The following is a 114,053-nucleotide window of genomic DNA, read 5'->3' on the forward strand; positions in this document are numbered from 1 at the left end:
CCGTAGGCTGTGCCGGTGAGCTGGGAGACACTGAGCAGTCGCCGCGTCTACACGAACCCGTGGATCAGCGTCCGCGAGGACCAGGTACTGCGTCCCGACGGCTCACCCGGCATCTACGGCGTCGTCGATCTTCAACATCCGGCGGTGTTCATCGTCCCGGTGACCGATGAGGGCGAGGTTCTGCTCGTACGGCAGCGCCGCTACGCGATCGGTCGAGACTCCCTCGAGATCCCGGCCGGCGGGACGGACGGCGAGGCGGTCCTGGTCGCCGCTCGTCGGGAGCTGCTGGAGGAGACCGGGTACGACGCCGCCGAGCTGCGCATCCTCAGCGAGGTCTACTCGCTCAACGGCGTGTCCAACGCTCCGGGTCACATCGTCCTCGCCACCGGGCTGACCCGGGTCGCCGATGGCGGTGGCCTCGACGAGGAGGGCATCACCGGCGTCGAGAGCGTCGCCTGGGCCGACCTGTTCGAGCTGTTGCGCACCGGCGAGATCCACGACGGCGAGACGGCCGCGGCACTGATGTACGCCGCCGTCGCGCTCGGCCGGGTGCAGTGACCACCCAACGCGCGAGAGCTGACCCCTCGACCTGCGAGAACTGACCCCTCGGCTCAGAAGAGCGCCTCGGTCTCCAGGTCGAGCAGCAGCTGCTTGCGTTCCACACCGCCCGCGTAGCCGGTGAGCGAGCCGTTCGCCCCGATCACGCGGTGACACGGGATCACCACCGGGATGGGGTTGCGGCCGTTGGCCAGGCCGACCGCACGCGCGCCGTGACCGGTCAGGCCGAGTCGCCCCGCGATCTCGCCGTACGTCGCGGTCCGGCCGTACCCGATCGTCACCAGCTCCTGCCACACCTTCTGTTGGAAGACCGTGCCGAGCGGCGCGAGCGGCAGGTCGAAGGTGGTGCGTTCCCCGGCGAAGTACTCGGCGAGCTGGCCCGCACACGCCGCCAGCACAGGATTCTGGTCGTCGCGGTCGCCGCGCAGCCGGCCGTCGGCGTAGGCGAAGGGGTGGAAGTCGATGGCGACGATCGCGCCGTCGTCCTCCACGAGTCGCAGCTCCCCGATCGGGGAGTCGATCACGGTCCACATCAGGCTGCCTCCACGGCTTGGTCGAGTGAGTTCCACAGGTAGAGCGAGGCGTAGGAGCGCCACGGGCGCCACGCCGCCTCGGCGGTGTCGAGATCGGAGTCGGCCCCGAGGCGGTTCAGCGCCCGGCGCAGCCCGACGTCGGAGGGCAGGAACACGTCCGGGTGGCCGAGCGCCCGCAGGGCGATGTAGCCGGCGGTCCACGGCCCGATCCCGGGCAGCGCCAGCAGCGCATCGCGTACGGCGTCGCGATCCGCGCCGCGATCCAGCGCCACCTCGCCGCTGACGATCGCGGCGGCCATGGTGTTGAGCGCTCGCCCGCGCGAGCGCGGCATCGGCAGCGCCTCGGGATCGATGCCGGCGATGGTCTCGGCGGCCGGGAAGACATGGGTCAGCCCGTCGATCTCGGACGCGAAAGGCACACCGTGGGCGGCGACGAGCCGGCCCAGCACCGTCCGGGCACCGGCGACACTGACCTGCTGCCCCACGATGGTGCGCACCGCGAGCTCGGCGCCGTCGGGCGCACCCGGCACTCTCAGCCCCGGCGTCGCGGCCACCAGGCCACCGAGCACCGGGTCCGCGCCGAGGTGCTGACCGACAGCGACCGGGTCGCAGTCGGCGTCGAGGATCCGGCGCACCCGCTCCACGGCCGCGCCGGTGTCGCGCAGGTCGGTCAGCCGGAAGGCCGCCGGCACGAAAGCCGTCCCCGGGCCGGCCAGGTCACTCAGCTCCAGCTCGACGACGGCGGGCCCGTGCGGGAGGTCGAGGGTACGCGCGTAGGTGGTTCCCTCCGCGACCTCGACGCCCGGCACGGCATGGTCGGCCAGGAAGCGCAGCAGCGCCGCGCCGGCGTACGGCGTCCGCACGGCCAGGCGCAGGTGCATCACCCCGCTGCCGGCTGCGCGGGAGCGATGGCCGCGCAGCTGCGACGGCGTGGCGGCGTACACCTCCCGGACGGTGTCGTTGAACTGCCGCACGCTCGCGAACCCGGCCGCGAACGCGACGTCGGCGAGCCCGAGCTCACTGGTCTCGATCAGCACCCGTGCGGTCTGCGCACGGCGCGCTCGGGCGAGCGCCAGCGGGCCGGCGCCGACCTCGGCAAGGAGCAGTCTGTTGAGGTGGCGGGGTGTGTAGCCCATCCGCCGAGCCAGCCCGTCGACGCCTTCGCGATCAACGACGCCGTCGGCGATGAGTCGCATCGCCCGTCCGGCAGCGGTCGCGGCGACGTCCCACTCGGGGCTCCCCGGGGTGGCGTCGGGCAGGCAGCGCTTGCAGGCGCGGTAGCCGGCCGCCTGGGCCGCCGCGGCGCTGCGATGGAAGGAGACGTTGGCCAGCGCGGGCGTCCGTGCCGGGCACGAGGGACGGCAGTAGATGCCGGTGGTGCGAACGGCGGTGTAGAAGACGCCGTCGAAGCGCCGATCGCGCGAGGAGACCGCGCGGTAGCAGGCTTCGGTGTCGAGTTCCATGGCTCCATCCTCTCCCACCGACGGGCGTCTTTCTCGCGGGAATCGGACACGGTCGCCGAGGAGGCCAGGAGCGACACGAACCGGCGAGTACGAAGACATTCATGTCTGTCTCAGCCAGACCTGGCAGGATCCGGACATGTCACAGACCGGCCCGATGGCGCCGCACCACCGCCGGGCGGTCTTCACCGTCATCGCCAGCACGCTGCTCGTGCTCGCCATCGCGACCGGCACGCTGGTGGCGGTCTTCTACAAGCACCTCGACGGCAACCTCCACGCCGGCCAGGCGATCAAGCACGAGACCACGAAGAAGCAGAGCGGCCCGAAGGCACCGCTCAACATCTTGGTGATGGGCCTGGACACCCGTGACTGCGCCGGGTGCAAGATCGACAACGAGCCCGGGGGCGACGGTTCGGACACGACGATCCTGGTGCACATCTCCGCGGACCGGAAGTCGGCCTACGGCATCTCGATCCCGCGCGACGCGCTGGTCAAGCCGGTCGCCTGCACCGAGCACTCGCTGTACAAGGAGACCGGCCTGGTGCAGTGGAACGCCGCCTACAGCGCCGGCGGTGCCGACTGCACCGCCGAGCAGTTGGAGAAGAACTTCGGCGTCTTCGTCGACGGCTACATCACGGTCAACTTCGGCGGCTTCAAGGGGATGGTCGACGCGATCCACGGGGTCAACATGTGCATCCCGTTCGAGCTGAGCGACCCGACCTACGAGAAGTACACGTTCGAGCCCGGCAAGTCCGTGCACCTCAACGGCACCAACGCCTTGAAGTACGTCCGGCTCCGGCACGTCTACGGTCACGGCCTGGACGGCTCCGACATCGCGCGGATGAAGCGCCAACAGGCCTTCATCTCCGCCATGATCGACAAGCTCCACTCCGCCGACACGTTGGCGCAGCCCTACAAGCTGGTGCAGTTCGCGAACTCGCTGACCAAGTCGATGACCCCCAGCCCGGAGTTCGACTCGGTCAAGAAGCTCGTCAAGCTCGCCGAGCAGGTCAAGGACATCGACCTGACCAACATCCAGTTCATCACGGTCCCGAGCCAGCCCTACGACGTGCCCAGGACCGACCCGGTCTGGGGGCGCGTCGAGATCCTTCCGGCCGCGAAGAAGATGTGGAAGCGCGTACGGCAGGACAAGCCGCTCTCGCAGTCGCTGGCGTCCGGGGCAATCTCAGCCGGCGGCGCGGGCACGACGTCCGACTCGACTGCAGCCTCGGGCTCGTCGACGCCCTCGGGTACGGCGAGCGCCTCCGGCGTACCGTCCGGCTCGTCGTCTGACTCGTCGTCTGACTCGTCATCCTCCTCGACGTCGCCGTCCGGGAGCACGAGCGCCGAGACGTCGGAGCAGGCGACCAAGGACGCCGCGAAGTACGGCCTCTGCGCCTGAGGCCAGGCCGCCCGTGCAGCGGCCAGAGCGAAGCGAAGAGGCCCGGCGCTGACAGCGCCGGGCCTCTTCCTGCGTGGTACCCCCGACCGGATTTGAACCGGCGTTACCGCCGTGAGAGGGCGACGTCCTAGGCCGCTAGACGACGGGGGCTTGCAGGTGCTGTCCGAGCGGTCACCCGCCGGCCAACGAGAGAAGACATTAGCGGCTGCGGAGGCCACGCAGCCAATCCAGAGCGCTGCGGCGCGCGTCACACCGTGGGCCTGGGGCGGGCGGCGGGGCGGTTTTGACCCCTGAGGGTCAGAACCGCACGTTGTCGGGCAAAGCTTCGGGGTACAACGTGCGGTATTGACCCCTGGGGGTCACAACCTCGCCCCCGTCCGCCGCGCCTCCTGCCGGAAATGCGAAGCGGCCCGGCGCTCGCGCACCGGGCCACTTCCTGCGTGGTACCCCCGACCGGATTTGAACCGGCGTTACCGCCGTGAGAGGGCGACGTCCTAGGCCGCTAGACGACGGGGGCTTGCAGGTGGCTCCCCTCCGAAGGAGAGGGATCCGCTGGGATACTAGGACTCGAACCTAGAATAACTGGACCAGAACCAGTCGTGTTGCCAATTACACCATATCCCATTGACTTTCTAGTCAATCACGCCCTCCACCGGAGCGGCTGGCGCGAGACGAAAGATTACATGGCCCGCCCTGCCGGTGCGAAATCGGGTGCCTCGGTCCGGGTCTGGAGCCCTCTCCGCCGCCCGGCCCACAGCACCAGCGCCAGGAAGACCAGCGACTGGGTGAGGGTCACCGGGATGTTCCACCAGCTGCCCGAGGAAGCGTTGAGCGTCTCGCTCATGTTCCCGTAGGCCAGGGCAAGGCCGAAGGCGAGGAAGTTGTTGAGTACGTGCATCGCGATGCCAGCCTCCAGGCCACCGGTCGCGATCACCAGCACGCCGGCGACGAGCCCGAACGCGAACCGGTCGAAGAAGACCGGAACGTCCTGTCCCCCGTGGGCCAGGGCGAACAGGAAGGCGGGGATCACCACCGCCGCCCAGCGCGCCCGGAACAGCCCGCCGAAGGCCTGGGTGAGGTAGCCCCGGAAGGCGTACTCCTCCCCCGCCGCCTGCAGCGGCGTCAGGAAGAGGATCACCAGCAGGTAGTCGCGCATCGTCGAGGACCAGTGGTTCAGCGCCCCGCCGACCTTCGTGTCCGAAGGCCCCTGCGAGGGCAGCACCGCCGAGACGAGCAGCGTCGCGATCAACGCCAGTACGGCGAGGGCCAGGCACAACCCGAACCACCGCCAGCGGATGCGCGGACGCACCGATGCCAGCCAGGCCGGGCGCAGCCGGTGCACGGACCACGTCACCAGCATCGCGACCGGGATCGCGGCCGCCAGCGAGAGGTTGAGGAACGCCAACGCGGGCGGGGTGACGTGCTTGGTGTCGCTGAGCCGATCCATCGCGGCAGACACGTCGCGACCTGCCACGGCGTACCCGAGGGCGAAGGCCCCCTCGAGCACCAGCTGCGCCACCACCAAGGTGAGGACCAGCAGCGCGAAGACACCCAGGAGCGTGCGGAGGACGCCGTTGTGCCCGCCCCGGTGCAACTGGTGGTAGGCGAGGCCCCGTCCGGGCTCCTGAGTGTGCAGCACGTCCAGCCTCAGCCGAGTGCGCTCTGCAGCCGCGCCAGGGTCCGCTCGCGGCCGAGCAGCTCCAGCGACTCGTACAGCGGCGGGCTGACCCGCTTGCCGGTCGTGGCCACCCGGACAGGCCCGAAGGCGACCCGCGGCTTGAGCCCCATCTCCTCGACCAGCGCGTGCTGCAGCATGTCGCTGATCCGGGCCGCCGACCACGGCTCCGCCCGGAGCAGGGCGTCGTACGCCGCCTGGATCACCGCCTGACCCTCGTCGGTGTCGACCAGCTTGGCGCGGTCGGCCGCGTCCAGGGCGAAGTCGGCGTCGGCGATGAACAGGAACCGCAGCAGCTCGCCGACCTCGGTGAGCTTGTTGACCCGCTCGGCGACGAACGGCATCGCCAGCTCCAGCAGCTGCTGGTCGGCCGGGCTGACCGGGTCGGTGAGCACCCCGTCGCGCTTGAGGAACGGCAGCGCCCGGTCGGTGATCTCCTCGACCGAGAGCCGGTGCACGTGGGCGGCGTTGATGGCCTCGCACTTCTTCAGGTCGAAGCGCGCCGGGTTGGGGTTGACGTCCTTGATGTCGAACGCCTCCACCATCTCCTCCAGCGAGAAGATGTCGCGGTCCGCGGCGATCGCCCAGCCGAGCAGTGCGAGGTAGTTGAGCAGACCCTCGGGCACGAAGCCCTGCTCGCGGTAGGCCAGCGCATGCGCCTCCGGGTCGCGCTTGGAGAGCTTCTTGTTGCCCTCGCCCAGCACGTACGGCAGGTGCCCGAACTCCGGGGTCAGCTTCGCGATCCCGACATCGCGCAGCGCGGCGTACAGGGCGATCTGACGGGGCGTCGAGGAGAGCAGGTCCTCGCCGCGCAGCACGTGGGTGATCTCCATGTACGCGTCGTCGACGGGGTTGACCAGCGTGTAGAGCGGGTCGCCGTTGGCGCGGGCCAGGGCGTAGTCGGGCACGAACCTGGTCTCGAAGGTGACCTCGCCACGAACCAGGTCGTTCCAGGTGATCGAGCCGTCCGGCATCCGCAGCCGCGGCACGCTCGCACGGCCCTCGGCGTTGTACGTCGCGATCGTCTCGGCGTCCAGGTTGCGGCAGAAGCCGTCGTAGCCCATCACCTTGGAGCCGGACTCCTTGCGGCGTGCCTCGACCTCCTCGTTGGTGCAGAAGCACGGGTAGGCGTGGCCTGCCTCGAGCAGCCGGGCGAGGGCGTCGGCGTACAGCTCGGAGCGCTGGCTCTGGAAGTAGGGACCGTGCGGGCCGCCGACCTCGGGGCCCTCGTCCCACTCCAGACCGAGCCAGTGCATCAGGTCGATGATCGCGTTGAGCGACTCATCGGTGCTGCGCTCCTTGTCGGTGTCCTCGATCCGGAAGACGAAGGTGCCGCCGTGGTGGCGCGCGAACGCCCAGTTGAACAGGGCCGTGCGGACCAGGCCGACGTGCGGGCTGCCGGTCGGGCTGGGGGCCATCCGCACGCGGACGCCAGGGATCTTGTCGCTCACTTCTTCACCACCATGTTCGTGAGCGCACCGAGGCGCTCGATCGAGACTTCCACTTCCTGGCCGGGCTGCATGGGCCCGACGCCCGCCGGCGTACCGGTGAGGATGACGTCGCCCGGCAGCAGCGTCATCGCGGCAGTGACGTGCGCGATGATCGCGGGTACGTCGAACAGCAGGTCGCGGGTGTTGCCGTCCTGCTTGAGGTCACCCTCGAGGAAGGTCTGCACGCGCAGGCCGTTCTTGACGTCCTCCAGGGTGAGGTCGGTGTCGATCCAGGGGCCGAGCGGGCAGAACGTGTCGAACCCCTTGGCCCGGCTCCACTGCTTGTCCGCGACCTGCAGGTCCCGCGCGGAGACGTCGTTGGCGATGGTCCAGCCGTAGATGACCTCGGCGGCGCGCTCCGCGGGGACGTCCTTGCAGATCCGGCCGATGACGATCGCGAGCTCGCCCTCGAAGTGGACGTTCTCGCTCTGCGGCGGGTAGACGATGGCGTCGCGGGGGCCGATGACCGACGTGTTCGGCTTGAGGAAGAACATCGGCTCCGTGGGAGCTTCCCCGCCCGTCACGTTCTTCATCTCCGCGACGTGGTCGGCGTAGTTCTTGCCGATCGCGACCACCTTGCTGCGCGGGATGACCGGCGCGAGCAGCTTGACGTCCTCGAAACGGTAGGTCTGGTCGATCGGGTTGACCCCGGCGTAGATCGGGTCGCCGGCCAGGGCCACCACCTGGGCGTCCGGATCGGGCTGGCCGTACTCGTCGAGGTCGCCGGTCACGATGCCGAAGAGCGGCTCGTCTCCTGTGGTGAATCGGGCGATGCGCACACCGTGAGCCTATCGACTCGGCGCCGTCGGGCCGACCTCGGCACAGGTGCGCCGGTCCGCGGACAGGCGCACACTGGACCCGAGCCGCTCACCGCGACGGAGGCGCGATGGAGGCGCGATGGAGCTGATCAGACCCACCGGGAGCTCGGACGACGTCGCCGACCGGCCCGTGTCCCACCGGCTGGCCCCCGCCGTGGTGGCGATCGCCGTCGTCCAGCTCGTCGTGCTGCTCGCGGCCAGCACGCGCTACGGCTACCACCGCGACGAGATGTACTTCATCGTCGCCGGCGGCCATCCGGCCTTCGGCTACCCCGACCAGCCGCCGCTCGTGCCGCTGATCTGCCGGGCGATGGACTGGCTGGCTCCCGGCTCGCTGCTCCTGCTGCGGCTGCCGTCGGCACTCGCGGCTGCCGCGACCACGCTGATGGCCGGTGACATCGCCCGCGAGGTGCGCGGCGGTCGGGTCGCCCAGACGATCGCCGCCGCCTGCACCGCCTGCTCCGGCTTCACCTTGGCGACCGGTCACTTCGTCACCACCACGACCTTCGACCTGCTCTCCACCACCGCCCTGTTCTGGCTGGTCGTGCGCGCGCTCGCCCGGCACCGCCCCTCCTACCTCCTCCTGTCCGGGATCGCCGTCGGGGTCGGCACCCAGGCCAAGCCCCAGGTGGCGTTCGTCGCGGTCGTGCTGGTCGGCGCGCTGGCGGTGGTCGGGCCACGATGGCCGCTGCGCTCGCCCTGGTTGTGGGGAGGTACGACGCTGGCGCTGGTGATCGCCGCGCCGTACGTGCTGTGGCAGGCGGCGCACGGCTGGCCACAGGTCACGGTGATGGGCAACATCGGCGGATCCGCCGAGGGCGGCCGGATCGGGTTCATTCCGTTCCAGCTGATCATGGTCAGCCCGGTGCTGGTGCCGGTCTGGGTCGCCGGGCTGGTCGCGCCCTGGCGGGCGACCCCGGGGTCGGTGCTGCGCCTGCTGCGCTTCGTGCCGGTGACCTACCTGGTCGCGGGCGCGCTCTACCTCCTCGGCGACGGCAAGGCGTACTACCTCGCCAGCCTCTATCCGGCACTGCTCGGCCTGGGAGCGGTGCCGGTCGCCGCCTGGGTACGCCGCGGCAGGGCGCGCTCGACCGTTCTCGTCACCGCCGTGGTCGTCTCCGCGATGATCAGCGCCCTGATCGCCCTCCCGCTGCTGCCCGCCTCCCGCCTGCAGGGCAGCGCGGTGATGGCGCTGAACCCCGACCAGGGCGAGACGGTGGGCTGGCCGCGGTTCGTCGACACGGTCGCCGGGGTGTGGCAGGGGCTGACGCCGGCCCAGCGCGACCGGGCGGTCATCTTCACCCGGAACTACGGCGAGGCGGCTGCGGTGCAGCTGCTGGGTCGGTCCGCCGGGCTGCCGCGTGCCTACAGCGGGCACAACGGCTTCAGCCTGTGGGGCAGGCCGGCCGACGGGGCGACCCCGGTCGTGCTGATCGGATTCGACGGGCCGAGCGATGCTGCGCCGTACTTCTCCGACTGTGTGCGGCGCGCGACGGTCGACGACGGGGTGGAGCTGGACAACCAGGAGCAAGGCCTGCCGATCATGGTCTGCCGCCCGAGCCAGCCGTGGTCGGTGCTGTGGCCGCGGCTGCAGCACTTCAACTAGTCCGCGCTCCCCTGCAACCGGCGCCGGTCACGCCACCGGCAGCAGCGCCTCGATGGCCGGCGCGATCTTGTCGGGCTTGGTGGCGGAGCCGAAGCGCCGCACCACCACGCCGTCGGGGTCGAGGAGGAACTTGGTGAAGTTCCACCGCACCTTGCTGCCCAGGACGCCGCGCGCCTGCGAGCGCAGCCAGCGGTAGAGCGGGTCGGCGTGGTCGCCGTTGACGTCGACCTTGGCGAACATCGGGAAGCTCACGCCATAGTTGCGCTGGCAGAAGTCCCCGATCTCGTCCGCCGTGCCGGGCTCCTGGTTGCCGAACTGGTTGCAGGGGAAGCCGAGCACGACCAGACCGCGCTCGCCGTACGTCTGCCACAGGCTCTCCAGCCCCTCGAGCTGCGGGGTGAACCCGCACTTCGAGGCGGTGTTGACCACCAGCACGACCTTGCCCGCGTAGTCCGACAGCGGCTCCTCCGAGCCGTCGAGCCGGGTGGCCCGGAAGTCCGACAGTGTCGCCATGACGCTCCTCTGCTCTGGGCGCCGAACGGCGCCGTCACACCTACCCTGCCGATGATTCGGAGTCGTGACCAGACCGGACTGGTCGTTACCCTCGTCCGGTGACGTCGGTGCTGGGCCAGCGGGAGCTGCGGGATCTGCCGGAGCTGCCGGAGGACGAGGAGGCACGCGCCCTCGCCCACCGCGAGCGGCTGCTCCCCTACGTCGCGCCACACCTGGCCCGCCGCAAGGCGGGCATCAAGCACCCGGTGCACGACTTCCTCTTCACCTACTACGCGTTCCGGCCCGCGCAGCTGCTGCGCTGGACGCCCGGCACGACCTCGCTGCCCGAGGACAAGCGCATGCTGGTCAGCACGCTCCGGCGGCTGCTGCGCGCCACTGCTTCGCGGCCAGCGAGCTTCGGCTGCTTCGGGCTGCACGAGTGGGCGATGGTCTATCGCGCCGACGAGACCCGACACCCGCAGCCGCTGCGGCTGGGCGCCTCCGCGACCGACGCCGTGGTGGACACCCACCGGATCCAATGCTCGCACTTCGACGCCTACCGCTTCTTCACTCCCGAGGCGGTCGGCCTCAACGCGCTGCGCCCAGGCCGCGACGACCGCGCCGACTTCGAGCAGCCGGGCTGTCTGCACGGCACGATGGACCTCTACAAGCACGCCTTCCGCCTCTTCCCGCTGATCGCCTCCGATCTCATCGCGGACTGCTTCGAGCTGGCGTGGGACGTGCGGATCATGGACATGCGCGCCGCGCCGTACGACATGTCTGGCGTCATCCTCGACCCGACCGGGGAGGCGTGGACGCCGGTGCGGATCGAGACGGCCGAGGGCAAACAGGAGTACGTCGCCGCGCAGCGCGGCTTCGCCGAGCGTGCGGCGCCGCTGCGGCAGCGGCTGATCGAGGACTGCGAGCGCCTCCTCGGCGCCTCCGCTCCGTGATTTCCCCGCCACGGCACGAAAATCGCACCCTGCCGGAGGGCGCCGCTGTCACTTACGCGCCAAGGTGCTGATTTCGCGCCGGCGCCATCCCCCGCCGGGCAGGTGGCGTCGGCGGCGGAGCGACTCAGGAACCCGCCGCAGCCCTGACCACCTGGATCCCGGCGATCACGATGCCCAGCCCGACACCGAAGTCGTCCCCGTCGCGTGGGTCGTCGTCGATCGCACCAGCAGCGGCGGCCTGCAGATGGGTCTGCTCGTCGACGGCATGGCCGTAGACGAAGTGCAGTAGCGTCCGCACCGCCGTCGGCGCGAGCTCGCCGATGCCGCCCTCGACCAGTGCCTTCTCCAGCAGCGCACCCGGCTCCCGTGCGCCCAGACCGAAGGAGTGCACGGTGGCGACCAGCTCGGCGCCGTCACGATAGGCCAGCAGCTGGTCGCGCAGCACGGTGCAGATCGCCCCGACCCGGTCGACCCACGCCCCCTCCGCCGGCCACGGCGCCCGGCGGAGCAGCTCGTCGGCCATCGCCGCGAGCAGGGTCTGCTTGTTGGCGAAGTGGTGGTAAAGCGCTGAGGGCTGTACGCCGAGCTCGGAGCCGAGGCGCCGCATGGTCAGGTCGGCCAAGCCGTAGCCGTCCAGCACCTCGAGCGCACGCACGACGATCTCTTCGCGGCGGTACCGCATCCGTCCCTCCGAGCTGATCACCTGATGGACCCCGGTTGCCTGACCGGACCGCGCCACCCTAACCTGAACACCGTTAACCTGAACAACGTTCAGTCCAGCTCAGGAGACCCGATGAATGCCGCCACCGCAGAGCCCAGCACGGATGTGACCGCTCACCGCCCGCGCCGCCTCAGCACCACCGACCTCGCCCTCGTGGCCAGCTTCACCGCGCTGATCGCGGTCTGCTCCTACGCGGCCGCGATCCCCGTCGGAGGTGCCGGCGTCCCGATCACGCTGCAGACCTTCGCGGTGCTGCTCACCGGCCTGGTGCTGGGCCCCTGGCGCGCACTGCTCGCGGTGGGGCTCTACTTCCTGATCGGCCTGGCCGGCCTCCCGGTCTTCGCCGAGCACAGCTCCGGCGCCTCGGCGTTCACCGGCGCGTCGGCCGGCTACCTCTACTCCTTCGCCCTGGCCGCCGTCGTCGCCGGCGCACTGGCGCAGTACGTCCTGCCCCGCCAGCGCACCCGGGCGGTCTTCCTGTTCATCGCCGCCCTGGTCGCCACGGTCGTCAACCACCTCGGTGGCATCGTCGGGCTGCGGATCGTGCTCGACCTCAGCTGGCACAAGGCCGCGAGCATCGACGCGGCGTACTGGGTCGGCGACATCGTCAAGGCCGCCGTCGCCGCGATCGTCGCGGCGGAGGTGCACCGCGCCTTCCCGGCGCTGCTCGCTCGTCGTGGCTGAGGTCGTCCTCGAAGCCGCGGAGGTTCGCGCCCCGGACGACCGGGTCATCCTGCACCCGATCTCGCTGCGCCTCACCGAGCACCGGATCGGCATCATCGGTCCCAACGGGTCGGGCAAGTCGACGCTGGCTCGCCTGGTCAACGGGCTGGTCACCCCGTCCTCGGGACGGGTGTTGGTCGACGGCGTCGACGTGGCTCGCAACGGCGCCGCCGTCCGCCGTCGCGTCGGCTTCTGCTTCACCGACCCGTCTGCACAGGTGGTGATGCCGACCTGCATCGAGGACGTCGAGCTCTCGCTGCGCAAGCGGATCAAGGACCGCGTACGCCGCCGCGAGGCCGCGTCCCAGATCCTCGCTCGCTACGGGCTCGCCGACCGGGCCGATGTCAGCGTGCACGCGCTCTCGGGCGGCCAGCGTCAGCTGCTGGCGCTGGCCGGCGTACTCGCCACCGATCCCGACCTGCTGGTCGCCGACGAGCCGACCACGCTGCTGGACCTGCGCAACACCCGCCTGGTCGCCGACACCCTGTTCGGCCTGGAGCAGCAGCTGATCCTGCTCACCCACGACCTGGACCTCGTACGCCGCTGCGACCGGGTCCTGCTGGTCGAGGACGGTCGGATCGCCTTCGACGGGCCCGCCGAGGTGGCGGTCGCCCGCTACGAGGCGACGGTATGACGCCGATCACCGATTCCTGGGCGACCCGGCTGCCGGTCGGCGCCAAGATGCTGACGCTGATCGCGCTGAGCATCACCACGGTGGCGCTGCACGGCGTACGGTCCGCGGCGGCGCTGCTCGGGTTCGTCCTCGTGCTCGCGGTGAGCACCAGGGTTCCGGCCCGCACGCTGCTTCGCACGCTGCGCGGCATCGTGCTCTTCGCCGTCGTGGTGGCCGCACTGCAGTGGTGGTGGATCGGTCCGGCCCGTGCGCTGGAGTCCCTGCTCGACCTCACCACCCTGGCCCTGCTCGGCGTGCTGCTGACCGCGACGACCCCGGTCGGCGACATGCTGGAGGCCTTCGTGCGCTGGGCGGGGCCGATGCGCCGGTTCGGCGTCGACCCGGAGCGGGTCGGGCTGGTCATCAGCATGGCGGTGGAGGCGATCCCCGGCACGATCACGCTCGCCCGGGAGACCCGTGACGCGGCTCGGACCCGCGGTCTCGAGCGCAGCCCGCGGGCACTGCTCACGCCATTCGTGATCCGGGTGGTCGCTCGTGCCCACGAGAAGGGTGCCGCACTCCAGGCACGGGGCATCGGAGACTAGGCTCCAGACGAGCCAGCCCGACGGAGGACCCGTGGACATCGACACGCTGCGGATCACGTTCAGCGTGATCGCCGGCGTACTTGTCGTCCTCTTCTACATCGGCGCCTACCTGCCGACGCGCGCTCCGTTCTCGGGCTGGTGGACGGTCTCCCTGCTGCTCTTCCTGGTGAGCTCCGCGGCCTACCTGGCCAACGGCACCTCGGGCCAGCCGGTGCTGAACCCGATCGGCAACGGTTTCGCCGTGGCCGGCGCTGAGGCGGCCTGGTGCGCGGCCCGATCGCTGCGCACCAAGCCGGTCCGGTGGCGGTGGTTGCTCCCGCTCCCCTTGCTGGCGGTCCTCGCCGGCGCGGTCGACGACCCGGGCCACGACGTCTGGGCCGGTGGCCTGGTGTTCCTCGTGCTGATGACGGCCGCGTTCGCCGCCACCACCCGCGAGCTGGTCCTCGCCGCCTTCGGCTCCGACCAGCCCGCCCGCACCCTGTCGGTCTCCGGTGTGCTCATCCGCGCCCTGGCGCTCGCCTCGGTGATCATCACCGTCTTCTACGCCGGCCGCGCCATCGCCTTCACGGTCGAGGGCGCCGACAGCGAGCTCTTCAAGCAGACGTTCGGCTCGGCGCCGACCACGGTGCTGCTACTGGCGCAGCTGGTCACCGTCTCCTTCAGCATGTCCTCGCTGAGCACCCAGCAGCAGATCGACGACCTGCGCCAGCGCGCCGTCTACGACCAACTCACCGGCCTACTGCGTGCGCAGGAGTTCCGCGACCGCGCCGGGGTGGCGCTCCCCCGCCTGAGCCGCCCGGGCGAGATGACCATCGTGGCGATGGCCGACCTCGACCACTTCAAGCTGGTCAACGACCAGCTCGGCCACGCGGCGGGCGACGACGTCCTGCGCGCCTTCGGCTGGTCGGCCCGGACCACTCTCGGTCAGCGGGCGCTGTGGGGCCGGCTCGGCGGCGAGGAGTTCGCGCTGGTCTTCGCCACGACCAGCTGGGAGTACGCCGAGGACCTGCTGCGGACCATGATCGCGGAGTTCCAGCACGCCGTGCACCTGGCTGACGGCCGAGTCCCCACCGTCAGCATCGGCATGGTCGAGGCGCGTCGCGGCGAGCCCCTCCCGACGGTCCTCGAGCGCGCCGACAAGGCTCTCTACCGGGCCAAGTCCGAGGGACGCTCGCGGGTCGTGCGGGCCTGAGCCCTCTGGGTCCCTGGGATAGTCCGGGGCGGAAATCAGGGCTTACCGGCCAGTAAGGCTGATTTGCGCCCCGGACTACCCCAGGACGGCCAAGAGCCGGGTCACCAGCCCGGAGGCCGCCTGTCGCCCCAGGGCGCGGCCGCCTCGACCTGGGCGGCCAACGAGAGCAGCAGCTCCTCCTCGCCGGGCCGCGCGGCCAGCATCACGCCGACCGGCAGACCGGAGGCGCTCCAGTGCAGCGGCAACGAGACGGCGGGCATGCCGGTGACGTTCCAGGCGCTGGTCCACGGCGTGAAGCGCTTCTGTGCCTCGAAGTCGCGGCTCGGATCGGCGTCGTCGCGCAGCTGCCCGACCAGCGGCGGCGGAGTCGCCAAGGTCGGGGTGAGGACCGCGTCGTACGGCGCCAGCGCCTGCAGCGCTCCCGCCGCGAACCGCCGCATCTGCCCGATCGCCAGCCCGAACTCCGGCCCCGACACCGCCTCGCCGCGCTCGGTCAGCCAACGGGTGAGCGGACGGATGAGGTCGCGTCGCTCCGGCGGCAACGGCGTGACGGACAGGGCGGTCAGCACGGCCCAGCAGGTCTCGAAGACGGGGACCGCCTCGCGGGGCAGCGGGACCGGCACGTCCTCGATGACGTGGCCGAGGTCCTCCAGCAGCCGGGATGCGCCCTCGTAGGCCTCCATGCACTCCGGGTGGACCGCGGCGTCGGCGATCACCGGCTCGACGAACCGAGCGATCCGCAACTGGCCCGGCACCCTGTCGCACGCCTCGAGGAACGTCTCCGTCGGCTCGGGCGCCCAGAACGGATCGCCCGTACGACGCCCGGCCAGCACGTCGAGGAACGCAGCCGCATCGCGCACCGTCCGCGCCAGCGACCCGGAGGTGGAGAGCCCGACCGGGTCGCCGTACATCGGACCGGAGGAGATCCGGCCGCGGGTGGGCTTGAGGCCCACCAGCCCGCAGCAGGAGGCCGGGATCCTGATGGAGCCACCGCCGTCGGAGCCGTGCGCCACCGGCACCAGCCCGGCCGCGACGGCGGCCGCCGCTCCCCCGCTCGAGCCGCCGGCGATGTGCCGGCGATCCCACGGCGTCACAGCCGGCGGAGCCACGTCGGGCTCGGTGTAGCAGGGGCTGCCGAACTCAGGGGTGTTCGTCTTGCCCAGGCTGATCATCCCGGCGGCCTCGATCGAGAGCGCGATGTTGTCGGACGTTTCCGGGACGAAGTCGGCGAAGGCCGCCGACCCGAACATGGTGCGCACGCCCTTGGTCGGGTTGAGGTCCTTGATCGCGGTCGGCACGCCCCACAGCGGGTCGGCGCCGACCGGCCTGATCGCCAGTTCGCGCGCGCAGGTCGAGATGTGCTCCTGCGCGAGCGTGACGAATGCTCCGAGCGGGTGGTCCGACCCGATGTCGAGCCGGTCGATCCGGTCCAGGTAGTGCTCGGCCAGCTCGGCCGGGGACACCTCGCACCGGCGGATCAGCTCACCCTGCTCGAGGGCCGTGAGATCGTGCAGCTCGGTCACCTCATCAGCCTAGGGTGGTCGCGTGCTTCGCACCACGCTCGTCGCCCTGTCGCTCGTGGCGGCGTCCGTCGGCGTCGCCGGGTGCGGCTCCTCGCCCGCCCCCGCGACACGTACGTCGCAACGCGTCGCGACCAGCGTTCCCTCGCCCAGCGTTCCCTCGGCTGGCACAGCCGCAGTCTCAGCCTCGGAGTCCGTCCCGACGATCCCAGCGACGAGTCCAGCGGCGAGCGCCACAGCGGCCCGGCACGAGTCCGGCCCAGACCCGCGCTGGCGCTTCTATACGGCCGACCGGCACTGGTACTCCTCGCCCTGGTTCAGCGGCGTGCACCGGATCATGATCGGCTTCGGCTGCAACGGCTCGCCTTGGTACGACCACGACCCGCGCTGCCCCGGCAAGCAGGGCTTCCACCACGGCATCGACGTGGCCATGCCGTGCGGCACGCCGATCCGGGCCGGCCTGGCGGGCACCGTGCTCTCGCCGTCGGCTCCCGGCACCCCGGGCCCGGCGTACGGCGTCCATCCGCTGCGCCTGCGGATCGCCGGTCCCGAGGGCCAGCACGACGTGGTGATCGGCCACGCCCGAGAGGTCTTCGTCCGGGCCGGCGAGCACGTCCGCGTCGGTCAGCGGATCGCACTCGCCTCCGATTCCGGCGCACCCGACGGCTGCCACCTGCACTTCGAGGTGCGGCCGCCCGGTGGCTCGTACACGAGCGCCGTCGACCCGAGCGCCTGGTTGATGCTGCACCCGTCCTGAGCGCCCTAGGCAGACAACCGCCTCGGACCGTAGCCTCATCACGGCCGCCGACGGCGGTGCCATGCGATCGCCAGGCTGCGAGGAATCACCATGTCGCGCACGAGAGTCCACAACTTCTCCGTCTCCCTCGACGGCTTCGCCACCGGCGAGGGCCTCTCGATCGAGGAGCCGTTCGGCCACGCCGGCCACCGGCTGCACGAATGGTTCACGACCACCCGGGCCTTCCGCGCCATGCAAGGCGCGCCCGGAGGCTCGATGGGTGTCGACAACGCGTACGCCGCCCAGCACGGCCCCGGCATCGGCGCTGAGATCATGGGCGCCGGCAAGTTCGGTCCGCCGGGGTGGCAGGACGATGACGACTGGACGGGCTGGTGGGGCCCTAACCCGCCCTTCCACACACCCACCTTCGTGCTGACCCATCGCCCGCGACCGTCCCTCGAGATGGAGGGTGGCACCACCTTCCACTTCCTCGATGCGACGCCCGCCGACGCGCTCGCGACCGCGCGTGAGGCCGCCGAGGGGCAGGACGTGCGCATCGGCGGCGGCCCGTCGATGGTGCGCGACTTCCTGGCCGCCGGGCTGATCGACCACCTCCATGTGGTGATCGTGCCGATCCTGCTCGGGCGCGGCGTCAGGCTCTGGGACGGGCTGGAGGCCCTCGAGCAGGACTACCAGGTCGAGTCGGTGAGCACCCCGAGCGGCGTGACCCACCTGACGTTCTCCAGGTGAGGGCGTCGGTTCCGTGGGTCGCGACGCCACTGCCTGCTCAGGTTCCCGCGCGCCCCTCGAGCGCCTCCGTGATGGAGCGGAGCGTGGCGAATGCCCCGGCCGGCAGGTAATACAGCCGTTCGCGAGTGTCGCGCAGCAGCGAGCCGCCGTGAACCACGAGGCGCGACGTGCTCGGAAGAGCCTCGCGCAGGCGTATGTCGACGCGGTGTCCGAACTGGGCGATCTGGGCCTCGGCCAGCACATGTGACGCGCCCGCGTAGGTGAAACTGAGCTGATCGTCTGCCGCGCCCGCCCCTTCCAGCAGCGGTAGATCTGATGCTGGGATGAAGAGGGCGGCACCACTCGGTCGACCGAGGATGATGCCGGGGAAGATGAACGCTGGCACCGTCGGCGCGATCGGTTCGCGCATCAAGACAACCTCACTGGCCCTGAAGTCGAGTAGCTCTGGCACGGCGATGCGCAGAGGCGCAGTGCTGCTCGCGCCATAGATGACCTCCGGCACCTCATCCGGGCTCACCGTCTCGTCACTGTTCACGGCTCATGTCTCCCTTCGTTCGTCGGTGGCGGCGTACGGGCCTCGTGGAGTGATCTGGAGAAGCGACTGCTCGGTGTGGTCCATGCCGGCGTACGGGCACGCAAGCGCGTCCTGGTCCGGCATGCCCCATCCGCGTAGCCAGGGCGCCAATCGAGCGTTGTCGACCTGCACGGTGCCATCGGGGAGCACGCGGCCGATCCGGTTCGCGGGATCGTTCAAGCCCACCGTGCACTTGCCCAGGTCGCCGTTGGCTCGAACGACGAAGGAGTTGGCCTCGGCGGCATAGCAGACATCCTCTGTCGCGCCGGAGGCATGCGGGTCCCTGCCGAGAACGTCCTCGAGCGAAGCCATCAGCTCATCGCGGCCTGCGTGGGGTAGGACAGCCAGCGATTCGTCGTTCGGCCCACCCAGCCTCTCGATGGCTTTCAGCCGCACCGAGAACCGCGGGTCATCGAGCAGCGTGCGGCGGATCCGGCGCAGGAAGTCCGGCATCGCCGCGATATTCAGCGACGTCAGATGAATGCGTAGAAGCACCTGCACGGGTAGGTCGCTGTCGCGGATCGCACAAAGATTGCTCCAGATGGCCGCGAAGGTGCCCGCGCCGTTCCTGCGCACACGCGTCGTGTCGTGGATCTGCGCCGGCCCGTCGAGCGAGACCTGGTAGACACTCACTCCGTACGACGCCAGTCGAGCGGCCGTCGGCAGCGAGAGCAGCGATCCGTTCGTGGTCACATCTGACCAGTAACGGGTGCCGCTCGCGTTCTCAGTGACGTGTCGGGAGATTTCTTCGATGACATCCAAGGCCATCAGCGGCTCGCCTCCGAACCAGGAGATGTCGAGCCGTCGCAGCCCGTCGAGCCGCCGGCTCAGGAGACGCTTGACTCCCCCCACGATCTCGGGCCGCATCTTCCCGATCTCGAAGTCCTCGTAGCAATAGGTACAGCGGAAGTTGCACTGCTCGGTCGGAAGGACGATGAGATGAAGTGTGTCATTCGAGAAGGCGCGTGCGAGAAGGCTGTCGCCGACGGCGCGCGCTGGCGCAGCACCTGGCATCGTTCCCACGAGCTCGGACTCCCGTTCGGCCGGCCGCTTCGCTCAGGCCGGCCGGGTCTCCTCCTCCGCCAGCTTCGTCCCGCAGCCCTTGGTCAGGTTGACCTGAGGACAGAAGCCGTTCGGCGAGTCTGGTGCCAACTCGCCCTCATTGCTGACACGGGCACGCGCCGCGAACTCGGGCGCGTTGATGATGATCCGCCCTGCATCGTCGACTTCGATCAATTGCCGTTCGGTCATGTCCATTCCTTAGCTACACGCGGACTGAGGTTTTGGAATGCCGGCACGAGGCGCCTCGGCCAAGCCACTCCATGCCTACTCCGCGCGTTAGCCGGTGTCATCCTCGAAATGGGAGACGGACCCCTCTTTGTCGGGACCGACACCGGCAAGGAGAAAGTGCGTCCCAGGCCACGAGGACTGCGGGGTGGACCGGGGTCGGTCAGGACGCTGACCTCTTCGGGATCCTCGCCGGAGTTCCGGCGGTCCGGCTCGTACGGCGAAACGAGCTGGGCGACTCGGCCGCCTCGCGGCTGAATGCCTTGCTGAAGGCGAACTCGGACTGATAGCCGACGCGTTCCGCTATAGCGGATAGAGAGAGGTCGGTCTCACGAAGCAGTGCTCTGGCGATGTTCATCCGCCACCAGCGCAGGTAGGCCATGGGTGGCCGTCCGACGAGTTCGGTGAACCTGCGAGCCAGGGTCGCGCGCGATATGCCGGCGGTGGATGCCAGCGACGCGATCGTCCACGGCTGATCGGGCCGGTTCTGCATGTGGTCCAGGGCGGAGCTGAGCGCCGGGTCGCGCACCACCGCGGCCCACCCGGTGGTCGCGTCGGCCTCCTCGAATGCGCTCCGGATGACGTAGGTGAGAAGGAGATCGAGCAGCGCCGGCATGGCCGCCGTCGAGCCCGGTCTCTCCTGATCGTGCTCGCGGCCCAGGAGGGCCACGATCGCACCGATCGGATCAGCTGGATCCATCCGCGCGGACAGGTGCATCACGGGCGGAAGGCTTTCGATCAGCGGATGCATCCGCTGCTCCTGCATGTAGTAGGAGCCGCCGATCAGCACCGTACGTGGCACGTCCGCCGGCTGGTCCGGGTCGGGATGCTTCCCGAACCAGAAGTCGGCCTCGTCGGGCGGTACGTCGATCACCGAGGTTGTCGGGGAGTCGGCGATGCCGTGGGCGATCGACCGGGACACGAAGACGACGTCGCCGGCGCGGAGCGGCGTGGCCGGATGGTGCTCGGGGAGGAGCCAGGCCGTTCCCTCGAGCACCACGTGGATGTTGAAGCCGGCACCGCGCGACGGGTCCCAGCGCAGTCCCCAGTGCCCGTAGAGGTGGGCACGGGCGGAGCGTGGCTCACCGATGCGCAGTGCGCGGATGGCGTCCCCAACGATGTCCACCCCGCGATGCTATCCGAGGTGAGACGAACGGACATGAAATCGCACGCCAAGGACATGGATCGTCCGAGCCACGCCCCGTAGCGTCGACATCGAGGAGCCACGAACATCGCCGGCCCGCCTCGAGAAAGCACCCGACCACAGGAGAGACGACCATGGCCAGCAGCACACCAGCAGCGATCGAGGAATTCTTCCGCGCCACCAACGCGCACGACTCCGCCGCCCTCATGGCGACGTTCTCGGAGGACGCATCGCTCTACAACGCGAACGAAGGCACTTACAGCGGTCACGACGGGATCAAGGTCTGGGACGACAAGGAGTTCATCGGTGCCCACTGCACCGTGGAGGTCTGCGACACCATCGTGACCGGCAAGGGCGAGGTGATCGTCTCCGGAGACACCAAGGGCGACTTCCCAGGCGGGCAGATCATGCTCTACTTCCTCTTCACCGTCGAGGACGAGCACATCACCGCACTCACGATCCATCACTGATGCTCCGGGATGGACGCCCCCCATCGCTATCCAGAACGCGGCTGCTGCCCTGCGGGCTAGCGCCGCTGGAGCGCCCGCCACTCACGATCGAGGATCGCGAAGTCGACCTCGGTGGACCACTCCCCCTTGAACCACTCGTTCTCCACCAGCACGGCCTCCTGCCGCATGCCGAGCCTGGTCAGTACGGCGGCGGAGGCCGGGTTGCGCTGGTCGATCCGGGCAGTGACGCGGTGCAGCGCCAGCCCGTGGTCGGGCTCGAAGGCCAACCGGAGCATCGCCCCCGCCGCCTCGGTCGCGTAGCCGTGGCCGTGGTGGTCGGGGTGGACGGCGTACCCGATCTCGGCGTTGGTCTCGTCGCGCCACATCAGGAGCACGTCGCCGATCAGCTGACCGGTGTCCTTGCGCACCATGCCGAGGTCGAGCGCCTGGCCCGGCTCCAACATCGCCCAGCGGACCCGCTCGGGGTCCATCAGCCGCTCGGCGATCTGCTCACGCGTGCGCGGCTCGAACGGGATGTAGCGACAGACCTCCGGCAGGGACTGGTAGGCGTGCACGGCGTCGACATCCTTGATCGGATCGAGCGGACGCAGCAGCAGCCGTTCGGTCTCCACGGGGTACGTCGGCGCGAGCACCCGCCCAGGCTACTGGCCCGCGACCCGCCACAGGCCGAAGGTGAGCCCGTCGACGAGCGCCTCCCACGACGCCTCGATGACGTTCTCACCGACACCGACGGTGACCCACGAGGTCTGGCCGTCGCTGGTCTCGATCAGCACGCGGGTCTTGGCGTCGGTGCCGTGGCCGTCGTCGAAGAGCCGGACCTTGTAGTCGATCAGCTCGAACTTCTCCACCACCGGATAGGCCAGCACGATCGCGGCCCGCAGCGCCTGGTCGAGCGCATTGACAGGGCCGTTGCCCTCGCGCGTGACGACGTAGCGCTCCCCCTCCGCGTGCAGCTTGACGGTCGCCTCTGTCGAGCCGTCGTCCTGCGAGATGACACGCCACGACTCGAGGTCGAAGTACGTCGGACGCTTGCCCTCGACCTCCTCCAGGAGCAGCAGCTCGAAGGAGGCGTCGGCGGCCTCGAAGGTGTAGCCCGCGGCCTCCCGCTCCTTGACCCGGTCGGTGATCCGGGTGACGAGCTCGCGGTCGGTGAGCTCGTAGCCGAGCTCCCTGCCCTTGAGCTCGATGCTCGCGCGGCCGGCCATGTCGGAGACCAGCAGCCGCATGTCGTTCCCGACGCCGATCGGGTCCATGTGCTGATAGAGATCGGGGTCGACCTTGATCGCGCTGGCGTGCAGGCCGGCCTTGTGCGTGAAGGCACTCGCCCCGACGTACGGCTGCCGGGTCGCCGGCGGGAAGTTCGTCACCTCGGCGATCGCGTGGGCCGTGCGGGTGGCGTCCTGCAGCAGCCCCTCGGGCAGCACCTGCCTGCCCAGCTTGAGCTGGAGGTTGGCGACCACCGCGATGAGGTCGGCGTTGCCCGTGCGCTCGCCGTACCCGTTGATCGTGCCCTGCACGTGGGTCGCGCCGGCGTCGACGGCCGCGAGCGTGTTGGCGACGGCGCAGCCGGTGTCGTTGTGGCAGTGGATGCCGACGCGTACGCCGGTGGTCTCGACAACGTCGTGCACCACGTCGGAGAGCCAGGTCGGCAGCATGCCGCCGTTGGTGTCGCACAGCGCGGCGACCTCGGCCCCGGCGGCGAAGGCGGTCCGGAGGACCTCGAGCGCATAGTCGCGGTTGGCACGGTAGCCGTCGAAGAAGTGCTCGGCGTCCAGGAAGACCCGCTGGCCCTCGGCGGTGAGGTGGGCGACGGTGTCGCGGACCATCGCGAGGTTCTCCTCCAGCGTGGTCCGCAAAGCGAGCTCGACATGCCGGTCGTGGCTCTTGGCGACCAGCGTCACCACGCTCGCGCCGCTGTCGCGCAACGCGGCGATCATCGGGTCGTCGGCCGCCTTGATCCCGGCCCGCCGCGTCGAGCCGAACGCCGCCAGCTTGGCGTGCTTGAGGTCGAGCTCGGTCTGGGCGCGCCGGAAGAACTCGGTGTCCTTCGGGTTCGCACCGGGCCACCCGCCCTCGATGAATCCGACACCGAACCCGTCCAACTGGCGCGCGATGGCCAGCTTGTCGCCCACGGAGAGGTTGAGCCCCTCCTGCTGCGCGCCGTCGCGCAGGGTGGTGTCGTAGACGTGGAACGAGCCCTGGAGATCCATCTGAGTCACTTCTGTCTGATCGGTTGTTCGGGCAACAAAAAAACCTCTCGGGAACGAGAGGTTGGCGCACCGTGTCCCCTTCGTCGGGGTCGCAGTGCGCTAGCGAATGATGATCGAGGTGATCGCCACGTGCGACATCCTGCCACGGCGTCCGCAGGTGTCGCAGGGGTCTCTCACGATCCGGGCGAGTCTGGCCTCCGTCCCCGTTGAGTGATGCATCCGTCCCTGTCGAGTGATGGCCCCGTCCCCGTCTCGGGATGTGTCCGTCCCCGTCTTGGCGCGAGAAGTGCCGGCTCCTCGTCACGTACACCGGCCCGCACCCCGAGCAACGTCCGCCGAGAAACGTCCGCCGAGCTTGTCGAGGCGCTCCCAGCACGCGGGGTGGCTGAAGACAAACGAGAAACGTGGGCCAGTACCAGCGTGGTCGCGTGTCTTGGGCGGGTTGGGTGCCTTCGCTTGGCTCGCGTCGGGCCACCAGGCGTGTGATCGGGTACGGCGAGGCATAGCCCGAACTCTTTACCCTCACCCGATTGTCTGGGCAGATCCGAGCAGGTAGAATTCGAATACGTGTTCGACACGATTCTCTCGGGTGGTGACCATGCATCAGATCCAGACCACAGTGGTCGCGATCGATGCTGCCCTGAGTCAGGCTGCGGATGCGAATCCGATCTTCCTCTCGACCACTGACAAAGCCGCGGCGCTGCTGGCACTGACACGACTGGAAGCCCGAATCGCTGAGCTGCGGCTGCGGGTGATGGCCGCCAGCCAGGACGTCGCCGAGGAGATCGGCGCCCGCGACGTGGCGTCGTGGCTGGTCGCCCAGGAGGTCGTCGACAGCCGGGCCGCGCATGCTGCGCTCGCCTTGGCCCGTGGTCTGGAGCAGCGGCCGCTGGTACGGGCCGGGCTCGCGGCCGGTCGGTTCAGTCTCGAGCATGCCAGGGTGATCCTCGACGGAATCACCGCCCTGCCTGAGGACCTGCCCACCGATGTCGTGGAGCGCGCCGAGGCGCACCTGTGCGACCTCGCCGGCCAGCACCGCCCCAAGGACCTACGCCACCTCGCCCACCACCTCCTCGAGGTCGTGGCACCCGAGATCGCCGAAGCAGCCGAAGCCGACGCCATCCGCCGCCTCGAAGAGACCGCGCACGCCAAGGCGACGTTGTCGATCAGCGACCACGGTGACGGCATGACCCGCATCCACGCGATCGTCCCCGAAGCCGTCGGCGAGCGGTTGCGAACCCTGTTGGAGGCCTTCGCCCAGCCGCGGGTCGCGGCCCTGGAGGCCGACGGCAAAGTGCGTCCCCGCAACCGGCTGTTCGCCGACGCGTTCGCCCAGGTCTTGGAGTGCGTGCCCGGCGACGGTGTCCCCGCCCACGGTGGGGACGCGACCGCCGTGATCGTCACGATCCCCATCGAGTACCTGCACAGCGAGCTCGGCATCGCCCAGCTTGGGGACACCAAGGTCCCCGCCGGGGAAGCCCGACGGCTGGCGTGCACCGCCGCGATCATCCCCTACGTGCTGGGTGGGATCTCGGAGCCGCTGGACCTGGGCAGAGCCAGACGGCTGTTCTCACCGGCCCAGCACAAAGCGTTGAAGGTCAGGGACCGGCACTGCCGAGCCGAGGGCTGCACCGTCCCCGCGACCTGGTGCGACGCCCACCACGACAATCCCTGGAGCCGAGGCGGACCCACCGACCTGACCAACGCCGCCCTGCTCTGCGGACACCATCACCGCAAAGCACACGACACGACGTATGAAACGATCAGACTCGCCAACGGCGACTACCGCTACCGCCGCAAGATCAAGACGCCCCTCCGAGACCTCAGAGGGCTCGCGTCGTGACGGCCGAGACGTCCCTCAGAAGGCACTGCCGAACGGCGACTCGTGCCACGGCGCCCAGTCCGTGCCGTGCGCATGGAACCGCAGCACGAGATAGATCGCGACCGCAGCCAGGACGAGCAGCGCCACCGCCCAACGGCCCGTGCTGCGTGCGAGCGGCGAGAGCACGCGGCGCACCGGTCCGCGGACCCTGCTGGCCCCGGGGCCGGTGGCGAGCATGGTGGCGAGCACGACACCGCACACGTACAACGTGACCCCGCTGGCGGCGGAGACGGCATAGCAGAGCAGCCCTGCCGCGAGCGCCAAGCCACCGGCCCACAGCACCAGCACGATCGTGCTCGGTACGGAGCGGAGCAGATGCCACGGCGTACCGATGACCAGGCGCGGACCGTCATGCCATCGCGCGCCGCGGAGCTCACGCCGCTCGCCGTGCACGGATCCGGCCAAGGAGAGTCCCCGCAGCAGACCGACCAGCGCCAGCATGACCACCGCGGTCAGGACCGGCACGACGGCGAGCCCAGCACCGGAGAGGAGGGCGAGCCCCAACCAGAGGCAAGTACGTCGGAACCGCGCTCCCCCACTCTCGCGCTGAGGCTCGGCCAACGTCGGGTCGGCCTCGACGAGCGTCCGGTCGTCCTCCTGCTCGAACGGTGTGGGCCGGGCGACCAGGGGCGCGGTCGGTGCCACCGGCCGATCGGCGCCGCGGTCCACGACCGGGCGCCCCGTCCCGTACGCGCCACCGGTCGCGCGGGCCGCCGCAGGATCAACCGCGCTGACCGTGTCGAAGATCGAGAGGGACGGGTCGCGGAACCAAGCCTGGAGCTGCGCGACCGTGGGCCGCCGGACAGCGTCCGGCGAGAGCGCGACATCGAGGACGGCCCGCAGGTTCGGCTCGATGCCGGCGAGGTCGTGATCGCCGCGACGCGCCCGGTCCATGATCGCCGCGGACGGCCCGCGGCCGAAGGGCGGCCGACCCGTGGCGGCGAAGGCCACCGTGGCAGCCCACGAGTGCACGTCGGTGGCGGGCGTGGCATCGTCGCCACGCAGGATCTCGGGCGGCAGGTACCCGGGGGTGCCCAGCAGCCAGCCGGTGTGGGTGATCCGCGGGTCGTCGGCGACCCGGGCAAGACCGAAGTCGATCAGGACGGGGGTGCGGCCCTCCATGATCACGTTCGACGGCTTGATGTCGCGGTGGAGGACCCCGCCGTCGTGCACGGCAGCGACCGCATCGATCAGGCACCGGGAGAACCAGTGCAGATCGCGTCCACGGATCGGGCCCTCCTCGGCAACCTCGTCATGCAACGAGCGACCAGGCACGTAGCGCATCACGACGTACGGGACCGGACCCCACGGGTCGGCGTCGAGGATCTCGGCGACCCAGCGCGAACGGATGCGCTGCAGCGAGCCGACCTCGCGTGCGAGCCGCTTTCTGCCCTCCTCGTCCCCGACGATCTGGGGACGCAGCACCTTCAGCGCGACCCGCTGCCCGGTGGGCTCGTGGCGGGCGAGATGGACGATGCCCATCCCACCCTCCCCGAGCACACTGAGCAGGGTGTAGTCGCCGACAGAGTGCACGGCGTGAGATTACCGGCCGCGGCGCGGCGGACGGCGTATGAGGCTGCCGACCACGCCGACCACGCCGACAACCCGGTCGACGCGCCGATGGGCGCGCTTCGTCAGAGGATCTGGTGCATCCAGCCGAACGCGTCCTCGGCCCGACCGAACTGCAGGTCGACGAGCGTCTTGCGCAGCTCGGTGGTGACAGGGCCTGCGGGGGTGGCCACGGAGCCGCCGTCCCAGAGCAGCTCGCCGACCGGCGTGACCACGGCTGCGGTGCCACAGGCGAAGATCTCGGTGATCTCTCCCGACGCCACGCCCTGCTGCCACTCCTCGATCGCGACCTTGCGCTCCTCGACCTTGAGGCCGCGCTTGGCGGCGAGCTCGAGGATCGAGGCGCGAGTGATGCCCTCCAGGATCGTGCCGGTCTCCGGGGTCACGAGACGACCGTCGGCGTACACGAAGAAGATGTTCATCCCGCCGAGCTCCTCGATGTACTTCCCCTCGGAAGCATCGAGGAACACGACCTGGTCGCAGCCCTTCTCGTAGGCCTCGGCCTGCGGGGCCAGCGACGAGGCGTAGTTGCCGCCCGTCTTGGCCGCCCCCATGCCGCCGCGGCCGGCGCGGGTGTAGCTCTCCGAGAGCCACAGCCGAACGGGCTTGACGCCGCCCTTGAAGTAGGCGCCTGCGGGCGAGGCGATCACCATGAAGGTGACGTGCTGGGCCGCACGCACGCCCAGGAACGTCTCCGACGCGAACATGAACGGCCGGATGTAGAGCGACTTCTCGTCGCCCTCGTTCGCCGTCGGCACCCAGCGCTCGTCGATCTTCACCAGCGCGTCCACCGCGGCCACGAACTCCTCGACGGGCAGCTCCGGGAACGCGAGCCGACGCGAGGAGCGGGCCATCCGGGCGGCGTTCTGCTCGGGTCGGAAGGACCAGACCGAGCCGTCGGCGTGCCGATAGGCCTTCATCCCCTCGAAGGTCTCCTGCGCGTAGTGCAGGACGGCTGTCGCCGGGTCGAGCGCGATCGGGCCGTAGGGCTCGATCCGGGTGTTGTGCCAGCCCTGCTCGGGGGTCCACTCGGCCACGAACATGTGGTCGGTGAAGAACGTACCGAAGCCGGGGTCGGCCAGGATCTCCGCCAGCCGCTCGTCGGAAACGGGGTTCGGGTTGCTGGTGGTGCTGATCTCCATGCGCGCGAGTCTCTCAGATCAGGGCAGCGATGGCGTCGCCGACCTCCGCGGTCGTGCGCGGCGCGGATCCACGGGTCGACAGGTCCTTGAGGACGGCCTTGTCGATGGTGGCGGCCGCGTCGGCGTGGCCGAGGTGGTCGAGGAGGAGGGACGCGGAAAGGATCGCTGCGGTGGGGTCGGCCTTCTGCTGGCCTGCGATGTCGGGGGCCGAGCCGTGCACGGGCTCGAACATGGACGGCGCGGTGCGGTCGGGGTTCACGTTGCCCGAGGCAGCCAGGCCGATGCCGCCGGTGATGGCGGCGGCGAGGTCGGTGATGATGTCGCCGAAGATGTTGTCGGTGACGATCACGTCGAAGCGGGCCGGGTCGGTGGCCATGAAGATCATCACCGCGTCGATGTGCAGGTAGTCGACGGTGACGTCCGGGTACTCCGCGGCGACCTCCTGCGTGACCCGCCACCACAGCGAGCCCGCGTTGACGAGCACGTTGGTCTTGTGGACCAGGGTGAGCTTCTTGCGGCGGCGCTGGGCACGGTTGAAGGCATCGCGCACGACACGCTCCACGCCGTAAGCGGTGTTCACGCTGACCTCGGTGGCGACCTCGGCCGCGGTGCCGACACGCATCGCGCCGCCCTGGCCGGTGTAGAGGCCCTCGGTGCCCTCACGGACCACCACGAAGTCGATCTCGCCCCGGCCGAGCACGGCGTCGCTCAGCGGCGAGACGGCCCCCGGGAACAGGCGGGACGGCCGCAGGTTGACGTAGTGGTCGAGCTCGAAGCGCAGCTTGAGCAGCAGGCCGCGCTCGAGGATGCCCGGCGGCAGGTTCGGGTCGTTCGGCTTGCCACCGACGGCGCCGAGCAGGATGGCGTCCTGCTCCCGGACCTCGGCGAGCACCGACTCGGGCAGCACCTCGCCGGTGCGCAGGTAGCGCTCGGCACCGAGGTCGTAGCGGGTCTGCTCGAACTTCACCGGCGAGGCCGCCTCGAGGACCTTCAGTGCCTCGGCGGTCACCTCCGGTCCGATGCCGTCGCCGGGGATCACTGCAAGCTTCAGGCTGGTCATGGGCAGAACATTAGTTGTCGTCGGGACGCGGTCCGTCGCTGTCCCGCTGATCGATCGCGGCATGGATCGCGTCCAGGCACAACGGGTTCTCGGGGTCGTGGCGAGCGGGGCCCCACTCGAGCAGCTGCTGGTGCATCGTCTTCTCCGGTTCTCTCGCGATGGAAGGCTGAGAGGCCGAAGATCTGAAACGGGCCACCGCGGCGGGGTGGCCTCTCGATCAGCGAATGCTGGAAGCCCCGGCGCGGCACATGGCTACAAGAGCCACGGCTACGACGGCCGTAATAAAGGCGGGGGCGGCGAACATGGGGACGATGGTACGGGCGGGGCACCGGCGAGGGAAGGTTTTCGTTCGGAACGTCGCAGACTTTCTGCGGCGCACCGTCCGCCATCCGGGACGGACGTTCGGGATGAGAGACTCTTGACCTTGTGAGCGCACCCCCAGAGTTGCCGGAGATCGTCACCCGGGCGTTCGACGTCTCTCGTCGCGCCGGCTACGTCTCGTTCTGCCGCAACGAGACCGGCCGCCTGCTGGCGACGCTCGCCGCGACCCGTGACGGCACGATGGCGGAGTTCGGCACCGGCTGCGGCGTCGGGACCGCCTGGCTTCGCTCAGGTGTACGCCGCGACAGCGCTCGGATCGTGACCGCCGAGTTGGATCCACGACTGGCCAAGTTCGCCGGCGAGATCTTCGACGAGGACCCGCAGGTGGAGGTGCTCGCGGTCGACTGGGCGTCGCTGCGCGACCGCGGCCCGTTCTCGCTGCTCTTCCTCGACGCGGGCATGCCCGGCGACATCACGGTGGACAACATCGAGGAGCTGATCGAGGAGGGCGGGATCGTCGTTCTCGACGACCTGCTGCCCTGCGAGCAGTGGCCGCCGCTCTCCTATGGCCGCGTGGACACGCTACGTGAGCACTGGCTGACCGACGAGCGGTTCACCGCGGTCGAGGTGCTGGTCGCCCCTGAGACGACGGTCCTGATCGCGACCAAACGCTAGGCCCCGGCGTCACGAACCGGCCGGGATGCCCTTCACTGTGCATCCCGACCGGCGGTCCGTGACGATCCGACCCGGACAACGACCGGGTCGCTGGCGCGGTTCCCTAGGCGAACAGCGCCTCGCCGAGGTAGTGCCCCTTCTTCGGCGCCGGCGGCACCGCGAAGATGCCCGAGCCGATGTGGGCGATGTACTCGTTGAGCTTGTCCGAGCCGCCGAGCTTGGTCTGCAACTTCACGAAGCTGTCCGGATCGTTCATGTAGGCGACGAACAGGAGCCCGGCGTCGAGGAAGCCGAGATCGTTGATCCCGTCGGTGTAGTTGTAGCCGCGCCGCAGGATCCGGATCCCGTCGTTGTTCTCCGGCGCGGCCAGCGCGACGTGGGACGTCGGCGGGATCGCCGGCTTGCCGTCGACGACCTTGTGGAAATCGGGGGTGTCGAACTCCTTCTTGCCCGACAGCGGCGCGCCCTCGCCCTTCGTGCGACCGAAGACCTGCTCCTGATTGGTGATGTCGGAGGAGTCCCAGATCTCGATGTTCATCTGGATCTTCCGGGCGACCATGTAGCTGCCGCCACTCATCCACGCCTGCTCGCCGTCGGTGCCGTCGAGCCACACATGCTCGTCGATCTGGGCCGGCTCCTTGACGTTGCGGGTGCCGTCCTTGAAGCCCATCAGGTTGCGCGGCGTCGTCTGGCCCTTGCCGGCCGACGCGCGGCCGAAGCCCATCACCGTCCAGCGGGTGTTGACCGTGCCACGGCCGAGGCGAGCCAGGTCGCGGATCGCGTGGTAGGCGACCTGCGGGTCGTCGGCGCACGCCTGCAGTGACAGGTCGCCGCCGGTCAGCTCGGGACGCAGTCGGTCGCTGGGCAGCTGCGGCAGGTCGGCGAGCAGCTTCGGCTTCTTGTCGGCCAGACCGAACCGGTCATCGAAGACACCCGGGCCCAGACCCAGGGTGACGGTCAGGGAGGCCGGTCCTAGGTCGTAGGCCTCCCCCGTGTCCCCGGGTACGCCGGACGGGTTGGTCGGCTGCACCGACCCGACGGGCAACCCGGCCTGCAACTGGGCGATCCCCGCCGACCAGCGCGCCAACAGGACCTGCAGATCCTGCTTGCTGGTGGTGGTCAGGTCGAAGGTCATGAAGACCGTGTGCCGCTGCTGCGGCGTCTCGATCCCCGCCTGGTGGCTTCCGGTGTAGAACGCGTGCTCGACGTTGAGGTCGACCAGCTCGCCGTCGTCGGTCGCCGGGATGTCGGCAGCATCCGCGCTCGCGCGTCCCCCAGCGAAGCCCGCGCCGACGGCGACGACCGCACCAGCCCCCACACCGGCGCCCTGGATCAGGCGCCGGCGGGACGTGCTGAGCCCACTCATCAGGCCGTGGCCACCTTCTCCGCCAGGTGCGCCAGCGAGTCCTGCAGCGCCTGGACGGTCTGGCTGAGCTTGTTCGCGTCGGTCTTCTTCAGCTCTGCGGTGTAGCGCTTGTAGCCGCCGATCTCGGCCGGGTCGCGGTAGGTGTCGAGCATCGCGTTCACCGTGTCGAAGCGCTGGCCGATCGTCGCCGTCAAGGTGGCGTCGACGGCCGTCAGGCCCGGCTTCAGGTAGGCGAACGCCTGCTGGGCACCCTCGACGTTGGCAGCGAAGTCGACCAGGTCGATGTGGCTGTACTTCTCCTCCTCGCCGCTGATCTTGTTGGCCTGGACCTCCTCGAGCAGGCCGGCGGCACCGTTGGCGAGATCCTCGGGCTTGTAGGTCAGCGTGGTCGAGAGCTGGGCGAGCTTCTGCACGTTGGCGGTGAGCTCGGCGGCCAGCTGCTTGGTCTTGGCCGTGATCTTCTGGTTGGCGAAGATGTCGCGCTCGACGGCGTGGAACCCGTGCCAGCCCACGGCCGGGACGAGGTTGGAGGCGCGCATGTCGACCAGGTAGTCGAGGTTGCCCTTGTTGTCGGTCGGCTTGAAACCGGGCAGCACGAAGCCGTCGACGTCGGACTCGATCTTCTCGTAGAACGGACGCGCCTCGCCGTACTGCTTCTGTGCGGCGGAGAGGTTGCCGGAGTCGACGTCCTGCTGCAGCTTCTGCACCGAGGTGACCATCTGGTCGACCTGGGTGGTGACGTACTTGCCGTAGTCGGAGGCACCCTGGGCGAGCAGCGTCGCCGCGCTGCCGGTCGGCGTGGCGCTGGCCTGACCGGTGACCTTGAAGTCGATCGTCTCGGTAGCGGCACCCGGGCAGTAGATCTGGTAGGTCCCGCCGCCGAGGGTCAGCGTGAACGATGCTGCCGGCAGGCCGGGCGCCAGCGACTCCTTCTCGCCGATGATCTTCTGGTCCTGGAGCAGCTCGAGCTCGGTGAGGCCGGTGGCGCTCTCGTTCTTGACCGAGAAGGTCACCGGGCCGGCCGGGACGCTGGTCGTCGACGGCGTGCAGGCATCACCGTTCGAGCCCGAGGCCATCGTGACGGCGACGTGGCTCACGCCCTTCGTGGCGGCGGTGGTGGCGCTGCCACCCTTCCCTGCGTCCGAGGCGTCGTCGTTGCTGCTGCCACAGGCGGCGAGCGAGGCGAGCGAGACGGCGGCGACGAGGCTGACGGCGGCCCTACGTGAGGCTGTCGACATGGGTGGTTCCTTCCGTTACGGGTGCCCGCGGCGCCCGGAGGGGCGCGCGGCGTGTGTTGCGAACGACCTGCACGAGCAGGAGAAGTGCTGTGGCCAGCAGCGCGATCGGGACCCAGCGGCTCCACAGCAGCCGGTCGTGCGCGGTGGCTTCGGCGGAAGCGACGGCGGCGGTCGCCTTCGCGGCGTACGCCGGGTCGACCTGCCAGTTGGCCGGGTCGAGCGTCATCACCCGCGGCGAGGTCAGGCCGCCGCCGCTGAGCGTCAGCACCACCGAGCCGGTGGTGCTGGCGTCGACGAGGCGATCGCCGTAGGTCGTGGCGGTGACGCTGGTGTGGTCCACCCACGATGCCTGGTAGGGACCGGGTGCGGAGTGGACGTCGAGGCCGACCGGGACGCGGTTGCCGGTGTAGGTCAGCAGGGTGGTGATGTCGAGCGTGCTGGGCCGATCGCCGGTGTGCTTCGCCGTCCAGGTGGTGCCGTCGCCGGTGAGCTGGATGCTCTTGCCGTCGGCGGCGAGGACGGCAGTAGTGCCGTCGATGGCGATGGTCGCCTCGCCGCTCCCCTGCAGCGGAGCCGTGGCGGGCAGGTCGGCCTTCGGCGTCGGTACGGCGAAGAGCAGCACGACCGCCGCCACCACCGCCACCGTCGCGCCGACGACGCGCAACCGCTGGGCCAGCACCTGACCGGGGCGGACCCGGGCAGGCAGGAAGGTGATCAGCAGCATCGGCACCAGGTAGGCGGCCCAGGCGATCACCTCGATGACGCGGGGGTCGCGCGGGATGCCGAGCACGCCGCTGAAGAGTGCCGAGCGGATCGAGCCGGCCGGAGCGAGCCAGGTCAGGTCGACGGTGCGGCCCTGGCCGACGGTCACCCAGCCGGCCTCGTGGCCGGTACGGAAGGCGTTGAGCACCAGACCGGCCGCGACCAGGATCAGGAAGAAGCCGGTGATGGAGAAGAACCGCTGCAGGTTGAGCTTCACGCCGCCGCGATACATCCCCCAGCCGAGCACGACCGCCGCGACGATGCCTGCGGCGGCACCGAACACCGCGGAGGGCGCGCTGCCTGCGGTCTGGAACGTGGCGAGCAGGAACACCGCCGTCTCGAACCCCTCGCGCAGCACGGCGAGGAAAGCCATCACGGCCAGCGCCGTCGTCGTACCGCTCTTGAGGGCACCGGCCGCTGCGGACTCCAGGTCCCGCTTCATGAACCGGGCGTGCGTACGCATCCAGAAGACCATGCCGGTCACGAAGAAGACCGCGACCAGGCCGATGACGGTCTCCATCGCCTCCTGCTTGGCCTGCGGCAGGCCCGCCTCGATCACGTGCAGGATGACGCCGACGGCGACGCTGAGCGCTACACCTGCGCCGACTCCCAGCCACAGCCCGCGCAGGCTCGCGCCGTTGCGACGCAGGAAGGTCGCGAGGATCGAGACGATCAGCGCGGCCTCGAGTCCTTCACGGAGGCCGATGACGAAGGTTGGGAGCACGTCTCTGCCTCATCGCTCGGGAGCGGCCGCGCCACTCAGGTCTGCCTTACTTAGGCGAGGCTACCTTAGGACAGGCTTACCGTGACAGTGGGCGGCGAATTAAGACGCGAACTCGTTGCCGAATTCATTCCGGTACGAGCGTGCAGCCGCTCGTGCCGGTCAGACAGTGGTCAGGCGAGCGTCAGGTGTGTCAGATCGCACAGCCGTCCGGGCCACAGACATCCGTTCCCCCGCCGACCGTCTCCAGCGCCGGGTGGGTGTCGGCCCAGGCCTTGTCCAGCACCTGCGCGAAGAGCTCGGCCGGCTGCGCGCCGGAGACGCCGTACTTCTCGTCGATGACGTAGAACGGCACGCCGGTGGCGCCGTACCGAGCGGCCTGCGCGACATCGGCCTCGACGGCATCGTCGTACTCCTGCGAGCCGAGCACCTCGGACACGCGGTCGCCGTCCAGACCGACCGAGGTCGCCAGGCCGGTCAGGAGGGCGGGGTCGGCGACGTTGGCAGCCTGGGTGAAGTACGCATCCAGCAGCGCCTCCTTGAGTGCGCTCTGCTGCGCTGGGCCGCCCTCCTCCAGCGCGAGGTGCAGGAGGCGGTGCGCCGAGCGGGTGCGCACGTGCACCGAGTGCTCGTGGTCCCAGCTCATGCCCTCCTCGGCCGCCAGGCCGCTGACCCGCTGCTGCATCTCTGCGGCCTGCTCGCGCGGCACGCCGAACTTGCGCGCGAGCATCTCCTGTGCAGTCTCCACCGGCTGCTCCGGCGCGTCCGGCATCAGCTCGAAGGAGTGCCAGACCACCTCGACCTCGTCACGGTGCGGGAACGCGGCAAGGGCGGTCTCGAGCCGCCGCTTGCCGACGTAGCACCACGGACAGGCGATGTCGGACCAGATGTCGATGCGCATGAGGGGGCAACCGTCGCGCGTCGCCGTCCATTCCGGCGTACGCCGACATCGTCGCCCTGGTGCGGCTGGATCAGCCGAAATGACGCACGCGCCGGACGACCGAGGTCGTCCGGCGCGTGTGCTGGTGATCAGCGTGCAGCCGAGCCCTCGGTGTAGTCCGAGTCGGCCTGCTTCCAGGAGAAGTGTGAGCGCAGCAGCTTGCCGGTGACCTCGATCGGGTGCTGGGCCTCCTTCTCGCGCAGCTCGAGGAACTCCTTGCCGCCGTTGTCCTGGTCGGCGATGAAGCGCTTGGCGAAGGTGCCGTCCTGGATGTCGGACAAGATGCCCTGCATCGACTCCTTCACCGCCTCGGTGACCACGCGCGGGCCGGAGACGTAGTCGCCGTACTCGGCGGTGTCGGAGACCGACCAACGCTGCTTGGCGATGCCGCCCTCCCACATGAGGTCGACGATCAGCTTGAGCTCGTGCAGCACCTCGAAGTAGGCGATCTCGGGCTGGTAGCCCGCCTCGGTCAGGGTCTCGAAGCCCGCCTGGACGAGGTGCGAGACGCCACCGCAGAGGACGGCCTGCTCGCCGAACAGGTCGGTCTCGGTCTCCTCGGTGAAGGTGGTCTTGATGACGCCGGCGCGGGTGCCGCCGATTCCCTTCGCGTACGCCTTGGCGACGTCCCAGGCCTGGCCCGAGGCATCCTGCTCGACGGCGATGATGTCCGGGATGCCGCGACCGGCGACGTACTCACGACGCACGGTGTGGCCCGGAGCCTTCGGGGCGACCAGGATGACGTCGACGCCCGCCGGCGGCTGGATGTAGCCGAAGCGGATGTTGAAGCCGTGTCCGAAGACCAGGGTCTTGCCCTCGGTCACGTGCTCTGCCAGCTCGTTGGCGTAGAGGCCGCGCTGGTGCTGGTCGGGGGCGAGGATGACGACCACGTCGGCCTCAGCGGCGGCCTCACCCGGGGTGAGGACACGGAAGCCCTCGTCCTCCGCCTTCGCCGTGCTCTTCGAGCCCGGCTGCAGGCCGATGCGGACATCGACGCCCGAGTCACGCAGGTTCAGCGCGTGGGCGTGGCCCTGGCTGCCGTAACCGATGACCGCCACCTTCTTGCCCTGGATCAGGCTCAGGTCGGCGTCGTCGTCGTAGTAGATCTCAGCCACGGGGGCTACTCCTTCTTCGGTGTTCATCTGGGGTTCGATGAGGATTCTGGGGTACGCCGCTCAGCTCGCTGCCGGCGGCGCGGGGGTGACGACCGGGCGCAGGGAGCGCTCGGAGATGGAGCGCGGGCCCCGGCCGATCGCGACCATGCCGGACTGCACGAGCTCGCGGATGCCGAACGGCTCGACGACCCGCAGGAAGTCGGCGAGCTTGCCGGCGTTGCCGATCACCTGGATCGTGACGGCGTCCGAGGCCACGTCGACGACCTTGGCCTTGAAGAGCTGGACGGCATCGAGCACCTGGCTGCGGCTCTCCGCGGTGGCGCCGACCTTGACCAGCAGCAGCTCGCGCTGCACCGATGCGTCGGGCTCGAGCTCGACGATCTTGATCACCTCGACGAGCTTGTTGAGCTGCTTGGTGACCTGCTCCAACGGGGTGTCCTCGACGTTGACCACGATGGTCATCCGCGAGATCTCGGCGTGCTCGGTCGGGCCGACCGCGAGGCTGTCGATGTTGAACATCCGTCGGCTGAACAAGGCCGCGATCCGGGCCAGGACGCCGGGCTTGTTCTCGACCAGGACGCTCAGGGTGTGCTTGCCGTCGTTGCCCATCAGATGTCGTCCTCCTCGAACTTCGGCGCGAGGTCGCGCGCGTACTGGATGGCGTCGTTGCTGGCACCGGCGGCGACCATCGGCCACACCATGGCGTTCTTGTTGACCCGGAAGTCGACGACCACCGGCACGTCGTCGATCGCCATCGCCTTCTCGATGGTGGCGTCCACGTCGTCGGGGCTCTCGCACGAGAGCCCCACGCAGCCGTAGGCGTCGGCGAGCTTGACGAAGTCGGGGATGCGCCGGACCGTGCCCGCGCCACCGCCGTGCTTCTGCAGGTTCGTGTTGGAGTAGCGCTCGTTGTAGAAGAGCGTCTGCCACTGCCGGACCATGCCGAGGCTGTCGTTGTTGATCACCGCGACCTTGATCGGGATGCCCTCGATCGCGCAGGTGGCCAGTTCCTGGTTGGTCATCTGGAAGCAGCCGTCGCCGTCGATCGACCACACCGTCGTGTCGGGGCAGCCGACCTTGGCGCCCATCGCTGCCGGGACGGAGTAGCCCATCGTGCCCAGGCCACCGGAGTTGATCCAGGTGTTCGGCCGCTCGTAGCCGATGAACTGGGCCGCCCACATCTGGTGCTGACCGACGCCGCTGGTGTAGATCGCCTCGGGACCGGCGATCTGGCCCAGCCGCTGCAGCACGTACTGCGGGGCGAGCCCGTCCAGGGTGTTGTCGTAGCCCAGCGGGTAAGCCTTCTTCATCCCGGCGCAGAAGGTGATCCAGGCCTCGTAGTCGCTCTCCCTGCCCGCGGCGCGCTCCTGCTCCAGGACCGCGATCAGGTCCAGCAGCACCTCGCGGATGTCACCCACGATCGGGACGTCGGCACGGCGGTTCTTGCCGATCTCGGCCGGGTCGATGTCGGCGTGGATCACCAGTGCGTTCGGCGCGAAGCTGGTGAGCTGGCCGGTCACCCGGTCGTCGAACCGCGCACCGAGGCTGATGATCAGGTCGCTCTTCTGCAGGCCGGCGACGGCCGAGACGGTGCCGTGCATGCCCGGCATGCCCAGGTGCTGCGGGTGGCTGTCGGGGAAGGCGCCTCGCGCCATCAGCGTGGTGACGACCGGGATGCCGGTCAGGTCGGCCAGCTTGCGCAGCTCGGCCGAGGCGCCGCTGCGGATGGTGCCTCCACCGACGTAGAGGACCGGCTTCTTCGAGGCGAGCATCAGCCGCACGGCCTCGCGGATCTGCTTCGCGTGCGGCTTGGTCACCGGACGGTAGCCGGGCAGCTGCAGCTCGGTCGGCCAGCGGAACGCCGTCTGGGACTGCAGCGCCGACTTGGTGACGTCGACCAGGACCGGGCCCGGACGACCGGTGGAGGCGATGTGGAACGCCTCCGCGATCTTCTGCGGGATGTCGGCGGCGTCGGTGACCAGGAAGTTGTGCTTGGTGATCGGCATCGTGATGCCGCGGATGTCCGCCTCCTGGAAGGCGTCGGTGCCGATCAGGTCGGTGCCGACCTGGCCGGTGACCGCGACCATCGGCACGGAGTCCATGTGGGCGTCGGCGATCGGCGTGACGAGGTTGGTCGCACCGGGGCCGCTGGTCGCCATGCACACGCCGACCCGGCCGGTCGCGGCGGCGTAGCCCTGCGCGGCATGGCCGGCGCCCTGCTCGTGGCGTACGAGGATGTGGCGAATCGTCGAATCCATCAGCGGGTCGTACGCCGGCAGGATCGCGCCGCCGGGGATGCCGAAGATGTTCTCGACTCCCGCGGCTTCCAGCGACTTCACCAGGCTCTGGGCCCCGGTGATCGTCTGCTCGCTCATCTCTCGTTCCTCATCTGTGTTCCACTCGGGTTGCTGCGCGTGGCCCCATACAAGCAAAAACCCTCCGGCCCGAGGGCAGCGGAGGGAGACGCGTCGACCGTGAGTCGGTCAGGCGCGTCGCGTGCGTACAAGAATGCTGTGCAGCATGCCTCCACGGTAGCCGGTCGCCGAGCTCCCGTCACCCGAGTCTCTCGCGCGTCCCACTATCTGGGATCAGCATCCCAGATGGTGGAGACCGGTGAGTCAGGGGGTCGTCCAGTCGCGGCCTTCCACGGTGCAGATGCAGGCCTGGTTGCCCTGCGGATCGGCGAGCACCCAGAACCGCGGCGCTCGCTCGTCGCTGACCAGGCGACCGCCCGCGGCCAGCGCCGCATCGATGCGGTCCCGAGCCTGGTCGGCCGGGACCCAGATGTCGGGATGGAACCGCTGCCGCGGCGTCTCGTGCTCCTCGGTGTCCTGGAACCAGACCGTCGGGCCACCGCGGCCGGACGGGTCGTTGATCTCGCCCTCGCGGTGGGCATCGCCGTATCCCAAGATCGCGCGCCAGAACGGCAGCACCTCTGCTTGTGCCCAGGTGTCAAGGCCCCACTCGACGAGCAGCAGAGCCCGCGGCTCCGGATGAGCGCCCGCCTCCCCTGCCGCGGCGCTGACCGCACGTGCCAGCCGCAGGTCGCGGCGAGTGATGCCACCGACGTCGTGACTGGAGAGCCGCACCTCGACATAGCCCCAGCCCACGAGCAGGTCCGGATGGTGGCCGGCCTCCTCCGCCAGTCGGCCGATGGCACCGGCGAGCTCCTGGGCCGCGGCGAAGTCGGCCACGCGGTAGCGCGCGATCACCTGACCGGGCAGGTGTCGGAAGTCGTCGGGCAGGCCGGCGGCGATCTCCTCGCCGTCGAGCCGCTGCTTGTCCTCCGCGGGAATGGTCATGGCAGCACCACCTCTCCGATCGGCCCGGGGTTGTAGGCGATCTCCCACCGGTAGCCATCGGGGTCGGCGAAGTAACCGGTGTAGCCGCCCCAGCCGCGCTCCTGACCACCCATGACAGGGCCCACGCCGAGCTCCTTGGCGCGCAACAGGATGCCGTCGACCTCCTCGCGGGTCGCCACGTTGTGGGACAGCGTGATCGGCGCGATGCCCTCGCCACCGGCGATCGGGCCGACCTCGGCCTCGAACGCGGTGCGGTCCCACAGGCTCAGCACCACATGGGCGCCGACCTGGATCATGACGACCTCACCCTCGACGTACATCGAAGGGGTCCAGCCGAGGCCGTCGACATAGAACTCCCGGGCGAGAGCGACGTCGCGCACCGCCAGGGTCACGAAGCTGATCCGTTGATCCATGCTCCCACTGTTGCACCGGCCACCGACAGTTTCACGGGCCAGCGCGGCGACGTCAGCCGGTGAGCTCGCTCAGGGCCGCGAGCTGGCGACCGTCGGCATCGAAGTTCGCCGGATCGAGCCACGCCCGGTGCGCCGCCCGTACGGCGGGCCAGTCCTCGGCGGTGAGCGCGAACCAGTCGGTGTCACGGTTGAGGCCCTTCACCACCATGTGGTTGCGGAAGCGTCCCTCGTAGGTGAACCCCAGTCGTGCGGCCGCGCGCCGGGACGGCTCGTTGAGGCTGTCGCACTTCCACTCGAAGCGGCGATAGCCCAGGTCGTCCAGGGCATGACCCATCAGCAGGTGGATCGCCTCGGTGGCGGCCCGGGTGCGCTGCAGCCCAGCGCCGAACAGCACGCCGCCGACCTCCACCTGACCGTGCGCCGGCACGATCCGCTGCAGAGAGGCGATGCCAGCCGCCCGGCCGGCGTACGCGCCCTGTTTCGGCACGAAGGCGAAGGTCACCGTCTCGGGCTGGTCGATCACGCCGGCAAGGTGCATCCACAGCTCGGGAAGCGTGCGCGGCATCGACACCGGCCGGTAGGTCCACAGGCCACCGTCGTCGGGGCCGCACGTGGCGGCGAGCAGGTCCGCGTAGTAGGCCGAGACCAGCGGGACGGCCGTGACGTAGCGCCCTTCGAGCGTCACCGGCTCCGGCTCGGGACGCGGCCCCCAATCCGGTACGGGCCGGCCGACAGGGTTGCCGTGGATGTCGTGGTCAGGCTGGTCAGGCACGCAGGCGAGCGTAGCCCTCGGCGTCCTCGGGCGAGCGACGCTGGTGCACCAGCAGATCGAGCACGCCGACGAGCCGCTCCGGCCCGACGAGGTGCTCCAGATCGGCCAGGATCACAGCGGCCAGGTCGGCCTCGCCGTCGGCGGTGTAGACGCCGACGACGTGGCCGAGGTCCGGGTGCACGTTCGCCACGGCGGCCCGTCCCTCGGGCGTATCGACGAGCGCGGCGAGCTGCTGGACCCGTGCGTGCAGTGCCGGGTGCTCGGCCACACGTTCGATGGTGGTCATATCGGTCTCCTCCCGTTCGAGGCGGGATCACCGCCCACGACTGAGAGGTCGGCACCAGGACGGACGACCTGAGATCTAGATCACGGCGATCAGACGGCGCCGGCGCGCGGCCGGACGAACCACCCGATCGCCACTCCGACCGTCACCCCGATGAGCGTCTCCAGGCCCCGATCGGCCAGCAGCATGCTGGTCGGCACCGGTCGGACGATGTTGCCCATCAGGAGGGCCAGCGGCGTGATGAAGGCCAGCGCGAGCGCATAGTTGCGCCCCACCACCAGCTCCGCGAGCGCCTGCAGCACCCCGACGGCGAGGATCGCGGCCGTGCCGTGCATGTCGAGCGAGAGCAACAGCCACGCGACCAGCAGGCCGAGAGCGGTGCCGACCAGTCGGTGCACGCCGCGGATCACCTGCGCAGGCAGCGCCCGGGCTGCGAGCGGCACCACGGCACTGACCATCGCCCAGTAGGGACGACCGATCTCGAACGTGTTGGCCAGACTGCCCGCGACCAGGACGCCCAGGCCGGCGAGCACGGCGTAGCGACCGGCGCCGGCGGTCGAGCCGCCGATGGGAGCGGTGAGCTCCGCGACCTCGCCACGTCGTACCCGACGGAGCAACCCGCCGACGTTGCCGAGGAGGACAGCGAACAGCGCCGAGGCGGCGGAGACCAGCAACGCGGGTACGACGTCGGCGCGCGTCGCCGGCACCGACGCCACGGCCGCGATGCCGAAGACCTGGAACAGCGAGCCCGGCGGGTGCCAGCCCTCGACGGCCGAACGGTAGGCGGCTGCCGTGGCTACGATCGCGGCCACCGGGACGGCGAGCCAGCTGCGGTGGTCGGAGGCGGCGATCAGCGCGCCGACGGTGACACACCCCGTCATCCAGGCACCGGCCACCAGCTGCAGTCGGACCCGGTCGGCATGGGCCCGCTCCCGTCCGTAGAGCGAGGTGAAGGCGCCGAAGGCGGCGTACATCGTCCAGGTGAGGTGCCCGGTGGCGTCGAGCACCAGGAGCGGCACCAGCACGGAGAGTGCCGCGCGCAGCGCGATCCGGTGGGCGCCGTTGCTGGGCCCGATGGCGACCAGGCTCCGCAGCACGTCCGACGGCACGAGGTCAGCCTTTCACTGGAAGCTGACGAAGCGCACCCTCGGGCGCAGCCGGAAGACGTCCCGGGCGCTCATCCGGTGCACGTCGGCCCGGTAGAAGAGCTTGAACCCGAGAGTGAACCGCTTCGGCTTCGCCACCGCATGGAAGGTGGCCTTCTTCTCCCCCGGCGTGCCGAACCCGTCGACGTGCTGGACCATCGCCAGTCCAGGACGACGCTCGACCCGCCCGATGTGCTGGATCATCGTGGTCCGGAACTGATGCAGCACGAGCAGCTTCTGCGGCAGCTGTCGCCGCGCGACCAGTCCGGCCAGCCAGGCGGAGGTCCGGTTGATCTCGCCGGCCGTGACGTGGCCGATCACCCGCCCCGGTACGGCCCCGTGAGCCATCCGCCACTCGGGGTCCAGGGCCAGTCCGACCCATGGATCCTCCAGCGCCCAGCGCCAGCGCTTGGCGACGGTGAGGAAGTCCGAGTGACCGGTCTGGAGATCGAGCAGCAGCAACGCGTTGTTGCGGTGCGCCGCGCGGATGTAGGGCAGCACCTGCTTGCGCTGGAGATCGTGGCTGTAGTCGTGGTCCTTGCCCGGGTGGCGATCGGCGATGCTCACGATCAGCTCGTAGACCAGCTGGACCGGACGGCCCGCCCGCACGAAGGCCCGGCCGGCCCGCGCCAGGTGACGTTGCATCGTCGCCGGCGACGTCTTCCCGAGTACGCCGAGGGCACCGGTGCCGGCGGTCCCGTAGTAGGCGACCAGGAAGCGGTGTCCTCCGAAGATCGTCGACCGGCCGCCCGGCAGAGCCGCGGGCGCCGGGCTGGCGCTGGCCCCCGCGCCGGCGCTGGTCGACGCTCGACTTCTCGGCGACCCGGCTGACGGCGCGGCGCTCGGTGACCGTTCCGTCATCGAGGCAGCGGCCCGGTCACCGCTGCCGCGGTGCGCAACCAGCGCACCGAACGGCGCCAGCACCGCGAGGATGCAGGCGAGGGTGGCGATCAGGACGAGTCGGCGACGCTCGGTCACTCGGGGACGCGGCGGTAGGCACCGTCGGACGCGGACGTCGCCATCGAGGCATAGGCACGCAGCGCCGCAGAGACCTTCCGCTCACGCGAGAGCGGCGTGTAGGGGCGCTCGCGCTTCTCCTGCGCGGCGCGTCGCTGGTCCAGCACGAGGTCGTCGACCTCGAGCTGGATCCTGCGGTTGGGGATGTCGATCGAGATGGTGTCGCCGTCCTCGATCAGGGCGATCAGACCGCCGCCGGCCGCCTCCGGGGAGACGTGGCCGATGGAGAGCCCTGACGTACCGCCGGAGAAGCGGCCGTCGGTGATCAGCGCGCACTTCTGGCCCAGGCCACGGCCCTTGAGGAACGACGTCGGGTAGAGCATCTCCTGCATGCCCGGACCGCCCTTGGGGCCCTCGTAGCGGATGACCACCACGTGGCCAGCCTCCACCTTCTTCGCCAGGATGCCGGCGACGGCGTCGTCCTGCGACTCGAAGACGATCGCCTCGCCGGTGAAGGTCCAGATCTCCTCCGGCACGCCCGCGGTCTTCACGACGCAGCCGTCCTCGGCCAGGTTGCCGTGCAGGATCGCGAGGCCGCCGTCCGCGGAGTAGGCGTGCTCGAGGTCGCGGATACAGCCCTCGGCGGCATCGGTGTCCAGGGTCGCCCAACGGTTGTCGGTGGAGAACGCCTCCGTCGTGCGGACTCCGCCCGGGGCTGCGTGGAAGAGCTCGAGCGCCTCCTCCGACGGGCTCTCGCCGCGGATGTCCCAAGCGCCGAGCCACTCCTCGACGGTCGCCGAGTGGACGGTGTGCACGTCCTCGTTGAGGGCGCCGCCGCGGCGCAGCTCGCCGAGCAGGGCGGGGATGCCGCCCGCCCGGTGGACGTCCTCCATGTGGTACTTCGGGCTGTTCGGCGCGACCTTGCTCAGGCACGGCACCTTGCGTGAGATCGCGTCGATGTCGTGCACGGAGAAGTCGAGCTCGGCCTCGCGCGCCGCTGCGAGCAGGTGCAGGACCGTGTTGGTCGAGCCGCCCATAGCGACGTCGAGCGCGACGGCGTTCTCGAAGGCGGCACGCGACGCGATGGCGCGCGGCAGGACCGACTCGTCGTCGTCCTCGTAGTAGCGCTTGCACAGGTCCACGATCAGCCGCCCGGCCTCCTCGAACAGACCCTTGCGAGCGGCGTGGGTGGCGAGGGTCGACCCGTTGCCCGGCAGCGAGAGGCCGATCGCCTCGGTGAGGCAGTTCATCGAGTTGGCGGTGAACATGCCGGAGCAGGAGCCGCAGGTCGGGCAGGCCGAGCGCTCAATCGTGTCCAGCAGCTCGTCGCTGACGGCCTCGTTGGCCGAGAGCGACATGGCGTCGACCAGGTCGAGCTTCTCGTGGACGATCCCGTCGATCGCGGTCGTCTTGCCGGCCTCCATAGGACCGCCGGAGACGAACACGACCGGGATGTTGAGCCGCAGCGCGGCCAGCAGCATGCCCGGCGTGATCTTGTCGCAGTTGGAGATGCACACCAGCGCGTCGGCGCAGTGCGCCTGCACCATGTACTCGACGGCGTCGGCGATCAGCTCTCGGCTCGGGAGGCTGTAGAGCATGCCGCCATGGCCCATCGCGATGCCGTCGTCGACAGCGATCGTGTTGAACTCCTTGGCGTTGGCACCCGCCGCCTTGACCGAGTCGGCGACCAGCTTGCCCATGTTGCGCAGGTGGACGTGACCGGGCACGAACTCGGTGAACGAGTTGGCGATCGCAACGATCGGCTTGCCGAAGTCGGAGTCGGTCATGCCGGTGGCGCGCCAGAGGGCACGCGCACCGGCCATGTTGCGGCCCGAGGTCGAGGTGGCGGAGCGAAGGGTGGGCATGCCCTCAAGGTTACGCGCTCGGGCTTGGCGCGAGCCTCGTGTCCTTCCCCTCGGACGGGGCCCGCTGTGCGTCGCCGGTGTGACGAGGTGGTGACGAAGCGTCGCGCCCTCTGGACGAGCGGCCTGAAGCGGTCCAGCCTTGGCCAGGTGGGGCCTATGACCTGGGCGCGCTACCGCGCCATCCTGTTCGACCTCGACGGCGTGGTGACGCCGACCGCCGTCGTACACATGCGAGCGTGGTCGGAGATGTTCAACGCCTTCCTGCAGGAGCACGCGCCGGACCAGCCGCCGTACACCGACAGCGACTACTTCGCCCATGTCGACGGCAAGCCGCGCTATGACGGCGTGCGCGACTTCCTGGCCTCACGCGGGATCACCCTGCCCGAGGGCAGCAGCGACGATCCCCCCACGGCCGAGACGGTGCGTGGGCTGGGCAACCGCAAGAACGACGCCTTCAACGCGGTCCTGGAGCGCGACGGCGTCGAGGCCTATCCCGGCTCGGTGGCCTTCCTGGACCACCTGCGCGAGCTCGCGATCCCGCTCGCGGTGGTGTCCTCCTCGGCCAACGCCCCGGCGGTGCTCGAGGCGGCAGGTCTGCTCGACCGGTTCGCGGTGGTGGTGAGCGGTGCCGTCGCCGAGGAGCACCACCTCGCCGGCAAACCCGCCCCCGACACCTTCCTGTACGCCGCCGGCGTGCTCGGCAGCGACCCGGGCGATGCGGTGGTCCTCGAAGACGCGGTCTCCGGCGTACGGGCCGGGGCCGCAGGCGGCTTCGGGCTGGTCGTCGGCGTCGACCGCGGTGCGGGCCACGACACCCTCCGCGACGCCGGCGCCGGACTCGTCGTCGACGACCTCGCCGACCTCGTGCCCGGCTCGGAGGAGAACGCATGAGGACCAACGTCGGCCCCGACCCGATCGACCGCGGCCGCTTCCCCGCCGATCCGTGGCGACTGGTGGAGACCGGCTACAACCCGGACGACCTCGGCCTGACCGAGACGCTCTTCTCCGTCGCCAACGGCTACCTCGGCATGCGCGGCAACGCCGAGGAGGGACGGCCGTCGCACACCCACGGCACCTTCGTCAACGGCTTCCACGAGACCTGGCCCATCCGGCATGCCGAGGCGGCCTTCGGGTTCGCCCGCACCGGCCAGACGATGGTGAACGTCCCAGACGCCAAGGTGATGAAGATCTACGTCGACGACGAGCCGCTCACCTTCGGCACCGCCGATCTGGAGGAGTACGAGCGCTACCTCGACTTCCGCGACGGCGTCCTGCACCGCAACCTGGTGTGGCGTACGCCGTCAGGCAAGCGGGTCCGGATCGAATCCACCCGGATGGTCTCGATGACGCAGCGCCACCTGGGTGTGATGACGCTGGACATCACCATGCTGACCGGCAGCGCGCCGGTGGTCATCTCCTCCCAGCTGATCAACCGGCAGGACGGGCGCGACGAGTACCAGATCGCCGCGCAGGTGCACGGCGACCAGGTCGACCCCCGCAAGGCGGCCGCGTTCGGCGAGCGGGTGCTGCTGCCTCAGATGCACTATGCGACCGACCGCCGCCTCATGCTCGGCTACCGTTGCGCGCGCTCCGACATGACGATCGCGGTGGCGGCGGATCATCAGCTCCAGACCGTGGACAGCCACGAGGCCGTCACGCGCTCGGAGGAGGACCTCGCCAAGACCGTCTACCGGGTCGATGCCACCGAAGGCACCCCGATGCGGGTGGAGAAGACGGTCACTTACCACACCTCGCGCGGGGTCTCGGTGCGCGAGCTGTCCGATCGCTGCGACCGCACCCTGGACCGCGCCAGGCGGCAGGGCGTGCCTCGTCAGATGGAGGAGCAGCGCGGTTGGTTCGAGAGGTTCTGGGAGTCGGCCGACGTCGAGATCGGCCAGCCCGACCCGACGTACGACGGCAGCGCTCGGGCTGCCGAGGAGCAGCACGCGCTGCAGCAGGCGATCCGGTTCAACCTCTTCACCTTGGCCCAGGCCACCGCTCGTGCCGACGGTCTGGGGATCCCGGCCAAGGGGGTCACCGGGTCCGGCTACGAGGGGCACTACTTCTGGGACACCGAGATCTACGTCGTGCCGTTCCTGGCCTACACGCAGCCGGCGATCGCCCGCAACGTGCTCCACTTCCGCTCGGTGATGCTGCCCAAGGCCCGCGAGCGCGCTCGCGAGATGGCGCAGAAGGGAGCGCTGTTCCCCTGGCGCACCATCAGTGGCGAGGAGGCCTCGGCCTACTACGCCGCCGGCACCGCGCAGGTGCACATCGACGCCGACGTCAGCTACGCCCTGATGAAGTACGTGCACGCCACCGGCGACCTCGGGTTCCTGGTGCGCGAGGGCATCGACATCCTGGTCGAGACCTCCCGGATGTGGGCCGACCTCGGCTTCTGGCGACACAACGGCGACCCGACCTTCCACATCCATGGCGTGACCGGGCCGGACGAGTACACGACCGTGGTCAACAACAACCTGTTCACCAACGTGATGGCTCGCTACAACCTCGAGCAGGCCGTCGCCTCCCTCGCCACGATCCGCGAGCGGTTCCCCGACGACTACCGCCGGGTGGTGTCCCGGCTGGCCCTGACGGAGGACGAGGTCGAGGAGTGGGCCCGCTGCGCCGCCGGGATGCACATCCCCTATGACGAGGCGATCGGGATCCATCCGCAGGACGACTTCTTCCTCGACCGTGAGGTCTGGGACCTGCCCAACACCCCGATGTCGGTGCGGCCGCTGCTGTTGCACTACCACCCGCTGGTCATCTACCGGTTCCAGGTGCTCAAGCAGGCCGACGTCGTCCTCGCGCTGTTCCTCCAGGGCGACCGCTTCACCTTGCAGGAGAAGCGCAAGGACTTCGAGTACTACGACCCGATCACCACCGGTGACTCCACGCTCTCGGCCGTCGTGCAGTCGATCGTGGCCTCCGAGGTCGGCTATCACGAGGCGGCGCTTCGCTACTTCCACGACTCGCTGTACGTCGACCTGGGCGACCTTCACGGCAACACCTCGGACGGCATGCACATCGCCTCCACCGGCGGGGTGTGGACAGCGCTGGCCTTCGGCTTCGGCGGCATGCGCGACCACGGCGCCAGGCTCACCTTCGACCCGCGACTGCCGGTCGCCTGGTCCTCGCTGACCTTCCGGGTGCGCTGGCGCGGCTCACGACTGCTCGTCGCCCTGACCCAGGACGAGTTGACCGTCACGGTGGTCGAGGCGGGCGACGAGGCCCACGTGCCGATCACCGTGCGCGGCAAGGAGTACGTCGCCAGCCCCGGCGCTCCGCTGGTGGCCTCGCTCGAGCACCACGGTCCCCGGGCCGACGGGTCCACCGACGACGAGGCGATCACCGGCGGGCAGCGCCCCGACGGCAGCACGATCACCTCGCAGGTGCCCGAGCCGATCCCGTTCCGGGAGATGGCGGAGACCGCCGAGGTGCCGGTGGTCTACGACCCGGAGCAGCCGCTGGTCTGAGGTCACCCGGGTGGCAGGTGGAGCGGCCGCGCCGAGCAGGTCACACCGGCTCCATCACGGCCGCCCGGACGCACATCACGTCCGGAAGGTCCGAGACGAGCTGGCGCCAGCTCTCCCCCTCGTCCGCCGAGCCGTAGACCGAGCCGTTGCGGGCGCCGAAGTAGAGGCCCGTGGGGTCCGCGTCGTCGGCGCACATGGCATCGCGCATCACCGCGACGAAGAACCGGTCCGGCAGGCCGCTGGCCAGCTCCTCCCAGGTCTCGCCGGCATCACGTGAGCGCCAGACCCGTGCCTTCGCCTCGGGCGGATAGCGGTGCTCACCGGCCTGGATCGGGAAGACGTAGAGGGTGTCACCCTCGCGGGGGTGCGCCACCACCGCGAACCCGAAGTCGGCCGGCAACCCCTCCGCGATCGAGCGCCAGCTGCCGCCCTCGTCGTCGGATCGGTAGACCCCGCCGTGGTTCTGCAGGTAGAGCCGCTCGGGGACCGCCGGGTCGCGGGCGATCTTGTGCACGCACTGGCCGAACTCCGGATACTGCTGGCCCTCGGGAAGGAACTCCGCTCGGATGCCCTGGTTGCGCGGCTCCCAGGTCCGGCCACCGTCACGGGTCTGGTAGACACCGCCGGTCGAGATCGCGACGGTGACCGAGTCGGGATCCTGCGGATGCGGCAGGATGGTGTGGAAGGCTTGGCCGCCGAATCCCGCCGCCCACTGCGGACGGTGGGGGTGGTCCCACAGGCCGCGCACCAGCTCGAAGCTCTCCCCACCGTCGGTGGAGCGGAAGACCGCACCCGGCTCGGTCCCCGCCCATACCGTGCGCTCGTCGCTGCCGGCGACGAGCTGCCAGATCCGGGTCACGCTCTCATCGACCTCGTCGGGGAACTTCACCGGCGCCTCCTGCCAGGTCGCGCCACCATCGTCGCTGCGCCTGACCAACGGGCCGAGCCACAGACTCGAGCAGCCCGCGAACAGCCGCGTGCGGCCGCCGCGCCGGTCGAGGAGGGTCGAGTAGACCTCCTCGACGTCGAAGTGCGGACCGTCGAACGTCCACGCCGTACGGTCGCCGTCGGATCGTCCCAGCCACAGACCCTTGCGGGTCCCCACCATCAGAACCGTCGTCATGGTTCCTAGGGTGATCCCGTGACCCCCCAGTTGTCAGCAGGCCCGACCGGAAGGTCCGCACCCTCGCCGGTGCTCTTGGTGGTGATCGGGATCGTGTCCGTCCAGTTCGGGGCCGGCATCGCCAAGTCGCTGTTCGACACCGTCGACCCGACCACCATCACCTGGCTGAGGCTGGCCACCTCCTCGGCGGCGCTGCTGATCTGGACCCGGCCGCGGCTCGGCGGGCGAAGCCGGCGCGACTGGCTGGTCGTGCTCGGCTTCGGGCTCGCCCTCGGCACGATGAACTGGGCGATCTACCAGTCCTTCGCCCGGATCCCGCTCGGCATCGCGGTAACGCTGGAGTTCACCGGCCCGCTCGCGCTGGCCGTGGCGGGCTCGCGTCGGCCACGGGACCTGGCCTGGGTGGTGCTGGCCGGCCTCGGCGTTCTGCTGCTCGGGCTCGAGCCCGGCGACCTGACCTGGAGCGGGGTCGGGTTCGCGCTGCTCGCCGGAGCGGCGTGGGCGGCGTACATCCTGCTGAGCCGGTCCACCGGCGCGCGCTGGCCGGGCATGGATGGGCTGGCCGTGGCCTCCACGGTCGCCGCCATCGGGCTGACACCCCTCGCGCTGGGCGGGTACGCCGCGGATCTACAGCACACCCGGGTCGTCCTGCTCGGCGCGCTCGTGGGGCTGCTGAGCTCGGTCATCCCCTACAGCTGCGAGCTCGTCGCGCTGCGCAGCCTGCGGCCCGCGATCTTCGGGATCCTGATGAGCCTCGAGCCGGCCGCGGCGGCGCTGGCGGGGCTGGTCGTGCTGCAGGAGACGCTCTCGGCGGTGCAGTGGCTGGCGCTGGTGTGCGTGATCGCCGCGTCGGTCGGGGCCACCCGCGACTGGGGCGCGGAGCCGTCGGCCTGACCGCGGCCTGACCCCTACCTGAGACTTCGCCAGTCTGTAACCCACTGTTGAAAATTCAGTAGCGAGGACGGTCTCCCGCAATGTGGGGATGGCCCGTACCGTGGAGGGCACCCACCACTGCACCACCTTCGGGAGTTCGGATGTCCCCGTTCCTCGTGCTGCCCCGTGCCCTGACCAAGCCCCTTCGATGGCCCGCGGACTCGGTCCGCCGGGCCCGACACAACGCCTTCGCCGCCAACGCCGTCCTCGCCGTACGCCGTGCCGAGCGGGAGGAGGTCGCTCGCTTCCTCGACGATCGCGACGTCGAGGCGAGCGCGCCCCGCGACGCTTTCGAGCCCGTTCCGACTCCTCGGCCCCGCCCGCGCTGAGTCGAGAGGTCACCTTCGGCGGGTCGAGAGGTCACCTTCCGCCGTCACGGGCGAACACTCGGCTGACGTCCCGGCCGACGTCTCGACGGTGCCGATGACGGTCGCCCGACGTGCCGCCCGCCGCAGTGTCGTCAACACCGCCGGTCCGAGGACGACCACCGCGACCGCCGTGGTGATCGCGCGGCCGGTGTCGAAGCTGCCGGTCGAGGTCAGCAGGGTGTAGCGCGCGAAGGTCGCCAGGTTCTCCGGCAGCGAGGCGGTGGGGTCGAAGGAGAGGTTGCCGGTGTGCCCCGGTATCGCGATGCCCGCCAGCAGCGGCCAGCCCTGCAGGTTGAGCAGGAGGCCGTAGGCGTAGGACGCGATCACGCCGTACGCCGCGAGCACCGCGATCTCGGCCCGGCCGCGCACCCGACGAGGCAGCAGGCCGGCGCCCATCCCGACCCAGGCGGAGGCCAGCATCTGGTAGGGCAGCCACGGTCCGACACCGGCGGTCATCAACGCGCTCGCGAACAGCGAGGTGCAGCCGAGCACGAACCCGAAGCCCGGCCCGAAGACGCGCCCGGCCAGCACCAGCAGGAAGAAGACCAGCTCCACGCCCGCCGTACCGGCGGAGATGCCGCGCATGACCGCGTTGATGGCACTCAGCACCCCGAGGATGGCCAGCACGCGCGGGTCCAGCCCGCCCTCCCCCAGCTCGGCGAGCACCACCGCGACGATGACAGGCAGCAGGAGCATGAAGACGAACGGCGGCTGGACGGCGCCCCCCGCCCCGTCGCGACCGTGCACCAGCAGCGGCCAGCACAGCATCATCAGGCCCGCGACCGAGGCGAGCGTGAGCACCAGCGTCGATCGCAGCGAGACGCGGATCGCGCTCATCGGGGCAGATCCGCACGCGCCAGCGCCGAGGTGACCTCGGCGACGTGCAGCCACGGCGCGCCGAGCACCTTGGTCACCTGCGGCGCGAAGGCGGGTGACTCGGCGACCACCCGCGCGGTCGGGCCGCTGGAGACGACCTCGCCATCGGCGAGCACCACCACCTCGTCGGCGGTATCGGCGGTGAACTCGACGTCGTGGGTGGCCACCAGCACCGCGTGCCCGTCGTCGGCGAGCCGGCGGAGGATCGCGGCAAGCTGGCGTTTGGCGGCATAGTCGAGCCCCCGGGTCGGCTCGTCCAGCAGTACGACGGCGGGCCGGGCCGCGAGCACCAGCGCCAGGGCCAGCGCCAGCCGCTGCCCCTCGGAGAGGTCGCGCGGGTGCCGATCGTCCGGGATGCCGGCGACCAGCTGATCGAGGATCGCGCGCGCGTCAGGGCCGCCCGCGGCGCACTCCTCGGCGACCGTCTCCAGGTAGAGCAGGTCGGCCGCGGTCTGCGGCAGCAGTCCGACGTGCGCGCGACGCTCGGCCGGCTGCAGCCGGGCCGGGTCCGCGCCGTCCACCACCACCGAGCCGGAGCGACGCGGCTGGCTGCCCTGCAACGTCCACAGCAGGGTGGACTTGCCGGCGCCGTTGCGGCCCATCAGGGCGGTGACGGCTCCGGCGTACAGGTCCAGGGAGACGTCCTTGAGCGCGGCGGTGCTGCCGCGGCTCACGCTCACGGCCTTCGCACTCAGTGCCAGTGCGCCGCGTTCGACGGCGACGGGCGCCGGCGGCTCTGCCGGCAGCGTGAGCGAGCGAGCCCGGCGGCGCGCGTCCCGGACGGTCAGGGGCAGCGGGTCCCAGTCCAGTGCTCGGCCGAGCTCCACGATCGGGGGCACCACCGGCGAGTCGGCGAGGATCTCGGCGGGCTCTCCGACGCGGACGCCGCCGGCGCCGTCGAGCAGGGCGATCCGGTCGGCGAACGGCACCACCCGTTCGAGCCGGTGTTCGGCGAGCAGCACGCTGACACCGAGATCGTGCACCAGCCGCGTCAGGGTCGCCAGGACGTCCTCGGCAGCGGTCGGGTCCAGGGCACTGGTCGGCTCGTCGAGGACGAGCAGACGCGGGTGCATCGTCAGCACCGAGCCGATCGCGACCCGCTGCTGCTGGCCGCCACTGAGGCTGCGCAGGTCGCGGGCTCGCAGGTCGGCGATACCGAGCAGGTCGAGCGTCTCCTCGACCCGGCGGCGCATCGTCGCCGGCGCGAGGCCGAGCTGCTCCATACCGTAGGCCAGCTCCTCCTCGACGGTGTCGGTGACGAAGCCGACCGCAGGATCCTGGCCGACGTACCCGATGGTGGCGGCACGCTCCCGGGGCGGGCTGTGCACGATCGAGCGCCCGTCGAGGAGTACGTCGCCGGCGAGCGTCCCGCCGCTGAATCTCGGCACCAGACCGCACACCACTCCCAGCAGCGTCGACTTGCCCGAGCCGGTCGGTCCGGAGACCAGCACGAGCTCGCCCTCCTCGACGGTGAGCTCCACGCCGGCGAGCACCGGTGTCGCAGCGCCGGGATGGGTGACGGTGATACCCGCCAGCCGGATCAGCTCGGGTGCGTTCATGCCGTGGCCACCGCCGGCTCGGGAGACGCGACCGCCGGGAGCAGCCCGATCAGCGCGCCGAGGAGCGCGACCAGGCTGATCTGAGGCGCACTGAAAACGTCCGGGTGGGCGATGGCGACCTGGTTCTGGCTCACCCACCATCCCGCGGTGCCGACCGCGAGGCCGGACAGCGCGACCACCGTCTCGGGCCAGCGCCACGGGTCCGGTCGGTAGGCGCTGCGCTCGACTCGCCGGCCGGCGACCACCAGCGCGACGACCGCGAGGGCCAAGCCGACGACGACCATCGGGGTGGCCAGCCAGCGCGGCGCGGTGTCGTCGAGGACGCCGTAGGTGCCGGCGCTCAGGCCGAAGAGTGCGAGCAGCATCAGGGTGCCGGTGGCACGACGCTGGGCCGGGCTGGCACCGCCCGAGCGCCCGTAGCCCCGGGTGTCCATGCCAGCCGCCAGCGCCAGCGAGCGCTCCAGGGCGTCTTCGAGCACCGGCACCAGGAACCGGCGCAGCCGCCCCACTCTGCGGGTGTCGCCGGCACGGAGCTGCTGGGCGCGGCGTACCCGCTGCACGGAGTCGGCCAGCTGCGGCAGCACCGTCACCGCGACGACCAGGGCGGTGCCGATCTCGTAGAGCGCAGGCGGGATCGACCGCAGCAGCCGCTTGGGGTTGGCCAGCGAGTTCGCGGCACCGACCGTGATCACGATCGCGGCCAGCCGCAAGCCGTCGTAGAGCCCGGCCAGGAGAGCCTCGCGGGTCAGCGGGCCCAACAGCCGGATGCCGAGCACCCAGCCCGGCAGCGGGATCAGCGGCAGACCGATCAACACATGTCCGTCGACGCCGCCGAAGAGGATGCGGAACAGCACCCGCACGAGCACGATCACCACGCCCATGGCGACATAGATGCGGAACGACCTGCTCCACGGCTGGTCGCCACGCCGCGCGGCCACGACCAGGGCCGCGACGCCGATGACGAGGAGCAGCAGCCAGGGGTTGGTCAGGAACGAGGCGTACGTCGCCAGCCCGATCGCCCAGGCCCACCACGCCAGCGGGTGCAGGTCACGTCGCATCGCATCGACCTCGTGGACGCGGCTATCCGCGGGCGCGACGGCGCGCCACAGCGACTCCGCCACCCGCGGCGAGTACGACGACGACCGCTGCGGGTGCGACCCAGCCGGGCAGCCCCTCCGACCCCGAATCGGTCGAAGTGGTCGCCGAGTCTGCAGAACTGGTCGCCGAATCGGTAGAAGCGGCGGCCGAGCTGGAGGGCGATGCAGTCACCTCGATGGTCGTGCCGGCCGCGCCGCTGGCGCTCGCCGTGGCCGAAGGCGTCGGCGTGCTCGAGGAGGGCACCGCGCTCGGCGACGCGTCAGGAGACAGACTGCGGCTCGCGGTCGCGCTCGGTGTGCCGGTGGGCTTGGTCGCGGGCGTCGCCTTGGCGTGCGACTTCGCGGAAGCGGTGCCCTTCGTCTTGCTGGCGGTCGCCTGCGTCGCCTTCGCGGACGGGCTGCTCAACGGGGCTGTCCGCGTCACCGCAGGAGCGATGCTCGGCGACCGGGTCCCAGCAGCGCTCTGCCAGGCGAACGCGACCGATCCGCCCGCGGGAACATCGAGCCCGCCGACCCCGGAGCTGGCATAGGTCCAGTGTGAGGAGGACCCGTTGGCCCAGAAGAGGCCCCAGTAGCGGTTCGCCGGCGGCATCTGAGGGCACGGGTCCGCCGGCTTCCGGTCGACACTGCAGACCGCGCCGGGCTGGCTCTGCACCCAACTCAAGGTGTGGCCGGCGGCAGCGAAGAGCGACGACGCCTTGCCGCCGCCGCTCACGCAGGTCTGCTTCGCTCCCCCGCCGAGCGCGCCGAAGTCGACGACCACGGCCACGGCCTGCCCACCGCAGCCATCGGCGGCCAGCGCCGGCGTCGGAGCAAGGCTCAGCGGCACGACCGCCCCCAACACGAGGGCGGCCGCGCCGAGAAGTCGTCGCAGGGTGTGCACGCTCAGGAGCAGTTGCCTGCGTCGAGATACTGCAGTGCCGGAGCGGCCTGCGTCGTCGAACGGCGCCACTGGTCCTGGGTGTCGACGGTGATGCCGGTCGACTTAGCAGCGGCAAGTGTCGCCTTGTCGTAGGCGATTGCGCCCTTGGCCGAAGCGAGTGCGCCGGTCGCCTTCTTCTTGCTCACCTGCAGCTTCGCCACCCAGGTCGCCGCCTTGCGAGCCTGCTTGCACTCGCCGGCGCCGGCCAGCGCTGAGGCAGCCAAGCCGGTGCTGTTGGCGTTGGGGGTCGCGGTAGAGGTGCCGCCGATGAAGGAGCCGTTCTTCGCCTGGTGCCTACGCAGCCAGCGCACGGCCTTCTTCTCAGCCTTCTTGACCTTCTTGCTCTGGTGCGGCAACGACTGCAGACTGAGCAACGCCGAGGAGGTGGCGTCCGGGTCCGGCACGCTGATGGTCTTCGGGTCACCCGCGTCGCACGTCTGCGGAGCGGTCGGGTCGGCGAAGTAGAGCCGGAAGTAGCCAGCGGAGCACTGCTGCTCGAGCAGGTACTTCAACACCGGCTTGGCCTTCTTGGGCGCGTCGGCGGCCAGAGCCTGCGCGGCGAGGGCCTGACCGAGGGTGTTCGCGTAGTCCCCGTCGGTCGAGACGTCGCTGATCCGGCCCTTGGTCGCGCCGGAGGTCGACACTGTGCTCTGCAGCAGCTTGACCAGGTTCGCGCCGCCGAACTTCTTCGGGTTGGCGCCGAGGGCGTCGGCGGTGACGACGGCCTTGGCGACCGAGCCTGCGTAGAGGTCCGTGGGGCTGATGCCATGGATCCAGTCGTCGACGTGGCTGGCGAGCGCCTTGCGGGTGGTCTTCAACTTCTTGTTGCTCGCGCCGAGCTGCTTGAGCGCGAGGGCCGTGTCGGCCGTCAGGCCGTAGTCGTCGAAGTCGTAGGACGAGTTGTGGATCAGACCACCGGTGAGCTGGCCCTTGAGCCAGGTGTGGGCGTTGGCGGTCGACGCCGGCGTGGCGTTGGCCGCGCCCGCGGTGATGATGAGCAGCCCGGCGGACGCGACGGCCGCCGACTGGAGAAGCTTGCGCATGGATGGTTCCTTCCCGCTGCTGGCAACGGGCGGACCGCGAGGAACCGACCCGCTGCTTTCCTCGACAGCGATGTGGTCAAGACGCGCCGCGGCAGGTGCTCCGACTTCCCACTGAGCCCTCCAGAGGCTCGGGGTCACGGTTGCGGGTCAGCGCCGGAATCTCACCGGCTTCCCCCGACACGGGCGTGTTGGTTGTTGAGGCCCGAAGCGTAACCCCGAGCGGGCTGGCACGACCAACCCGCCCACGAAGGGGTAGTCCGGGGCGCAAATCAGGCCTACCGACAGGTAGGTGCTGATTTGCGCCCCGGACTATCCCAGGAACGGGCTAGGCCAGCTTCTCGATGATCAGCTGCTGCACCCGAGCGGCGTCGGCCTGGCCCCGGGTCGCCTTCATCACCGCACCGACGATGGCGCCTGCAGCCTTGTGGTTGCCGCCCCGGATCTTGTCGGCGATGTCCGGCTGTGCCGCCAGCGCCTCCTCGATCGCGGTCAGCAGCGGGCCGTCGTCGGAGACGAGCGCGAGGCCGCGCTTCTCGATGATCTGCGCCGGCGTACCCTCCCCGGCGAAGAGGCCGTCGAACACCTGACGGGCCAGCTTGTCGTTGAGGGTGCCCTCGTCGATCAGCTGCTGCACCTCGGCGACCTGCGCGGGCGAGACACCGGCCGAGGCCAGCTCGACACCTGCCTCGTTCGCGCGGCGGGAGATCTCCGAGAGCCACCACTTGCGGGCGGCCTGCGGCGCAGCACCGGCAGCAACCGTCTCCTCGATCAGCTCGATGGCGTCGGCGTTGATGACGTCGCGCATCTCCAGGTCGGTGTATCCCCACGATGCCTGCAGCCGGGCCCGGCGCTCGGCCGGCGGCTCGGGCAGGGTCGTCCGCAGCTCGTCGACCCACGCCCGCGAGGGAGCCACCGGCACCAGGTCCGGCTCGGGGAAGTAGCGGTAGTCCTCAGCGTCCGACTTCTCCCGGCCCGGCGAGGTGGTGCCGTCGTCCTCGTGGAAGTGACGGGTCTCCTGCAGCACCGATCCACCGCTGAGCAGCACACCGGCGTGACGCGACATCTCGAACCGCACCGCGCGCTCCACCGAGCGCAGCGAGTTGACGTTCTTCGTCTCCGAACGGGTGCCGAGCACCTTCGAGCCCTTCGGCGCCAGCGACAGGTTGACGTCGCATCGCATCGACCCCTGGTCCATGCGTACGTCGGAAACGCCCAGCGCCTTGATCAGGTCGCGCAGCGCACTCACATAGGCACGGGCCACCTGCGGCGCCTTCTCCCCCGCGCCGAGGATCGGCCGGGTGACGATCTCGATCAGCGGGATGCCGGCACGGTTGTAGTCGATCAGCGAGTAGTCGGCGCCGTGGATGCGGCCCGTCGAGCCACCCACGTGGGTGGCCTTGCCGGTGTCCTCCTCCATGTGCGCGCGCTCGATCTCGATCCGGTAGGTCTCACCCTCGACATCGACGTCGAGGTAGCCGTCGAAGGCGATCGGCTCGTCGTACTGCGAGGTCTGGAAGTTCTTCGGCATGTCCGGGTAGAAGTAGTTCTTCCGCGCGAAGCGGCACCACTCCGCGATCTCGCAGTTGAGCGCGAGACCGATCCGGATCGCCGACTCGACCGCCTTGGCGTTGACCACCGGCATCGCGCCGGGCAGCCCCAGGCAGGTCGGGCAGACCTGGGTGTTGGGCGCCCCACCGAAGGTGGTCGGGCAGCCGCAGAACATCTTGGTGTTGGTGTTCAGCTCGACGTGGACCTCCAGGCCCATCGCCGGGTCGAACTTCTCCAGGACCTCGTCGAAGTCGATCAGGCCGGGCAGCGTGTCGCTCATCGCTCAGTTCTCCTTGTACGCCGGGGGCACGATCTGGCCGCCCCACTGCTCGAAGAGGGCCGTCTCCAGCGCCGCGCCCACCCGGTAGAGGCGGGCATCCTCGAGCACCGGCGCGAGGAACTGGACACCGGTCGGCAGTCCGTCCTCGGGCGCGAGCCCCGAGGGCAGCGAGATGCCCGGGACACCGGCGAGGTTGGCCGGAATGGTGGCGAGGTCCTGCAGGTACATCGACAGGGGGTCGTCCACCTTCTCCCCGATCGGGAACGCCGTGGACGGTGCGGTCGGGCTGACCAGCACGTCGACCTGCTCGAAGGCCTTCTTGAAGTCCTCGATGATCAGCGTGCGGATCTTCTGCGCCTGACCGTAGTAGGCGTCGTAGTAGCCACTGGACAGCGCATAGGTGCCGATCATGATCCGGCGCTTGACCTCGTCGCCGAAGCCGGCGTCGCGGGAGACCTTCATGACATCCTCGGCCGACGGCGAGCCCTCCGGGGTGACACGAAGGCCGTAGCGCATCGCGTCGAACTTGGCGAGGTTGGAGGAGCACTCGGCCGGCAGGATCAGGTAGTAGGCCGCCATCGCGTGCACGAAGCTCGGCAGCGAGACCTCGACGATCTCAGCCCCCATCTGGCGCAGCAGCGCGACCGACTCCTCGAACCGCTGCATCACGCCGGTCTGCCATGCGTCGCCGGCCAGCTCCTTGACCACACCGACCTTGACGCCGGCGAGGTCCTTGGTGCCGCCCTGGCGGGCGGCCTCGACCAGACCGGTCACCGGGGTGGGGACCGACGTGGAGTCCTTCGGGTCGTGGCCGCCGATCAGCTCCTGCAGCAGGGCCGAGTCGAGCACCGTGCGCGTCACCGGACCGACCTGGTCCAGGCTGTTGGCCAGCGCGACGAGGCCATAGCGGCTGACGCTGCCATAGGTCGGCTTCACGCCCACGGTGCCGGTCATCGCGCCGGGCTGGCGGATCGAGCCGCCGGTGTCGGTGCCGAGCGCGAGCGGCGCCTCGAACGCTGCCACCGCCGCGGCCGAGCCGCCGCCGGAGCCACCCGGGATGCGGGTGTGGTCCCACGGGTTGCGGGTCGGGCCGTAGGCGCTGTTCTCGGTGGAGGAGCCCATCGCGAACTCGTCCATGTTGGTCTTGCCGAGGATGGGCAGGCCGGCCGCCTTGAGCTTGGCCACGACCGTCGCGTCGTAGGGCGGGACCCAGCCCTCGAGCATCTTCGAGCCGCAGGTGGTCGGCAGGCCGATCGTCGTCAGCACGTCCTTGACCGCGATCGGCACGCCGTCGAGCTCGTGCAGCGGCGAACCCGAGGCACGTCGCTCGTCCGAGGCCATGGCCTGAGCGAGGGCACCGTCGGCGTCGACGTGCAGGAAGGCGTGCACGCCCTCCCCGCCGTCGTCGACCGCGGCGATCTGGTCGAGGTGGGCCTGGGTCAGCTCGACACTGGTGACCTCACCTGCGGCGAGCGCGGCTGCCTGCTCCGCGGCGGTCCGGTAGATCCAGCTCACTGCTCATCCCCCAGGATCCGCGGCACGGAGAACTTGTCGTCCTCCTTCGCCGGCGCCCCCGCCAGCGCCTGGACGGGCGTCAGGCCGGGCACCACGACGTCGTCGCGGAAGACGTTGGTCATCGGGATCGGATGGGAGGTGGCAACGACGTCGTCGCCGGCCACGCCCTGGATCGAGGCGACCGACTCGAGGATCACGTTGAGCTGCGGAGCGAGGTGCTCCAGCTCGGCGTCACTCAGGTCGATCCGGGCGAGGTCGGCCAGGTGGCGCACCTCGTCACGGGAGAGTTCAGGCATGGCGCCCATCCTAGTGGCGGCCACCGACAGTCGGCGGACGCCCTAGGAGAGACCTCGTGTAGCACGGGTCCGGCGTTACACTGATCTCATGGCGAACCTGACGATCACCGTCGATGAGGCGACGCTCAAACGAGCCCGGATCCGAGCGATCGAGCGCGGCGAGTCGGTCAACAAGTTCCTGGCGGAACAATTGCGGAAGTACGCAGATGACGACACCGAGGAGCAGCGTTGGCGTGAGGACCGCGATCGGATGCGGGCGATCGCCGAGAAGTACGCCGGCCACCGCAGCACTCGAGCCTGGACGCGTGACGAGCTCTACGAAGAACGGTTCGAGCGCTACGGGAAGCCGTCGGCATGACGGTCTTCCTCGACACCAATGTCATCGCCTATCGGTTCGACGACCGGGATCCGGCCAAGCGCGATCGTGCCTTGGCCCTGATCGACGGCTCGTCATCGCGCCCCTGGATCAGCACCCAGGTGCTCATCGAGCTGCACAACGTGCTGGTGCGCCACCTCCGGTACACCCGCGAGGAGGCACGGGAGATCGTCGAGTCGAACGGCTATCACGTGCAACCCGCCGACCTCGGGCTCGTCTACGACGCTGTAGCCACCGCGTCCCGCCACCAGATGCGCGTCTACGACGCGATGATCCTCGAGGCCGCCGTCCGGGCCGGCTGTGACGAGCTGTGGACCGAGGACCTGAGCACCGGTGCCACGCTGCGCGGCATACGCATCATCAACCCTTTCGCCGACTGATCTCAGCCTTCGCTCGGATCCTCACCCACGCCCGCCGGTCCCCCAGCGAGCAGCGCGGCGAACCCGTCCTCGTCGAGGACGCGCAGGCCCAGCTCCTCGGCCTTCTCCGCCTTGGAGCCGGCGTTATCGCCCACCACGACGTAGTCGGTCTTCTTCGACACCGAGCCGGCGGCCTTGCCGCCGCGGCTGATGATGGCCTCCTTCGCGGAGTCACGGGAGAAGCCCTGCAAGGAGCCGGTCACGACGACCGTCAGCCCCTCGAGAGTGCGCTCGAGGGACTCGTCGCGGGCGTCCTCCATGACCACCCCGGCAGCGAGCCACTTCTCCACGATCTCGACGTGCCACGGCTCGCGGAACCAGGCGACGAGCGAGTCGGCGATCACGCCGCCGACTCCGTCGACCTCGGCGAGTCTGCTCCGGGCGCTGACCGCCTCGGCCGACGCGGTGGTGACGACGTCGCCCAGGTCGCTGGACGCCTCGTCGGCATCGGGGTCCACCTCGACCGAGACAGCCTCGTCGGCCGTCCGCACGACCTCGCGCAGCGCTGCCATCGAGCCGAACTCGGTGGCGATCGCGCGCGCGGCCGACGGGCCGACGTGACGGATGGAGAGCGCGACCAGGACGCGCCACAGAGGCACGCTCTTGCGTGCGTCGAGGTTGGTCAGCAGCTTGTGGGCGTTCGCGGTGAGCTGGGGACCGTCTTCACCCTTCTTGGGGGCGCGAGTGAACAGGGGTGTCCGGCCCAGCTTCGTCTCGTCGAGGTCGAAGATGTCACCCTCGTTGCGCAGCGCACCTGACTCGAGCAGCGCGACGCAGGCCTCGTAGCCCATCCCCTCGATGTCGAAGGCGCCCCGACCCGCGACGTGGTTGACGCGCTCGGTCACCTGGGCAGAGCAGTAACGGTGGTTGGGACAACGGCGGTCCTTGTCCCCCGCCTTCTGCTCGACCAGCTCGGTGCCGCAGGCCGGGCACACCGTCGGGGGCACCCACTCGGGCAGGCCGTCGGGCCGCAGGGCGAGCACCGGACCGAGGATCTCGGGGATGACGTCACCGGCCTTGCGCAGCACGATCGTGTCCCCTGGCCGCACGTCCTTGCGGGCCACCTCGTAGAAGTTGTGCAGCGTCGCCATCTCGACCGTCGAGCCGGCGACCTTGACCGGCTCCATCACGCCGTACGGCGTCACCCGGCCGGTCCGGCCGGTGTTGACCTCGATCGCCAGCAGCCGGGTATTGACCTCCTCGGGCGGGTACTTATACGCGATCGCCCAGCGCGGGGCACGGGAGGTCGATCCGAGGCGGCGCTGCAGCCCGACGTCGTCGACCTTGATCACCACGCCGTCGATCTCGTGGCTGAGCACCTGCGGGTCGTGCCGGTGCTCGGCGAAGTAGGCGATGAACTCCTCCACCGCCGCCAGGTCGGGCACCACCTTGACCTTGTCGGAGACCGGGAGGCCCCAGCTCGCGAGCGCCGCGTAGGCCTGCGACTGGGAGACCGCCTCGAAGCCCTCGCGGGCGCCGACGCCGTGGCAGACCATCTCGAGCCGCCGCGCCGCGGTGATGGCCGGGTCCTTCTGCCGCAGCGAGCCGGCGGCGGTGTTGCGGGCGTTGGCGTAGAGCGGCTTGCCCGCCGCCTCCTGCTCTGCGTTGATCTCCTCGAACCGCGCCGTGGGCAGGTAGACCTCGCCGCGCACCTCGATCAGCGCCGGCACCGGATGCTCGGCCGATCCGGTCAGTCGGTGCGGGACACCGGCGATCGTGAGCACATTGGGTGTGACGTCCTCGCCGGTGCGACCGTCGCCGCGGGTGAGCGCCCGAGTCAGCCGGCCGTCCTCGTAGAGAAGGTTGATCGCCAGACCGTCGAACTTCACCTCGCAGAGCAGCTCCGGCCGGGTGCCCGCGTCGCGGACGACCCGCTCATACCAGCCTGCCAGCTCCTCGAAGGAGAAGGCGTTGTCGAGGCTCTCCATCCGCTGGAGGTGGTCGAAGGAGGCGAAGTCGGTGAACGCCTTGCCCATCACCCGCTGGGTCGGGCTCGCGGAGGTAACCAGCTCCGGGTACTGCTCCTCGAGCTCCCCCAACCGGCGCAGTAGCACGTCGTAGTCGGCATCGGTGAGCGTCGACGAGCCGTCGCGGTAGTAGGCGTCGGAGGCTGCTTCGATCTGGGCCGACAGATCGGCGTGGAGGCTCGCGGGGCTCTCGTCGGTCATGGACACATCTTGCCGCTACCCACCGACAGGATGCTCGCCGCACGGACCGGTCTAGACCGGGTCGAGAAAAACGCGTTGGTCGGGAATGAAACGACGTCGTACTATCTTGTCCAGATGAAACGAAACCGTTTCGTTTCATCTCTGTGACTGGAAGGGGTCCTCCAGGTGAACCTGGCTCGTGCTCTGCACCGCCCGCGGATCGAGGGCGAACGCGAACAGGAGATCCTCGAGACGGCCCTCGCCATCCTCGCCGAGGTTGGCTACGACCGCATGACGATGGACGCCGTCGCCGCTCGGGCGAAGGCGTCGAAGGCCACGCTCTACCGGCGCTGGTCGTCCAAGGCGAAGCTCGTCATCGACGCGCTGCACGCCAACAAGTCCACCACCGACCTGCCCGACACAGGCAGTCTCAAGGGCGACCTGGAGGCTGCTTTCTGCGGGCTCGGCGGCCTCACGGACCCGCAGATGCTCGCCACGATGAGCAGTGTCATCACCGCCATCGGCCGCGACGAGGAGTTCGCCGGGGAGTTCCGGGAGCACTTCATCGGGGCCAAGCTCGAGGCCAGCCGCACCATCTGGGAGCGCGCGCGCAAGCGCGGCGAGCTCCGCCCCGACCTCGACGTCGACCTGCTGAGCCACGCCCTTGCGGGCGTGGTGATGCACCGCGCCTTCATGCTCGGCGAACCCGCCACCGAAGACCTGATCACTCGGGTGATCGACCAGATCATCTTGCCCGCTGCTACTCACAAGGACTGACATGACCACGACCGACGCCACAAGCGTCGACCAGCGCACCGGTCAGCACCGACACCTCGGATGGGCTCTCGTGCTCATCTGCGTCGCCCAGCTGATGGTGGTCCTGGACTCGACCATCGCGAACATCGCGCTGCCCTTCATCCAAAAGGACCTCGACTTCTCCGCCGCCACCCTCACCTGGGTGGTCACGGGGTACTCCCTCACCTTCGGCGGACTGCTGCTCCTCGGCGGCCGCCTCGGCGACCTCTACGGCCGCCGCAACGTCTTCATGATCGGCCTCATCGTCTTCGCCATCGCCTCGCTCGTCGGCGGCGTGGCCCAGACCGAGGCGATGCTGCTGATCTCGCGCGGCTTCCAGGGTGCGGCAGCTGCCCTCGCGGCTCCCTCCGCGCTGGCGCTGATCACCACCACCTTCCCCGCAGGCCCCGCTCGCAGCCGGGCGTTCGCCGTGTACGCCGCGATGTCCGGCATCGGTGCCGCCGTCGGCCTCATCCTGGGTGGATGGCTCACCGGCCTGCACAGCGTCTTCGGTCTCTCCGTCGACGGCTGGCGGCTGACCTTCCTGATCAACGTCCCGATCGGCATCGTGGCGGCCCTGCTGGCGCCGCTGCTGCTGGCCGAGTCGGAGCGTCACCGCGGTGAGCTCGACGTTCCCGGCGCCGTGACCGGCACCGCCGGCCTGCTCGCCGTCGTCTACGGCCTGACCCGCGCCGGCAGTCACGGCTGGGGCAACACCCAGACCCTCGTGTTCCTGATCGGCGGCGTCCTGCTGCTGGCGATCTTCGCCTTCATCGAAACGCGGGTCGAGCACCCGCTGCTGCCGTTCCGGATCTTCGCCAGCCAGACCCGCGCCTCGTCGTTCGTCGCGATGATGCTGCTGCCCGCCGCGATGTTCGCGATGTTCTTCTACCTCTCGCAGTACGTCCAGCTGGTCAAGGGCTACAGCCCGCTGCACACCGGCGTCGCGTTCCTGCCGTTCTGCTTCGGCATGGTGATCGCGGCAACGCTCTCCTCGGCGCTGGTCAGCAAGATCGACCCGCGCTACCTGGCCGGCATCGGCACCCTGATCGCGGCGATCGCACTGTTCGGCTTCTCCCGGATCCCGCACGACACCTCGCTGCCGATCCAGGCCGTCCAGGGCGACTACTGGACCCACATCTTCCCGTGGATCACCGCGATGTCCTTCGGCATGGGCCTCACCTTCGTGACCGTCACGCTGACGGCGGTGCACCACCTTCGTCCCGAGGACTCGGGCATCGGCTCCGGCGTGCTGAACACGATGCAGCAGGTCGGCGGCGCGCTCGGCCTGGCGATCCTGTCGACCGTCGCGACCCACGTGATGACCAACGACACCGCCCGGATCACCAAGGACGCCGCAGGTCAGGGCAAGCCCTCCCCGGACGTCCTGGCCACCATCCAGCAGCAGGTCTTCGCCCACGGCGCGACCACGGCCTTCCTGGTCGGCTCGGTGATGGCACTCGTCGGCTCGGTGATCATCTGGCTCTTCCTCAACGTGAAGCACACCGAGCTGGCCACCGACGGCCCCGAGGGCGTGCACGCGGGCTGACGCAACAGCGACGACCCCCGCATCACCACGAGCGGGCGCAGACCCCACAGGGTCTGCGCCCGCTCGGCGATTTCAGCCCTACGTCAGGCTTTATCGATCGCCTTCTCGACCGCCTTCTCGATCGCCGTCACGAATGCCGGCAGATCGTCAGGCTTGCGGCTGGTGATCAGGTTGCGGTCCACGACCACTTCCTCGTCCACCCACGTCGCGCCCGCGTTGCGCAGGTCGTCGGCCAGGCTGGGCCAGCTCGTCAGACGTCGGCTCGCCGCACGGCCGGCGGAGATCAGCAGCCAGGGTCCATGGCAGATCAGCGCGAGCGGCTTGCCGGCCTCGTCGAACGCCTTGACCAGCGCCTGCGCCTCCGGCTCCAGTCGGATCCGGTCCGCGTTGACGGTCCCGCCAGGCACCACGAGTACGTCGGTGCCAGCGACGTCCACGTCCGCGAACGTGCCGTCGACCTCCACCTTCTGTGTCGGCTCGGTGTCCCCCTCGGTCGCCTGGATCGGATCGCGCTGGGTCGAGTAGACCTTCACCTCGGCCCCCGCCTCGCGCAGCCTGTCGCGCGGCACGACCAGCTCGGCCTCCTCGAAGAAGTCGGTCGCGATGATGGCCACCTTGGTGCCGCTCAGGCTCGCCCGGTCGGACATGACTCTCCCTCCATCGTGGGTCAGGGCAGCGGATGCAGCTGCCTGCCACCTGGTACCCGCGACGCGACGACGCGATGCCGCCCGTCGTCAGTCACTCAGGGAGGTGGCGGAGGTCCGCGCCAGCGCCATCGCCCGGCGGCTCCACGCCTCGCCCGCACCGGCGAGCCCGCACGTCGGGGTGATCGCCAGGGAGACCTCGTGCGGGTCCAGACCGACCATGTCCAGCCAGCGCAGCACCCGCTCGGTGACCTGCTTGTCCGAGAGCGGTGCGTCGGGATCCAGGGACGGTACGACGCCGAGCGCCACCGTCTCCCCCGCTTCCAGCGCCTCAGCAAGCTGGTCGTGATCTCCTGCGCTCAGCTGGGACAGGTCGACGGCGAGCCCGCGAGCTCCCGAGGCCGCGGCGGAGCCCGTGCCGGCCTCTCGCATAGCTCCCCGCAGCAGGCCGAGCGGCGTGCCGGGCGCACAGCTGTGCACCCACGGCTCGCCGCCCTCCTCGACGATCGCGCCGAGCACCCACTCCAGTGCCTGGGACGCCTCGGGCGGGTGGATCGAGCGGTGTCGCCCGAAGCCGCTCGCTGTCGGGACGCGTCCCGCGAGCACCGCCGCCAGTGCGGGCTCGTCGAGCTGCACGATCAGACGCGCGGCGCCGGGGAGCCTTCGGCGTACGTCGTTGAGGTGGTGGCGCACGCCCTCGGCGAGAGCCTGGGCCAGCTCGCGTCGGGCGCCATGGTCGGCGAGCAGCCGATCACCGCGAGGCCGCTCGACGCTCGCGGCCAAGGTCCAGGGGCCGGTCACCTGGATCTTGAAGGCGCCGCCCGCTCGAAACTGCCCCGTGCCGTCCGCCAACTCCTCGAGCGTGTCGAGATCCTGACCGAGCAGGGAGCGCGCCCGGCGCTGGTCGACCCCCGGCGAGCCGGTGGAGCCGGTCAGTCGCCACCCGGCCGGCTGCAGGTCGGCATCGAGGTCGGCCAGTACGGCGAGGGTGCGGCCGACCATGCCGGCGATCGCACCCCGGGCGGCCAGCTCGGGCAGGTGCGGCAGGTCGGGCAGCTCGCCCAGGACGACCCGGACGGCCTCGGCGAAGTCTTCACCCGGCAGCGAGCCGATCCCGGTGGCCAGCACCCGCGTCCCGGACGATCCGGTGGGCGACTCGCCGGCATCCGCCACCGTTTCGTACGGTGCGCGCGAATCAGTCACAGGCCGACCCGCCCGGTCGAGGCGATCGTCGCCGAACCGACCACGCGGCTGCCGTCGTAGATCACCGCGGCCTGGCCGGGCGCGATGCCGTAGGCCGGGTCGAGCAGCTCGATCGCCACCCGCTCGCCATCGACGGACACCACCGCGCGGTGCTCCTGGCCGTGCGCGCGCAGCTGCACCGCCACGTCGCCCCCGTCGAGAACCGATGGCGCCGAGCCGCACCAACGCGGCTTGACGCCCTCGATCCGATCGACGGCGAGGTGCTCGCGCGGGCCCACCGTCACCGTGCCGGACACCGGCTCGATGTCCAGCACGAACCGCGGCTTGCCGTCGGCGGCCGGCACGCCGAGCCGCAGCCCGCGACGCTGGCCGATGGTGAACGCCACGGTCCCCGAGTGGCGGCCGACCTCGGCGCCGTTCTCGTCGATGATCGCGCCATCGGTGTTGGGTAGTCGTTCGCCGAGCTTCTCCTTGAGCCAGCCGGCGTTGTCGCCGTCGGCGACGAAGCAGATGTCGTGGCTGTCCGGCTTGTCGGCGACCAGGAGGCCGCGGCGTGCCGCCTCCTCGCGGACCAGCGGCTTCGGCGTGTCACCGAGCGGGAACAGCGAGTGCCGCAGCTGGTCCTGGGTCAGCACGCCGAGCACGTAGCTCTGGTCCTTCGCCATGTCCGAGGCGCGATGCAGCTCGACCCCGTCGGCACCCTCGCGCACGACTGCGTAGTGGCCGGTCACGACCGCGTCGAAGCCCAGCGCCAGGGCGCGATCGAGCACCGCGGCGAACTTGATCTTCTCGTTGCAGCGCAGGCACGGATTGGGTGTGCGTCCCTCCGCGTACTCGGCCATGAAGTCCTCGACCACGTCCTCGTGGAAGCGCTCCGACATGTCCCAGACGTAGAACGGGATGCCGATCACGTCCGCGGCGCGGCGGGCGTCGTTGGCGTCCTCGATGGTGCAGCAGCCCCGCGCCCCCGAGCGGTACGACGCCGGGTTGCGCGACAGTGCCAGGTGGATGCCGGTGACGTCGTGCCCGGCCTCGACGGCGCGCGCGGCGGCGACGGCCGAGTCGACACCGCCGGACATGGCGGCGATGACCCTGCGACGCGGCTCGTTCCTCGTCGGCTCGGGGACTGCCCTCATCGGCATCTCACCGCAGCCCCGCAGACCTCGCCCGGTCGACGCACGGGCCGATCGCCGCGACGAGCGCATCGACGTCCTCGACGGTCGAGGTGTGGCCGAGCGAGAAGCGCAGCGAGCTGCGGGCCTCGTCCTCGGAACGGCCCAGCGCGAGCAGGACGTGGGAGGGCTGGGGCACCCCGGCCGAGCAGGCTGAGCCGGTCGAGCACTCGATGCCCTGGGCGTCCAGCAGCATCAGCAGCGAGTCGCCCTCGCAGTCGGGGAAGGAGAAGTGGGCGTTGCCGGGCAGCCGGTCGATCCCCGCCGCGTCCGGCGCAGCGCCGTTGAGCACGGCATCGGGCACGGCGCCGAGGACGCCCGCCACGAGTCGGTCGCGCAGCGCGCCGACGCGAGCGGCGTACGCGGCCTGCTCCTTGACCGCCAGCTCGACCGCGGCAGCGAACCCCGCGATGGCAGGTACGTCGATGGTCCCGCTGCGCACGTCCCGCTCCTGGCCGCCGCCGTGCAGCAGCGCCGTCAGCTCGAGCTCACGCCTGGCAAGCAGGGCGCCGACGCCGTAGGGGCCGCCGACCTTATGCCCGGTCAGGGTGAGCGCGTCGACTCCGACGGCGGCGAAGTCGACAGGCACGGCGCCCACCGCCTGCACCGCATCGGTGTGCACCGGTACGCCGTACGCCCGGGCGACCTCGACCACCTCGGTGATGGGCTGGAGCGTGCCGACCTCGTTGTTGGCCCACATCACCGAGATCAGCGCGACGTCGTCGGGCGAGCGCTCCAGCGTCTCTCGCAGCGCTGCCACCTCGAGGCGACCGTCACGGTCGACCGGCAGCAGCTCCACGGTCGCGCCGGGGTGGCCGTCGCGCGGCTCGGTGAGCCAGTGCAGCGGGTCCAGGACGGCGTGGTGCTCGATGCCGGTGCTGAGGATCCGGACCCGCCTCGGGTCGGCCGTGCGACGCGACCAGAAGACGCCCTTGAGGGCCAGGTTGTCGGCCTCGGTGCCGCCGGAGGTGAAGACGACCTCGCCCGGCCGGCAGTCCAGTGCCTGAGCGATCGTCTCGCGGGACTCCTCCACCACTCGGCGGGCGCGACGGCCCGAGGCGTGCAACGAGGAGGCGTTGCCCACCTCGAGGAGGTGGGCACTCATGGCCTCGACAGCAGCCGGCACCATCGGGGTGGTGGCGGCGTGGTCGAGGTAGACGGTCCGCGGCGCACGAGTCATGACGAGGCAAGACTACGGCGGAGCAGGTCACGGTTCGTAACCCGCCGTTCAACCTCTGCCCCTAGGTTGCCCCCATGATCGAGGACCTGCGCGCCTACATCGACCGTCTCCAGACCGCCGGCCACTCCATCGGCGAGGACCATGACGACGATCCGATCCTGATCGACCCGTCCGGTCGGGCGGTGGACACGTGGCGGGAGAACTACCCGTACGACGAGCGCATGGAGCGGGCCACCTACGACATCGAGAAGTACGAGCTGCAGGTCGAGCTGATCAAGTTCCAGAACTGGCAGCAGCGCACCGGGCACCGCCACGTCGTCCTCTTCGAGGGCCGCGACGCCGCCGGCAAGGGCGGCACGATCAAGCGGTTCATGGAACATCTGAACCCGCGCTACGCACGGACCGTCGCGCTGGTGAAGCCGTCCGAGCGCGAGCGCTCGCAGTGGTACTTCCAGCGCTACATCGCGCACCTGCCCGCCGCCGGCGAGCTCGTGCTCTTCGACCGGTCCTGGTACAACCGCGCCGGGGTCGAGCGCGTGATGGGCTTCTGCTCCGACGAAGAGTACGAGACCTTCATGGACCAGGCACCGCGCTTCGAGAAGATGCTGGTCGAAGCAGGCATCTCAGTGACGAAGTTCTGGTTCTCCGTCACCCAGTCCGAGCAGCGGACCCGCTTCATCATCCGGCAGATCGACCCGGTCCGACAGTGGAAGCTCTCCCCCATGGATCTGGAGTCGCTGGACCGGTGGGACGCCTACACGGCGGCCAAGGAGGAGATGTTCCGGCGCACGGACACCAAGACGGCGCCCTGGATCACGGTCAAGTCCAACGACAAGAAGCGCGCCCGGCTCAACGCGATGCGCCACTTCCTCTCGCAATTCGAGTACGACGGCAAGAACCCCGACGTGGTCGGCGTGCCGGACCCCCGGATCATCAAGCGCGGCAAGCAGGCCGTCGGCGACTGAGGTCGACCGCACGCCGAGCCTGTCGAGGCGCCTCGACCGTCCGCCGAGCCTGTCGACCGTCCGCCTCAGGCCAGATCCGCCTCGAGCGGCCAGCCGCCGCTGGCGAGCATGCCCGAGACTCGCTTGAGGTCATCGGGCGTGCAGCGCTGGAAGGCATGGTCGCGGACCATCGCTCGGATGTCCTCAGCAGTGACAGGTACGTCGCCGGCCGAGACCGACTGCAGCGCCAGATCGTCGGCGATGGCCTCGATCTCACCGTCGGTGAGCTTGCGGCGCAGCACGCCCAGCACGGGCGGGTAGTCGGCAGGCGGGATCCCCTGCGGGTAGCCCGCCTTCAGCCATTCCAGGACTCGCGAGACAGGAGAGTTGCTCATGCGGGTCCTCGCTCGCTGCGCCCGTTCATGACTTCGCCGTGATCGTCGGGATGATGTGACCGAAGGAGATGTCCTTGCCCTGTCCGCTGGCGATGACGAACACCAGACCGGCCACGATGCCGTAGGCGACCACCAGGAACAGGATCACGGCCAGCACCTTGCCGACCGGGTTGCCCGAAGACGCCGCCGTACCTGTGCCGCCGTCGACCGCCTCGCCGCCGGCGCCCCACGCCAGGGATCGGATGCCGAGCGCGAAGACGGCTGGCAGACCCGCGCCCAGCACGAGGCTGGCCACCAGGACCTTCCAGAGCGCCTCGCCGGCCAGCCGGACGTCGTCACCGAACGCGCCGCTCATCGGAGTCCCCGTCCGCTGCGCCGGGCGGCCAGGGGAAGCGAAGTGATGGAGTGGTTCATACGGCTGCTCCCGTCGGGGTGTTCGGGGAGGCAGTGGTGCTCTCCCACTCGTCGTTGACGTTGTGCGCGCCGACCGGCGTTCGACGCGACCGGGTGAAGAGATAGCCGGCGACCACGGCGAGCACCGCGAACTCGACGATCGAGCCCACGGCCAGGCCGAAGAGGTTGCCCAATCCCCACATCGCGGCTCCCACGATCGCAGCGGCGGGGAGGGTGAGCAACCAGCCGACGCCCATCCGGCCCGCCACACCCCAACGCACCTCGGCGCCCGGCTTTCCCAGCCCCGTGCCGAGGATCGAGCCCGTTGCCACGTGGGTGGTGGAGAGCGCGAAGCCGAGGTGGCTCGAGGCCAGGATGACCGCGGCCGAGGCGGACTCGGCGGCCACGCCCTGCGGCGACTCGATCTCGACCAGGCCCTTGCCGAGCGTGCGGATGATCCGCCAGCCCCCGATGTAGGTGCCCGCCGCGATCGCAACGGCGCAGGACAGCTTCACCCAGAACGGGATCGAGGTCAGGCTGGTCCAGCGGCCGGTCGCGATCAGCGCCAGCGTGATCACGCCCATCGTCTTCTGTGCATCGTTCGTACCGTGCGCCAGGCTGACCAGCGAAGCCGTACCGACCTGACCCCAGCGGAACCCGCTCTCGGTGAAGCGGGCTGCGACACCGACGATGATCCGGTAGATCAGCCAGGTGCCGGTGCCCGCGACCAACCCCGCCACGAGGGGCGAGGCCACGGCAGGCAGCAGGATCTTGCCGACGACGCCGTCGGGCTGGGTGCCGTCGCCGACCCAGTTCACGCCGTTCCAGCCCAGCGAGGCGATGGTCGCCCCGATCAGGCCCCCGAACAGGGCGTGCGAGGAGCTCGACGGAAGGCCGAGCAGCCAGGTCAGCATGTTCCACACGATCCCGCCGATCAGACCCGCCAGCACGATCGCCAGCAGCACGTCCCCGGGCACCGTCAAGGCGTCGGTGGCGGAGGTGGCGCTGCTGTCGAACGTCTTGACCACCGCGTTGGTGACGGTCAGCGCCACCGAGACGGAGAGGAAGGCACCGACCAGGTTCATCACCGCCGAGATGGCGACGGCGACGCGCGGCTTGAGCGCACCCGTCGCGATCGAGGTCGCCATCGCATTGCCGGTGTCGTGGAAGCCATTGGTGAAATCGAAGCCGAGTGCCGTCACCACGACGAGCACCAGCGTCAGCGTCTCTGCACTCACGCAATGAGCGTGCCTGCTCCATCACCGCAGGGGCAGGGGCCGACGGCTGTGTTCGCCGACTGTTCAGGCCCGCTTAACTCAAGCCGGCTTCTCGGTGATCTGCGGGATGACGTGGGTGAAGGAGACATCCTTGCCCTGCCCGCTGGCGACGATGAACAGCAGCCCGGAGACCACGCCGTAGGCCACCACGAGGAGCAGTACGCCGGCGACCGCGCGGCCGATGATCACCCGCCCGCTGGCCAGCGAGCGGATGGCGAGGGCGAAGACGGCCGGCAGACCGGCGCCGAGGATGAGGCTGGCGAGCAGCACCTTCCAGAGGGCGTCCAGGGCCAGCCGGACGTCCTGTCCGAATGCGTCGCTCATCGGTTGCCTCCCCGCACGAGGTCGGCCGGGACGTTGGGCGCGGCCTGGTCGATCTCCCAGGCATCGGTGACGTTGTGCGCTCCCACGTCCTGCCGGCGCGAGCGGAGGTAGAGGTAGCCAGCGACGCCGAGCAGCACCACCACCTCGACAACCGAGCCCACCGCCAGACCGAAGAGGTGGCCCACGATCCACATCGTGCCGCCGACGATCGCGGCGGCCGGGACGGTGAGGAGCCAGGCACCGACCATGCGACGCGCCGTACTCCAGCGGACGCTGGCGCCCGGCTTGCCGAGCCCCGCGCCCACGATCGAACCGCTGGCGACGTGGGTGGTGGAGAGCGCGAAGCCGAGGTGGCTCGAGGCGAGGATGACCGCGGCGGTCGAGGCATCGGCCGCCACGCCCTGACGCGGCTCGATGTCGACCAGGCCCTTGCCCAGGGTGCGGATGATCCGCCAGCCGCCGAGGTAGGTGCCGAGCGCTATCGCGACGGCGCAGACGACCTTCACCCAGAGCGGGATCGAGGTCAGGCTGTTCCAGTGGCCGGTCGCGATCAGCGCCAGGGTGATCACGCCCATCGTCTTCTGCGCATCGTTGGTCCCGTGCGCCAGGCTGACCAGCGAAGCCGTGCCGACCTGACCCCAGCGGAACCCGCGGTTGACCTGCTTCACGGCCACCCCGGCGACGATCCGGAAGACCGCGAACGTGCCCAGGCAGGCCACGAGCACGGCCACGACCGGGCTCGCCACGCCGGGCAGCAGGATCTTGCCGACCACGCCGTCGAGCTTGGTGCCGTCGCCGACCCAGTTCACGCCCTCCCAGCCGCTGCTGACGATGGTCGCGCCGATCAGGCCTCCCAGCAGTGCGTGCGAGGAGCTCGACGGCAGGCCGAGCAGCCAGGTCAGCATGTTCCAGACGATCCCGCCGATCAGCCCCGCCAGCACGATCGCCAGCAGCTTGTCGCCGGACATCGTCAGCGAGTCCTGTGCCGAGGTCGCGTGCGAGTCGAAGGTCTTGACCACCGCATTGGTCACGGTGAGGGCGACCGAGACCGAGAGGAACGCGCCGAGGAGGTTCATCACCGCCGAGACGGCCACTGCGACGCGGGGCTTGAGCGCCCCTGTGGCGATCGAGGCGGCCATCGCGTTGCCGGTGTCGTGGAACCCGTTGGTGAAATCGAAGCCCAGTGCGGTCGCGACGACCAGCACCAGCGCCAAGGTCTCTGCACTCACGGGACACAAGGGTGTCGGCGTTTACGCCCGCGACACGAATTCGGACGAGGCAGTTCACCAAGTGTTCATCTTGGTCCGGGGTGGCCCGCTCCTGAGAGATCTTCCTGCCGGACCCAGGAGTGGTCCAGACCACCCTCCGCCGAGAGGCTAGAGCAGCACCAGGTCGTCGCGGTGGACGACCTCGCGGGCGTACGCCGAGCCGAGCTGCGCCTCGAGCCACCGCGACGATCGGCCCACCAGCTGCGGCAGCTCGTCGGCGTCGAAGTTGACCAGCCCACGCGCCACCACGGCGCCGTCGGGACCGACGAGGTCGACGGGATCCCCGGCGTGGAAGTCGCCGCGGGCACCGGTGATCCCCGCCGCCAGCAGGGAGGCACCACGCTCGCGGACGGCGCGGACCGCGCCCTCGTCGAGGCCGACGGACCCCATCGGCTCGGTGGCGTGCTCGAGCCACAGCAGCCGGGTAGGACGCCGCTTGCCGGTGGCGTGGAACAGTGTCCCGACCGGCTCGCCGGCGAGCGCGGCGCGCGCCTTCGGCGCCGAGGTCAGCACCACCGGGATGCCCGCCTCCACGGCGATCCGGGCCGCCTCCAGCTTGGTCACCATGCCGCCGGTGCCGACACCCGCGCTGCCGGTCTTGCCGACCGTGACGTCGGTGAGGTCGTCCATCGACGCGACCTCGGCCACGAGGCGGGCACCGGGCTGGGACGGCGGGGCGTCGTACAGGCCCTCGACGTCGCTGAGCAGGACGAGCAGGTCGGCGTGGACCAGGTGGGCCACCAGCGCGGCGAGCCGGTCGTTGTCGCCGAACCGGATCTCGGTGGTCGCCACGGTGTCGTTCTCGTTGACGATCGGCAGGACGCCCAGATCGAGCAGCGTGGTGAAGGTCTGGGAAGCGTTGCGGTAGTGACTGCGTCGGGTCACGTCATCGACCGTGAGCAGGACCTGCCCGGCGATCAGCCCGTGCCTGGCCAGCTCCTCGGTGTAGCGGTGCACCAGCAGCCCCTGGCCGACCGAGGCGGCCGCCTGCTGGGCTGCCAGTGCCTTGGGCCGCTTGGGCAGGCCCAGCGGTGCCAGGCCTGCGGCGATGGCGCCCGAGGAGACGAGCACCACCTCGGCGCCACGGGCCCGCACCCCTGCCAGTACGTCGACCAGCACCGAGAGCCGCTCCGGGTCGATGCCGCCGTCGACAGTGGTCAGTGAGGACGAGCCCACCTTGACCACGACCCGCTTGGCACCGGTGACCGCAGGCCTGAGGCTCACTCCTGCTCCTCGCCGGCCCGATCCTCGACAGCCCGATCCTCGACAGCCGTGCTGGGGTCGCTCTCCGAGAGGTCGAAGGCGTCGGCGTCGGGGTCCTCCTCCGAGCCGATCTCGTAGCCGTAGGTGCCGTCGACGTAGTTGAACTTGTCGAGGCGGCGGGCGACGTCGGCGCGGGTCTCGTTCTCGCCGCGCTCGGGCATCTGCTCCTGGATGTCGCGACGGCGCTGGGCGGCGGGGCGATCCTCGCGCAGACGCTGGTCCTCGCCACGGCGACCCAGCATCTCGGCGCCGGCTTCGATCGAGGGCCGGAAGTCGAAGACGACGGCGTTCGAGCCGGGGTCGCCGATCATGACGGTGTCGCCCTCCTGAGCGCCGAGCTTGGCGAGCTGGGTCTCGACGCCGAGCCGGTTGAGCCGGTCCGCGAGGTAGCCCACGGCCTCCTCGTTGTTGAAGTCCGTCTGCCGCACCCAGCGCTCGGGCTTCTGACCGCGCACGACGTAGCCGTCGTCGGTCTGGGTGATGGTGAAGTCGGCCCCGCCCTTGTCCAGGTGCGGTCGCAGCACGATCCGCTGCGGCTCGACGGCCGGCTTCTCGGTGCGCGACGCGGCGACGAGCTCGGCCATCGCGAAGATCAGCTCGCGGGTCCCCTCCCCCGACGCGGCGGAGATGTCGAAGACGCGGTAGCCCTTCTCCTCGATCTCCTCGCGGGTGATGTCGGCCAGGTCGCGGCCGTCAGGCACGTCGATCTTGTTGAGCGCGACCAGGCGCGGACGGTCCTCGAGGCCGCCGTAACGAGCCAGCTCGTCCTCGATCACGTCCAGGTCGTCGACCGGGTTGCGGCCCGGCTCGATCGAGGCCGTGTCGATGACGTGCACCAGCGCGGCACAGCGCTCGATGTGGCGGAGGAACTCGTGTCCGAGACCACGCCCCTCGGCGGCGCCCTCGATCAGCCCCGGTACGTCGGCGACGGTGAAGGTGGTGTCTCCGGCGCGCACGACACCGAGGTTCGGCACCAGCGTGGTGAAGGGGTAGTCGGCGATCTTCGGACGCGCCCGCGAGATCGATGCGATCAGGCTGGACTTGCCCGCACTCGGGAAGCCGACCAGGCCGATGTCGGCGACGACCTTGAGCTCGAGCCCGATCTCGCGCTCCTCGCCCGGCTCGCCGAGCAGGGCGAAGCCGGGAGCCTTGCGCTTCGAGGAGGCCAGCGCCGCATTGCCGAGGCCGCCTCGGCCGCCCTCTGCGAGCACCAGCTCGGTCCCGGTGCCCACCATGTCGGCGAGCACGTTGCCCTGCATGTCGGTGACGACGGTGCCGTCCGGCACGGAGAGGACGATGTCCTCGCCGTGCGCGCCGTTGCGGAAGTTGCCGCCGGCCTGGCCGCCGTTGCCGGCGCGACGCTTGGGGCTGTGGTGGTAATCGATCAGCGTGGTGACGTCAGGGTCGACCCGCAGGATCACCGACCCACCGGGACCTCCGTTGCCACCGTCGGGGCCACCGAGGGGCTTGAACTTCTCGCGGTGGACCGAGGCCACACCGTGACCGCCGCGGCCAGCGCTGACGTGCAGCGTGACGCGATCGACGAAGGTGGGCACAGCCATGGGAGGACTCCGTTGAATCGGGGATTTTTTATGGGTGAGTCGGGAGTTGTGCAGAAAATGAGGATCGGGAGTCCCGGCCAATCGGCCGAAACTCCCGACTCAACGGTGCAAAAGTCCCGACTCGATGTCAGGCCTGCGGAACGACGATGTTGACGACGCGGCGACCGCGGCGGGTGCCGAACTCGACAGCACCGGCCTCGAGCGCGAACAGGGTGTCGTCGCCACCACGGCCGACGTTGGCGCCCGGGTGGAAGTGGGTGCCACGCTGGCGGACGATGATCTCGCCGGCGTTGACCAGCTGGCCGCCGTAGCGCTTCACGCCGAGGCGCTGGGAGTTGGAGTCGCGGCCGTTCTTGGTGGACGCCGCGCCCTTCTTGTGTGCCATCTCTTCAGTCCTTCAGTGCTCGAGTGAGATCGACGCCTCAGGCGTTGATCGCGGTGACCTTGACCTGGGTGTACTTCTGGCGGTGACCCTGGCGCTTCTTGTAACCGGTCTTGTTCTTGTACTTCTGGATGACGATCTTCGGACCCTTGAAGCCGCCGACGACCTCAGCGGTGACCGAAGCCTTGTCCAGGCCGGTCGAGGTCACGTTCTCGCCGTCGACCACGAGCACGACCGGCAGGGTCAGGGACTCGCCGACACCCGTCGCGACCTTGTCGATCTCGATGACGTCGCCGACGGCAACCTTCTGCTGGGTGGCGCCAGCCTTCACGATCGCGTACACCGCGGTCTCCTTCATCTGCTTGCCGAACTCAAATCCATGGGTCTGCGGCACACGTCGACCCCGAATTCGGAGATGGGATGCTCGCAGTGGACGTGCAGCGCACGCCGAGAATCAATAGTACGGATGGCCGCCGATCACCGCAAAACGCGGCGTACGACGGCCATCCGATCTCGATCGTGAGACAGGGTCAGCGCTTGCGCGCGCCCCGCTTCTTGACCGGGACGTGCTCCACCGGGTGCTCGTCCTCGCCGCCCTCCTGGGCGCCAGGGGCGTCCTGGGCGGGCGTGTGCGCGGCGGACGGCTCCGGGGTGGTCACCGACCGGCTTGCACCCCGGCGCGTGCGGGTGATCACCCTCGGCGGCTCCGGCGTGGACACCTCGGGCGCAGGTACGGCGGCGGGTTCCGGCGTGATGATCACCGGCGCGACCGTCGCGGTATCGGCCGAGCCCCCTGCGGGGCGGCTGGCGCCGCGGCGACGCCGGGTGCGGGTCACCACCTTCACGGTCGGCGTATCAGCGGGCTCAGTGGACGGGGTCTGCTCGACCGGCTCCTTCGAGGTGTCCTCGAACTCCTCGACCACCAGCGCCTCGGCCGGCTCGGAGCTCTCGACGGCATCGCTGGCTTGGACCTCGGGGACCTCGGCCGCCGCGTTGGAGTCGGCGATGGTCTCCAACGCCTCCTCCTCGTGGTGGCGCGCCATCGCCGCGAACTCCGCGGGGGTCGGCGCCCGGTGCGGGTCGGTGCCGTCCTGCGCCGACTGCTGATCGCTGTCGTCGCCGACGTTGTCGTTGCCGCTGTCGTTGTCGTTGTCGTTGTTCTTGCCACGACCGCCGCGACGCCGCGAGCGACGCGGCTCATCGGGGGCGACGCCGGAGCTCTTGCCCTCCTCGACCGGGTGGTCGTGCACGACCAGGCCGCGACCGTGACAGTGGGTGCAGGTCTCGGAGAAGGCCTCCAGGAGGCCGGTGCCGATCCGCTTGCGGGTCATCTGCACCAGGCCCAGCGAGGTCACCTCGGCGACCTGGTGACGGGTGCGGTCACGGCCCAGGCACTCGACCAGCCGGCGCAGCACCAGGTCACGGTTGGACTCCAGCACCATGTCGATGAAGTCGACCACGATGATGCCGCCGATGTCGCGCAGCCGCAGCTGGCGCACGATCTCCTCGGCCGCCTCGAGGTTGTTCTTGGTGACGGTCTCCTCGAGGTTGCCCCCCGACCCGGTGAACTTGCCGGTGTTGACGTCGACGACCGTCATCGCCTCGGTGCGGTCGATGATCAGCGAACCACCGGATGGCAGCCACACCTTGCGGTCCAGGCCCTTGGCGATCTGCTCGTCGATCCGGTACGTCGAGAACGCGTCCTTGCCGTCCTGCCCCGGAACGAACCGCTGCAGCCGGTCGCCCAGGTCGGGAGCGACGTGCTCGACGTACCCCTTGACCGTCTCCCACGCTTCCGCGCCCTGGATGACGAGCTTGGTGAAGTCCTCGGTGAAGAGGTCGCGCACCACCTTGAGCGTGAGGTCGGGCTCGCCGTAGAGCATCTGGGGAGCGTTCCCCCGAGCCTTGGCCTCGATGTCCTCCCAGCGGGCCTTGAGCCGCTCGACGTCGCGGGTCAGCTCGTCCTCGGAGGCACCCTCGGCCGCGGTGCGGACGATGACGCCCGCGGACTCGGGGACGATCTCCTTGAGCAGGGACTTGAGCCGGTTGCGCTCGGTGTCGGGCAGCTTGCGGGAGATACCCGAGGTGGTGCCGTCGGGGACGTAGACCAGGAAGCGGCCGGCCAGCGAGATCTGGCTGGTGAGACGGGCGCCCTTGTGACCGATCGGGTCCTTGGTCACCTGCACCAGGACGGTCTGGCCCGAGCTCAGCACCGACTCGATCTTGCGCTGCTGGCCGTCCTTGTGGCCGAGCGCGGCCCAGTTGACCTCGCCGGCGTAGAGGACAGCGTTGCGGCCCTTGCCGATGTCGACGAAGGCGGCCTCCATGCTCGGCAGCACGTTCTGCACGCGGCCGAGATAGATGTTGCCGATCAGCGAGGTCTGCGACTCACGGGCGACGTAGTGCTCCACGAGGACCTTGTCCTCGAGCACGCCGATCTGGGTCAGGTCATCGCGCTGGCGGATCACCATCACGCGCTCGACCGACTCGCGGCGGGCCAGGAACTCGGCCTCGCTCACGATCGGCGCACGGCGGCGGCCGGCCTCGCGGCCCTCGCGGCGGCGCTGCTTCTTGGCCTCGAGCCGGGTCGAGCCGGAGACAGCGGTGATCTGCTGCTCGAGCGGGCGCGACTCGCGCACCTTGGTGACGGTGTTGTCCGGGTCGTCCTCGGTGTTGCCACCGCCCGAGTCGCCGGCGCGACGACGACGGCGGCGACGACGCGAGGAGCCGCCCTCGGCCTGCTCCTCGTCCTCGGCCTGCTCCTCGGCGTCCTCGGAGGACTCCTCGTCGTTGTCGTCGGTCTCGCCACCGGCACCCTCGCCCGACTTGCGTCGGCGACGGCCACCGCGGCGGCGACGACGGCGGCCCGACGTTCCGGACTCGTCAGCGTCGTCGGTCTCGTCCGTGCTCTCGTCGTCGAGGTCGGCCTGGGCCGCGGCCTCGTCACCGACCGCGTCCGCCTCGACGGCGGCGGCCTCGACCAGGTCGGCGGCCTCCTCGGGCGCCTCCGTGGCGGCTTCGTCAGCGGTCTCCTCGACCTGCTTCTTCGCGGCCCGCTTGCGGGGGGCGCGCTTGCGCGGCGTCTTCTCGGGGGCCTGGAACAGCACGCCGAGCGCTCCGTCGGCCGAGCCTCCGTCGCCTGCGGCGGCTGCCTCGGGAATCGCCTCGGCAGGCACGGCGCCCAGCGCCTCGTCGGGGGTGTCGAGCTGAGCCTCGACCGGGCTCTGCGCCCGACCGGCGGCAGCCCTCTTGGTCGTCCGCTTCGCGGGCGCCTTGGTGGCGGCGGCCTTGGTCGCCGTGCGCTTGGCGGCGGTCCTGGTTGCGGCGGCTTCCTCCGCGGCCGGCTCGACCACGGCCTCGACGGCAGCGTCAGTGTCGGCGACCTCGACGGCGGCCGCCTTCTTGGCAGCCGTCTTCTTCGCGGTGGTGGTCTTCTTGGCCGCAGTCTTGCGCGCCGCAGCCTTCTTCGCCGGCGCGGCGGACTCGGTCGCGGCAGGCTCGGCTGCCGGCAGATCGAGCAGCGGCTGGTCCGGCGACTCGGCCGGTGCGGCGGCGGTCTTCCTGGTGGCGCGCCTGGCCGCGGTCTTGGTGGTCGTCGCGGCAGCGTCGGCGCCGCTGACCTCGACTGCGGCCGTCTTCTTGGCCGGCGCCTTCTTCGCTGCAGGGGTCTTCTTGGCCGCCGCAGTCGTCTTCTTCGTTGCGGCCTTCTTGGCCGCCGCCTTCTTGGCCGGCGCGGTGCCCCCCTCGGGGGTGCCCGCAGCCTGCTCGGCGCTGTTGTTCTGGGTGTCGACGCTTGATTCGTCGGCCATGCCGTACTCCTCGGCCCGGCCCGCGTCGTTGCGCGCACCAGGCTTGTCAGGACGCCGTCACGCCGGCCAGAGGTCGGACGTACGACGCAAAGCTTGTCGGTGGCGGCGACACCCTCCGCGGTGTGCGTCATCGAAGTGGAGACCGATTCACCTACCGCGGTCGCAGTACCCGAAGGCCGCGTCGCGGGCTGGCGAGGATCACCGCCCCGGTGTGCCGGTGCACCATCGGTTGATGTGCATCGGCGAGAACGTCGTCGGATCGTTGCCGGCGAGCGTCTGTCACACGCCCAGGCCCGTCAGCGACCGAGGCGAGTATCGCACACGAATCGTCAAATCCGGTTGACGTGAGCGCGCAGCGGGTCGCCGACGCTGCCGGTCGCCGCGTCCAGAGGTCCCTGCTCGAGGCGGGTCAGGAGCGGCGCTGCGGTCCCGAGATCGAGGCCAGCGACAGTGCGCAGGCCGGTCATCACGTCGTCGGGGCGGACCATCGGCTCGACGTGCCGCAGCGTGAGCGCCAGGCGCGAGGCAGGTCCGTTCGCCTCGGCGACCAGGGCCAGCACGGCGGCTCGACAGTCGAACTCCCGCATACCGCGCTTGGTCATCCTCTCCACGAGCACCGTCGCGGTGTCGAGGAAGGTCCCGACAGCCGCTGCGGCCACCCCCGGCTGCACCGGGATGTCGATCACCCAGCGGCTCGCGGTCAGCACGTCGGCCAGCGATCCCCCCGGCGACTCCACCACGTCGACGATGTCGAGGCCGGCCGGCATCACCTCGTCCAGCTGGGCCTGGACGGCCGCCGGATCGACGATCTCGGCCAGCGCCAGCTCGAGGTACTCGGCCTCGCTCGCGGCCCCGGTCGGCGAGGCTCCGGCGTACGAGATCCGGGGGTGCGGGTTGAAGCCGGACGAGTAGGCGACCGGCACCCGTGCCCGGAAGACGGCCCGCTCGAAGGCCCGGCCGAAGTCGCGGTGGCTGGTGAACCGCATCCGGCCGCGCTTGGCGTAGCGGACGCGGAGCCGCTGGACCGGCGGGGCCTGCTGTTCGGGCTGTTCTCGCACCCGCAGATGTTACCCGCCGACACGCCGAGGTCTCGAAGTGCAAGGATGCGGGCAGTGAACCGTCGCCCCCTCCCCCTGATCCTCGCCGGCGTCGTGCTGCTTGCGCTCAACCTGCGCCCGGCCGCCGCCAGCGTGGGTCCGATGCTGCCCGAGATCATCCGGGGGATGCACCTGAGCCATTGGCAGGCCGCGCTCCTGGTCGCGCTGCCGGCGCTGGCGTTCGCCTGCTTGTCCGCGATGGGGCCGGCGATGGCGCGCCGGTTCGGGGTGCACCGGGCCACGCTGCTGTCGGTGTTCGCGATCGCGATCGGGCTCTTCGCCCGGTCGCTGGCCGACGGCGCCTGGGACTTCTTGGCGCTCTCGGCCCTCGCGCTGGGCGGGATGGCCGCCGCCAGCGTGCTGCTCCCGACGCTGGTCATGCTGCACTTCCCCGAGCGACTGGGCACGCTGGCAGCGCCGTACTCACGCCTGCTGGCGATCGGCTTCGGCGCCGCAGCCGTCTTCACCGTGCCGATCGCGCACAGCGACGGCGGTTGGCGCACGGGGCTGGCGTTCTGGGGGGCGCTCGCGGTGATCGCGGCGATCCCGTGGCTGGGCCTGATCCGGCACGACCTGGTGCTCGCCCCGATCCCGCGCACGATCACGCTCGTCCAGATGATCCGGACGCCTTCGTGCCGCAAGCTGTCCGCGCTGTACTCGCTGCAGCTGCTGCAGATCTGGACGGCGATCGGCTGGTTCCCGACGCTGTGGCGCCAGCACGGCTACCACGCCAGCAGCGCCGGCATCCTGCTCGGCGTGGTGGCGGTGTGCGGGCTCCCGTTCACGCTGTGGTGGCCCGCCGTCGTCAGCGCGCACCACGACCCGCGCCGGCTGCAGCTGCTGGTCGGATGCTGCTACCCGCTCGGAGTCGCGCTGCTGCTCATCGCGCCGCGCGCGGCAGCGGTGCCGGCTGCGGTGCTGCTCGGCATCGCGGCGATCAGCTTCCCCATGTCGTTGACGCTCGTGGGGCGGCACGCCCGCTCCCGCGACGCCGCCTTGTCGTTGGCCGGGGTCGCCCAGGCCGTCGGCTATCTCGCGGCAGGCATCGGCATCTTCGGCTTCGGGCTACTGCACCTCGAGCTCGGCTCCTGGGGTTGGCCACTGGCGCTGCTGCTGATCCTCGCGCTGCCGATCCCGGTGCTCTCGGCACGGGCCTCGACCGCGGCGTCGGTCGAGGAGCAGCTGAGCTCGCCTGTGAGTGCCTAGCCTTCTGGCTAGGCCGGCACCGGCTCACGCATCGCCGCCGCGACCGTGTCGCCGACGCGGGAGATCTCCTGCCGGTACGGCGTGTCCGACAGGATGAAGTGGCCGATCCCGAGGTCCTGGTAGGTGCGGAGCGCCGCGATGACGTCGGCAGCCGAGCCGACCAGCCACGTCGTGCCGGCGCCACCTCCGCCCACCCTGCCCGGTGCGGTGTAGAGGCAGCTGTCCAGGACGTCGCCGCGCTGCTGCAGGTCGATCAGCCGCTGCTGCCCGACGGCAGGCTTGCCCCGACGCTGGTCGAGATGTCGGTCCCCTGCATGTGAGCTCTCAGCGAGCGCCGCGACCTTCGCCTCGGCGTCGCGCCAGGCCTCCTCGGTGGTCTCGCGGACCACGGTGGTGATGCGCAGACCGAACTCCAGCGGACGGGCCCGGTCGTGCCGCTGCTCGAGGCGGCGCAGTCGCTCGATCCGCTCCGCGATGCCGTCCAGCGGTTCGCCCCAGAACAGCTGGACGTCGGCCTCGGCTGCCGCGGTCTCCTCGGCGGCCGGTGATGCGCCGCCGAAGTAGAGGGTCGGGTGCGGCCGTTGCCCGCCGGCGACCGGCCGCGGCGCGATGGTGGCGTCGGTGACCTGGTAGTGCTCGCCGCGGAAGGTGACGTGCTCCTCGGTCCAGAGGCGGCGGGTCAGTCGCATGAACTCACGGGTGCGCGCGTAGCGCGTGGGTTGGTCCACCTCGTTGTCGCCGTACGCCGCGGGGTTGTCCTGCCCGCTGACGATGTTGACCAGGACCCGACCACCGCTGAGCTCGTCGAGCGTGGCTGCCGCACTGGCGAAGTGCGCCGGCGACCAGTAGCCGGGGCGGACGGCGATGAGCGGCTTGAACGTGCTGGTCCGCGCCGCGAGCGCGGCGCCGACCGTGAACGTGTCGGGCCTCCCCCAGCCGGTGCCCAGCAGCGCGCCGCCCCAATGGTGCCGCTCGCACTCGAGCGCGAGGTCGACGGAGTAGTCGAGGGTGCCCCAACCGTCGGCGTTGGTGTCGCCGCGATGGCCGGGCTCGACGGTGTTGGGGATGTACCAGAGGAACTCAGGTGCCATACTCGCACCATACATGACTATGTTGATCGACTTAATGCTTTGTTTCGTCGATGTTACGGCCGCTTGTCGACACCGTTAACCGGCCTGGTTGGATCGGCGCATGGCTTCGACCGACCCCACCTCAGGACCCGAACCCGCGGCCGAGCCACGGTGGCGGCGCGTGCTGGTCCTGGTGGGCATCGTCGCACTGGCCTTCAACCTCCGACCGGCCGCGGTGAGCATCGGCCCGCTGTTGGACGAGATCTCCGACGGCCTGCACATGAACGACGTCGAGACAGCGCTCCTCACCGCGCTCCCGGTGGTCTGCTTCGCCAGCGTCGGTGCCTTGGCCCCGCGACTCGCGGCGCTGATCGGCCTGCACCGGTCGGCCTTCCTGTCATTGATCGGGGTCATCGCCGGCCTCGCGGCACGGGCGCACGTGCACGACGCGTTGTGGTTCCTGGTGCTCTCGTTCGTGTCGTTGTCAGGGATGGCGATCGCGAACGTGCTGCTCCCGTCCCTGGTCAAGCTGCACTTCCCCGACCACGTCGGCACCGTGACGGCGCTCTACTCCACCGCGCTCGCCATCGGCCTGACCGCTGCCTCCACCCTGACCGTGCCGATCGCCGAGCACGGTGGCGGTGCGACCGACTGGCGGGCGGGCATCTTCGCGTGGGCGCTGCTGGCCGCGGTCGCTGCCGTGCCCTGGCTGGGCCTGCTGCGGGGCGATCGTCGTACGCATGCCGCGGATGCTTCCATCCGCGGCGCCGACGTCGCCCGGACCAGGCTGGGCTGGGCGATGGCGACCTTCTTCGGCCTGCAGTCGCTGCAGGCGTACTCGATCTTCGGCTGGGTCGCGAAGCTCTACCGCGACAACGGGTTCACCGCCCACACGGCCGGCCTGCTGCTAGGGGTGATCACCGGCATCACCATCCCGCTCTCCTGGCTCATCCCGCGCGCAGCCGCCCGGATGCGCAACCAGGGCGTGCTGCTGACAGCGCTGATGATCTGCTATCTCATCGGCTACCTCGGCCTGATCATCGCGCCGCACGGCGGCGCTTGGGTCTGGGCGCTCGTCGTCGGCACCGGGACGTGCACCTTCCCCCTGGTGCTGACCCTGATCGGACTCCGCACCCGCACCCCGGGCGGCACCGCGGCGCTGTCGGGCTTCACTCAGTCCGTCGGGTATCTGATCGCCGTCATCGGACCCTTCGGGGTCGGGATCATCCACGACGCCACCGGCAGCTGGCGCGCACCGCTGATCGTGCTCCTCGCGCTCTGCGTCCCGCAGTACGTCGTCGGCATGGCCGCTTGCCGGCCGCGTTTCCTGGAGGACGAGCTGGAGAGCGCGAAAGTGACACCGTGACAGCTGCAAACTGTTGCAGCGACCGGCTGCGACCGCCCGCCCTCAGACCACCGCGAGCGGCAGCAGCTTCTGACCCGTGGGACCGATCTGGATCTCGGTGTTCATCTCCGGACACACGCCGCAGTCGTAGCACGGCGTCCAGCGGCAGTCCTCGACCTCGATGTCCTCGCCGCGGGCGGCCGCGAGGGCGTCCTCCCAGTCAGCCCACAGCCAGTCCTTGTCCAGTCCGCTGTCGAGGTGGTCCCAGGGCAGGATCTCGTCGTACTCCCGCTCGCGGGTGGTGTACCAGTCGACGTCGACCCCGGTGCCCTCGAGGGCAGCGGCTGCAGAGGTCATCCAGCGGTCGTAGGAGAAGTGTTCGCTCCAGCCGTCGAAGCGACCGCCGTCGCGCCACACCGCCTCGATGACCTTGCCGACGCGGCGGTCGCCGCGGGAGAGCAGGCCTTCGACCGTGCCGGGCTTGCCGTCGTGGTAGCGGAAGCCGATCGCCCGGCCGAACCGCTTGTCGGTGCGAACGACCTCGCGCAGCTTGCGCAGGCGCTCGTCGGTGGTCTCGTGATCGAGCTGGGCCGCCCACTGGAACGGCGTGTGCGGCTTCGGCACGAACCCACCGATCGAGACCGTGCAGCGGATGTCGTTGCGACCCGAGACCTCGCGGCCCTTGGCGATGACCTTCTTGGCCAGGTCGGCGATGGCGAGGACGTCCTCGTCCGTCTCGGTCGGCAACCCGCACATGAAGTAGAGCTTCACCTGACGCCACCCGTGCGAGTACGCCGTCGCCACCGTGCGGATCAGGTCCTCCTCGGTGACCATCTTGTTGATCACCGCGCGCATCCGCTCCGAGCCGCCCTCGGGGGCGAAGGTCAGGCCGGAGCGCCGCCCGTTGCGGGAGAACTCGTTGGCCAGCGTGATGTTGAAGGCGTCGACACGGGTCGAGGGCAGCGAGAGGGAGACGTTCTGACCCTCGTAGCGGTCGGCCAGACCGGTGGCGATGTCACCGATCTCGGTGTGGTCGGCGCTGGAGAGCGAGAGCAGGCCGACCTCCTCGAAGCCGGACTTGCGGATGCCGTTCTCGACCATCTCGCCGATGGTGTTGATCGACCGCTCGCGGACTGGGCGGGTGATCATGCCAGCCTGACAGAAGCGGCAGCCGCGGGTGCAGCCACGGAAGATCTCCACCGAGAACCGCTCGTGCACCGTCTCGGCCAGCGGCACCAGCGGCTTGGCCGGATACGGCCAGGCGTCCAGGTCCATCAGGGTGTGCTTGCGGACTCGCCACGGAACACCGGGACGGTTGGGGACGACGGCCTCGATCGCACCGTCGGCGGCGTAGGCGACGTCGTAGAAGCGCGGGACGTAGACGCCGCCTGAGACGGCCAGCCGGCGCAGCACCTCCTCGCGGCCACCCGGGCGGCCCTCCCGCTTCCACTCGCGCACGACCTCGGAGATCGCCAGCACGACCTCCTCCCCGTCGCCAAGGACCGCCGCGTCGATGAAGTCGGCGATCGGCTCGGGATTGAAGGCCGCGTGCCCGCCGGCGAGCACGATCGGGTCCTCGATGCCGCGATCGGCGGCATGCATCGGGATGCCGGCCAGATCGAGCGCGTTGAGCATGTTGGTGTAGCCGAGCTCGGTGGAGAAGCTCAGCCCGAAGAGGTCGAAGTCACCCACCGGGCGGTGGGCATCGACGGTGAACTGCGGGATCGGGCCCAGCTCATCGCCGGTCCGCATCACCTGCTCCATGTCCGCCCACACCGCGTAGGTGCGCTCGGCCACGATCCACTCGCGCTCGTTGAGCACCTCGTACAGGATCGCAACGCCCTGGTTCGGCAGGCCGACCTCGTAGGCGTCGGGGTACATCAGCGCCCAGCGGACGGTCTCTGCATCCGCACCCCACTCCTTCACCGTGGAGTTGAGCTCGCCGCCGACGTACTGGATCGGCTTGGACACCGAGGTCAGGCGCGGCTCGATGCGGGAGAAGACTGAGTCGCCAGGCATGGGGTCCATCGTAAGTCGCCAGTACGCCGCTGGCCGAACCTGCGGGTCAACGGCATGCGAATCGCCTTGAGCTCCACGGGACAGCCTCGGAGTGCCGTATGTCACAGCGAGCGCACAGGTGGACCAGACCACCTCCACAGATTTATCTGATTAGACGTACGGCGCGGAGCATGCATCCCTAGCGTCGGGCAGTCGGCCACGTGGCCGACCCCACTCCAAAGGATCATCATGCGTCGACACCACCTCATCGGTGCGGCTGCCGCCCTGGCCCTGGCTGCCCCTACAGCAGCCATAGCCACACCGGCCCTCGCCGACAGTGCCACCGCCACCCTGGACGTCTATGTCGAGAACGGAACCTACTGCTGCACCGACCTGTCCGGAGCATCGGTGGTGCTGTACAGCATCACCACGGGCAGGCAGGTCGGCGGCACCGTAACCACCGACGCGGACGGGTCTGCGGCCTTCGCCGTGCCGGCTGGCGCGTACACCGCCAAGGTCAGCAAGGCCGGCTTCTTCACCGAGTACTCGACCGTCACCACGGTCACCGCGGACGACGTCACCTCGGGCGCCACCGATAACACGAATGTCCGGCTCGACGTCGTGCCCGCCAAGCCCGGCAAGATCCACGGCCACCTCACCACGAACGGCGGGACGTACGTCAACAACGGCCCCGTGTACCTCTACGCCTACGACGCCACCACCGGATACCAGGTGGCCGGGATCTACGCCGACGAGGACGGCAGCGGCACCTGGGGCCTGTCCGTACCTGCCGGTACGTACAAGTTCCAGGTCCAGAGCTACAGCTACGACACCGGCAGCTGGTCCTACACCTGGGTCGGCGGCGACAGCCAGGCGGACGCCACCACCTACACCGTCACGGTCGGCGGCGACGCGGTCGGACCGACGGTGAATCTGGTCAAGGCGACGACCGTCCTCTCCGGCAAGGTCACGGACGCGAGCGGCAAGGCACTCGCGGGCGTCACCGCCCACCTCATCCCGAGTGCTCAGAGCGGGCGTTCAGCGTATGTGGCCCAGGCCACCACCGATGCAGCGGGCACGTACACGTTCAACAGCACCGTCGCCGCCGGCGACTACCGGATCTGGTTCACCGACAACCAGGACGAGTACCTCGACGCGTTCTACGGCGGTACGGCGACCCCGGTGACCGACCCGGAGGACGGCAGCATCCCCGCCGGGGCCACCACGGTGACGGTGAGCAGCACCAAGACGACCCCTGCGACGGTCAAGCTCACCAAGGGCGTCTCCGAGGTGCAGACCTCGGGCATCAAGGGCATCGTGACCGATGACGCCGGGCAGCCGCTCGTCAATGCTTCGGTCCACCTCGACAACGAGGACACCAACAACGATGCCAACGCCAGCACCGGCCGTGACGGGTCCTGGCACATCAGCGGCGCGGACCTGCCTCCGGGCACCTACGACGCCCAGGTCGACGGGGACGGCTCGTACGAGAGCGCGTACGACCTGACCTTCACCGTTCCGGTGCAGGGCGTCGGCACGGCCCCCACGATCAAGCTGCTGCGCGACGGCACGATCACCGGCAAGCTGACCAACGTCGGGCACTCCAAGGACCCGTTCACCGAGGGCGACCTCCAGCTGTACAACGCCGACGGCGACTACGTCGACGACGAAGGCACGGACGAGCAGGGCATCTTCGAGTTCGACGGTGTCACGCCCGGGACCTACTACCTCCAGGCCAGGGATGGCGACAGCTATGACCTCTACGGAAGCGACCACGACCTGATCCCGGTGTACTTCGGCGGCAAGTACTCCCTCGCCGGCGCGACCCCGATCAGGGTGACTGCGGGCGGAAAGGTGACTGCCAACCTCACGCTGACCGACCAGCTGATGCCCGCCGGTGGTGCCGGCATCACCGGCACCCCGGCCGCCGGCGACACGCTGACCGCTCACGCGGGCACCTGGAGTCGCAAGCTCGGCACGTCCTACCACTACCGCTGGACGATCGGATCGACGGTGGTCTCCACTTCGGCCATCTACAAGGTCGGCCTGACGGACGCGAAGAAGGCGATCAAGCTCACCGTCACCGCCACCAACCCGGACTGGGTGACCGGCTCCACGTCGACGTCGGTGACCGTGGCGAAGCTGACCAAGAAGCAGGCCAAGCAGCTGAAGAAGCAGCAGAAGAAGGCCAAGAGCCACAAGAAGCACAAGAAGTCCAAGAAGTGATCTATCGCTGACTCGGCAGCACAGCAACCAACGTGGCCCTCGGCGGATGCCGGGGGCCACGTTGGTTCTGCGGGTCGAAGGGCGCTACTCCTTGGCAGCGGCGGCTCGCTCGGCCGCGGCTGCTGACGAGGCCGAGGTCTCGCGCAGCACGACCTCGGGCATGAACAGCAGCACAAGGAAGGCCAGCAGCCCGATGCCGCCGGTGATCCAGAAGACCATGGTCATCGACCCGGTGAAGCCGACCTTGAACGGGTGCGCCACCGCGGGGCTCATCTGGTTGATGATCGAGGAGTCCTTGTTGAACTCCTCGGTCACCTTCGGGTCGCCCGCGAGGACCTCCTTGTCGAGCTTGTTGGGCACCAGCTGGCCGGACTGCACGGCAGCCTGGATCTGTGGCGCCTCATCGTGGAAGGCGTCGGCGATGTGACCACCGACCGTGCCGAAGAGGATCGAGAGGAAGACTGCCACGCCGATGGTGCCGCCCATCTGACGGAAGAACGTCGCGGACGCGGTCGCCACGCCGATCTCCTGCGGCGGTACGGCGCTCTGCACGGTGAGGATCAGCGGCTGCATGCAGTTGCCCACGCCGTACCCGACGATGAGCATGAACACCATCACGAGCGGCAGCGGCGTGCCCGCGCTGACCTGGGTCAGCAGGAAGAAGCCCACGGCCATGATCAGCGAGCCGGCGATCGGGAACATCCGCGGTCGCCCGGTCTTGGAGGTGATCTTGCCGGAGATCATCGCGGCCGACATCAGGCCCAGCACCATCGGCAGCATCAGCAGACCGGACTCGGTCGGCGAGGCGCCGTGCACGATCTGCAGGTAGAGCGGAAGCATCATCATGCCGCCGAACAGCGCCATGCCGACCAGGACGCTGGCCACGATCGTGACCCAGGCCGCCCGGATCCGGAAGAGCCGCAGCGGGATGAGGGCGTCGTCCTTCATGAATGCCTCGGCCGCGATGAAGAGCACCAGGCCGAGCGCGCCGATGACGAAGCAGGAGATCGACTTCGTCGAGCTCCAGCCCCAGCGCTGGCCCTGCTCGGCGACGGTGAGCAGCGGCACCAGGCAGATGACCAGGGCGATCGCGCCCATGAAGTCGATCCGGGCCTTGCGCTTGACGTGGTGCACGTGCAGCGTGCGGTAGACGACGACCAGCGCGACGATGCCGATCGGCACGTTGACCAGGAAGACCCAGCGCCAGCCGGCGATGCCCAGGATGGTGGAGGCGCCGGCGAAGAAGCCACCGATCACCGGACCGAGCACGCTCGAGGTGCCGAAGGTGGCCATGAAGTAGCCGGTGTACTTGGCGCGCTCACGCGGGCTGACGATGTCACCGATGATCGCGAGGACGAGGGTGAACAGACCGCCGGCTCCTAGACCCTGGAAGGCACGGAAGACGGCCAGCTCGTACATCGACGTGGAGAACGTGCACAGCACGGACCCGATGATGAAGATGCTGATCGCGAACATGAACAGCTTCTTGCGGCCCCACAGGTCGCCGAGCTTGCCGTAGATCGGGGTCGTGATCGTCGAGGTGATCAGGTAGGCGGTGGTCACCCACGCCTGGGCGTCGAGGCCGTGCAAGTCGTCGGCGATCGTACGGATGGAGGTGCTGACGATCGTCTGGTCGAGCGAGCCCAGGAACATCCCGAGCAGCAGTCCGGTAAGGATCGTCAGGATCTGCTTGTGGGTGTACTCCCCCGTCGGGGCGTGGCCGACAGGAGCGGCGGAAGCGTTGGTTGTCATCGGCAACTAACTTACCGTTCTCCGCCGGGCCAATCCAAACCGGTTACCGCACGGCGGAGCGAGCGCCGGCGTTCACCGTACGGCGAGCAGCCCCGGGGTGCTCGCCCGACGTACGGCCGCCGGGGCGATCGTGCGCGCGTGGATGTTCTGCAGCAACCCGATCGCGAGCAGCCCGGCGAACATCGAGGAGCCGCCGTAGGAGACGAACGGCAGCGGGACGCCGGTGACCGGCATGATGCCCAGGCACATGCCGATGTTCTGGAAGGCCTGGAAGCCGAACCAGCAGGCGATGCCGGCAGCCGCGACCCGACCGAAGAGGTCGTCGGTGCGCGAGGCGATCCGCAGCGCACGCCACAGCACGATGCCCAGCAGTGCGATCAGCACCAGCGACCCGACCAGGCCGAGCTCCTCACCGGCGACGGTGAAGATGAAGTCGGTGTGCTGCTCGGGCACGTACTGCCCCTGGGTGACGCGACCGTGGAACAGACCCTGGCCGAAGAGGCCGCCGTTGCCGATCGCGATCCGGGCCTGCTGCACGTTGTAGCCGGCACCCTTGGGGTCGAGCGAGGGATCGGTGAAGGCCATGAAGCGGTGGATCTGGTAGGTCTTGAGCAGCCCCCCGGCGACCACCGCCGTCGCCGCCGCGAGCCCTCCGGCGAACAGCAGCGCCAGCCAGCGACGCGGCGTGCCGGCGGCGGCCAGGACACCGAAGACCGTCGCCGAGAGCACCAGCAGGGTGCCGAGGTCGGGCTGCAGGACGATCAGTGCCGCCGGGACGGCTGCGACCAGCAGCATCATGACGACGTCGCTGCCGCCGACCCGGGAGCGCCAGCGCCCCTCGGTGCGCTCGGCCAGCACCAGAGCCATCCCGATCACCACCGCGAGCTTGGCGAACTCCGAGGGTTGGATCGACATCCCCCCGACGTCGATCCAGGACTTCGAGCCGTTGATCGTGCTGCCCATCGTCAGGACCAGCACCAGCCCGCCGAGCGAGGCGACGTACACCAGCGGGGCGACGATCCGCACCCACCGGTGGTCGGTGGCGCACACGGCCACCATGAGCAACAGCCCGATGGCGATGTTGACCACGTGCTTGCGGACGAAGGCGGTGCTGTCACCGCCGGTCAGGTCGGTGCGGTGCTCGGTCGCGGACCACACCAGCAGCGTGGAGAGCACGAGCAGGGCGAGGACGGCGACCATCAGCACCCAGTCCAGCTTCAGGGCACGGTTCACTTCTTCGCTCCCTTGCTCTGCCGGGCCGGCGGCAGGATCGAGCCGTCCTGGGCGAAGGTCGGCAGCGCCTTCGGAGGCGTCACGCCAGGGATCGCGGACTTGGACGTGTCGACCGTCTGCTGGGAGTTCTCGTCGCCCTGAACGCCGTACAGGCTCTCCCAGACCCGGCGCACCGCCGGACCGGAGGTACCGGAGCCGGTGCCGGCCTGGGTGACGACCATGATGACGACGTAGTTCTTGTCGTAGGTGGCCACCCACGAGGTCGACTGCTTGCCCTCGACCTCGGCCGAGCCGGTCTTGCCGCGCAGGTGGATCTCGCCGAGCGGGAAGCCGCCGAACTTCCACGCCAGCGTCCCGTTGAACCCGCTGTGCGGGACCATCGTGCCGAGCAGCGCGGTGTTGACGTAGTCGATCGCCTTCTTGCTCACCGCGACGTGCCGGGTCACCTTCGGCTGGATCTTCTTCAGCACGGTGCCGTCGGGAGCGACGACCGCCTTGCCGATCGTCGGCTGGTAGAGCGTGCCGCCGTTGGACAGCGCGCTGTAGGCACGCGCCAGCTGCAGCGGGGTGACCATGGTGTCGCCCTGGCCGATGGTGAAGTTGGCTGCGTCGCCCTGCCGGAAGTAGTTGCCCTGGAGGCAGAACTCGTGCGAGAAGAGCTTGAGGAAGGGCGTCTTGGCGGTGCCCTTCTCGTCCATCGTGCAGTAGTAGCTCTTCATCGCCTTGAAGTACGACGCCTTCCACTGCCGGTCACCGACCCGGCCGCTGGCCTCCCCCGGGACGTCGATACCGGTGGGCTTGCCGAAGCCGAAGCTCTTCGCGGCGGACGCCAGCGGGTCCTTGGCCTTCGCGTTGGCGGGGTCGGAGCCGTACTTGTTCCAGAAGTGCAGACCCACCTGGTAGAAGAACGTGTCGCAGGAGACGTTGAGCGCCTCGGCGAAGGTGATCGAGCCGTAGGACTCCGACTCGTAGTTCTTGAAGTAGCGGTTGCCGATCTGCAGACCGGGCCCGCAGACGAAGTGCTGGTCGGTGGGCAGGCCGTCGGTGATCGCGCCGGTCGTCATGAACGGCTTCCAGGTCGACCCGGGCGCGAATTGGCCCTGGGTGGCCCGACTCAGCAGCGGGTTGCCCGCCTTCTTGGAGTAGAGCGCGTCGAGCTGCTTCTGGCTGATCCCGCCGACCCACTCGGCCGGGTCGTAGGTCGGCTCACTGGCCATCGCGACGACACGACCGGTCTTGGCCTCCATCACGACCATCGCGCCGGAGTCGGCGACGTAGTTCTTGTGCGTGACCGGGTCGTAGGTCGCCCGGGCGGTCGTGATCGCCTGGTTCAGCGACTGCTCGGCGGCTGCCTGGACCTTGGCGTCGATGCTGGTCACCAGCGTGTCGCCGGGCTGCGCCGCGACATCGCTGGCATCGCCCAGCTCACGGCCGAGCGAGTCGACCGCGACCGAGGTGTAGCCCGGCATGCCCCGCAGCCACTTGTCGTACTCCTTCTCGACGCCGGCGCGACCGACCTCGGAGGTGGCGTTGAGCGACTGGTCCTTGTCCTTCTTCGCCTGCGCATACTCGTCGCCGGTGATCGGGCTGAGGTAGCCGAGGATGCCGGCGGCGTTGACGCCGTAGGGGCGCGGGTAGCTGCGCACCGTCTGCTGGTCGGCGACCACACCCGGATAGTCCTCGGGCTGCTCCAGGATCTGCAGCGCGACCTGCTGCTTGACGTCCTCGGCGATCGGGACCGGCTGGTACGCCGACCCGTTCCAGGTGGAGAGCGTCTTCTTGATCGCTCCCACCTTCTCGCCGGTCACCTTCGCGACCCGCTTGAGCAGCGTGCCCTGATCGGCCTCGGAGAGGTTGCCCAAGGTGGTCTTGTCGATGCTGACGACCCACGCGGTGCGGTTGGAGACCAGCGGGCGTCCCATGTCGTCGACGATGAGGCCGCGGGTGGGCTGCTGCACCACCTCGCGCACCGACTGCGAGGCGGCCTGGGCACGGTAGGAGGAACCGTGCGCGACCTGGAGGTACCAGAGCCGGACCCCGAGCGTGGCGAAGAGGGAGAAGACCAGCGCCTGCAGCACGATCAGGCGCAGCCGGCTGGTGCGGTTGGATGCGCTCATCTGAACAGCCTCATCGTGCCCTCAGAGCCTCGGCTCGGCCGTAGAGCGCTAGCAGGCCGGGCAGCACCAGCGGCGTGAGCAGCACGTCCCAGACCAGTCCGATGCCGATCACCTGCAGCACCTCACCGAAGCCGAGGGACGGATCGCTCAGCACCATGCCGGACAGCGCGTACACGCTCGTGGCGACGAACGAGCAGGCCGCCATCGTCGCCATCACGGCCACCACCGTGGGGCGGCCGGAGTCTTGCCGCACGCGGCCGGCGACGTACCCGGCGACGAGCAGGGCGAGGGCCCACCGCCCGGCGAGGTGGTCGGCTGGCGGCGCCAGGTCCATCAGCAGCCCGGCGGCGAAACCGACGACCATGCCGGTCTGCCCACCACGGGAGAGCGCGGCGGCGACGACCACCATCAGGACGAGGTTCGGCACGACGCCGTCCCAGGCGAATGCGTCGAAGAAGCTGACCTGCAGCACCAGCGCCACTGCGACGAGCAGGCCGCTCATCGCCACCCATCGCCCCGTCATGGCTTGAGCTTCCCGTCGGCGTCGATGATCGCGCGGTCGCTCTTGGTGCCGCTCGGCACGACCACGCCGACCAGGTCGAGGGCGCCGAAGTCGACGTAGGGCTGGACGGCCGCGGTCTTGGAGGAGTCGCGGACGCTGGAGTAGACCGAGGTGACCTGGCCGATCGGGACGCCCGAGACGTACGGCGCGTCCTTCGTCGACCCCCACGTCACCACGGTGTCGCCGGTCGCGGGCGTGGCGTTCTGGTCGATGAGCTGGAGCTCGAGCGAGCCGCCGTCGAGCTGCCCATCGCCGCGCACGAAGCCGACCTTCATCGAGGAGCTGGCTCGGCCGCCGACGGTGGAGTCACCGTCGACGATGAGCAGCACCGTGGCGGTCGTGCTCGTCACCCGCAGCACCCGGCCGACCAGGCCCTGGGCCGCGACGACGGTCATGTCGGGCTTGATCCCCGAGGCCGAGCCGGCGTCGATGGTGGCGGTGCGGTGGAAGGACTGGGCCGCGCCGAGCGCGACCACGTGGGTCGGCACGACGGCGTAGCCGATGTTCTCGGCCGCCTTGGTCAGGCCGTCGTACTCGGCCAGCCGGTTGCGGTCGTAGGCAGTGGTGCGGACCTGCTGCTCGAGCTTGGCGTTCTCGGACTTCAGCTTGGCGAGGTCGTCCTTCATCCCGCTGCGGGTCCGCAGCCAGTCCGGGATCGAGGTCACCGGCCGGGTCACCGTTGAGACGGCCGATTCGGCGGGCCCGAAGACCTCGCCCACGAGCCGCCGCGCGGGATCGAGCGCGCCGCCGGTCTTGTCGAGGGTGATCAGGGTGGCGCAGGCGAGCACCAGCGCGATCGCTGTCGAGCGACGCGGGGAGCGAGGGTCGCGCGGCTCCAGGCTGCCGCGCCGGTTGATGCCTTCCCGGCGCACCACCGGGCGGTTCTGCAGCTGCGTCATCACCACCGCCGGGTCTCGGTGACGAGGACCTTCTGCAGCGCCTCGAACTCCTCCACGCAACGGCCCGCACCGAGCGCGACGGAGGTGAGCGGGCCATCGGCGATGTGCACCGGCATGCCGGTCTCGTGCCGGATCCGCTCGTCGAGGCCCTTGAGCAGCGCTCCCCCACCGGTGAGCACGATGCCGCGATCCATGATGTCGCCGGCGAGCTCGGGCGGGGTCTGGTCCAGGGTCGCGCGTACGGCGTCGACGATGCCGCTGATCGGCTCCTCGAGCGCGGCCCTGATGTCGGCGCTGGAGACCGTGACGGTGCGCGGCAGGCCGCTGACCATGTCGCGACCGCGGATCTCCGCCTCCGGCTCGTCGGCGGCTGGCCAGGCCGAGCCGAGGCTCATCTTGACCTCTTCCGCGGTGCGCTCACCAAGCAGGAGCGCGTGCTCCTTCTTCATCCACTGCACGATCGCGTTGTCGAGGTCATCGCCGGCCGTGCGCACCGAGAGCGAGGTGACGATGCCGCCGAGGCTGATGACGGCGACCTCCGTCGTACCGCCGCCGACGTCGACGACCATGTTGCCGGTCGGCAGGTGCACGGGCAGTCCGGCGCCGATGGCGGCGGCCATCGGCTCCTCGACGATGTAGACCCGGCGAGCGCCGGCCTGGTAGCCGGCCTCCTTCACCGCACGCGTCTCGACCGCCGTGATGCCGCTGGGCACGCAGATGACCATCCGCGGCTTGGCGAAGTAGCGCCGGCGGTGGACCTGCTGGATGAAGTACCGCAGCATCTGCTCGGTCGCCTCGAAGTCGGCGATGACGCCGTCCTTGAGCGGGCGGAGCGCGGTGATGTTGTCGGGGGTGCGGCCCAGCATCCGCTTGGCCTCATGGCCCACCGCGAGCACCTCGCCGGTGGTCTGGTTGAGCGCAACCACGCTCGGCTCGTCGACCAGCACGCCGCGGCCACGCACGTAGACGAGCGTGTTGGCGGTGCCGAGGTCGACGGCCATGTCACGACCGATCAAACTGTTCGCCACAGATCTGCCTCGCTGTGCTGGGGAAGGAGCAGGCAGGACCCGTACGGCGCTACCCGCTCACGAGGCTATGTGCCGTGACAGGTGATTCTGGTGAGGCACGCCGGTCGGATGGGTCGGGTGGGACGGCCGGGGCGCGGCGGCCGAGCCTGTCGGAGGCCCAGACGGCCAGCGAGGCTCAGAGGCCGGGGAACCAGATGCCGATCTCGCGCTCGGCCGACTCCGGAGCATCCGAGCCGTGCACGAGGTTCTGCTGGACCGCCAGGCCCCAGTCGCGACCCAGGTCGCCCCGGATCGTGCCCGGAGCCGCCGTCGTGGGGTCGGTCGTGCCGGCCAGCGAGCGGAAGCCTTCGATCACGCGCTCCCCCTCGACCACCAGTGCGGCGACCGGACCGGAGAGCATGAACTCGACCAGGGGCTCGTAGAAGGGCTTGCCCTCGTGCTCGGCATAGTGCTCGGCGAGCAGCTCACGGGTCGCCGTGCACAACTCCAGCGCCGCCAAGGTGTAGCCCTTGGCCTCGATGCGGCGGATGACCTCGCCGGTGAGGCCGCGGCGGACGCCGTCGGGCTTGACGAGGACGAGGGTGCGCTGAGTCATGGCGACGAGATTATCCGGGCGTCCAGAATCACGCGAAGTCGGCATCGTGCCGCATCGCCTCGCCGACGGGGTGCGCGGCCCCGAGACCCTCGATCACGCCGCGCCGGTCCTCGACCGGCCGGTTCTGCGAGAGCTTCGCCTTGGCCTCGATCCGTTCGACGCGCAGCTCCACGCCGACGATCGCCCGGAGCATGCCGTCGACGTAGTCGGCCGGCGCGTCCGAGACCTGCCACCGGTCGGCGCGGCCGGCTTCGTGCCGGTCGGTCAGCCGGGTCACCGCATCGCGCAGCCAGGCGGTGTCCTCGATGATCCATGCGGTGCCGGTGAGGTGGACCGCCGAGTAGTTCCAGGTCGGAACCACCTTGCCGTGCTCCGCCTTCGCGGCGTACCAACCGGGGTGGATGTAGGCCTGCGGACCGGTGCACGCCAGCAGGGCGGGCGTGCCGGCTCCGATCGCGCGCCAGTGCGGGTTGGCCCGGGCGAAGTGGGCGATGACCAGGTCGCCCTCCCAGAGGACCGGCAGCAGGGTCGCCACGGGGTAGCCGTCCGGCCCCGTGGTGATCAGCTCGGCCGCTCCCGCCTGAGCGACCAGCCCTCGCGCCCAGGACTCGTCGGCTGCGTTGAAATGCGGGACGTACATGGCGCCCCTCAGCCCAGCGCCTCGGCGCGCGCCCGCACGTCGGCGGGCACGTCGCGGTGCGAGTCGGCCGAGGGCACGACGCCGTCGCTGATCCGGCGCAGCGGGATCACCCCACCCCAGATGCCGGCCGCCACGTCCTCCGGCTCGTCCTCCGGGTCACCGGAGCGCTGCTTCATGCTCGCCTCGGCCAGCGACAGTGCCAGCACCGCGGTCGCGGCCAGCTCCTTGCGGGTGGGCTCGCGGAGCGTGGCGGCGCGACCGGGGATCATCTGGTCGACGATGAGGTCCAGCGCGCGACGCCGCTCGGCCGGGTCGTCCACGCGCCGCGGCGTACCGATGACCACGGCGCTGCGGTAGTTCATCGAGTGGTTGAAGCCGCTGCGCGCCGCGACCAGGCCATCCAGCTCGGTGATGGTGACACACACGTCGCCGGTCAACGCTGAGGCCAGCCAGCCGGCCGCCACCGATCCGTGGAGGTAGAGCGTGCCGCCCTCGTCAGGTCCCGCGAGATCCACGCCGTACGCCGTCGGCAGCACCACGGGGTGGCTGCCCATGGTGACACCGAGGTGGGCGACCAGCCCGTCGGCGAGCAGGGCGTGCAGGTGCTCACGATCGGTGACGACGCGCTCCTTCTCACGGCTGACGGTGGTGCGGGGCGTGGGCGACAGGTCGGACATGGCTCTATCCTCGAAGAGAAGTGGCCTGCACACACGGGCCAATCCCACGCGATTTCGACAGGACACTCGGTTGAGCACACTGCCTCTTCGGCTGGATCGCGCCAGCGGGGTCCCGCTGCCGGCACAGCTCGCCGCCCAGGTCCGCGAGCTGATCGTCGCAAGGACCCTCGTCCGCGGCGACCGGCTGCCATCGAGCCGGGCCCTCGCAGCCGACCTCGGCGTCTCCCGCGCTGTGACCGAACAGGGCTACGAGCAGCTCGTCGCGGAGGGCTGGCTCGAGACCCTGCGCGGCGCCGGGACCTTCGTCGCGTCCGGCGGGCTGAGCACGCCGGCGGCCCCGGCGCGCGCACCGCGGCAGTCACCCGATCGGCCGCTGGTCACGCTCGACACCGGCACCCCGTGGATCGACCCACGCCAGCGAGCCGGGTGGCGGCGCGCCTGGCGCGAGGTGTCGGCGGCGGTTCCCCCACCCGGGTACGACGATCCGAGGGGGCTGCCCGAGCTGCGCGAGGCGCTCGCCGATCGGCTCGGCCGCACCCGCGGTCTCACCGTCGAGCCCGACGAGATCGTGGTGACGGCTGGCACCGCCGACGGCCTGCGCCAGCTGCTGCGCGTGCTGCCGCCCGGGCCGATCGGTGTGGAGGATCCTGGCTACCGGTCCGCCGCGGTGACGGTCCTCGACACGGGCCGCACGACCGTGGACATTCCCGCGGCACAGCCGATCACCACGCTGACCGGGCTGGCCGGCGTCTACGTCACCCCGGCACACCAGCATCCGCTCGGCCGGGTGATGCCGGCGGCCGAGCGCCTCGATCTGCTCGCCGCGGCTCGGGCCGCAGGTGCGATCGTGATCGAGGACGACTACGACTCCGAGTTCCGCTACGACGTGGCACCCGTCCCCGCACTGGCCAGTCTCGACCGCGAGCGGGTCGCCTATCTCGGCACGGCCGCCAAGGCCGTCGCACCGACACTGCGACTGGGCTGGCTGGTGGTGCCGCCAGCGCTCTCGGCTGCACTGAACGAGCGTCGCCTGGCCACCCACGATGGCGCCTCCTGGCCGGCGCAACGGGCGCTGCTGACCCTGCTGCGCGACGGCTGGGTCGACAAAGTGGTCAGGACGGCCCGACGCACCTATGCCGAGCGCGCACCCCGCGTCGCTGCGGCGCTCTCGCCGTACGCCGAGCTGGCCGGCCCGCTCGCAGGGATGTACTCGACCTGGCTGATGCCCGAGGACCTGGCGGTTGCGGCCCACGAGGCGGCGTTGGCCGCCGGCTTCCGCGTCAACCTGCTCAGCAGCTATGCCCGCAGCAGCGGGCACACCGGGCTGGTGATCGGGTTCGGCGGGATCACCGACGCCGAGCTGGACCGAGCGCTCCAGGTGCTCACTCGTGCGCTGGCGGCTGGCCCTGCTGCTGGTCCTGCTGCTGGCCCTGCTGCTGGCCCTCGGCCGTGAGTCGGTCGTACTCGGCGTAGGCGGCGGCCTTCTCGCGCTCGATCTTGCTCGACAGTGCCATCGCTCCCCACCAGAGCACCAGGAAGATGACGCCGAGCACGAACATCATGTGCACCAGGAGACCGAGCGCCAGCGAGACGATCTGGATCACCCAGCCGGCGGCGTACGCCCAGCGACGGCTCAGCATGCCGGAGAGCAGGATGCAGACCAGGCAGAGGCCGACTCCGATCGGCACCGCTGCCTTCCACGAGACGTTCCCGATCGAGATCAGCACCGGCGTGGTCAGGCCCAGCACGATCCCCTGCAGCACGAGGATCGCCGCGGCCATGCTCCGGCGCGGAGACTTGTCCCGGTCGTCGGCCAGCTCGACAGCGGGTTCCCCGGCCGTCGGCTCCGGCTGCTCGCTCATCGGCTTCCCTGCCGGCGCAGCAGGACGCGAGCCTCACCGACCGTGACGACCGAGCCGGTCACCAGCACCGCTCCCCCGCTGATCGAGCTGTCGGACTCCTCGGCCAGGGCGGCTGCGGCGTCGATGGCGTCGTCGAGGCGAGGTACGACGGTGACGCGCTCCTCGCCGAAGATCTCGATGGCAACCTGCCCCAGTCGGCGGGCCGACATGGCTCGCTCGGTGCTGTTCTGGGTGACGACCAGGTGCGAGAGGTGCGGTTCGAAGACCGACAGCACACCCTCGACGTCCTTGTCGCTCATCACTCCGATCACTCCGATCACGTGGTCGAAGCTGAAGCTGTCCTCCAGCGCCGCGGCGGTGGCCTCAGCGCCGTGCGGGTTGTGCGCGGCATCGAGAAGGATCGTCGGGCTGCTGCGCACGATCTCCAGCCGGCCCGGCGAGCTGACCCGGGCGAACGCGTCGACGACGACTTCTGCTGACAGCAGCTGGCCCTGCTGGTCCGGCGGAGCGAGCAGCGCCTCGACCGCGGCCAGCGCCAGCGCGGCGTTCTCGGCCTGGTGGGCGCCGTAGAGCGGCACGAAGACCTCGTCGTAGGTGGTGTGCAGGCCGCGCAGGCTCAGCACCTGCCCGCCGACAGCCGGATTCCTGGCAAGGACGCCGAAGTCGACCTCCTCCTCGACCACCGTGGCGCCGACCTCGGCGGCCCGGTCGAGCAGGACCTGCCGCACCTCGGGCAGCTGCTTGGCCATCACGACGGTGGCACCCGGCTTGATGATGCCGGCCTTCTCCTGGGCGATCGCGACGGGCGTGTCACCCAGGTACTGGGCGTGATCCAGGCCGATCGGGGTGATCACCGCGACCCGGCCGTCGGCGACGTTGGTGGCATCCCACGAGCCGCCCATGCCGACCTCGACCACGGCCACGTCGACCGGCGCCTCGGCGAACTTGGCGAACGCCATCCCGACGACGGTCTCGAAGAAGGACAGCGGGTGGGGCTGGTCCTCGTCGACCAGGTGGGTGTAGGGCGCGACGTCGTTGTAGGCGGCGACGAACTCCTCGTCACTGAGCTGTTCGCAGTCGACGCTGATCCGCTCGTTGATCTTCTCCACGTGTGGACTGGTGAACCGGCCGGTGCGCAGGTCGAGCGCGCCGAGCAGGGTCTCGATCATCCGCGCCGTCGACGTCTTGCCGTTGGTGCCGGTCAGGTGGATCACCTGGTAGGCGTGCTGTGGGTCGCCCAGCAGCTCGGTGAAGGCACGGATGCGGTCAAGGCTGGGCTCCAGCCGGGTCTCGGGCCAACGCGACAGCAACGCGTCCTCGGCCTCACTGATCGTCTGGGCCGGGCGGGCCTGGGGTGTCTCGCTCATCGCATGACCCACCTTAGGCGAGCGCCTCGATCTCGATGAGATCGGCGAAGTACTCGAAGTGACGGATGTCGTCGGTGACGATGCACCTGATGCCGTGCACCAGTGCTGTGGCCACGACGTTGGCGTCGTGGACCTGTCGCCCCGAGGGAGGAGTCGCAGCGATCAGCGTGAGCTGTCGTCGTACGACGGCAGCGTTCTCGGCGAGGAGGTCGCAACGCTCCAAGAACGTGTTCACGTTGGCCGTGGCGACCTCGGGTCGCAGGCCCATCCCGTTGTTGGCACGCGGCCGGGTCGATACCGCGACGTACTCGCGAACGATCTGGGGCGTGATCGCCAGGCTGCGCGGTCCGCCCAGGAGCATCAGCGCCTCGGCGTGGCCGGGTCGCTCAGGCTCCGTGGCCGCGAGCAGGACGTTGGTGTCGAGCAGCGTGCTCTCAGCGACCATCGGGATCAACGTCTCGGTAGTAGTCATCACGAGTCCACGGCCCTACATGGTCACTCGTCGCCATCACGATCCGATCGCCGAAGGAGATGCCTACCCGTGGCTCCCCGGCGGCTGCCGCGTCACCGAGGATCGCACGCAGCTCGGCCTCCAGCGAGCGGCCGTGCCGAGCAGCGCGCTCCTTGAGCAGGGCGACGGTCTCCTCCGGGACGTTGCGGATGTGAAGTGCGGGCATAAGCCAATGCTAGCGCGGCTGCTAGCACCAGCCGAGGCACACGCCGTGCGCCTGTGGACAGTCGCGGGATCGGCCCGGTTCGCGCAGGTCAGCGCGCGACCCTAGGATTTCCTCATGACCGAGCCACAGAGCAGCCACAGCCCCGACACGACGACGCAGCCGACCGCGCCCGTCGTCGTACCGGAGAAGCCGGCGCTCGAGGGACTCGAGTCCAAGTGGTCGCAGCAGTGGAAGAGCGACGACACCTATGCCTTCGACCGCACCCAGCCGCGGGAGAACGTCTACTCCATCGACACTCCCCCGCCGACCGTCTCCGGCTCGCTGCACGTCGGCCACGTCTTCAGCTACACCCACGCCGACCTGATCGCCCGCTTCCAGCGGATGCGCGGCAAGTCGGTGTTCTACCCGATCGGCTGGGACGACAACGGCCTGCCGACCGAGCGTCGGGTGCAGAACTACTTCGGCGTCCGCTGCGACCCGAGCCTGCCCTACGACGCCGACTTCACCCCGCCGGAGAGGCCGGACCCGAAGAAGCAGATCCCGATCAGCCGGCCCAACTTCATCGAGCTGTGCGCGCAGCTGGTGGTCGAGGACGAGAAGGTCTTCGAGTCGCTGTGGCGCACGCTGGGGATGTCCTACGACTGGTCGCTGCAGTACACCACGATCGGAAAGGACGCCACCGCCGTCAGCCAGCGTGCGTTCCTGCGCAACCTGGCCCGCGGCGAGGCCTACCTGCAGGAGGCGCCGACCCTGTGGGACGTCACCTTCCAGACCGCCGTCGCACAGGCCGAGCTCGAGGCACGCGAGTATCCCGGCGCCTACCACCGCGTTCGCTTCCACGCCTCGCGTGACAACGAGAGCGCATCGACGCTGCAGGACGTCTTCATCGAGACGACCCGCCCCGAGCTGATCCCGTCGGTGGTGGCGCTGATCGCGCACCCCGACGACGAGCGCTACAAGCCGCTCTTCGGTACGACGGTCTTCTCACCGATCTTCGGCGTTGAGATCCCCGTGCTCGCCCACCCGGCCGCGGAGCCCGACAAGGGCGCCGGCATCGCGATGTCCTGCACTTTCGGTGACCTCACCGACGTGCAGTGGTGGCGCGAGCTCGCCCTGCCGGTCCGCACCGTGATCGGCCGCGACGGCCGCTTCACCGCCGAGACGCCGGAGTGGCTGGTCTCGACCGGTGGCGCCGACTTCTACGGTGAGCTGGCAGGCAAGACCGTCCACTCGGCCCGTGAGGCGATCGTGGCCAAGCTGCGTGAGACCGGCGACCTCGACGGGGAGCCCAAGGCGACCCAGCGGATGGCGAACTTCTACGAGAAGGGCGACAAGCCGCTCGAGATCGTCGCGACCCGTCAGTGGTACATCAGGAACGGCGGCCGCGACGCCGACCTGCGCGAGTCCCTGCTCGCTGACGGTGCGGCCATCACCTGGCTGCCGGAGCACATGAAGCACCGCTACGACAACTGGGTCGGCGGCCTCAACGGCGACTGGCTGGTCAGCCGGCAGCGCTACTTCGGCATCCCGTTCCCCGTCTGGTACGCGCTCGACGAGGAGGGCAACCCCGACTACGCCCACCCGATCGTCGCCACCGAGGCCCAGCTCCCGATCGACCCCTCGACCGTCGCCCCGGCCGGCTACACAGACGAGCAGCGCGGCGTCCCGGGCGGCTTCATCGGCGACCCTGACGTGATGGACACCTGGGCGACCTCGTCGCTCACACCGCACATCGCCGGCCGCTGGGGCAGCGACGACGACCTGTTCGAACGGGTCTTCCCGATGGACCTGTGCACCCAGGGCCACGACATCATCCGCACCTGGCTGTTCAGCCGGGTGGTGCGCGCCCACTTCGAGAACGGCCAGGTGCCGTGGGCCAACGCGATGCTGTCCGGCTGGATCCTCGACCCCGACCGCAAGAAGATGTCGAAGTCGAAGGGCAACGTGGTCGTTCCGACCGAGATCCTCGACAAGTTCGGCGCCGACGCGGTCCGCTGGCGCGCCGCCCTCTCCAGGCCGGGCCTGGACTCGCCGTTCGACGAGACCCAGATGAAGGTCGGACGCCGGCTCGCGATGAAGGTCCTCAACGCCTCCAAGTTCGTGCTGGGCAACGTCGGCGCCACCGCGCTGGACACCTTCGCGGTCGCGGAGCCGATCGACTGCGCCCTGCTGGGCCGGCTCGCCGCCGTGGTCACCAAGGCCACTGACGCGTTCGACTCCTACGACTACACCAGCGCGCTGGAGACGGCGGAGAAGTTCTTCTGGGAGTTCTGCGACGACTACGTCGAGCTGGTCAAGGAGCGCGCGTACGGCGACGGCGCCGACCCGGCGACCGTCTCGGCGAAGGCCACCCTGGCGATCGCGCTGCACACCCAGCTGCGACTGCTGGCACCGTTCCTGCCCTACGTGACCGAGGAGGTCTGGTCGTGGTGGCAGGAGGGTTCCATCCACCGCGCTACCTGGCCGACCGAGGTCGAACTGGGCGCCGCGGCCGCGACCGATGACGCGGCGCTGGACGCCGTCGCGGCCGCCCTGTCCGGCATCCGCGGCGTGAAGTCGACGGCCAAGGTCAAGATGCGCGCCCCGCTCGCCCGCACCGAGATCACGGGTCCGGAGAAGCTCGTTCGCGCCGCCGAGCTGGCCGAGGGCGACCTGCGGCGTACTGGCAACATCATCGGCGACCTGGTCTTCACCGTCGACGCCGAGGCCACCGAGCTGCGCGTCAGCGCGGAGCTGGCCCCGGTCGAGGAGTGACCCCACCGGCCTGAGGCCGGCGCCCGATATGACGACGGCGGTCCACCCTTCGGGGTGGACCGCCGTCGTGCTGTCGTGCGAGGTGCCGCTCGGCCCGCGCCCGGCTCAGGCTCGGGCTCAGTGCCAGCCGTGGTGCGGTCCGCCGGCGCCGCCGTGCTCGGAGCCGCCGTGCTGGGAGCCGCCGTGCTGGGAGCCGCCGTGCTGGGAGCCGCCGTGCTGGGAGCCGCCGTGCTGGGAGCCGCCGTGCTGGGAACCGCCCCAGCCGGCGCCCCCGCCGTAGCTGTGCGAGCTCTTCGACGGGCCGCTCGTGGAGCCCGTGCCGTTCCAGCTGTGGCCGTGCTGCTTCGCGGTGCTCGTGGCCGTCGTCTTCGAGCTGGCCTTGGCGCTGACCGTCTTGGTCGTCCGCGTCGTGCTGTGACTCGAGGAGCTGCTCGAGGAGTGGCTGCCACCGTTGGCGCCCCAGCCGTGGTGTCGGCCTTCGTCCTGGTGCTGCGCGGAGGTCCAGCCCGACGTCCAGCCGTACGCCGGCGTCACCGACGGCTTCGGCGTCGCGCCCGGGGCGGTGGACTGGGCGGTGCTCGGAACGGCGGGCGGGGCAGCGGTCGCGTCTGTGGTCACCGCTGCCAGGTCGGCATCGGTGCCCTGGTCGGTGGCCTTGTCCTCGACGGCACCGTGGTGGCCCCGGGGCTTGACCGTCGACGTGCTCTTCTTCGCCGGCTGGATGACCGGATGCGACACTGCCACCGAGGTGGACGTGGGGGCGCTCGGCTTCGCCGGAGGCTGCAGCGGCTCATGCCGGGCCTCGATCAGCTGCAGACCGGTCACGACCGGGGCCGAGAAGTTCTGCCAGGCGTCACGCGCATAGCTGCGCATGCTGTTCGTCGCCACCACCACGATGCAGGCGATGGCGACAACCAGGAAGGCTGCCAGTGGCGCCTTGTGATTCGAGCTCACGCTCGCCCCTTCCCTGCCCGGACCAGGTTCGTTGCTTGGGTCACTAGTCTCCCCGATCAGACCGGTCGGATGCGAACGGTCCCGGCCAAAATGGCTCGAAGTGACTAGATGTCCGGGTGGGTCAGGCGGACTTCTTCTTCTTGACCTCGGCGTTGGTGATGAGGGTCGGAGCTGCCTCGCCGAGGACGACGTCGGCGGTCACGATCACCTTCGCGACGTCTCCGCGCGACGGCACGTCGTACATGGCGTGGAGCAGGATCTCCTCGATGATCGCACGCAGTCCGCGAGCGCCGGTCTGGCGCTCGAGTGCCTTGTCCGCGATCGCCTGGATGGCGTCGTCCTGGAACTCCAGCTCGACCCCGTCGATCTCGAAGAGCTTCTGATACTGCTTCGTCAGCGCGTTGCGAGGCTCGGTCAGGATCTGCACCAGGGCCTCCTGATCCAGCTTGGCGACGCTGGCGATCAGCGGCAGACGGCCGATGAACTCGGGGATCAGACCGAACTTGGTCAGGTCCTCGGGCCGGACCAGCTTGAGCAGATCCTCGGCGTCCTTCTCGGCCTTGCTGTGCACCTCGGCGGTGAAGCCCAACGTCTTCTTGCCGACGCGCTGCTCGATGATGTGCTCCAGGCCGGCGAATGCCCCGCCCACCACGAACAGGATGTTCGTGGTGTCGATCTGGATGAACTCCTGGTGCGGGTGCTTGCGCCCGCCCTGGGGCGGAACCGAGGCGGTGGTGCCCTCGATGATCTTCAGCAACGCCTGCTGCACGCCCTCACCGGAGACGTCGCGGGTGATCGACGGGTTCTCGGCCTTGCGGGCCACCTTGTCGATCTCGTCGATGTAGATGATGCCGGTCTCGGCCTTCTTGACGTCGTAGTCGGCGGCCTGGATGAGCTTGAGCAGGATGTTCTCGACGTCCTCACCGACATAGCCGGCCTCGGTCAGCGCGGTGGCGTCGGCGATCGCGAACGGGACGTTGAGCATCCGCGCGAGGGTCTGCGCGAGATAGGTCTTGCCGCAGCCAGTCGGGCCGATCACCAAGATGTTGGACTTGGCCACCTCGACCAGGTCCTCCTTGTGCTTGCCCGGACCGTTCGCGCCGCCCGGCTGGAGACCCGCCTGGACGCGCTTGTAGTGGTTGTAGACAGCGACCGCGAGCGCCTTCTTGGCCTGCTCCTGGCCGATCACGTAGGAGTTGAGGAACTCGAAGATCTCGCGAGGCTTGGGCAGCTCCTCGATGCTGACGTCGCTGCCCTCGGAGAGCTCCTCCTCGATGATCTCGTTGCACAGGTCGATGCACTCGTCGCAGATGTAGACGCCCGGGCCGGCGATGAGCTTCTTCACCTGCTTCTGGCTCTTGCCACAGAAAGAGCACTTGAGCAGGTCGCCACCGTCACCGATGCGTGCCATGGGCGGTCATCCTCCGAATTGCCTTGATCTTGAACTGATACTGCGCTGCTGCTTGCCGAGACAGGAGGGCACTCAACCCTCAGACGGTACCCCGCGCCGCGCCTCCTGTCGTGGATCCGGCGGTGCGGCGCGGGGCGCGCCGTGCTGTGTCGCTGAGCTCAGGCCAGGGCCGGGACGGGCGTCTTCAGCGAGCCCAGGACCTGGTCGATGATGCCGTACTCGACGGCCTGCTGCGCGGTGAGGATCTTGTCGCGCTCGATGTCGTGGCTGACCTCCTCGATGGACTTGCCGCTGTGGTCGGAGATCATCTTCTCTAGCAGCTCGCGCATCCGCAGGATCTCGTTGGCCTGGATCTCGATGTCCGAGGTCTGGCCGAACGTGCCCTCGGTATAGGGCTGGTGAATCAGGATGCGGCTGTTGGGCAGCGCCATCCGCTTGCCGTGCGTGCCGGCGGCCAGCAGGATCGCCGCAGCCGAGGCGGCCTGACCCATGCAGACCGTCTGCACGTCGGGCTTGATGAACTGGATGGTGTCGTAGATCGCGGTCAGCGCGGTGAACGAGCCACCCGGCGAGTTGATGTAGATGCTGATGTCCTGGTCGGGGTTCATCGACTGCAGGCAGAGCAGCTGCGCGATCACGGCGTTGGCGACGTCGTCGCTGATCGGGGTACCGAGGTAGATGATGCGCTCCTCGAACAGCTTCCCGTAGGGGTCGATGCGGCGGAAGCCGTAGGACGTCCGCTCCTCCCACTGTGGGATGTAGTAGTTCATCAGTCAGTCCTTCTTGTGGGCGGGACGGCCCTCGTCAGAGGCTTCCTTGGCGCTGGCGATCACCTTGTCGACGAGGCCGTAGTCGCGGGCCTCGTCAGCGGTGAACCAGCGGTCCCGGTCGGCGTCGGCGATGACCTGGTCGATCGGCTGACCGGTGTGCTTCGAGATCAGGTCGAGCAGCACCTTCTTGATGTGCAGTGACTGCTGCGCCTGGATCTTGATGTCCGAGGCGGAGCCGCCCATCCCCGAGGAGGGCTGGTGCATCATGATCCGCGCGTGCGGCAGCGCGTAGCGCTTGCCCGCCGTACCGGCGCAGAGCAGGAACTGGCCCATCGACGCGGCCAGGCCCATACCCACCGTCGCCACGTCGTTGGGGATGTAGTTCATCGTGTCGTAGATCGCCATGCCCGCGTCCACCGAGCCGCCCGGGCTGTTGATGTGCAGGAAGATGTCGGCCTCGGGGTCCTCGGCCGAGAGCAGCAGCAGCTGGGCGCAGATCGCGTTCGCGTTCTGATCGCGAACCTCGGAGCCGAGGAAGACGATCCGCTCCTTGAGCAACCGGCTGTAGATGTTGTCGTCGAGGAAGTTGAGCCCGGCGCCACCGTTCATGGTCGGCGCGTCGTACCCCTGGGGTGCGCTGGAGTTCAGGTTCACGTCGCCGACCATAGCCCTCGGAGGAGACAGAACCACGGGAACTCAGGCCCTGTTCGCCGACAGCGGATTTCGCGACCGTGTGTCAGACCAGCCAGCGCAGCAGGGCGTCGTGCACGTCATCGCGGTTCGTCATCGGCCCGCGGGCGGCCAGCTCGAACGACTCCGCCGTCGGGAACAGGTCGACGACGTGCCGCGGCCGGCCACCGCGACGGTGCCGCCACCACAGCATCCGGCCGAGCGTGGAGCCGACCGGGCCTGGGCCGAGCACCGCCTGCTCGCCGATGAGCAGGTGGTCGGCATCGACCGCGGGCTCCAGGCCCAGCTCGTCGGCGTCGAGGACCACGATGCCGGCGAGCTGCTCGTCGAGGCGCTTGCCGAGGTCGCTGGCGAGCCGACTCGGCTCGGTCGCATAGCGCGGCACCCCGAGCCCGATCACCTCGCTGACCCCGTCGGTCCACGGCGCCGCACCCGAGAGCCGCATCGCGCAGGCGGCTCGCACGGTCAGGCCGCCTCGGCCGGCGGCGAGGAGAGCGATCCGGCACACCGGCACCGGCCAGGCGTCCACGAGGCGCTGCAGCAGCGAGGCCAGCTCCAACCCGGACCCGGCGCCGGTCTCGCTGGCCCGGCCCTCCTCGAGCCGGGTGTGCACCGGCGTCCAGCCGAGCAGCTGCTGGAGCCTCTCAGCGTACGTCGCACCCGTCGTCGCGCTGCCCTGTTGCCATTGCCGCTCGTCGGCTCCGACGTCGGGCACCAGCACCAGGAGCCTGCCCGAGGCCGTGCCCTCCCGGGCGGCCAGCTCGGCGAGCTCGGCGGGGGTGACGTCGAGCCCGCCGTGACGAAGGGAGACCAGCGGGCCCCCGACCTGCGCCGTGGGCCGGCCCAGCGGCGCGGTGGCGATCGCCAGCGGTATCCGCACGGGCGCCGTCAGGGCCGCGAGCGGTCGGGAGACGGGCTTCGCCACGGGCGCCAGCGCGCGGCCGAACGGGCGGCCGACCCGGCTGCTCGCACGCCAGGTGTAGCGCAGGAGGCCTCCGAAGCGGGTACGGCGAGGCGCGGCGGTCGGGCTCACCCGAGACACCCTAGAGCCCATAGCGGCCTCCGGGAGGCGACCGCGTGAGGGTGCATGAAGAGGAACGGCCGCCGAGTCGGCACCCCACAGGGTGCGGACTCGGCGGCCGGTGCTGCGAAGCCGGCGAGGCTCAGGCCTCGGTGGACTCCTCCGCGGACTCCTCAGCAGAATCCTCGGTGGACTCCTCGCCCTCGGGAGCGAAGGTGCCGTCCGGCTGGAGGCCCTTGAGCACGACCTCGTTGCCCGACTTGTCGGTCACCTTGGCGGCCTCGACGATCTCGGCCAGGGCCTTGCCCCGGACGATCTCGGCGGCGTACTCGCTGATGTGGTGCGGGTGCTCCTGCAGGTGGGCGAAGGCCTCCTGCGGGTCCTGGCCCGACTGCTGCGCGCGACGGATGACGTGCTGGGTCAGCTCGTTCTGGTCGACGCCGTACTCGTTCTTGCCGGCGATCTCGTCGAGGAGCATCTGCGCGGCGATCGAGTCACGGACGCGGCGGTCGAGGTCGGCCTCGAACTCCTCCTGGGTCTGGCCCTCGTCCTCGAGGTACTTCTCCAGGGTGAGACCGGCGAAGACGAGCTGCTGCTCGAACTGCTCGCGGCGGTTGTTGAGCTCGTCGGTCACCAGGCCCTCGGGCAGCGGGATCTCGACCTTCTCCAGCAGCGCCTCGAGGACGGCGTCACGGGCGGCGGCGGCCTGCTCGAGGCGCTTGCCGCGGGCGAGTCGCTCCTTGACGTCGGCCTTGAGCTCCTCGACGGTGTCGAACTCGCTGGCCAGCTGGGCGAACTCGTCGTCCACCTCGGGCAGCTCCTGCTCCTGGACCTGGGTCACCTTGACGACGACGTCGACGTCCTGACCGATCAGGTCGCCGCCGACGAGCTGGCTGGTGAAGGCCTTCTCCTCGCCGGCGGAGAGGCCGGTGACGGCCTCGTCGAGACCCTCGAGCATGCCGCCGCGACCGACCTGGTAGCTCATCTCGCTGACCTCGGCACCCTCGACGTCGTTGCCGTCCTGGGTGGCCTTGAGGTCGATCACGACGAAGTCGTTCTCACCGGCCGGGCGCTCGACGTCCTTGAGGGTGCCGAAGCGCTCACGCAGCGCGTCGACCTGCTCCTCGACGTCCTCGTCGCTGACCTCGAGGTCGTCGACCTGAGCCTCGATGCCGCTGTAGTCGGGCAGCACGATCTCCGGCTTCACGTCCACCTCGGCGGTGAACTCCAGCGGACCGTTGTCCTCGAACTTGGTGACCTCGATCTCCGGCTGCGCCAGCGGAGTCAGGTCGTTCTCCTGCAGTGCCTCGGAGTACTTCTGCGGGAGAACGTCGTTGAGCGCCTGGTCGAGCACGGCACCGCGGCCGACCTGGCGATCGATCACCTGCGGCGGGACCTTGCCGCGGCGGAAGCCGGGCACGTTCACCTGCTGGGCGATCTGCTTGTATGCCTTGTCGAGGCTCGGCTTGAGCTCCTCGAAGGGCACCTCGACGGTCAGCTTGGCCCGCGTCGGGCTCAAGGTCTCGACGGCGCTCTTCACAGGCTTTCTCCTCTTGTTGATCGGTGGTGAAGCAGTCGGGGCGACAGGACTCGAACCTGCGGTCTCCTGCTCCCAAAGCAGGCGCGCTAGCCACTACGCTACGCCCCGCGAAATGACCTCTTCCCCGCAGAGAAGAGACTCGTTCCGAGCGGATGACGGGAATCGAACCCGCGTAGCCAGTTTGGAAGACTGGGGCTCTACCATTGAGCTACATCCGCGTGTCACCGCGCCGACGGCATTCCGCCTGCGAGCAACCCGCACATGGTGCCACACCAGCGGCAGCGGCACCCAACCGGTCCCATGCCCCGACGATGGCTCAGCCGAGCCCGCGGGTGACCACGACCATCGCTCGGTCGTCGTCCTTGGACCCGAGCGCGGTGACCAGCTTCTGGGCCGCACCGTGGAAGTCCCCGCGCAGCACCTGCTCGGCCTCGCCCAGCAGACGGTCGATGCCGAGGTCGATGTCACGCCGGGGCTCCTCGACCATGCCGTCGGTGTAGAGCATGATCGCGTCGCCCGCACGCAGCGTCCCGCTATCCATCACAAACTCCGCGTCCTCGATCAGGCCCAGCACCGGGCCCTCGCTGGCCAGGACCTTCCACCGGCCGTCGCCCGCCGTACGTAGCACGGCCGGCGGGTGGCCCGCCGTACGGACCTCGAACTCGCCGGTGTCGAGCCGCAGCGAGAGATGTACGGCGGTGGCGAAGCCCTCCTCCCAGCCCTGACGCAGCAGGTAGTCGTTGGCCGCAGGCAGGAACCCCTCGGGTGGAAGCGCGCTGAGCAGGCCACCGAAGGAGCCGGAGAGCAGCAGCGCCCGGGTGCCGGCCTGCTCGCCCTTGCCGGACACGTCGACGACCACCACCTCGAGTCGCTCGGGACTCGGGCGGTTGGCGACCACGAAGTCGCCGGCGAACAGCGTGCCGCCCGCCGAGGCCAGCGAGGTCTCCGCGTGCCAGCCCTCGGGGAGCTCGGGCATGCCGCCCTGGTTGAGGATCCGGTCACGCAGGTCGACGAACATCGACTCGCCCAGGAACCCGGCGACGCCGAGTCGGGAGCGACGGAACGACATCAGCAGCACCAGCAGACCGAGCAGGAACTCCACGCCGATCGAGACCTCGGTCAGCGTGGTGATCGGGCCGTGCCGCAACAGCACCGCGGCAACCAGCACCGTCATCACCAGCACCACGAACCACGGCAGCACTCGAGGACCGAGCACCAGGCTGCCCACCAGCAGCGGCACCAACAGCGAGTTGAGCGGCACCACATCGGGCAGCAGCACGATCGCGCAGGTCAAGACGAGGGCCAGGGCGGTCAGCAGCAACAGGGCACGAGCCTCCGGGCCCGAGCGACGCTGCTGGGCG

The 114,053-nt window shown here is 69.9% G+C and carries 106 protein-coding genes, 5 tRNA genes and 1 riboswitch (1 of these 112 cut by a window edge); of the genes, 27 read left to right on the forward strand and 84 right to left on the reverse strand.

What is annotated here, in order from left to right; translation table 11 throughout:
• Positions 1-15 precede the first annotated feature (15 nt).
• Positions 16-558 carry an NUDIX hydrolase gene (locus H036_RS0107000; protein ID WP_017934075.1) on the forward strand — a complete coding sequence of 181 codons (543 nt, stop codon included), beginning with the start codon at positions 16-18 and terminating at the stop codon, positions 556-558.
• A 53-nt stretch (positions 559-611) separates the two neighbouring features.
• Here H036_RS0107000 and H036_RS0107005 read toward each other — a convergent pair whose 3' ends face one another.
• Both H036_RS0107005 and H036_RS0107010 read right to left on the reverse strand, forming a co-directional pair.
• Complete coding sequence (locus H036_RS0107005) at positions 612-1,091, reverse strand: methylated-DNA--[protein]-cysteine S-methyltransferase (RefSeq protein ID WP_017934076.1); 480 nt, start codon at positions 1,089-1,091, stop codon at positions 612-614.
• Positions 1,091-2,554, reverse strand: a complete 1,464-nt coding sequence (locus H036_RS0107010) for a DNA-3-methyladenine glycosylase 2 family protein (protein ID WP_017934077.1) — start codon at positions 2,552-2,554, stop codon at positions 1,091-1,093. The genes H036_RS0107005 and H036_RS0107010 overlap by 1 nt, the downstream gene beginning before the upstream one ends.
• Positions 2,555-2,690: 136 nt before the next feature.
• Here H036_RS0107010 and H036_RS22055 point away from each other — a divergent pair, with 136 nt between their 5' ends.
• Positions 2,691-3,953: an LCP family protein gene (locus tag H036_RS22055; RefSeq protein ID WP_017934078.1), complete on the forward strand. Its 1,263-nt coding sequence runs from the start codon at positions 2,691-2,693 to the stop codon at positions 3,951-3,953.
• Positions 3,954-4,027: 74 nt separating this feature from the next.
• Here H036_RS22055 and H036_RS0107020 read toward each other — a convergent pair.
• From H036_RS0107020 to H036_RS0107045, 6 genes are all read right to left on the reverse strand, one after another.
• Positions 4,028-4,103 (reverse strand) — tRNA-Glu (locus tag H036_RS0107020).
• 291 nt (positions 4,104-4,394) lie between these two features.
• Positions 4,395-4,470, reverse strand: a tRNA-Glu gene (locus H036_RS0107025).
• Between the two features lie 35 nt (positions 4,471-4,505).
• Positions 4,506-4,577, reverse strand: a tRNA-Gln gene (locus tag H036_RS0107030).
• Between the two features lie 55 nt (positions 4,578-4,632).
• The gene (locus H036_RS0107035) at positions 4,633-5,592 is read right to left on the reverse strand and encodes a CPBP family intramembrane glutamic endopeptidase (protein ID WP_017934079.1); all 960 of its coding nucleotides are present in this window, start codon (positions 5,590-5,592) and stop codon (positions 4,633-4,635) included.
• A gap of 8 nt (positions 5,593-5,600) precedes the next feature.
• Complete coding sequence (gene gltX, locus H036_RS0107040; RefSeq protein WP_017934080.1) at positions 5,601-7,079, reverse strand: glutamate--tRNA ligase; 1,479 nt, start codon at positions 7,077-7,079, stop codon at positions 5,601-5,603.
• Positions 7,076-7,897 (reverse strand): fumarylacetoacetate hydrolase family protein, encoded by an 822-nt coding sequence (locus H036_RS0107045; protein WP_017934081.1) that lies wholly within the window; start codon positions 7,895-7,897, stop codon positions 7,076-7,078. The genes gltX and H036_RS0107045 overlap by 4 nt, the downstream gene beginning before the upstream one ends.
• A gap of 118 nt (positions 7,898-8,015) precedes the next feature.
• Between H036_RS0107045 and H036_RS0107050 the strand changes: the two genes are divergently transcribed.
• Positions 8,016-9,542: a glycosyltransferase family 39 protein gene (locus tag H036_RS0107050; protein ID WP_017934082.1), complete on the forward strand. Its 1,527-nt coding sequence runs from the start codon at positions 8,016-8,018 to the stop codon at positions 9,540-9,542.
• A 27-nt stretch (positions 9,543-9,569) separates the two neighbouring features.
• Here H036_RS0107050 and H036_RS0107055 read toward each other — a convergent pair whose 3' ends face one another.
• A complete protein-coding gene (locus H036_RS0107055) occupies positions 9,570-10,055 on the reverse strand; it encodes a glutathione peroxidase (RefSeq protein WP_017934083.1) in 486 nt (161 codons plus the stop codon).
• 98 nt (positions 10,056-10,153) lie between these two features.
• On the opposite strand from H036_RS0107055, the gene H036_RS0107060 reads away from it, so the two are divergent.
• A complete protein-coding gene (locus tag H036_RS0107060; RefSeq protein ID WP_017934084.1) occupies positions 10,154-10,987 on the forward strand; it encodes a hypothetical protein in 834 nt (277 codons plus the stop codon).
• Between the two features lie 124 nt (positions 10,988-11,111).
• Here the strand turns inward: H036_RS0107060 and H036_RS0107065 are convergent, their stop codons facing one another.
• Positions 11,112-11,669: a TetR family transcriptional regulator gene (locus H036_RS0107065; protein WP_026145859.1), complete on the reverse strand. Its 558-nt coding sequence runs from the start codon at positions 11,667-11,669 to the stop codon at positions 11,112-11,114.
• 111 nt (positions 11,670-11,780) lie between these two features.
• Between H036_RS0107065 and H036_RS0107070 the strand changes: the two genes are divergently transcribed.
• The 4 genes from H036_RS0107070 to H036_RS0107085 are packed head-to-tail and all read left to right on the forward strand — an operon-like array spanning position 11,781 to position 14,841.
• Positions 11,781-12,392 carry a biotin transporter BioY gene (locus H036_RS0107070; protein WP_017934086.1) on the forward strand — a complete coding sequence of 204 codons (612 nt, stop codon included), beginning with the start codon at positions 11,781-11,783 and terminating at the stop codon, positions 12,390-12,392.
• Positions 12,385-13,065, forward strand: coding sequence for an energy-coupling factor ABC transporter ATP-binding protein (locus H036_RS0107075; protein ID WP_017934087.1), 681 nt, complete (start codon positions 12,385-12,387; stop codon positions 13,063-13,065). Before H036_RS0107070 ends, H036_RS0107075 begins: the two co-directional genes overlap by 8 nt.
• Positions 13,062-13,649, forward strand: coding sequence for an energy-coupling factor transporter transmembrane component T family protein (locus H036_RS0107080; RefSeq protein ID WP_017934088.1), 588 nt, complete (start codon positions 13,062-13,064; stop codon positions 13,647-13,649). Before H036_RS0107075 ends, H036_RS0107080 begins: the two co-directional genes overlap by 4 nt.
• Positions 13,650-13,680: 31 nt before the next feature.
• Positions 13,681-14,841, forward strand: coding sequence for a GGDEF domain-containing protein (locus H036_RS0107085; protein WP_017934089.1), 1,161 nt, complete (start codon positions 13,681-13,683; stop codon positions 14,839-14,841).
• A 101-nt stretch (positions 14,842-14,942) separates the two neighbouring features.
• On the opposite strand, the gene H036_RS0107090 is transcribed toward H036_RS0107085, so the two are convergent.
• Entirely contained in the window at positions 14,943-16,364 is a 1,422-nt protein-coding gene (locus H036_RS0107090; protein ID WP_017934090.1) for an amidase, read from the reverse strand.
• Between the two features lie 22 nt (positions 16,365-16,386).
• On the opposite strand from H036_RS0107090, the gene H036_RS26045 reads away from it, so the two are divergent.
• A complete protein-coding gene (locus H036_RS26045; protein WP_157417104.1) occupies positions 16,387-17,118 on the forward strand; it encodes a M23 family metallopeptidase in 732 nt (243 codons plus the stop codon).
• 90 nt (positions 17,119-17,208) lie between these two features.
• Entirely contained in the window at positions 17,209-17,847 is a 639-nt protein-coding gene (locus tag H036_RS0107100; protein WP_017934092.1) for a dihydrofolate reductase family protein, read from the forward strand.
• Between the two features lie 37 nt (positions 17,848-17,884).
• Here the strand turns inward: H036_RS0107100 and H036_RS0107105 are convergent, their stop codons facing one another.
• From H036_RS0107105 to H036_RS0107120, 4 genes are all read right to left on the reverse strand, one after another.
• Positions 17,885-18,382, reverse strand: a complete 498-nt coding sequence (locus H036_RS0107105) for a hypothetical protein (protein WP_017934093.1) — start codon at positions 18,380-18,382, stop codon at positions 17,885-17,887.
• A gap of 3 nt (positions 18,383-18,385) precedes the next feature.
• Positions 18,386-19,435 carry a radical SAM protein gene (locus H036_RS0107110; RefSeq protein WP_017934094.1) on the reverse strand — a complete coding sequence of 350 codons (1,050 nt, stop codon included), beginning with the start codon at positions 19,433-19,435 and terminating at the stop codon, positions 18,386-18,388.
• Between the two features lie 42 nt (positions 19,436-19,477).
• A complete protein-coding gene (locus H036_RS0107115; protein WP_017934095.1) occupies positions 19,478-19,672 on the reverse strand; it encodes a hypothetical protein in 195 nt (64 codons plus the stop codon).
• Positions 19,673-19,871: 199 nt separating this feature from the next.
• Positions 19,872-20,834, reverse strand: coding sequence for an AraC family transcriptional regulator (locus tag H036_RS0107120; RefSeq protein WP_017934096.1), 963 nt, complete (start codon positions 20,832-20,834; stop codon positions 19,872-19,874).
• Between the two features lie 152 nt (positions 20,835-20,986).
• On the opposite strand from H036_RS0107120, the gene H036_RS22065 reads away from it, so the two are divergent.
• Positions 20,987-21,322, forward strand: coding sequence for a nuclear transport factor 2 family protein (locus tag H036_RS22065; protein ID WP_017934097.1), 336 nt, complete (start codon positions 20,987-20,989; stop codon positions 21,320-21,322).
• Between the two features lie 56 nt (positions 21,323-21,378).
• Here the strand turns inward: H036_RS22065 and H036_RS0107130 are convergent, their stop codons facing one another.
• Both H036_RS0107130 and cimA read right to left on the reverse strand, forming a co-directional pair.
• Positions 21,379-21,954 carry a GNAT family N-acetyltransferase gene (locus H036_RS0107130; protein WP_036487536.1) on the reverse strand — a complete coding sequence of 192 codons (576 nt, stop codon included), beginning with the start codon at positions 21,952-21,954 and terminating at the stop codon, positions 21,379-21,381.
• A gap of 9 nt (positions 21,955-21,963) precedes the next feature.
• Positions 21,964-23,532 (reverse strand): citramalate synthase, encoded by a 1,569-nt coding sequence (gene cimA, locus H036_RS0107135; protein ID WP_017934099.1) that lies wholly within the window; start codon positions 23,530-23,532, stop codon positions 21,964-21,966.
• A 598-nt stretch (positions 23,533-24,130) separates the two neighbouring features.
• On the opposite strand from cimA, the gene H036_RS24265 reads away from it, so the two are divergent.
• Complete coding sequence (locus H036_RS24265) at positions 24,131-25,375, forward strand: HNH endonuclease signature motif containing protein (protein WP_232421817.1); 1,245 nt, start codon at positions 24,131-24,133, stop codon at positions 25,373-25,375.
• 15 nt (positions 25,376-25,390) lie between these two features.
• Here the strand turns inward: H036_RS24265 and H036_RS24270 are convergent, their stop codons facing one another.
• The 4 genes from H036_RS24270 to H036_RS26050 all read right to left on the reverse strand — a co-directional run bounded on the left by H036_RS24270 (position 25,391) and on the right by H036_RS26050 (position 29,321).
• Positions 25,391-26,947, reverse strand: coding sequence for a serine/threonine-protein kinase (locus tag H036_RS24270; protein WP_026145860.1), 1,557 nt, complete (start codon positions 26,945-26,947; stop codon positions 25,391-25,393).
• A gap of 101 nt (positions 26,948-27,048) precedes the next feature.
• Positions 27,049-28,125: a branched-chain amino acid aminotransferase gene (locus tag H036_RS0107155; protein WP_017934102.1), complete on the reverse strand. Its 1,077-nt coding sequence runs from the start codon at positions 28,123-28,125 to the stop codon at positions 27,049-27,051.
• A 13-nt stretch (positions 28,126-28,138) separates the two neighbouring features.
• Positions 28,139-29,185 carry a 3-isopropylmalate dehydrogenase gene (locus H036_RS0107160; protein WP_017934103.1) on the reverse strand — a complete coding sequence of 349 codons (1,047 nt, stop codon included), beginning with the start codon at positions 29,183-29,185 and terminating at the stop codon, positions 28,139-28,141.
• A gap of 10 nt (positions 29,186-29,195) precedes the next feature.
• The gene (locus H036_RS26050; RefSeq protein ID WP_017934104.1) at positions 29,196-29,321 is read right to left on the reverse strand and encodes a hypothetical protein; all 126 of its coding nucleotides are present in this window, start codon (positions 29,319-29,321) and stop codon (positions 29,196-29,198) included.
• 290 nt (positions 29,322-29,611) lie between these two features.
• Here H036_RS26050 and H036_RS0107170 point away from each other — a divergent pair, with 290 nt between their 5' ends.
• Positions 29,612-30,181, forward strand: a complete 570-nt coding sequence (locus tag H036_RS0107170; protein ID WP_026145861.1) for an O-methyltransferase — start codon at positions 29,612-29,614, stop codon at positions 30,179-30,181.
• Positions 30,182-30,284: 103 nt separating this feature from the next.
• Here H036_RS0107170 and efeB read toward each other — a convergent pair whose 3' ends face one another.
• The 14 genes from efeB to ilvD form a co-directional block, all read right to left on the reverse strand.
• The gene (efeB, locus tag H036_RS0107175) at positions 30,285-31,547 is read right to left on the reverse strand and encodes an iron uptake transporter deferrochelatase/peroxidase subunit (RefSeq protein WP_017934106.1); all 1,263 of its coding nucleotides are present in this window, start codon (positions 31,545-31,547) and stop codon (positions 30,285-30,287) included.
• Positions 31,547-32,785, reverse strand: coding sequence for an iron uptake system protein EfeO (efeO, locus tag H036_RS0107180; RefSeq protein WP_017934107.1), 1,239 nt, complete (start codon positions 32,783-32,785; stop codon positions 31,547-31,549). Before efeO ends, efeB begins: the two co-directional genes overlap by 1 nt.
• Positions 32,766-34,271: an iron uptake transporter permease EfeU gene (efeU, locus tag H036_RS0107185; RefSeq protein ID WP_017934108.1), complete on the reverse strand. Its 1,506-nt coding sequence runs from the start codon at positions 34,269-34,271 to the stop codon at positions 32,766-32,768. The genes efeO and efeU overlap by 20 nt, the downstream gene beginning before the upstream one ends.
• 190 nt (positions 34,272-34,461) lie before the next feature.
• Positions 34,462-35,169 carry a DsbA family oxidoreductase gene (locus H036_RS0107190; RefSeq protein WP_017934109.1) on the reverse strand — a complete coding sequence of 236 codons (708 nt, stop codon included), beginning with the start codon at positions 35,167-35,169 and terminating at the stop codon, positions 34,462-34,464.
• A gap of 128 nt (positions 35,170-35,297) precedes the next feature.
• Entirely contained in the window at positions 35,298-36,323 is a 1,026-nt protein-coding gene (ilvC, locus tag H036_RS0107195; RefSeq protein ID WP_017934110.1) for a ketol-acid reductoisomerase, read from the reverse strand.
• A 60-nt stretch (positions 36,324-36,383) separates the two neighbouring features.
• Entirely contained in the window at positions 36,384-36,932 is a 549-nt protein-coding gene (ilvN, locus tag H036_RS0107200; RefSeq protein ID WP_017934111.1) for an acetolactate synthase small subunit, read from the reverse strand.
• A complete protein-coding gene (locus tag H036_RS0107205) occupies positions 36,932-38,698 on the reverse strand; it encodes an acetolactate synthase large subunit (RefSeq protein ID WP_017934112.1) in 1,767 nt (588 codons plus the stop codon). Before H036_RS0107205 ends, ilvN begins: the two co-directional genes overlap by 1 nt.
• 243 nt (positions 38,699-38,941) lie before the next feature.
• Positions 38,942-39,625, reverse strand: a complete 684-nt coding sequence (locus H036_RS0107210) for a VOC family protein (RefSeq protein ID WP_017934113.1) — start codon at positions 39,623-39,625, stop codon at positions 38,942-38,944.
• Positions 39,622-40,038 (reverse strand): VOC family protein, encoded by a 417-nt coding sequence (locus H036_RS0107215; RefSeq protein ID WP_017934114.1) that lies wholly within the window; start codon positions 40,036-40,038, stop codon positions 39,622-39,624. The genes H036_RS0107210 and H036_RS0107215 overlap by 4 nt, the downstream gene beginning before the upstream one ends.
• A gap of 52 nt (positions 40,039-40,090) precedes the next feature.
• Entirely contained in the window at positions 40,091-40,810 is a 720-nt protein-coding gene (locus H036_RS0107220; RefSeq protein ID WP_017934115.1) for a GNAT family N-acetyltransferase, read from the reverse strand.
• Positions 40,803-41,096 (reverse strand): hypothetical protein, encoded by a 294-nt coding sequence (locus H036_RS0107225; protein ID WP_017934116.1) that lies wholly within the window; start codon positions 41,094-41,096, stop codon positions 40,803-40,805. The genes H036_RS0107220 and H036_RS0107225 overlap by 8 nt, the downstream gene beginning before the upstream one ends.
• Positions 41,097-41,185: 89 nt before the next feature.
• Complete coding sequence (locus H036_RS0107230) at positions 41,186-42,202, reverse strand: FUSC family protein (protein WP_017934117.1); 1,017 nt, start codon at positions 42,200-42,202, stop codon at positions 41,186-41,188.
• Positions 42,203-42,214: 12 nt separating this feature from the next.
• Complete coding sequence (locus H036_RS22080; protein ID WP_017934118.1) at positions 42,215-43,216, reverse strand: hypothetical protein; 1,002 nt, start codon at positions 43,214-43,216, stop codon at positions 42,215-42,217.
• On the reverse strand, positions 43,213-45,060 hold the full coding sequence (gene ilvD, locus H036_RS0107240) for a dihydroxy-acid dehydratase (protein ID WP_017934119.1): 1,848 nt from the start codon (positions 45,058-45,060) through the stop codon (positions 43,213-43,215). The genes H036_RS22080 and ilvD overlap by 4 nt, the downstream gene beginning before the upstream one ends.
• A gap of 156 nt (positions 45,061-45,216) precedes the next feature.
• Here ilvD and H036_RS0107245 point away from each other — a divergent pair, with 156 nt between their 5' ends.
• Entirely contained in the window at positions 45,217-45,951 is a 735-nt protein-coding gene (locus H036_RS0107245; RefSeq protein WP_017934120.1) for an HAD family hydrolase, read from the forward strand.
• Positions 45,948-48,539: a glycoside hydrolase family 65 protein gene (locus H036_RS0107250; RefSeq protein WP_017934121.1), complete on the forward strand. Its 2,592-nt coding sequence runs from the start codon at positions 45,948-45,950 to the stop codon at positions 48,537-48,539. The genes H036_RS0107245 and H036_RS0107250 overlap by 4 nt, the downstream gene beginning before the upstream one ends.
• A 40-nt stretch (positions 48,540-48,579) precedes the next feature.
• Here the strand turns inward: H036_RS0107250 and H036_RS0107255 are convergent, their stop codons facing one another.
• A complete protein-coding gene (locus tag H036_RS0107255) occupies positions 48,580-49,662 on the reverse strand; it encodes a WD40/YVTN/BNR-like repeat-containing protein (RefSeq protein ID WP_017934122.1) in 1,083 nt (360 codons plus the stop codon).
• Between the two features lie 18 nt (positions 49,663-49,680).
• Here H036_RS0107255 and H036_RS22085 point away from each other — a divergent pair, with 18 nt between their 5' ends.
• Both H036_RS22085 and H036_RS0107265 read left to right on the forward strand, forming a co-directional pair.
• The gene (locus tag H036_RS22085) at positions 49,681-50,556 is read left to right on the forward strand and encodes an EamA family transporter (protein WP_157417108.1); all 876 of its coding nucleotides are present in this window, start codon (positions 49,681-49,683) and stop codon (positions 50,554-50,556) included.
• Positions 50,557-50,696: 140 nt separating this feature from the next.
• Positions 50,697-50,924, forward strand: coding sequence for a hypothetical protein (locus H036_RS0107265; protein WP_017934124.1), 228 nt, complete (start codon positions 50,697-50,699; stop codon positions 50,922-50,924).
• Positions 50,925-50,933: 9 nt separating this feature from the next.
• On the opposite strand, the gene H036_RS0107270 is transcribed toward H036_RS0107265, so the two are convergent.
• The 8 genes from H036_RS0107270 to gatC form a co-directional block, all read right to left on the reverse strand.
• The gene (locus H036_RS0107270) at positions 50,934-51,800 is read right to left on the reverse strand and encodes an ECF transporter S component (RefSeq protein ID WP_017934125.1); all 867 of its coding nucleotides are present in this window, start codon (positions 51,798-51,800) and stop codon (positions 50,934-50,936) included.
• Positions 51,797-53,398: an ABC transporter ATP-binding protein gene (locus H036_RS0107275; RefSeq protein ID WP_017934126.1), complete on the reverse strand. Its 1,602-nt coding sequence runs from the start codon at positions 53,396-53,398 to the stop codon at positions 51,797-51,799. The genes H036_RS0107270 and H036_RS0107275 overlap by 4 nt, the downstream gene beginning before the upstream one ends.
• Entirely contained in the window at positions 53,395-54,519 is a 1,125-nt protein-coding gene (locus tag H036_RS0107280) for an energy-coupling factor transporter transmembrane component T family protein (RefSeq protein WP_017934127.1), read from the reverse strand. The genes H036_RS0107275 and H036_RS0107280 overlap by 4 nt, the downstream gene beginning before the upstream one ends.
• Positions 54,479-55,378: a hypothetical protein gene (locus H036_RS25650; RefSeq protein ID WP_198289908.1), complete on the reverse strand. Its 900-nt coding sequence runs from the start codon at positions 55,376-55,378 to the stop codon at positions 54,479-54,481. Before H036_RS25650 ends, H036_RS0107280 begins: the two co-directional genes overlap by 41 nt.
• A gap of 2 nt (positions 55,379-55,380) precedes the next feature.
• Positions 55,381-56,460, reverse strand: coding sequence for a hypothetical protein (locus H036_RS0107290; RefSeq protein WP_020485878.1), 1,080 nt, complete (start codon positions 56,458-56,460; stop codon positions 55,381-55,383).
• A 73-nt stretch (positions 56,461-56,533) separates the two neighbouring features.
• A riboswitch (cobalamin riboswitch) is annotated at positions 56,534-56,693 on the reverse strand.
• Between the two features lie 92 nt (positions 56,694-56,785).
• Entirely contained in the window at positions 56,786-58,288 is a 1,503-nt protein-coding gene (gatB, locus tag H036_RS0107295) for an Asp-tRNA(Asn)/Glu-tRNA(Gln) amidotransferase subunit GatB (protein ID WP_017934129.1), read from the reverse strand.
• Positions 58,289-58,291: 3 nt separating this feature from the next.
• Positions 58,292-59,803, reverse strand: a complete 1,512-nt coding sequence (gene gatA, locus H036_RS0107300; protein WP_017934130.1) for an Asp-tRNA(Asn)/Glu-tRNA(Gln) amidotransferase subunit GatA — start codon at positions 59,801-59,803, stop codon at positions 58,292-58,294.
• Positions 59,800-60,099: an Asp-tRNA(Asn)/Glu-tRNA(Gln) amidotransferase subunit GatC gene (gene gatC, locus H036_RS0107305; RefSeq protein WP_017934131.1), complete on the reverse strand. Its 300-nt coding sequence runs from the start codon at positions 60,097-60,099 to the stop codon at positions 59,800-59,802. Before gatC ends, gatA begins: the two co-directional genes overlap by 4 nt.
• Positions 60,100-60,187: 88 nt before the next feature.
• Between gatC and H036_RS0107310 the strand changes: the two genes are divergently transcribed.
• Positions 60,188-60,457: a hypothetical protein gene (locus tag H036_RS0107310; protein WP_017934132.1), complete on the forward strand. Its 270-nt coding sequence runs from the start codon at positions 60,188-60,190 to the stop codon at positions 60,455-60,457.
• A complete protein-coding gene (locus tag H036_RS0107315; protein ID WP_017934133.1) occupies positions 60,454-60,855 on the forward strand; it encodes a PIN domain-containing protein in 402 nt (133 codons plus the stop codon). Before H036_RS0107310 ends, H036_RS0107315 begins: the two co-directional genes overlap by 4 nt.
• 2 nt (positions 60,856-60,857) lie before the next feature.
• On the opposite strand, the gene ligA is transcribed toward H036_RS0107315, so the two are convergent.
• Positions 60,858-63,062 (reverse strand): NAD-dependent DNA ligase LigA, encoded by a 2,205-nt coding sequence (ligA, locus tag H036_RS0107320; RefSeq protein WP_017934134.1) that lies wholly within the window; start codon positions 63,060-63,062, stop codon positions 60,858-60,860.
• A 165-nt stretch (positions 63,063-63,227) separates the two neighbouring features.
• Between ligA and H036_RS0107325 the strand changes: the two genes are divergently transcribed.
• The gene (locus tag H036_RS0107325) at positions 63,228-63,818 is read left to right on the forward strand and encodes a TetR/AcrR family transcriptional regulator (RefSeq protein WP_017934135.1); all 591 of its coding nucleotides are present in this window, start codon (positions 63,228-63,230) and stop codon (positions 63,816-63,818) included.
• Position 63,819: 1 nt separating this feature from the next.
• On the forward strand, positions 63,820-65,385 hold the full coding sequence (locus tag H036_RS0107330) for an MFS transporter (protein WP_017934136.1): 1,566 nt from the start codon (positions 63,820-63,822) through the stop codon (positions 65,383-65,385).
• A gap of 83 nt (positions 65,386-65,468) precedes the next feature.
• On the opposite strand, the gene H036_RS0107335 is transcribed toward H036_RS0107330, so the two are convergent.
• The 4 genes from H036_RS0107335 to H036_RS0107350 form a co-directional block, all read right to left on the reverse strand.
• Positions 65,469-66,032, reverse strand: coding sequence for a type 1 glutamine amidotransferase domain-containing protein (locus H036_RS0107335; RefSeq protein WP_017934137.1), 564 nt, complete (start codon positions 66,030-66,032; stop codon positions 65,469-65,471).
• A gap of 87 nt (positions 66,033-66,119) precedes the next feature.
• Positions 66,120-67,202 (reverse strand): hypothetical protein, encoded by a 1,083-nt coding sequence (locus H036_RS0107340; RefSeq protein WP_017934138.1) that lies wholly within the window; start codon positions 67,200-67,202, stop codon positions 66,120-66,122.
• A gap of 26 nt (positions 67,203-67,228) precedes the next feature.
• The gene (mnmA, locus tag H036_RS0107345) at positions 67,229-68,368 is read right to left on the reverse strand and encodes a tRNA 2-thiouridine(34) synthase MnmA (protein ID WP_036487755.1); all 1,140 of its coding nucleotides are present in this window, start codon (positions 68,366-68,368) and stop codon (positions 67,229-67,231) included.
• Between the two features lie 7 nt (positions 68,369-68,375).
• Entirely contained in the window at positions 68,376-69,584 is a 1,209-nt protein-coding gene (locus tag H036_RS0107350; RefSeq protein WP_017934140.1) for a cysteine desulfurase family protein, read from the reverse strand.
• A gap of 74 nt (positions 69,585-69,658) precedes the next feature.
• On the opposite strand from H036_RS0107350, the gene ppk2 reads away from it, so the two are divergent.
• Positions 69,659-70,549 (forward strand): polyphosphate kinase 2, encoded by an 891-nt coding sequence (ppk2, locus tag H036_RS0107355; RefSeq protein WP_017934141.1) that lies wholly within the window; start codon positions 69,659-69,661, stop codon positions 70,547-70,549.
• A 65-nt stretch (positions 70,550-70,614) separates the two neighbouring features.
• Here ppk2 and H036_RS0107360 read toward each other — a convergent pair whose 3' ends face one another.
• From H036_RS0107360 to H036_RS0107410, 11 genes are all read right to left on the reverse strand, one after another.
• Positions 70,615-70,923: a DUF3349 domain-containing protein gene (locus H036_RS0107360; protein ID WP_017934142.1), complete on the reverse strand. Its 309-nt coding sequence runs from the start codon at positions 70,921-70,923 to the stop codon at positions 70,615-70,617.
• Positions 70,924-70,948: 25 nt separating this feature from the next.
• The gene (locus H036_RS0107365) at positions 70,949-71,278 is read right to left on the reverse strand and encodes a hypothetical protein (protein ID WP_017934143.1); all 330 of its coding nucleotides are present in this window, start codon (positions 71,276-71,278) and stop codon (positions 70,949-70,951) included.
• A gap of 55 nt (positions 71,279-71,333) precedes the next feature.
• The gene (locus H036_RS0107370) at positions 71,334-72,554 is read right to left on the reverse strand and encodes an inorganic phosphate transporter (RefSeq protein WP_017934144.1); all 1,221 of its coding nucleotides are present in this window, start codon (positions 72,552-72,554) and stop codon (positions 71,334-71,336) included.
• Between the two features lie 78 nt (positions 72,555-72,632).
• A complete protein-coding gene (locus H036_RS0107375; RefSeq protein ID WP_017934145.1) occupies positions 72,633-72,917 on the reverse strand; it encodes a hypothetical protein in 285 nt (94 codons plus the stop codon).
• Complete coding sequence (locus H036_RS0107380; RefSeq protein WP_017934146.1) at positions 72,914-74,146, reverse strand: inorganic phosphate transporter; 1,233 nt, start codon at positions 74,144-74,146, stop codon at positions 72,914-72,916. The genes H036_RS0107375 and H036_RS0107380 overlap by 4 nt, the downstream gene beginning before the upstream one ends.
• Before the next feature lie 147 nt (positions 74,147-74,293).
• On the reverse strand, positions 74,294-75,409 hold the full coding sequence (gene proB, locus H036_RS0107385; RefSeq protein ID WP_017934147.1) for a glutamate 5-kinase: 1,116 nt from the start codon (positions 75,407-75,409) through the stop codon (positions 74,294-74,296).
• Positions 75,406-77,010, reverse strand: a complete 1,605-nt coding sequence (gene obgE, locus H036_RS0107390) for a GTPase ObgE (protein WP_017934148.1) — start codon at positions 77,008-77,010, stop codon at positions 75,406-75,408. Before obgE ends, proB begins: the two co-directional genes overlap by 4 nt.
• 127 nt (positions 77,011-77,137) lie before the next feature.
• Positions 77,138-77,395, reverse strand: coding sequence for a 50S ribosomal protein L27 (gene rpmA, locus H036_RS0107395; RefSeq protein ID WP_017934149.1), 258 nt, complete (start codon positions 77,393-77,395; stop codon positions 77,138-77,140).
• Positions 77,396-77,432: 37 nt separating this feature from the next.
• Positions 77,433-77,735, reverse strand: coding sequence for a 50S ribosomal protein L21 (rplU, locus tag H036_RS0107400; RefSeq protein WP_026145866.1), 303 nt, complete (start codon positions 77,733-77,735; stop codon positions 77,433-77,435).
• Positions 77,736-77,922: 187 nt separating this feature from the next.
• The gene (locus H036_RS0107405; RefSeq protein WP_017934151.1) at positions 77,923-81,201 is read right to left on the reverse strand and encodes an Rne/Rng family ribonuclease; all 3,279 of its coding nucleotides are present in this window, start codon (positions 81,199-81,201) and stop codon (positions 77,923-77,925) included.
• A 329-nt stretch (positions 81,202-81,530) separates the two neighbouring features.
• The gene (locus H036_RS0107410) at positions 81,531-82,259 is read right to left on the reverse strand and encodes a TIGR03936 family radical SAM-associated protein (RefSeq protein WP_017934152.1); all 729 of its coding nucleotides are present in this window, start codon (positions 82,257-82,259) and stop codon (positions 81,531-81,533) included.
• A 54-nt stretch (positions 82,260-82,313) separates the two neighbouring features.
• On the opposite strand from H036_RS0107410, the gene H036_RS0107415 reads away from it, so the two are divergent.
• The gene (locus tag H036_RS0107415) at positions 82,314-83,504 is read left to right on the forward strand and encodes an MFS transporter (RefSeq protein WP_017934153.1); all 1,191 of its coding nucleotides are present in this window, start codon (positions 82,314-82,316) and stop codon (positions 83,502-83,504) included.
• Positions 83,505-83,512: 8 nt separating this feature from the next.
• Here H036_RS0107415 and H036_RS0107420 read toward each other — a convergent pair whose 3' ends face one another.
• Complete coding sequence (locus H036_RS0107420; protein WP_017934154.1) at positions 83,513-84,595, reverse strand: LLM class flavin-dependent oxidoreductase; 1,083 nt, start codon at positions 84,593-84,595, stop codon at positions 83,513-83,515.
• Between the two features lie 100 nt (positions 84,596-84,695).
• Between H036_RS0107420 and H036_RS0107425 the strand changes: the two genes are divergently transcribed.
• Complete coding sequence (locus H036_RS0107425; RefSeq protein ID WP_017934155.1) at positions 84,696-85,940, forward strand: CynX/NimT family MFS transporter; 1,245 nt, start codon at positions 84,696-84,698, stop codon at positions 85,938-85,940.
• A gap of 42 nt (positions 85,941-85,982) precedes the next feature.
• On the opposite strand, the gene H036_RS0107430 is transcribed toward H036_RS0107425, so the two are convergent.
• A complete protein-coding gene (locus H036_RS0107430; protein ID WP_017934156.1) occupies positions 85,983-87,938 on the reverse strand; it encodes a TIGR03960 family B12-binding radical SAM protein in 1,956 nt (651 codons plus the stop codon).
• A gap of 228 nt (positions 87,939-88,166) precedes the next feature.
• Here H036_RS0107430 and H036_RS0107435 point away from each other — a divergent pair, with 228 nt between their 5' ends.
• Positions 88,167-90,143, forward strand: coding sequence for a carboxypeptidase-like regulatory domain-containing protein (locus H036_RS0107435; protein ID WP_017934157.1), 1,977 nt, complete (start codon positions 88,167-88,169; stop codon positions 90,141-90,143).
• Between the two features lie 84 nt (positions 90,144-90,227).
• On the opposite strand, the gene H036_RS0107440 is transcribed toward H036_RS0107435, so the two are convergent.
• The 9 genes from H036_RS0107440 to H036_RS0107480 all read right to left on the reverse strand — a co-directional run bounded on the left by H036_RS0107440 (position 90,228) and on the right by H036_RS0107480 (position 99,646).
• Positions 90,228-91,895 carry an MDR family MFS transporter gene (locus H036_RS0107440; RefSeq protein ID WP_017934158.1) on the reverse strand — a complete coding sequence of 556 codons (1,668 nt, stop codon included), beginning with the start codon at positions 91,893-91,895 and terminating at the stop codon, positions 90,228-90,230.
• 72 nt (positions 91,896-91,967) lie between these two features.
• Positions 91,968-93,128 (reverse strand): rod shape-determining protein RodA, encoded by a 1,161-nt coding sequence (gene rodA, locus H036_RS0107445; RefSeq protein WP_017934159.1) that lies wholly within the window; start codon positions 93,126-93,128, stop codon positions 91,968-91,970.
• Positions 93,125-95,245 (reverse strand): penicillin-binding protein 2, encoded by a 2,121-nt coding sequence (gene mrdA / locus H036_RS0107450; protein ID WP_017934160.1) that lies wholly within the window; start codon positions 95,243-95,245, stop codon positions 93,125-93,127. Before mrdA ends, rodA begins: the two co-directional genes overlap by 4 nt.
• 10 nt (positions 95,246-95,255) lie before the next feature.
• A complete protein-coding gene (gene mreD / locus H036_RS22090) occupies positions 95,256-95,768 on the reverse strand; it encodes a rod shape-determining protein MreD (protein WP_036487543.1) in 513 nt (170 codons plus the stop codon).
• Complete coding sequence (gene mreC / locus H036_RS0107460) at positions 95,765-96,706, reverse strand: rod shape-determining protein MreC (protein ID WP_157417110.1); 942 nt, start codon at positions 96,704-96,706, stop codon at positions 95,765-95,767. The genes mreD and mreC overlap by 4 nt, the downstream gene beginning before the upstream one ends.
• Entirely contained in the window at positions 96,706-97,734 is a 1,029-nt protein-coding gene (locus H036_RS0107465) for a rod shape-determining protein (protein WP_026145868.1), read from the reverse strand. Before H036_RS0107465 ends, mreC begins: the two co-directional genes overlap by 1 nt.
• A gap of 175 nt (positions 97,735-97,909) precedes the next feature.
• The gene (ndk, locus tag H036_RS0107470) at positions 97,910-98,329 is read right to left on the reverse strand and encodes a nucleoside-diphosphate kinase (RefSeq protein ID WP_017934164.1); all 420 of its coding nucleotides are present in this window, start codon (positions 98,327-98,329) and stop codon (positions 97,910-97,912) included.
• A gap of 28 nt (positions 98,330-98,357) precedes the next feature.
• Positions 98,358-98,969 (reverse strand): FMN-binding negative transcriptional regulator, encoded by a 612-nt coding sequence (locus tag H036_RS0107475; protein ID WP_017934165.1) that lies wholly within the window; start codon positions 98,967-98,969, stop codon positions 98,358-98,360.
• 8 nt (positions 98,970-98,977) lie between these two features.
• The gene (locus tag H036_RS0107480) at positions 98,978-99,646 is read right to left on the reverse strand and encodes a pyridoxamine 5'-phosphate oxidase family protein (protein WP_017934166.1); all 669 of its coding nucleotides are present in this window, start codon (positions 99,644-99,646) and stop codon (positions 98,978-98,980) included.
• A gap of 70 nt (positions 99,647-99,716) precedes the next feature.
• Between H036_RS0107480 and pdxR the strand changes: the two genes are divergently transcribed.
• The gene (gene pdxR / locus H036_RS22095) at positions 99,717-101,099 is read left to right on the forward strand and encodes a MocR-like pyridoxine biosynthesis transcription factor PdxR (protein ID WP_017934167.1); all 1,383 of its coding nucleotides are present in this window, start codon (positions 99,717-99,719) and stop codon (positions 101,097-101,099) included.
• Here the strand turns inward: pdxR and H036_RS22100 are convergent.
• From H036_RS22100 to H036_RS25295, 4 genes are read right to left on the reverse strand one after another with little or no spacing between them, the layout of a single operon-like run.
• Entirely contained in the window at positions 101,029-101,508 is a 480-nt protein-coding gene (locus H036_RS22100) for a DUF4233 domain-containing protein (protein WP_017934168.1), read from the reverse strand. The genes pdxR and H036_RS22100 overlap by 71 nt on opposite strands.
• Positions 101,505-102,875: a bifunctional folylpolyglutamate synthase/dihydrofolate synthase gene (locus H036_RS0107495; protein ID WP_017934169.1), complete on the reverse strand. Its 1,371-nt coding sequence runs from the start codon at positions 102,873-102,875 to the stop codon at positions 101,505-101,507. The genes H036_RS22100 and H036_RS0107495 overlap by 4 nt, the downstream gene beginning before the upstream one ends.
• Positions 102,876-102,888: 13 nt before the next feature.
• Complete coding sequence (locus H036_RS0107500) at positions 102,889-103,320, reverse strand: type II toxin-antitoxin system VapC family toxin (RefSeq protein WP_017934170.1); 432 nt, start codon at positions 103,318-103,320, stop codon at positions 102,889-102,891.
• A complete protein-coding gene (locus H036_RS25295; RefSeq protein ID WP_017934171.1) occupies positions 103,310-103,552 on the reverse strand; it encodes a FitA-like ribbon-helix-helix domain-containing protein in 243 nt (80 codons plus the stop codon). The genes H036_RS0107500 and H036_RS25295 overlap by 11 nt, the downstream gene beginning before the upstream one ends.
• 114 nt (positions 103,553-103,666) lie before the next feature.
• Between H036_RS25295 and valS the strand changes: the two genes are divergently transcribed.
• On the forward strand, positions 103,667-106,306 hold the full coding sequence (gene valS / locus H036_RS0107510; protein WP_017934172.1) for a valine--tRNA ligase: 2,640 nt from the start codon (positions 103,667-103,669) through the stop codon (positions 106,304-106,306).
• A gap of 117 nt (positions 106,307-106,423) precedes the next feature.
• Here the strand turns inward: valS and H036_RS25655 are convergent, their stop codons facing one another.
• From H036_RS25655 to H036_RS0107555, 9 genes are all read right to left on the reverse strand, one after another.
• A complete protein-coding gene (locus tag H036_RS25655) occupies positions 106,424-107,260 on the reverse strand; it encodes a hypothetical protein (RefSeq protein WP_017934173.1) in 837 nt (278 codons plus the stop codon).
• A 121-nt stretch (positions 107,261-107,381) separates the two neighbouring features.
• Positions 107,382-108,671: an ATP-dependent Clp protease ATP-binding subunit ClpX gene (gene clpX / locus H036_RS0107520; protein ID WP_017934174.1), complete on the reverse strand. Its 1,290-nt coding sequence runs from the start codon at positions 108,669-108,671 to the stop codon at positions 107,382-107,384.
• 158 nt (positions 108,672-108,829) lie between these two features.
• Entirely contained in the window at positions 108,830-109,441 is a 612-nt protein-coding gene (locus H036_RS0107525; protein WP_017934175.1) for an ATP-dependent Clp protease proteolytic subunit, read from the reverse strand.
• 3 nt (positions 109,442-109,444) lie between these two features.
• Entirely contained in the window at positions 109,445-110,050 is a 606-nt protein-coding gene (locus tag H036_RS0107530; RefSeq protein WP_026145869.1) for an ATP-dependent Clp protease proteolytic subunit, read from the reverse strand.
• A 127-nt stretch (positions 110,051-110,177) separates the two neighbouring features.
• Positions 110,178-111,164 carry a hypothetical protein gene (locus H036_RS0107535; protein WP_026145870.1) on the reverse strand — a complete coding sequence of 329 codons (987 nt, stop codon included), beginning with the start codon at positions 111,162-111,164 and terminating at the stop codon, positions 110,178-110,180.
• Positions 111,165-111,294: 130 nt separating this feature from the next.
• Positions 111,295-112,692 carry a trigger factor gene (gene tig, locus H036_RS0107540; protein WP_017934177.1) on the reverse strand — a complete coding sequence of 466 codons (1,398 nt, stop codon included), beginning with the start codon at positions 112,690-112,692 and terminating at the stop codon, positions 111,295-111,297.
• Positions 112,693-112,727: 35 nt separating this feature from the next.
• Positions 112,728-112,800 (reverse strand) — tRNA-Pro (locus H036_RS0107545).
• 39 nt (positions 112,801-112,839) lie between these two features.
• Positions 112,840-112,910: transfer RNA gene (locus H036_RS0107550), tRNA-Gly, on the reverse strand.
• Positions 112,911-113,008: 98 nt separating this feature from the next.
• Positions 113,009-114,053: the 3' portion of a PP2C family protein-serine/threonine phosphatase gene (locus H036_RS0107555; protein ID WP_051068618.1), read on the reverse strand. Its footprint extends 59 nt past the window's final position; the window shows 1,045 of its 1,104 coding nt (coding positions 60-1,104); its start codon lies beyond the right edge, outside the window — the gene reads right to left on this strand; its stop codon occupies positions 113,009-113,011.

It is taken from the genome of Nocardioides sp. Iso805N (assembly GCF_000364605.1).
Taxonomy (GTDB): Bacteria; Actinomycetota; Actinomycetes; order Propionibacteriales; family Nocardioidaceae; genus Nocardioides.

Bases quoted from the DNA above. Each gene is read 5' to 3' on its own strand.
- H036_RS0107005 (WP_017934076.1), bottom strand. From the start codon at position 1,091: ATGTGGACCGTGATCGACTCCCCGATCGGGGAGCTGCGACTCGTGGAG.
- H036_RS0107010 (WP_017934077.1), bottom strand. From the start codon at position 2,554: ATGGAACTCGACACCGAAGCCTGCTACCGCGCGGTCTCCTCGCGCGAT.
- H036_RS22055 (WP_017934078.1), top strand. From the start codon at position 2,691: ATGTCACAGACCGGCCCGATGGCGCCGCACCACCGCCGGGCGGTCTTC.
- H036_RS0107050 (WP_017934082.1), top strand. From the start codon at position 8,016: ATGGAGCTGATCAGACCCACCGGGAGCTCGGACGACGTCGCCGACCGG.
- H036_RS0107055 (WP_017934083.1), bottom strand. From the start codon at position 10,055: ATGGCGACACTGTCGGACTTCCGGGCCACCCGGCTCGACGGCTCGGAG.
- H036_RS0107065 (WP_026145859.1), bottom strand. From the start codon at position 11,669: ATGCGGTACCGCCGCGAAGAGATCGTCGTGCGTGCGCTCGAGGTGCTG.
- H036_RS0107070 (WP_017934086.1), top strand. From the start codon at position 11,781: ATGAATGCCGCCACCGCAGAGCCCAGCACGGATGTGACCGCTCACCGC.
- H036_RS0107080 (WP_017934088.1), top strand. From the start codon at position 13,062: ATGACGCCGATCACCGATTCCTGGGCGACCCGGCTGCCGGTCGGCGCC.
- H036_RS0107100 (WP_017934092.1), top strand. From the start codon at position 17,209: ATGTCGCGCACGAGAGTCCACAACTTCTCCGTCTCCCTCGACGGCTTC.
- H036_RS0107110 (WP_017934094.1), bottom strand. From the start codon at position 19,435: ATGCCAGGTGCTGCGCCAGCGCGCGCCGTCGGCGACAGCCTTCTCGCA.
- H036_RS0107115 (WP_017934095.1), bottom strand. From the start codon at position 19,672: ATGACCGAACGGCAATTGATCGAAGTCGACGATGCAGGGCGGATCATC.
- H036_RS22065 (WP_017934097.1), top strand. From the start codon at position 20,987: ATGGCCAGCAGCACACCAGCAGCGATCGAGGAATTCTTCCGCGCCACC.
- cimA (WP_017934099.1), bottom strand. From the start codon at position 23,532: ATGGATCTCCAGGGCTCGTTCCACGTCTACGACACCACCCTGCGCGAC.
- H036_RS24265 (WP_232421817.1), top strand. From the start codon at position 24,131: ATGCATCAGATCCAGACCACAGTGGTCGCGATCGATGCTGCCCTGAGT.
- H036_RS0107155 (WP_017934102.1), bottom strand. From the start codon at position 28,125: ATGGAGATCAGCACCACCAGCAACCCGAACCCCGTTTCCGACGAGCGG.
- H036_RS0107160 (WP_017934103.1), bottom strand. From the start codon at position 29,185: ATGACCAGCCTGAAGCTTGCAGTGATCCCCGGCGACGGCATCGGACCG.
- H036_RS26050 (WP_017934104.1), bottom strand. From the start codon at position 29,321: ATGCACCAGCAGCTGCTCGAGTGGGGCCCCGCTCGCCACGACCCCGAG.
- efeB (WP_017934106.1), bottom strand. From the start codon at position 31,547: ATGAGTGGGCTCAGCACGTCCCGCCGGCGCCTGATCCAGGGCGCCGGT.
- efeO (WP_017934107.1), bottom strand. From the start codon at position 32,785: ATGTCGACAGCCTCACGTAGGGCCGCCGTCAGCCTCGTCGCCGCCGTC.
- H036_RS0107190 (WP_017934109.1), bottom strand. From the start codon at position 35,169: ATGCGCATCGACATCTGGTCCGACATCGCCTGTCCGTGGTGCTACGTC.
- ilvN (WP_017934111.1), bottom strand. From the start codon at position 36,932: ATGGGCAACGACGGCAAGCACACCCTGAGCGTCCTGGTCGAGAACAAG.
- H036_RS0107205 (WP_017934112.1), bottom strand. From the start codon at position 38,698: ATGAGCGAGCAGACGATCACCGGGGCCCAGAGCCTGGTGAAGTCGCTG.
- H036_RS0107210 (WP_017934113.1), bottom strand. From the start codon at position 39,625: ATGACCATTCCCGCGGAGGACAAGCAGCGGCTCGACGGCGAGGAGATC.
- H036_RS0107215 (WP_017934114.1), bottom strand. From the start codon at position 40,038: ATGGATCAACGGATCAGCTTCGTGACCCTGGCGGTGCGCGACGTCGCT.
- H036_RS0107225 (WP_017934116.1), bottom strand. From the start codon at position 41,096: ATGACCACCATCGAACGTGTGGCCGAGCACCCGGCACTGCACGCACGG.
- ilvD (WP_017934119.1), bottom strand. From the start codon at position 45,060: ATGCCCACCCTTCGCTCCGCCACCTCGACCTCGGGCCGCAACATGGCC.
- H036_RS0107245 (WP_017934120.1), top strand. From the start codon at position 45,217: ATGACCTGGGCGCGCTACCGCGCCATCCTGTTCGACCTCGACGGCGTG.
- H036_RS0107250 (WP_017934121.1), top strand. From the start codon at position 45,948: ATGAGGACCAACGTCGGCCCCGACCCGATCGACCGCGGCCGCTTCCCC.
- H036_RS0107255 (WP_017934122.1), bottom strand. From the start codon at position 49,662: ATGACGACGGTTCTGATGGTGGGGACCCGCAAGGGTCTGTGGCTGGGA.
- H036_RS0107265 (WP_017934124.1), top strand. From the start codon at position 50,697: ATGTCCCCGTTCCTCGTGCTGCCCCGTGCCCTGACCAAGCCCCTTCGA.
- H036_RS0107270 (WP_017934125.1), bottom strand. From the start codon at position 51,800: ATGAGCGCGATCCGCGTCTCGCTGCGATCGACGCTGGTGCTCACGCTC.
- H036_RS0107275 (WP_017934126.1), bottom strand. From the start codon at position 53,398: ATGAACGCACCCGAGCTGATCCGGCTGGCGGGTATCACCGTCACCCAT.
- H036_RS0107290 (WP_020485878.1), bottom strand. From the start codon at position 56,460: ATGCGCAAGCTTCTCCAGTCGGCGGCCGTCGCGTCCGCCGGGCTGCTC.
- gatB (WP_017934129.1), bottom strand. From the start codon at position 58,288: ATGAGCGACACGCTGCCCGGCCTGATCGACTTCGACGAGGTCCTGGAG.
- gatC (WP_017934131.1), bottom strand. From the start codon at position 60,099: ATGCCTGAACTCTCCCGTGACGAGGTGCGCCACCTGGCCGACCTCGCC.
- H036_RS0107310 (WP_017934132.1), top strand. From the start codon at position 60,188: ATGGCGAACCTGACGATCACCGTCGATGAGGCGACGCTCAAACGAGCC.
- H036_RS0107315 (WP_017934133.1), top strand. From the start codon at position 60,454: ATGACGGTCTTCCTCGACACCAATGTCATCGCCTATCGGTTCGACGAC.
- ligA (WP_017934134.1), bottom strand. From the start codon at position 63,062: ATGACCGACGAGAGCCCCGCGAGCCTCCACGCCGATCTGTCGGCCCAG.
- H036_RS0107330 (WP_017934136.1), top strand. From the start codon at position 63,820: ATGACCACGACCGACGCCACAAGCGTCGACCAGCGCACCGGTCAGCAC.
- H036_RS0107335 (WP_017934137.1), bottom strand. From the start codon at position 66,032: ATGTCCGACCGGGCGAGCCTGAGCGGCACCAAGGTGGCCATCATCGCG.
- mnmA (WP_036487755.1), bottom strand. From the start codon at position 68,368: ATGAGGGCAGTCCCCGAGCCGACGAGGAACGAGCCGCGTCGCAGGGTC.
- H036_RS0107350 (WP_017934140.1), bottom strand. From the start codon at position 69,584: ATGACTCGTGCGCCGCGGACCGTCTACCTCGACCACGCCGCCACCACC.
- ppk2 (WP_017934141.1), top strand. From the start codon at position 69,659: ATGATCGAGGACCTGCGCGCCTACATCGACCGTCTCCAGACCGCCGGC.
- H036_RS0107360 (WP_017934142.1), bottom strand. From the start codon at position 70,923: ATGAGCAACTCTCCTGTCTCGCGAGTCCTGGAATGGCTGAAGGCGGGC.
- H036_RS0107365 (WP_017934143.1), bottom strand. From the start codon at position 71,278: ATGAGCGGCGCGTTCGGTGACGACGTCCGGCTGGCCGGCGAGGCGCTC.
- H036_RS0107375 (WP_017934145.1), bottom strand. From the start codon at position 72,917: ATGAGCGACGCATTCGGACAGGACGTCCGGCTGGCCCTGGACGCCCTC.
- obgE (WP_017934148.1), bottom strand. From the start codon at position 77,010: ATGGCTGTGCCCACCTTCGTCGATCGCGTCACGCTGCACGTCAGCGCT.
- rpmA (WP_017934149.1), bottom strand. From the start codon at position 77,395: ATGGCACACAAGAAGGGCGCGGCGTCCACCAAGAACGGCCGCGACTCC.
- H036_RS0107405 (WP_017934151.1), bottom strand. From the start codon at position 81,201: ATGGCCGACGAATCAAGCGTCGACACCCAGAACAACAGCGCCGAGCAG.
- H036_RS0107420 (WP_017934154.1), bottom strand. From the start codon at position 84,595: ATGGCACCTGAGTTCCTCTGGTACATCCCCAACACCGTCGAGCCCGGC.
- H036_RS0107425 (WP_017934155.1), top strand. From the start codon at position 84,696: ATGGCTTCGACCGACCCCACCTCAGGACCCGAACCCGCGGCCGAGCCA.
- H036_RS0107430 (WP_017934156.1), bottom strand. From the start codon at position 87,938: ATGCCTGGCGACTCAGTCTTCTCCCGCATCGAGCCGCGCCTGACCTCG.
- H036_RS0107435 (WP_017934157.1), top strand. From the start codon at position 88,167: ATGCGTCGACACCACCTCATCGGTGCGGCTGCCGCCCTGGCCCTGGCT.
- H036_RS0107440 (WP_017934158.1), bottom strand. From the start codon at position 91,895: ATGACAACCAACGCTTCCGCCGCTCCTGTCGGCCACGCCCCGACGGGG.
- mrdA (WP_017934160.1), bottom strand. From the start codon at position 95,245: ATGAGCGCATCCAACCGCACCAGCCGGCTGCGCCTGATCGTGCTGCAG.
- mreD (WP_036487543.1), bottom strand. From the start codon at position 95,768: ATGACGGGGCGATGGGTGGCGATGAGCGGCCTGCTCGTCGCAGTGGCG.
- mreC (WP_157417110.1), bottom strand. From the start codon at position 96,706: ATGACGCAGCTGCAGAACCGCCCGGTGGTGCGCCGGGAAGGCATCAAC.
- ndk (WP_017934164.1), bottom strand. From the start codon at position 98,329: ATGACTCAGCGCACCCTCGTCCTCGTCAAGCCCGACGGCGTCCGCCGC.
- H036_RS0107475 (WP_017934165.1), bottom strand. From the start codon at position 98,969: ATGTACGTCCCGCATTTCAACGCAGCCGACGAGTCCTGGGCGCGAGGG.
- H036_RS0107480 (WP_017934166.1), bottom strand. From the start codon at position 99,646: ATGTCCGACCTGTCGCCCACGCCCCGCACCACCGTCAGCCGTGAGAAG.
- H036_RS22100 (WP_017934168.1), bottom strand. From the start codon at position 101,508: ATGAGCGAGCAGCCGGAGCCGACGGCCGGGGAACCCGCTGTCGAGCTG.
- H036_RS0107495 (WP_017934169.1), bottom strand. From the start codon at position 102,875: ATGAGCGAGACACCCCAGGCCCGCCCGGCCCAGACGATCAGTGAGGCC.
- H036_RS0107500 (WP_017934170.1), bottom strand. From the start codon at position 103,320: ATGGTCGCTGAGAGCACGCTGCTCGACACCAACGTCCTGCTCGCGGCC.
- H036_RS25295 (WP_017934171.1), bottom strand. From the start codon at position 103,552: ATGCCCGCACTTCACATCCGCAACGTCCCGGAGGAGACCGTCGCCCTG.
- valS (WP_017934172.1), top strand. From the start codon at position 103,667: ATGACCGAGCCACAGAGCAGCCACAGCCCCGACACGACGACGCAGCCG.
- clpX (WP_017934174.1), bottom strand. From the start codon at position 108,671: ATGGCACGCATCGGTGACGGTGGCGACCTGCTCAAGTGCTCTTTCTGT.
- H036_RS0107525 (WP_017934175.1), bottom strand. From the start codon at position 109,441: ATGAACTACTACATCCCACAGTGGGAGGAGCGGACGTCCTACGGCTTC.
- H036_RS0107530 (WP_026145869.1), bottom strand. From the start codon at position 110,050: ATGAACGGTGGCGCCGGGCTCAACTTCCTCGACGACAACATCTACAGC.